At 49.5% G+C, this 115,343-nt stretch carries 89 protein-coding genes (2 of these 89 only partly in view); 49 read left to right on the top strand and 40 right to left on the bottom strand.

The window, feature by feature from the left end; translation table 11 throughout:
* Positions 1 to 285, bottom strand: the beginning of a protein-coding gene (locus OH144_RS12645; protein ID WP_266202606.1) for a MarC family NAAT transporter. 336 nt of this gene lie to the left of the window's left edge; the window shows 285 of its 621 coding nt (coding positions 1-285); its start codon is at positions 283 to 285; its stop codon lies beyond the left edge, outside the window.
* 238 nt (positions 286 to 523) lie between these two features.
* Here OH144_RS12645 and OH144_RS12640 point away from each other — a divergent pair, with 238 nt between their 5' ends.
* The 3 genes from OH144_RS12640 (at position 524) to OH144_RS12630 (ending at position 3,462) form a co-directional block, all read left to right on the top strand.
* On the top strand, positions 524 to 1,654 hold the full coding sequence (locus tag OH144_RS12640; protein WP_266202605.1) for a 5-(carboxyamino)imidazole ribonucleotide synthase: 1,131 nt from the start codon (positions 524 to 526) through the stop codon (positions 1,652 to 1,654).
* A gap of 2 nt (positions 1,655 to 1,656) precedes the next feature.
* Positions 1,657 to 2,184 (top strand): 5-(carboxyamino)imidazole ribonucleotide mutase, encoded by a 528-nt coding sequence (gene purE, locus OH144_RS12635; protein WP_266202603.1) that lies wholly within the window; start codon positions 1,657 to 1,659, stop codon positions 2,182 to 2,184.
* Between the two features lie 435 nt (positions 2,185 to 2,619).
* Positions 2,620 to 3,462, top strand: a complete 843-nt coding sequence (locus OH144_RS12630) for a hypothetical protein (RefSeq protein WP_266202602.1) — start codon at positions 2,620 to 2,622, stop codon at positions 3,460 to 3,462.
* A 2-nt stretch (positions 3,463 to 3,464) separates the two neighbouring features.
* On the opposite strand, the gene OH144_RS12625 is transcribed toward OH144_RS12630, so the two are convergent.
* The 14 genes from OH144_RS12625 to OH144_RS12560 all read right to left on the bottom strand — a co-directional run bounded on the left by OH144_RS12625 (position 3,465) and on the right by OH144_RS12560 (position 23,684).
* On the bottom strand, positions 3,465 to 4,496 hold the full coding sequence (locus OH144_RS12625) for a glycosyltransferase family 2 protein (RefSeq protein ID WP_266202601.1): 1,032 nt from the start codon (positions 4,494 to 4,496) through the stop codon (positions 3,465 to 3,467).
* A gap of 81 nt (positions 4,497 to 4,577) precedes the next feature.
* Positions 4,578 to 5,492: a glycosyltransferase family 2 protein gene (locus OH144_RS12620; protein ID WP_266202600.1), complete on the bottom strand. Its 915-nt coding sequence runs from the start codon at positions 5,490 to 5,492 to the stop codon at positions 4,578 to 4,580.
* Between the two features lie 12 nt (positions 5,493 to 5,504).
* Positions 5,505 to 6,518: a polysaccharide deacetylase family protein gene (locus OH144_RS12615; protein WP_266202599.1), complete on the bottom strand. Its 1,014-nt coding sequence runs from the start codon at positions 6,516 to 6,518 to the stop codon at positions 5,505 to 5,507.
* On the bottom strand, positions 6,515 to 8,134 hold the full coding sequence (locus tag OH144_RS12610; protein WP_266202598.1) for a glycosyltransferase: 1,620 nt from the start codon (positions 8,132 to 8,134) through the stop codon (positions 6,515 to 6,517). Before OH144_RS12610 ends, OH144_RS12615 begins: the two co-directional genes overlap by 4 nt.
* Before the next feature lie 9 nt (positions 8,135 to 8,143).
* Positions 8,144 to 9,418, bottom strand: a complete 1,275-nt coding sequence (locus OH144_RS12605) for a glycosyltransferase family 2 protein (RefSeq protein ID WP_266202597.1) — start codon at positions 9,416 to 9,418, stop codon at positions 8,144 to 8,146.
* 4 nt (positions 9,419 to 9,422) lie between these two features.
* A complete protein-coding gene (locus OH144_RS12600) occupies positions 9,423 to 10,712 on the bottom strand; it encodes an ABC transporter ATP-binding protein (protein ID WP_266202596.1) in 1,290 nt (429 codons plus the stop codon).
* 9 nt (positions 10,713 to 10,721) lie between these two features.
* The gene (locus tag OH144_RS12595) at positions 10,722 to 11,579 is read right to left on the bottom strand and encodes an ABC transporter permease (protein WP_266202595.1); all 858 of its coding nucleotides are present in this window, start codon (positions 11,577 to 11,579) and stop codon (positions 10,722 to 10,724) included.
* A 298-nt stretch (positions 11,580 to 11,877) separates the two neighbouring features.
* On the bottom strand, positions 11,878 to 15,186 hold the full coding sequence (locus tag OH144_RS12590) for a T9SS type A sorting domain-containing protein (RefSeq protein WP_266202594.1): 3,309 nt from the start codon (positions 15,184 to 15,186) through the stop codon (positions 11,878 to 11,880).
* Positions 15,187 to 15,863: 677 nt separating this feature from the next.
* Entirely contained in the window at positions 15,864 to 17,117 is a 1,254-nt protein-coding gene (locus OH144_RS12585; RefSeq protein ID WP_266202593.1) for a porin family protein, read from the bottom strand.
* A gap of 161 nt (positions 17,118 to 17,278) precedes the next feature.
* Positions 17,279 to 19,216 (bottom strand): molecular chaperone DnaK, encoded by a 1,938-nt coding sequence (dnaK, locus tag OH144_RS12580; protein WP_266202592.1) that lies wholly within the window; start codon positions 19,214 to 19,216, stop codon positions 17,279 to 17,281.
* Between the two features lie 365 nt (positions 19,217 to 19,581).
* Positions 19,582 to 20,175 (bottom strand): hypothetical protein, encoded by a 594-nt coding sequence (locus tag OH144_RS12575; protein ID WP_266202591.1) that lies wholly within the window; start codon positions 20,173 to 20,175, stop codon positions 19,582 to 19,584.
* A 56-nt stretch (positions 20,176 to 20,231) separates the two neighbouring features.
* A complete protein-coding gene (locus tag OH144_RS12570; RefSeq protein ID WP_266202590.1) occupies positions 20,232 to 20,747 on the bottom strand; it encodes a hypothetical protein in 516 nt (171 codons plus the stop codon).
* A 193-nt stretch (positions 20,748 to 20,940) separates the two neighbouring features.
* Positions 20,941 to 22,299: a dihydrolipoamide acetyltransferase family protein gene (locus OH144_RS12565; protein ID WP_266202589.1), complete on the bottom strand. Its 1,359-nt coding sequence runs from the start codon at positions 22,297 to 22,299 to the stop codon at positions 20,941 to 20,943.
* 125 nt (positions 22,300 to 22,424) lie between these two features.
* Positions 22,425 to 23,684 carry a competence/damage-inducible protein A gene (locus tag OH144_RS12560; RefSeq protein ID WP_266202588.1) on the bottom strand — a complete coding sequence of 420 codons (1,260 nt, stop codon included), beginning with the start codon at positions 23,682 to 23,684 and terminating at the stop codon, positions 22,425 to 22,427.
* 251 nt (positions 23,685 to 23,935) lie between these two features.
* Between OH144_RS12560 and OH144_RS12555 the strand changes: the two genes are divergently transcribed.
* A complete protein-coding gene (locus OH144_RS12555; protein ID WP_266202587.1) occupies positions 23,936 to 24,667 on the top strand; it encodes a DUF4197 domain-containing protein in 732 nt (243 codons plus the stop codon).
* 145 nt (positions 24,668 to 24,812) lie between these two features.
* A complete protein-coding gene (locus OH144_RS12550) occupies positions 24,813 to 26,093 on the top strand; it encodes an erythromycin esterase family protein (protein ID WP_266202586.1) in 1,281 nt (426 codons plus the stop codon).
* 81 nt (positions 26,094 to 26,174) lie between these two features.
* Here OH144_RS12550 and OH144_RS12545 read toward each other — a convergent pair whose 3' ends face one another.
* The 9 genes from OH144_RS12545 to OH144_RS12505 form a co-directional block, all read right to left on the bottom strand.
* On the bottom strand, positions 26,175 to 27,707 hold the full coding sequence (locus tag OH144_RS12545) for a RagB/SusD family nutrient uptake outer membrane protein (RefSeq protein ID WP_266202585.1): 1,533 nt from the start codon (positions 27,705 to 27,707) through the stop codon (positions 26,175 to 26,177).
* A 19-nt stretch (positions 27,708 to 27,726) separates the two neighbouring features.
* On the bottom strand, positions 27,727 to 30,774 hold the full coding sequence (locus OH144_RS12540) for a SusC/RagA family TonB-linked outer membrane protein (protein ID WP_266202584.1): 3,048 nt from the start codon (positions 30,772 to 30,774) through the stop codon (positions 27,727 to 27,729).
* Between the two features lie 1,228 nt (positions 30,775 to 32,002).
* Positions 32,003 to 32,965 (bottom strand): calcium/sodium antiporter, encoded by a 963-nt coding sequence (locus tag OH144_RS12535; protein ID WP_266202583.1) that lies wholly within the window; start codon positions 32,963 to 32,965, stop codon positions 32,003 to 32,005.
* A 104-nt stretch (positions 32,966 to 33,069) separates the two neighbouring features.
* A complete protein-coding gene (locus OH144_RS12530; RefSeq protein WP_266202582.1) occupies positions 33,070 to 33,777 on the bottom strand; it encodes a YebC/PmpR family DNA-binding transcriptional regulator in 708 nt (235 codons plus the stop codon).
* A 1,116-nt stretch (positions 33,778 to 34,893) separates the two neighbouring features.
* Positions 34,894 to 35,529: an ABC transporter ATP-binding protein gene (locus OH144_RS12525; protein ID WP_266202581.1), complete on the bottom strand. Its 636-nt coding sequence runs from the start codon at positions 35,527 to 35,529 to the stop codon at positions 34,894 to 34,896.
* Positions 35,519 to 36,310 (bottom strand): acyl-ACP--UDP-N-acetylglucosamine O-acyltransferase, encoded by a 792-nt coding sequence (lpxA, locus tag OH144_RS12520; protein WP_266202580.1) that lies wholly within the window; start codon positions 36,308 to 36,310, stop codon positions 35,519 to 35,521. Before lpxA ends, OH144_RS12525 begins: the two co-directional genes overlap by 11 nt.
* Positions 36,307 to 37,701 carry a bifunctional UDP-3-O-[3-hydroxymyristoyl] N-acetylglucosamine deacetylase/3-hydroxyacyl-ACP dehydratase gene (locus OH144_RS12515; protein WP_266202579.1) on the bottom strand — a complete coding sequence of 465 codons (1,395 nt, stop codon included), beginning with the start codon at positions 37,699 to 37,701 and terminating at the stop codon, positions 36,307 to 36,309. The genes lpxA and OH144_RS12515 overlap by 4 nt, the downstream gene beginning before the upstream one ends.
* A 375-nt stretch (positions 37,702 to 38,076) precedes the next feature.
* Positions 38,077 to 39,099 (bottom strand): UDP-3-O-(3-hydroxymyristoyl)glucosamine N-acyltransferase, encoded by a 1,023-nt coding sequence (lpxD, locus tag OH144_RS12510; RefSeq protein WP_266202578.1) that lies wholly within the window; start codon positions 39,097 to 39,099, stop codon positions 38,077 to 38,079.
* 1,159 nt (positions 39,100 to 40,258) lie between these two features.
* Positions 40,259 to 41,491, bottom strand: coding sequence for an HD domain-containing protein (locus OH144_RS12505; RefSeq protein WP_266202577.1), 1,233 nt, complete (start codon positions 41,489 to 41,491; stop codon positions 40,259 to 40,261).
* Positions 41,492 to 41,838: 347 nt separating this feature from the next.
* Between OH144_RS12505 and porX the strand changes: the two genes are divergently transcribed.
* The 27 genes from porX to OH144_RS12370 all read left to right on the top strand — a co-directional run bounded on the left by porX (position 41,839) and on the right by OH144_RS12370 (position 73,944).
* Entirely contained in the window at positions 41,839 to 43,398 is a 1,560-nt protein-coding gene (gene porX / locus OH144_RS12500; protein WP_266202576.1) for a T9SS response regulator signal transducer PorX, read from the top strand.
* On the top strand, positions 43,391 to 43,843 hold the full coding sequence (gene tsaE / locus OH144_RS12495; protein ID WP_266202575.1) for a tRNA (adenosine(37)-N6)-threonylcarbamoyltransferase complex ATPase subunit type 1 TsaE: 453 nt from the start codon (positions 43,391 to 43,393) through the stop codon (positions 43,841 to 43,843). The genes porX and tsaE overlap by 8 nt, the downstream gene beginning before the upstream one ends.
* Positions 43,844 to 44,167: 324 nt before the next feature.
* Positions 44,168 to 45,394 carry an alanine dehydrogenase gene (locus tag OH144_RS12490; protein ID WP_266202574.1) on the top strand — a complete coding sequence of 409 codons (1,227 nt, stop codon included), beginning with the start codon at positions 44,168 to 44,170 and terminating at the stop codon, positions 45,392 to 45,394.
* A 385-nt stretch (positions 45,395 to 45,779) separates the two neighbouring features.
* Positions 45,780 to 46,343, top strand: coding sequence for a dTDP-4-dehydrorhamnose 3,5-epimerase (rfbC, locus tag OH144_RS12485; RefSeq protein ID WP_266202573.1), 564 nt, complete (start codon positions 45,780 to 45,782; stop codon positions 46,341 to 46,343).
* 22 nt (positions 46,344 to 46,365) lie between these two features.
* Positions 46,366 to 47,421, top strand: a complete 1,056-nt coding sequence (gene rfbB / locus OH144_RS12480; protein WP_266202572.1) for a dTDP-glucose 4,6-dehydratase — start codon at positions 46,366 to 46,368, stop codon at positions 47,419 to 47,421.
* Positions 47,422 to 47,699: 278 nt separating this feature from the next.
* Entirely contained in the window at positions 47,700 to 48,065 is a 366-nt protein-coding gene (locus tag OH144_RS12475; RefSeq protein ID WP_266202571.1) for an EamA family transporter, read from the top strand.
* Positions 48,062 to 49,051 carry a glycosyltransferase family 2 protein gene (locus OH144_RS12470; RefSeq protein ID WP_266202570.1) on the top strand — a complete coding sequence of 330 codons (990 nt, stop codon included), beginning with the start codon at positions 48,062 to 48,064 and terminating at the stop codon, positions 49,049 to 49,051. The genes OH144_RS12475 and OH144_RS12470 overlap by 4 nt, the downstream gene beginning before the upstream one ends.
* A gap of 132 nt (positions 49,052 to 49,183) precedes the next feature.
* A complete protein-coding gene (locus OH144_RS12465) occupies positions 49,184 to 50,443 on the top strand; it encodes a hypothetical protein (RefSeq protein WP_266202569.1) in 1,260 nt (419 codons plus the stop codon).
* A gap of 357 nt (positions 50,444 to 50,800) precedes the next feature.
* On the top strand, positions 50,801 to 51,670 hold the full coding sequence (gene rfbA, locus OH144_RS12460; protein ID WP_266202568.1) for a glucose-1-phosphate thymidylyltransferase RfbA: 870 nt from the start codon (positions 50,801 to 50,803) through the stop codon (positions 51,668 to 51,670).
* Positions 51,671 to 51,833: 163 nt separating this feature from the next.
* The gene (locus OH144_RS12455) at positions 51,834 to 52,379 is read left to right on the top strand and encodes a GNAT family N-acetyltransferase (protein ID WP_266202567.1); all 546 of its coding nucleotides are present in this window, start codon (positions 51,834 to 51,836) and stop codon (positions 52,377 to 52,379) included.
* An 8-nt stretch (positions 52,380 to 52,387) separates the two neighbouring features.
* Positions 52,388 to 53,521 (top strand): dTDP-4-amino-4,6-dideoxygalactose transaminase, encoded by a 1,134-nt coding sequence (rffA, locus tag OH144_RS12450; RefSeq protein ID WP_266206339.1) that lies wholly within the window; start codon positions 52,388 to 52,390, stop codon positions 53,519 to 53,521.
* Positions 53,522 to 53,526: 5 nt separating this feature from the next.
* Positions 53,527 to 54,741 carry a TDP-N-acetylfucosamine:lipid II N-acetylfucosaminyltransferase gene (locus tag OH144_RS12445; protein WP_266202566.1) on the top strand — a complete coding sequence of 405 codons (1,215 nt, stop codon included), beginning with the start codon at positions 53,527 to 53,529 and terminating at the stop codon, positions 54,739 to 54,741.
* A gap of 282 nt (positions 54,742 to 55,023) precedes the next feature.
* Positions 55,024 to 56,484 (top strand): lipopolysaccharide biosynthesis protein, encoded by a 1,461-nt coding sequence (locus tag OH144_RS12440; RefSeq protein WP_266202565.1) that lies wholly within the window; start codon positions 55,024 to 55,026, stop codon positions 56,482 to 56,484.
* A complete protein-coding gene (locus OH144_RS12435; RefSeq protein ID WP_266202564.1) occupies positions 56,481 to 57,542 on the top strand; it encodes a nitroreductase family protein in 1,062 nt (353 codons plus the stop codon). Before OH144_RS12440 ends, OH144_RS12435 begins: the two co-directional genes overlap by 4 nt.
* A gap of 4 nt (positions 57,543 to 57,546) precedes the next feature.
* A complete protein-coding gene (locus OH144_RS12430; RefSeq protein WP_266202563.1) occupies positions 57,547 to 58,692 on the top strand; it encodes a polysaccharide pyruvyl transferase family protein in 1,146 nt (381 codons plus the stop codon).
* A 77-nt stretch (positions 58,693 to 58,769) separates the two neighbouring features.
* Positions 58,770 to 59,660 (top strand): glycosyltransferase, encoded by an 891-nt coding sequence (locus OH144_RS12425; RefSeq protein ID WP_266202562.1) that lies wholly within the window; start codon positions 58,770 to 58,772, stop codon positions 59,658 to 59,660.
* 153 nt (positions 59,661 to 59,813) lie between these two features.
* The gene (locus OH144_RS12420; protein WP_266202561.1) at positions 59,814 to 60,650 is read left to right on the top strand and encodes a glycosyltransferase family 2 protein; all 837 of its coding nucleotides are present in this window, start codon (positions 59,814 to 59,816) and stop codon (positions 60,648 to 60,650) included.
* 52 nt (positions 60,651 to 60,702) lie between these two features.
* Positions 60,703 to 61,767: a glycosyltransferase family 4 protein gene (locus OH144_RS12415; RefSeq protein WP_266202560.1), complete on the top strand. Its 1,065-nt coding sequence runs from the start codon at positions 60,703 to 60,705 to the stop codon at positions 61,765 to 61,767.
* Between the two features lie 2 nt (positions 61,768 to 61,769).
* On the top strand, positions 61,770 to 62,930 hold the full coding sequence (locus tag OH144_RS12410) for a glycosyltransferase (protein WP_266202559.1): 1,161 nt from the start codon (positions 61,770 to 61,772) through the stop codon (positions 62,928 to 62,930).
* On the top strand, positions 62,931 to 64,127 hold the full coding sequence (locus OH144_RS12405; protein WP_266202558.1) for a glycosyltransferase: 1,197 nt from the start codon (positions 62,931 to 62,933) through the stop codon (positions 64,125 to 64,127).
* 185 nt (positions 64,128 to 64,312) lie between these two features.
* Complete coding sequence (locus OH144_RS12400; protein WP_266202557.1) at positions 64,313 to 65,200, top strand: glycosyltransferase family 4 protein; 888 nt, start codon at positions 64,313 to 64,315, stop codon at positions 65,198 to 65,200.
* A gap of 50 nt (positions 65,201 to 65,250) precedes the next feature.
* Complete coding sequence (locus tag OH144_RS12395; RefSeq protein WP_266202556.1) at positions 65,251 to 66,465, top strand: hypothetical protein; 1,215 nt, start codon at positions 65,251 to 65,253, stop codon at positions 66,463 to 66,465.
* A 297-nt stretch (positions 66,466 to 66,762) separates the two neighbouring features.
* Positions 66,763 to 67,944, top strand: coding sequence for a glycosyltransferase family 4 protein (locus tag OH144_RS12390; RefSeq protein ID WP_266202555.1), 1,182 nt, complete (start codon positions 66,763 to 66,765; stop codon positions 67,942 to 67,944).
* Complete coding sequence (locus tag OH144_RS12385; protein WP_266202554.1) at positions 67,916 to 68,533, top strand: sugar transferase; 618 nt, start codon at positions 67,916 to 67,918, stop codon at positions 68,531 to 68,533. Before OH144_RS12390 ends, OH144_RS12385 begins: the two co-directional genes overlap by 29 nt.
* Positions 68,534 to 68,914: 381 nt before the next feature.
* Positions 68,915 to 69,511 carry an acetyltransferase gene (locus tag OH144_RS12380; protein ID WP_266202553.1) on the top strand — a complete coding sequence of 199 codons (597 nt, stop codon included), beginning with the start codon at positions 68,915 to 68,917 and terminating at the stop codon, positions 69,509 to 69,511.
* Between the two features lies 1 nt (position 69,512).
* Entirely contained in the window at positions 69,513 to 70,649 is a 1,137-nt protein-coding gene (locus OH144_RS12375) for a DegT/DnrJ/EryC1/StrS family aminotransferase (RefSeq protein ID WP_266202552.1), read from the top strand.
* Positions 70,650 to 72,012: 1,363 nt separating this feature from the next.
* A complete protein-coding gene (locus OH144_RS12370) occupies positions 72,013 to 73,944 on the top strand; it encodes a polysaccharide biosynthesis protein (RefSeq protein WP_266202551.1) in 1,932 nt (643 codons plus the stop codon).
* Between the two features lie 106 nt (positions 73,945 to 74,050).
* Here the strand turns inward: OH144_RS12370 and OH144_RS12365 are convergent, their stop codons facing one another.
* The 4 genes from OH144_RS12365 to OH144_RS12350 form a co-directional block, all read right to left on the bottom strand.
* Positions 74,051 to 74,950 (bottom strand): flavin reductase family protein, encoded by a 900-nt coding sequence (locus tag OH144_RS12365; RefSeq protein WP_266202550.1) that lies wholly within the window; start codon positions 74,948 to 74,950, stop codon positions 74,051 to 74,053.
* Positions 74,951 to 75,044: 94 nt separating this feature from the next.
* A complete protein-coding gene (gene fahA / locus OH144_RS12360; protein WP_266202549.1) occupies positions 75,045 to 76,316 on the bottom strand; it encodes a fumarylacetoacetase in 1,272 nt (423 codons plus the stop codon).
* A 724-nt stretch (positions 76,317 to 77,040) separates the two neighbouring features.
* Positions 77,041 to 77,310, bottom strand: coding sequence for a NifU family protein (locus tag OH144_RS12355; protein ID WP_266202548.1), 270 nt, complete (start codon positions 77,308 to 77,310; stop codon positions 77,041 to 77,043).
* Between the two features lie 7 nt (positions 77,311 to 77,317).
* Complete coding sequence (locus OH144_RS12350; RefSeq protein ID WP_266202547.1) at positions 77,318 to 78,421, bottom strand: Mrp/NBP35 family ATP-binding protein; 1,104 nt, start codon at positions 78,419 to 78,421, stop codon at positions 77,318 to 77,320.
* A 214-nt stretch (positions 78,422 to 78,635) separates the two neighbouring features.
* On the opposite strand from OH144_RS12350, the gene OH144_RS12345 reads away from it, so the two are divergent.
* A complete protein-coding gene (locus tag OH144_RS12345) occupies positions 78,636 to 79,163 on the top strand; it encodes an O-acetyl-ADP-ribose deacetylase (RefSeq protein WP_266202546.1) in 528 nt (175 codons plus the stop codon).
* A gap of 831 nt (positions 79,164 to 79,994) precedes the next feature.
* On the opposite strand, the gene OH144_RS12340 is transcribed toward OH144_RS12345, so the two are convergent.
* Entirely contained in the window at positions 79,995 to 83,942 is a 3,948-nt protein-coding gene (locus tag OH144_RS12340) for a phosphodiester glycosidase family protein (RefSeq protein ID WP_266202545.1), read from the bottom strand.
* 841 nt (positions 83,943 to 84,783) lie between these two features.
* Between OH144_RS12340 and dnaG the strand changes: the two genes are divergently transcribed.
* The 6 genes from dnaG to OH144_RS12310 all read left to right on the top strand — a co-directional run bounded on the left by dnaG (position 84,784) and on the right by OH144_RS12310 (position 92,852).
* Entirely contained in the window at positions 84,784 to 86,697 is a 1,914-nt protein-coding gene (gene dnaG, locus OH144_RS12335) for a DNA primase (protein WP_266202544.1), read from the top strand.
* A 1,045-nt stretch (positions 86,698 to 87,742) separates the two neighbouring features.
* The gene (locus OH144_RS12330; protein ID WP_266202543.1) at positions 87,743 to 88,990 is read left to right on the top strand and encodes a bifunctional 3,4-dihydroxy-2-butanone-4-phosphate synthase/GTP cyclohydrolase II; all 1,248 of its coding nucleotides are present in this window, start codon (positions 87,743 to 87,745) and stop codon (positions 88,988 to 88,990) included.
* Between the two features lie 211 nt (positions 88,991 to 89,201).
* Positions 89,202 to 89,879, top strand: a complete 678-nt coding sequence (locus tag OH144_RS12325; protein WP_266202542.1) for a hypothetical protein — start codon at positions 89,202 to 89,204, stop codon at positions 89,877 to 89,879.
* 124 nt (positions 89,880 to 90,003) lie between these two features.
* Positions 90,004 to 90,648, top strand: a complete 645-nt coding sequence (locus tag OH144_RS12320) for an HAD family hydrolase (protein ID WP_266202541.1) — start codon at positions 90,004 to 90,006, stop codon at positions 90,646 to 90,648.
* Positions 90,645 to 91,229, top strand: a complete 585-nt coding sequence (locus tag OH144_RS12315) for a DUF3267 domain-containing protein (protein ID WP_266202540.1) — start codon at positions 90,645 to 90,647, stop codon at positions 91,227 to 91,229. Before OH144_RS12320 ends, OH144_RS12315 begins: the two co-directional genes overlap by 4 nt.
* Positions 91,230 to 91,364: 135 nt before the next feature.
* Positions 91,365 to 92,852, top strand: coding sequence for a S10 family peptidase (locus tag OH144_RS12310; protein WP_266202539.1), 1,488 nt, complete (start codon positions 91,365 to 91,367; stop codon positions 92,850 to 92,852).
* Positions 92,853 to 92,986: 134 nt separating this feature from the next.
* Here OH144_RS12310 and OH144_RS12305 read toward each other — a convergent pair whose 3' ends face one another.
* A complete protein-coding gene (locus tag OH144_RS12305; protein WP_266202538.1) occupies positions 92,987 to 94,447 on the bottom strand; it encodes a PQQ-dependent sugar dehydrogenase in 1,461 nt (486 codons plus the stop codon).
* Positions 94,448 to 94,568: 121 nt separating this feature from the next.
* Entirely contained in the window at positions 94,569 to 95,084 is a 516-nt protein-coding gene (locus OH144_RS12300; protein ID WP_266202537.1) for a cupin domain-containing protein, read from the bottom strand.
* 72 nt (positions 95,085 to 95,156) lie between these two features.
* Here OH144_RS12300 and OH144_RS12295 point away from each other — a divergent pair, with 72 nt between their 5' ends.
* The 8 genes from OH144_RS12295 to OH144_RS12260 all read left to right on the top strand — a co-directional run bounded on the left by OH144_RS12295 (position 95,157) and on the right by OH144_RS12260 (position 103,872).
* A complete protein-coding gene (locus OH144_RS12295) occupies positions 95,157 to 96,242 on the top strand; it encodes a Gfo/Idh/MocA family protein (RefSeq protein ID WP_266202536.1) in 1,086 nt (361 codons plus the stop codon).
* Positions 96,243 to 96,309: 67 nt separating this feature from the next.
* Positions 96,310 to 97,365, top strand: a complete 1,056-nt coding sequence (locus OH144_RS12290) for a Gfo/Idh/MocA family protein (RefSeq protein WP_266202535.1) — start codon at positions 96,310 to 96,312, stop codon at positions 97,363 to 97,365.
* Between the two features lie 68 nt (positions 97,366 to 97,433).
* Complete coding sequence (locus OH144_RS12285; RefSeq protein WP_266202534.1) at positions 97,434 to 97,847, top strand: Dabb family protein; 414 nt, start codon at positions 97,434 to 97,436, stop codon at positions 97,845 to 97,847.
* Between the two features lie 925 nt (positions 97,848 to 98,772).
* The gene (locus OH144_RS12280; RefSeq protein ID WP_266202533.1) at positions 98,773 to 100,080 is read left to right on the top strand and encodes a hypothetical protein; all 1,308 of its coding nucleotides are present in this window, start codon (positions 98,773 to 98,775) and stop codon (positions 100,078 to 100,080) included.
* Between the two features lie 148 nt (positions 100,081 to 100,228).
* On the top strand, positions 100,229 to 100,705 hold the full coding sequence (locus OH144_RS12275) for a Dps family protein (RefSeq protein WP_266202532.1): 477 nt from the start codon (positions 100,229 to 100,231) through the stop codon (positions 100,703 to 100,705).
* A 278-nt stretch (positions 100,706 to 100,983) separates the two neighbouring features.
* Positions 100,984 to 101,424 carry an ABC transporter permease gene (locus OH144_RS12270; RefSeq protein WP_266202531.1) on the top strand — a complete coding sequence of 147 codons (441 nt, stop codon included), beginning with the start codon at positions 100,984 to 100,986 and terminating at the stop codon, positions 101,422 to 101,424.
* 137 nt (positions 101,425 to 101,561) lie between these two features.
* On the top strand, positions 101,562 to 103,313 hold the full coding sequence (locus tag OH144_RS12265; protein ID WP_266202530.1) for an FtsX-like permease family protein: 1,752 nt from the start codon (positions 101,562 to 101,564) through the stop codon (positions 103,311 to 103,313).
* Positions 103,314 to 103,620: 307 nt separating this feature from the next.
* On the top strand, positions 103,621 to 103,872 hold the full coding sequence (locus tag OH144_RS12260) for a hypothetical protein (protein WP_266202529.1): 252 nt from the start codon (positions 103,621 to 103,623) through the stop codon (positions 103,870 to 103,872).
* Between the two features lie 95 nt (positions 103,873 to 103,967).
* Here the strand turns inward: OH144_RS12260 and OH144_RS12255 are convergent, their stop codons facing one another.
* Positions 103,968 to 105,242, bottom strand: a complete 1,275-nt coding sequence (locus tag OH144_RS12255; RefSeq protein WP_266202528.1) for a hypothetical protein — start codon at positions 105,240 to 105,242, stop codon at positions 103,968 to 103,970.
* Positions 105,243 to 105,431: 189 nt separating this feature from the next.
* On the opposite strand from OH144_RS12255, the gene OH144_RS12250 reads away from it, so the two are divergent.
* On the top strand, positions 105,432 to 106,217 hold the full coding sequence (locus OH144_RS12250) for a PhzF family phenazine biosynthesis protein (RefSeq protein WP_266202527.1): 786 nt from the start codon (positions 105,432 to 105,434) through the stop codon (positions 106,215 to 106,217).
* A 65-nt stretch (positions 106,218 to 106,282) separates the two neighbouring features.
* Here the strand turns inward: OH144_RS12250 and OH144_RS12245 are convergent, their stop codons facing one another.
* The 5 genes from OH144_RS12245 to OH144_RS12225 all read right to left on the bottom strand — a co-directional run bounded on the left by OH144_RS12245 (position 106,283) and on the right by OH144_RS12225 (position 112,249).
* Positions 106,283 to 106,921 carry an NAD(P)H-dependent oxidoreductase gene (locus OH144_RS12245; protein WP_266202526.1) on the bottom strand — a complete coding sequence of 213 codons (639 nt, stop codon included), beginning with the start codon at positions 106,919 to 106,921 and terminating at the stop codon, positions 106,283 to 106,285.
* A 319-nt stretch (positions 106,922 to 107,240) separates the two neighbouring features.
* Entirely contained in the window at positions 107,241 to 108,998 is a 1,758-nt protein-coding gene (locus OH144_RS12240) for a M14 family metallopeptidase (protein WP_266202525.1), read from the bottom strand.
* 254 nt (positions 108,999 to 109,252) lie between these two features.
* A complete protein-coding gene (locus OH144_RS12235; RefSeq protein WP_266202524.1) occupies positions 109,253 to 109,954 on the bottom strand; it encodes a hypothetical protein in 702 nt (233 codons plus the stop codon).
* Positions 109,955 to 111,144: 1,190 nt separating this feature from the next.
* Entirely contained in the window at positions 111,145 to 111,594 is a 450-nt protein-coding gene (locus OH144_RS12230) for a DoxX family protein (protein ID WP_266202523.1), read from the bottom strand.
* A 40-nt stretch (positions 111,595 to 111,634) separates the two neighbouring features.
* Complete coding sequence (locus OH144_RS12225) at positions 111,635 to 112,249, bottom strand: mechanosensitive ion channel protein MscS (RefSeq protein ID WP_266202522.1); 615 nt, start codon at positions 112,247 to 112,249, stop codon at positions 111,635 to 111,637.
* Positions 112,250 to 112,369: 120 nt separating this feature from the next.
* Between OH144_RS12225 and surE the strand changes: the two genes are divergently transcribed.
* Positions 112,370 to 113,146 carry a 5'/3'-nucleotidase SurE gene (surE, locus tag OH144_RS12220; RefSeq protein ID WP_266202521.1) on the top strand — a complete coding sequence of 259 codons (777 nt, stop codon included), beginning with the start codon at positions 112,370 to 112,372 and terminating at the stop codon, positions 113,144 to 113,146.
* A 77-nt stretch (positions 113,147 to 113,223) separates the two neighbouring features.
* Here the strand turns inward: surE and OH144_RS12215 are convergent, their stop codons facing one another.
* From OH144_RS12215 to OH144_RS12205, 3 genes are all read right to left on the bottom strand, one after another.
* Positions 113,224 to 113,643, bottom strand: a complete 420-nt coding sequence (locus OH144_RS12215) for an energy transducer TonB (RefSeq protein WP_266202520.1) — start codon at positions 113,641 to 113,643, stop codon at positions 113,224 to 113,226.
* Between the two features lie 148 nt (positions 113,644 to 113,791).
* Positions 113,792 to 115,081, bottom strand: coding sequence for a hypothetical protein (locus OH144_RS12210; RefSeq protein ID WP_266202519.1), 1,290 nt, complete (start codon positions 115,079 to 115,081; stop codon positions 113,792 to 113,794).
* A 34-nt stretch (positions 115,082 to 115,115) separates the two neighbouring features.
* Positions 115,116 to 115,343: the end of a TonB family protein gene (locus OH144_RS12205; RefSeq protein WP_266202518.1), read on the bottom strand. Its footprint extends 600 nt past the window's final position; the window shows 228 of its 828 coding nt (coding positions 601-828); its start codon lies off the right edge, out of view — the gene reads right to left on this strand; it ends in the stop codon at positions 115,116 to 115,118.

The following is a 115,343-nucleotide window of genomic DNA, read 5'->3' as shown; positions in this document are numbered from 1 at the left end:
CTTCTTGCTGGCACCTGGCGAGAGTAGCTCAAAGCCGGCGCGCATGATCATCAAACCGCCGGCAATGCGCAGGTCATGGATGCGGATGCCGAAGAAGTTAAGCACGTACTGGCCGGCCAGGAAAAACACTGCCAGAATACCCACCATGTATAAACAGGCTTTAAGCGCCTGCTGGTTGCGGTAAGAGGGGGTATCATCCTGCGTCAGGGTTAGGAACACGGGCATGGCGCCAAAGGGATTCACGACGGAGAACAGGGCAGAGAAGGTGGCAAGTATGATTTCCATGAATAAGGTAAGAGCTCGTGTATAGTGTAGCGTTAAATATAGATTTTAAATGATGTATCTGCAACGTAAAGGTGCGGCAGCAGGCCGTAATTTAAGGCAGATATTTTGGCGGGAGGCAGGAATTTGGATTCCGGACGGGAAATTGCACAAGAAAAGAAGCAGAACTTAAGCGTTTTGTCTTTCGTCTCCGTTCATAATCCTTATTTTTGAGGATAGATCAACCTAACCGTTACACTACATGAAAGGAGAAGTAAAGCTGGGCATACTTGGCGGCGGACAGCTGGGCCGCATGCTGATGCAGGCCGGGCTCGATTTTAACCTCTATACCCTGGTGCTGGACCCCGACGAGAACGCGCCCTGCAAAGACATCTGCCACGAGTTCTATGTGGGCAGCTTCCGCGATTTTGATACCGTGTATGAGTTCGGCAAGCAGTGCGACATCCTCACCATTGAGATTGAGCACGTGAATGCTGATGCGCTGGAGAAGCTGGAGCAGGAAGGCGTGAAGGTATACCCGGATGCCAAAACCGTGCGCACGATTCAGGATAAGGGCCTGCAGAAGGAGTTTTACCGCCAGCACAACATCCCTACCTCTGATTTTATACTTCTGAAAGACAAGTCAGAGCTACAGCAAAGTATAGATTTTCTGCCGGCGTTCCAGAAGTTGCGGCGCGAGGGCTACGATGGCCGCGGCGTGACCCGCCTGACCGGTGAGGCAGACTTTGGGAAAGCGTTCGAGGAGCCGTCGGTGCTGGAGAAACTGGTGGATTTTGAGAAGGAGATCTCCGTGATTGTGGCCCGCAACGAGAGCGGCGAGGTTACGGCTTTCCCGGTGGTGGAGCTGAGCTTCCACCCGGAGCATAACCTGGTGGACTCGCTTTTTGCCCCGGCCAACGTGCCCTACAAGTTGCAGCGCCACGCCATTGAGATTGCCACCCGCGTAATTGAGGCCTTCGGCATGGTAGGTATACTTGCCGTGGAGATGTTCCTGACCAAAGACGGGCAGATACTGGTGAACGAGGTGGCGCCGCGACCGCACAACAGCGGGCACCATACCATAAAGGCCAACTATACCTCGCAATACGAGCAGCACCTGCGCGCGATCCTGAACCTGCCGCTGGGCTCCACCGAGATCCAGAGCGCGGCCGTGATGCTGAACCTGCTGGGCGAGCCGGGCTACGACGGTGAGGCAAAGTATGAGGGCCTGCAGGAGGCTTTGGCCGTGCCGGGTGTCTACATCCATTTATATGGCAAAAAGTATACCCGCCCTGCACGCAAGATGGGGCACATCACCGTATTGGGGCAAAGTATAGAAGAGGCGCAGCAACGCGCCGAGTCAGTTAAAAATGTCATCAAAGTAAAAGCATAAGTATGGCTGAAGAAACGAGAAATACACAACCGCTAGTGGGCATTATCATGGGCAGCCAGTCTGACCTGAAGGTAATGGATGCCGCCGCCGAGATCCTGGAAACGCTGGGCGTACCGTTTGAGCTGACCATTGTATCTGCGCACCGCACGCCGCACCGCATGTTCGAATACGCCGAGAGCGCCCGCAAGCGCGGCCTGAAGGTAATTATTGCCGGAGCGGGCGGAGCTGCGCACCTGCCGGGCATGGTGGCCTCTATCACCACACTGCCTGTTATCGGGGTGCCGGTTAAATCCTCTAACTCTATCGATGGCTGGGACTCGGTGCTAAGTATACTTCAGATGCCGGGTGGCATACCGGTGGCTACCGTAGCCCTGGATGGCGCTCTGAACGCTGGCATCCTTGCTGCCGAAATTATTGGTACCAACAACCCGGCCGTGGCAGATAAACTGGAGAAGTATAAAAACGGCCTGAAAGACAAGGTGATGCGCTCAGTGGAGGAACTGAAAAGAGGTGATCGTGATTTAGATTAGCCTTTGCCCTAAATACTTACGTCGAAAAAGAGTAGTACTGTATACTACTCTTTTTTTTATACCTCTTCTATTCCTATATAGATTTTTCCTTTGTTTGGTGCAGAAGAAGTCTTACATGATATTTTATGATAACTACCTAAAAACCTGATACTTTCATTTGAGTTGGCAATTAATTTGCTTTAAACATATTTTATAAAAAATTGGACTATTTTAGATCTGCTTAATAAAAAATCCGTTTAAATCTGACAACCCATTTTGAAGTTTTCGGAGAGTATGGAGGTTATTAACAGAGTTGAAAGCTACCGTGGGCAGCGATATATTACCTCAGCCGGACGGAATAAAACCCCGTTTATCCAAAGGGTAAAAAAGAGACTGGAAGGCTCCTTTAGCTATGGCACACCTGAGTTCTTTCTCTTCAAGAACAGCTATGCCCGGATGAGGCAAACAAAGTATTGTATTCAGGACTATGTGCTGAAAAGCAAGTATAAGGAGATAGCCTACAGAGAGGAGTTTCAGCAGGAACTCACCTTCGTGCTGCCTTTTGCTTACTGGCATCATCTGAACGGCACGCTGGGCAGAACCATCTCCTCCAAATTCACCAAGGAGCTATACTTCTTCAGCGAGCAGCACGAGGAGAGGTATGAGACAAGGGTAGACAGGTATATAGGTAATAACTACGAAATACCCAATATGTACCACTGCCCCACCGTTTCCTTCTCTAAATGGGCGCAGGTACCCTTAAAGCAGCATTATAAGAACGACCTATTTATCTTTAGTAAACCGCTCCTGGTTATAGCCAACAAGTATAACACGGAATGGGGGAAAGGGCCTATCAACTATTTCAGCATTGCCATGCTGGGTGAGATACTGGACAGGTACAGCGATACGTACCAAATCGTGTATAATCGCCCTGGCGCCAAGTATATTGTGATGGACAACAGCGATATCCTGGAATTGAAAGAGGCGGATTTCATCAGGAAAAATTACCCTGAGGTAGTGCTGGCAGAAGACCTGTACCAGGCAAATAGGACGCATGTGAATAACTACAACCACTTTCAGTTGATGCTTTACGCTAATTGTGATCGCTTCCTGTCAGTGCACGGCGGCACGGCAGCTCTGGCCAGTTATTTCGGTGGCAAAAACATCATTCTGTCTAAACGCGGGCATGAGCACCGCTACAACGAGTTTAAAACTATTTTTCCAGCTCTATCTGGCGCAGAGGTTTACCACGCGAAGAGTGATGCAGAGGTGCTGGAGTTGCTGAAGCGGCACTATTAAGCCTATATGTACCTTCTGTACCTGCTATCATCGGGCGTATGTGGCCTGAGCTTTAATTCATGAAGCGCAATTTTTGCGATCAGTCTTGCTGCTTTAAAACAGAGCCTGGCGTCAAGGTACATGCTTAATGCCTTTCTAATGTTTGCCTCTACATATTTTCTGTTCCCTGTTTTTTCCCAAAGCGCCTGGGCAATATTCAAACCATAATTCGAAAAGTTTTTCTGTGCTTTCATCAGTACCTGCTTCCGGTGTTCTGGTGGCAGGTGCTGTTGAATGAGTTGGAGCAGATAAGCGATGTCCTCGATGTATTCCCCCGTCATGATCTTTGTGCCGGAAATAGAGCTGGAATGCTTTCTGTACTCGGCCAGTATCTGCGAAGTAAAGGCAACTGGATAATGCTTGGCAATGCGCACCCACATTTCCCAATCCTCTCCATAGGTCACCCCGAAAAAGGAGCCCAGTTTTTCATATACCTCCCTTTTAACTGTGATGGTGGCATACTGGATGTGCTGTTTTTCACCGATGCGCAAGAGCCAGTTCTCCTGCAGACCACGCCAAGGTGCATCGTCTTTTACATGTGGATTAAGAATGTTATTCTGTTCATCAATTGTATGATGCCTGCAAAAAGCGGCTCCGGCTTCAGGGAAATCCCTGAAAAGCTGCTCCATGGCTGTATAGTATCCTGCCCGCACCCTATCATCGCCATGCAGCAGGTGCACCAGGTAGCCTCGGGCCCTGTTGATGCAAGTTTCGAAGTTACGCAGGCTGCCTACGTTCTGCGGCTGTCTGTAATACCCCACCCTGCCTTTTCCCACTTCGCGCACGATTTTCTCCACGTCGGCATCGGTGCTGGCATCGTCCACCACCTCGATCTGCATGTGACTGGCCGGAATGTTTTGAGCTAGTACGCTTTCAAGGGTTTCTACCAGGAACAGGGTACAATTATAGGCCGGAATCATGACAGACCATAGCGGGCGGTTAGGGGAGGGGGGAAGCGGCGCTATCGTTGGAGGAGAAGTAGGAATGCGTTCCATATCAAGGCAGGTTATAGTTATGAAAAAATCTCGTGCCCGAATGCGTTTGCCAGGCCTGCAGGGTTAGTTAACCTATAAATCTCATTTAAGTATTCGCACAAAACGGCTCGGGGTGTATTTCTTTAGGAGGCGTTTTAATCTACCACGCATCCTGTAAGTGATAAACTGAAGGGGAGAGGTGGTATAAGGCTGCATGGCCTGCTGTAAGAGCGCCTCCACCTCCTTGTACCCAAAGCGTTTATGCTGCAGGTATTGTTTCAGCCATTGCAGGTATTGCTTCCGGACCAGGTGATAGCTTGGAGTATGTTGTGAGGAGCCCACCAGCGAGTCTGGTCGTTGCCGGTAAAGGTTAAGATGCCCGGAAGAGATGTAGACTGGCTCAGTGAGGTAGAGTTTGCTCAGGAATACCTGGTCTTCATACATCCCTCTGAAGGTATCTTCAAATCCCCCAATCCTTAGCAGAATCTCTTTTTTAAGTATGATTCCGCACATGCACGGGGCGGCACCTTTGCCCAGGGGGTAGAGAGTGAGCATGAGTTGGGGAGGGTGATAAATCCTGTCCTGCTCAGTACCAATATATACGACCTGGTTCTCCTTTTCCGGTAGGTTCCAATCATACCAGTACACGGTTGCCTCACAAAGGATGGACACCTGCGCTTGCTGCATCAAGTTAAGTTGCGCTTCCAAATACGTTGGCTGCCACACATCATCGGCATCCAGAAAAGCTATCAGTTCTCCTTGAGCCTGTCGCAAGCCAAGGTTCCTGCTGGCACTCAGTCCTTTGTTTATATGCCCTTCATGTGCGCAGTACGTGATGCTGAGCGGGTAGGCAGCGGCATAGCGCCGGGCTATACGTGTGCTGTTATCAGAGGAACCATCGTCAATGAGTAGCAGCTGCCAAGCTGTATAAGTCTGGTGAAGCACGCTTTCGATCGCCTCTTCCAGGTAGCGCTGCTCGTTATAAAAACAGGTGATGATAGATACTTTAGGCTTCATACACACGTATTGTCAGGCGTTTATCCAGGTGCTCATGAGTTGATCAAGCTGCCGGCCGCTCCAGTCATCGACAAGGAACCTGCCCACCCCGTAGCCAGGAGTGCCGTGTTTTACAGGGCAGTTGCTGGTGGTGACAGCAGCCTTAAACCCGGCCTTGGCTGCCAGGCTGGCCGTATTCTGGGTGTAGCTTCCATAGGGGTAGGCAAGCAGGCTCACGGTTGTAGCAGCGCAACGCTCCAAAAAAGCCTTACTTTCCAGCATCTCCTGCTGCTGGGCCGCTGCTGGCAGACAGGCAAGGTCCGGATGCGAAACAGTATGGGCGCCAAGGGTAAACAACTCGTGCCGGGCCAGTTCCTCCAGTTGTGCTGTGTCCATGCTATAGGTGCTTTCCTTCTGGAGGGAAGCACCCGCCCAGGCCTTTAGCTGCTGCAGATAGTGCTGCTGCTGTTGGCTCGGAAGCGGCCTTAGGGCTTCCCATAGTTGGAGAAAGAGGGAGGCTCTTGCTGTGGGTGGTGCTTGTACATAAGCTTTCCAGTGGCGGTGCTGTTCCTGCATTGCCTCCGTCAAGTGCCCCTCTATTCCCAGATCAAAGCTTATGGCGGTGTGCGCTACATGGAGATTTAACTTGGCGGGTAAATCCTTGGAGGAGAGTATCAGGTGCTCCAACTCATCCCACCAGAATGCTTTTTTGCTGCCTATGTTTCCTGAACAGATAAAGAAGGTCGCTGGCAAGCGGTATTGGACAAGCAGAGGTCTGGCCACCAGGAAGTTGTCTGCATAGCCATCATCGAAGGTGATGGCGACGCTGTTTCTTTTTACCTTTTGCCTGACAAGATCATCTGCCAGCTCAGCCAGCGGGATGACACGCCACTTGGTGTGCAGCATCTGCAGATGCTGCTCAAAGTGGTGGGGGCTGACAGCCAGCCTCCACACGTCAGACTCCACTTGTGCCACACGGTGGTACATGAGCACCAGGCCTCTGGGCCGAAGATAACGTTTTAGGGTATGGGTAAGACTTCTGATCATGGTACCATGGGTTTGGTGGCCTTCACGGTTATGATTACCTGGTAGTGAGGGTCATCGTACATCAGTTTGGTCTTAGGTACCTCGGGCAATCCCATTCCGTACAGGAAAGCAGTGGCCGTGAACACATTCCCATAAGGAGTTACTTCTGAGATGCCTCCAGGGAAAGTTTCTTCCATCAGCCGCTTCATGGATTTGTCGGTAAAGGACCAGTACCAGGTTTCCTTCCACTCCCCGTGGTCGATGGGCGTGATACCGGGTACCGTGAGTAACAGCGCGCCTCCTGGTTTGAGGATCCGGAAACAGGTATGAAGGGCTTCTGTGAAATGGTAAATCAAATGCAGGGTTTGCGTCAGGATGATGCAATCAAAGGAGTTATCAGGGATATGGGGCGCATGACTGATATCGCCGACCAGCGTGGCACTGGGGTTGCTTTCATCCACATGCAGGATATCACTTTTAGTTACCCTTTCCCCCCCGTAGGCTAGGGTGTAGCTGTTATCCCCTATCTCCAGCACCCTTCCTTTAATGTCATGTGCCTGATCGCCCAGGAACCGTTCAATGTAGTAGCGGTCCACGGGCCCGCCCCGGTCATACCCAAACTCGGTACTAAAAGGGGTGTACCTGTGAAAGTGACCGAACCGCACGCCTCCAACGGCAGGCGTACGATCCATTGTGAAGATGGAACTTAGCTTTTTTCTGATCTTACCTGAAGGGAGTATTTGTATCATCTTGTTAAAAATGGCTATAGAACTGGTGCTGCTGCGCAAGGTATGGAGGGAAAGATCCGGGTCATTTTTTAAAAAGCTAAGGTAATCGTGGAGGGAGAATCCGTTCACCTTAGTAAGCTTGTGGGCCAACTGTTGGGTATAGAATGCTTTCCAGATGTTGATGCCATCCCTGTAGGCGGCCTGCTCTATCGTATTTTGAAGATGCTGCTGTTGCCAGGCAAGCACCTGGAGCGTTGTCTGAAGCATCAGCTTGCTATCCCCCGACATATTCGTGCCGTGTTGGCGATAAACAGCCATGAGATGGCCGTGGTGCAGGACCGGGTGCCGGCGGGTAACACGCAAGTAGAGGTCATAGTCTTCGCAGGCTTTCAGGGAAGTATCATACATAAAGTTGTCAAACACCCATCGCCTGAACATGACCGCTGCGTGCATGCCGATATAATTCCCCCTGAGCAGGTGTTGGTAATGATTGCCCTCCACCTGCCTTACCACGGGCTGCACCTGGTTAGTGGAGGGGAAAAAGAGGGTATAGCTGCCTGAGACAAATGCCAGCGCGCTGTTTTCTAGCAGCAAGCCTGCATTAACCGCCACAGCATCCGGGTAGAGACAGTCGTCGGCATCCAGGAAAACAAGAAACTCTCCTTTGCTATGCCTGATGCCTGTGTTACGCGCGGCAGACAAGCCTTTGTTTTCCTGGTAAATGTAGGTGAGAGGGCGCGCAGCCTGCGCCACAGTAGCCGTGTTGTCTGTAGAGCCGTCATCCACAACAATGATCTCAAGCGCAGGATAGGTCTGTTGCCGCACACTGTCAATAGCCTCGTGCAGGTAGTGCCCATGGTTATAACAGGGGATGATGACGGAGACCAGGGGAGACTCTTTCGTATACATCAGGGCTAGTTATTTAGGTGAGGGCTTAGAAAATCGGCTCCTGTTTCTGTGGTAATAGACCAAGCCAGAAAGCATACCTTGTACTTCTACCCACACTGTACTTAACCTGGAACGGTACCGGGGGAATCCCCTGATGATCATTCTTAAGTAGTGTTTAGGTAGCACCTTTGATAAGTGTTTTTTGTAATTGGCCTTATGGTGCTGGTGTTGTTGAAACAAGGCAGCTGCCGTAAAGCCGCGCATGTAGTAATAAATCTGTTTTTTCAGCTCCTTAAATTCTTTTCTGTGCTCATGAAAGACCGCTGCTCTTGGGTTATAGTGAATAGTATGGCCATGAGCCAAAATTCTGAACCACATCTCCGAGTCCTCGCTGCAGCCGGAGGCACCCGCGCCTAGTTCTTGGTGGAAGAGCCCTACTTCCTCGAAGATCGTTCTCCTAAACGCCATATTGGCTCCCGCTCCTATTTTCCAAACGGGCGGTCCAAAGGGTAGGGTAGTGCTGAAGTAAGCCGCGTCGTAAAGAACATCTGCATAGCCCCGGTTAAAGCTCCAATGTTTCTCAAAAATTAACTGAGCCTCTGTCTGTAGTTCTGACACTATGACTAAGCCCGTCATGGCAGCTACATTGCTTTCCTCAAAGGTTTGCCATACTCTGTATACCCAGTCGGGGTGCACCGTCACATCATCGTCAGTAAAGGCAATAATGGGGTGAGATGCTGTTTGTATGCCGGTGTTTCTGGCATTGGAAAGCCCTGGCCTTAGTTCTCTTACATAGCGCACATCACGAAAAAGTGCCACCACGTTTTTCGTAGCATCATCGGAGGGGGCATTATCCACTACTACAATCTCCTCTGGCAGGCACCTTAGCTGATGAAGGGTGGATAGGCACTTATGCAAATGGTTGGCCCGGTTGCGGGTGCAGATGACAACCGATACCGGCACCCTCGCCGGTATCTTGTCGGCTGCACTGGTTGTGAAGAATGATGCCATCAGGCTGAGCCATTCTTCTGTTTTCCCGTCGGCCAGGAGGTGTTGCCAGCAGCCCCCCAGCTTATGGGCCTTTCTTATGTATACTTTAACAGCTGGCTTTATGGCTTCTATCAGCCTGTCGTGATACTCCTCCTGCGTGAGTTGGTGACCGGGTTCTATAAACATATGGCCTAAGGCAATGGAATCCCACCAGAATACCAGGTAGCTGCCAGGCCTTGTGTAAAGCGTATGCAGCGGGGTGTCTAGCTGGTCGAGGTGAATATGGGTGATCTTATATAATGGCTGTTGCTGCATGCTGTTACCTGCTTGTCTGTAATTCCTTGTTTTTGCTCTCTAACCTGAAGGGGAACTTAGGCCGTACGGCACCCCACCATTTTTCAAAGTAATGTATGTCTCCACGGTAGTCTTCCACGTCGAAAGAAAGGCATTCGTCCAGGTTATACAGCGGAACGGAAGCCTCCTTGGCCACCGTTAGCGTAATGTAGTAAGAGCCGTCGTTGAGGAAGTTTCCCGGGATGGTACATTCCCCCTCCACGATACCTTGCTGGCAGTCTGCAGCAGGGGAGAGCAGGTCAAAGATGCAGTCGCCCGTGTAGGAGTAGAGTACGATTCCTACGTTCAGGCTCAGGTCACCTTGCATGTTCCAGAACTCAAACCGTACCGTGAGGGGCGTGCGCACATCGATAATACCATCCGAATACGCCACATGTGGAATAAGTTCTACCTGCTTAAAGCGAATCACCTGATTCCCTGGAGCCTCCTGAGGAGTTTTCCATGCTTTCCCCAGTTGTAGCTTCTGCAGGCTAGCGATGTATTTGTTCACCACGGAGGAGGAGGGGCCCATGTCTCTCATAATTCCTTTATTCAGCCAAATAGCCCTGTCGCAAAGGGTATTTACTGCCTGCATGCTATGGCTGACAAAGAGGATGGTTCTGCCATCAGTCTGTGAGACTTCCCGCATTTTTCCAAGGCACTTCTTTTGGAAGTCGGCATCCCCTACTGCCAGTACCTCATCGACAATCAAAATGTCGGGCTCCAGATGGGCCGCCACTGCAAATGCCAGCCGCACATACATGCCCGAAGAGTAGCGCTTGACGGGTGTGTCGATGAAAGCCTCTATGCCGGAGAAGGCTACGATCTCATCAAACTTGGCTGCTATCTCAGCTTTATTCATCCCCAGGATATACCCGCTGATATAGATATTCTCGCGCCCGGTGAGCTCTTTATTGAACCCGGTTCCTACTTCAAGCAGGCTGCTGACCTTGCCCCTGCCTTTCACAGAGCCGGTCGTGGGCTTTACTATCCGGGAAATGATTTTCAGTAATGTTGATTTACCGGATCCATTACTGCCAACAATGCCCAGTGATTCTCCCTGTTTAACATCAAAGTCAATGTGCTGCAAGGCCCATATCTGATCGGCTCTGGCATCAGGCAACACCGCGCTGTTCACCTGAAAGAAGGGGTCCTTTTTACCGAGCACATATAGGTTCCACCAATACTGCAGGTCCTGACGGAAGGAGCCGGTGCCAATGCTTCCGAGCCGGTATAGCTTGGAGATGTTCTCCACCTGGATGATCTTTTCTGACATACCTTCTCCCTATACTACGTCTATCAGTTTGTCTCCCTGCTTGTTAAACAGCAGCAGCGCCACGCTCAGGAAAGCAGCGGCAAACAGCACACTATACAGCAACTGCACAAAAGAAACCGTGCCTTCCCCCAGCAGCGAGAGGCGGAACGCTTCAAATAACTGCGCCAGTGGATTTAGCCGGACGATCCATCGCACCTTTTCCGGAACTGCGGAAAGAGGGTAGATAACAGGCGTTACATACATGAGCAGGCGCACCCCTAAACTGATGATATAGCCCATATCCCGGTATTTGGCTGTGAGAACCGAGAAAAACAGCCCCATACCCAGGGCAAGCACCGCTGTGGCGGTAACGACTACCGGGAACCAGAGCAGGGCCACCATACTTATGGGTGAGCTTAAGCCTTGGAACCACCAGTAATAGGCGACAAGCAACAGCAGGAGCATGAGTTGAATCAGAAAATTATAGAACTGGGTGCTTATCACGGAAAGTGGCACCACCAGGCGCGGGAAGTACACCTTGCTGAAAAGGTGGGCATTGTCTTTAAACGTGGTGGCTGTACCTGTAAAGCAGTCGCTGAAAAAGCTCCACAGGATGATACCCGAAAAGTAAAAGAGTACGGGCGGCAAAGTGCCGGTCGAGATGCCAACGAATTTACCGAACACCACTACATAGGTAGCTAAGGTGAGTAGCGGAGGGAAAAGGATCCAGAAAGGACCCAGGATAGTTTGCTGATATCTTAGTAGAAAGTTTCTTTTGACCAAGCCAGCCATCAGGTGACGGAAAGACCATAGCTCCCTTAGGTTGGTCCCCCAGTAACTGGTTTCGCTCGTAATCTCCCAATCCCAATGTGATTTCAATTCAGACATGAAGCTCCCCGTGATTTATAGTATGCCAACATATGGAGCAGTTCAGCTATCGTAGCTGCTTTTTGCCTAACTGCTGGCTTATTGAGAAATATCTCTTTGGGTACCTTTTACGATTAATTGCACTTTAAGTCTAAATTTTTGAAATAAACTTAAAAAGTAATTCTGATAGCTTTTGTTAAAGAAAAGCTGGAAGGGGAGGAGCAATGCAGCGACGCAGGGGATAATAAAATCAGAACGAGCAGGTAACTTGTTACCTGCTCGTTTGTAGTTGCCCCTGGCACTCTTTCGTAACGAATAATTACTGCTTGAGCAGCTTAAAGTGGTAGGTCTTATTCCCGATGTGGGCCGTCAGGATATAAAAAGATGTGTCTTTGAGCCCGCTCAGGTTAAGCGGCAGCCTGGTAGAGCCCTTCGGAAGTAGTACAGATTTGTGGAGGAGCTTCTTGCCTTTGGTGTCGGTCAGGGTCACGATCAGGTTCTCTTCTTTCTCCATTTCAAGCTCCAGCGTAACCATCTCTGAAAAGGGGTTTGGGTATACTGAGAGGGACAGTTTGGACTGCCCAAAATCTACTGCTCTCACGAAGGAGTAGGTGGTGGTGCCATCCAGGTCGATCTGGCGCAGGCGGTAGTACCTTGCCCCATACTTACCGGGCTCCTTATCATGGTAAGTATAAAGTTGCCGCTGAACTGAGTTGGGTGACTTGCTCTTTACAAACCCAAGCGCCCTGAAGTAGCTGCCATCCTCAGATACCTCCACGTCAAAGCCATGGTTGTTTTGCTCCGAGGCCGTTTCCCACTGCAGCAGCACCTCCATGCCCTGTTTCGCTACTGTAAACTTGGCCAGCGAAACAGGCAGAGGCGCTGGCATTGACTGGCTGCTGGCTACAGTAAAAGGGGAGAAGGAGTTAACCCCGCTCAGGCTGATACGGTGCGAGCCGGCGGAGGGGCCCTGTGTTACCTTGCCTAAGCTACTTTCCATCACCTGCCACTCGTCGTTCTCGTAGTGGCTTACATAGCTTTGGGCGCGGTTAAACGTCTCTGGCTCATCATCAGTAGCCCACTGCAGGATCATCGTTACATCAGAACCACCCTTCGTTTCCTCCTCTATCTGCCATATCTTCCTGATCGTGATCTCATGATCAGTCGTGTCCCCTGTACTTGCAGCGCTTTCCTCCACCCGGATACTGAAATTATCTACTACACCATCGTTACGGAGCGAGACGGGCGCGTAGCCACTGGAGGTGCCAACCGGGAACACCTTCATGAGCCCTGCTGCCATTCCTGCATAAGTTAGCAGGCCTGTGCCGTTTGTTATAATGTAGCTGCCAGCATTGTAATTCAGTATGCTGCCACTCTCTTCTATCAATAGGTTGTTGTCGCCCAATTGCAGCTTGCCCTGTTTTAAGTCGAGGTGATTGCTTATGGTAACGGAGCCAGCCAGTTTTCTGGAGCCCCCGCCCTGCAACAGCAAACTGCCGTAATTGCCTGCGGGTATGGTTTGGGGCGCCTCGCTATTAAAAATGATGCTGGAGTTTGGGTGGATACGGAGGTTGGCCGTTTCTAAAGTACCGTGTAGCTCCAGAGCGGCATCCTGTTCAATGGTAAGGAGGCCAACAGCGTCTAAATCATGCACAAGGCCGCGTTGCCCTGTTTTTATACTTGGGAAAGCTGGTGCGTTGGATGGGATACTGGTGTTGATGTGTGGCGTAGGTACACAGGTGCTCCAGTTCTGGCCGTCGAACCAATCGGTGGTGCCGCTGGCTCCTGTCCATTGGGTTGCGTCGGTGTCAATAACCTGCACGGTATGGTGCGCGGCCTGCGGCTGTCCCTGTGCGTCTGTATAAGTATAAACCAATGCGTGGTTGCCAACACCCGCTGCCTGAGGAGTAAAAAAACCTTCTTCTGTTACCCCAGGGCCAACGTAAATCCCGCCTGCTGCATGGCCGAACGAAAGTGGTTGCGGCCCTCCGTAGAGACAGGCTTTACTATTGTCCGTGACCTGATGGGCTCCTATGCAGAGATCGGTGCGTTGGGTGATGCTGTTGCCCCAGAAGTCTGTTTTTCCGGTGTTTAGACCGAAGTCAGCCTGCAGGTTAAGCCCTTTGCCAACCAGGGCAGAGGTAATGTCCAGTTCATAACCCTGCAATGTGTACAGGAACTGCGGGTTGGAGATGGTTATACTTTTGCCGGGGCCTTTCAGCTTCGGGTCCAGGGCGAACCCGAGTGCTATGCCGTTACGCGATTCTTGTGAGGTAGCCGTGCGCCAAGCGGAAAGTGATTTGTGCACTGTACCTCCCCAGTTAAAAGTAGCCGTAGCACCAGACGACCAGTAATTATTGCCTTCAAAGCGCACGTTAGCCGTAACATTAGAGTCCACTTGCACCAACCTTACGCCGCCAGTTGTCACGAACAGGTTGTTTCGGAAAGTTGCAGCCGTTGCACCACCAGCCTGCACCCATACTGCCTTGGGTGCCCCGCTTGTTGCCGGCGACAGGTAAATGGTGTTGTTGTAGATCTGGGCATTTTGGATGCCACCGTTTGAGCCGGAGGACCAGAGGTGGATAGCGCCATACCCGTTCTTTCTGCCATCGTTCTCACTGATATTGTAGCGGATGGTCAGGTCCTTCATCTCCTTGGCCTTATCAAACTGCGCTAACAGATAGCCCGCCCCCTCGTTATCATGGGAGTAATTATACTGCAGTATGCAGTTCGTACTGCCTCCGTCGATGTCAAATCCGCCGCCGTCCTTCGTGGTTCCCGTTTTGTTGTGGTGCGACTCGTTGTACTGGATGATAACATTGTTGCTGGTATAACACCAGATACCTACAGGGCCACCATTCTTCCAGGCGTTCAGCCACCCATTGTTATAGGCCTCGCAGAACTCGATCACTCCCCCGTCAACACCGCCTATTACAATGCCGTTACCGCTGTGGGAGTGTGTTTTGGTGGAGATGCCGGCGTTGTTATAAGCTTTGGTGTGTCCTACATACACATTCTGGTGCGCCAGGAGCCTATCCTGCGCCCAAACAGCTATGCCTGCATCGCCGTTATCATGGGAGGATGTATTGGTGATGGAGACATCGCGAAAGCCCTGGTCTGTGTCCCAGCTGCCAATGCTGACGCCGGCCTCGCGATAGCCGTAAACCTCCACGTTATGGATCGCAATATAAGGTAGCATGGTGTTGAGCAAATCCATGTAAATTTCCACACCGGCAGTTGTATTGACTGTTCTGCCGGCTCCCTCAAACACCAGGTTCTCTATTTTAAAGCCAGAGGTATTGTAAAGCCAGAAGCCTTTCTGGGTGCCGCTCCTGATCACGGCTCTTCCGGTGCCATAGGATCGTAGTACGATCGGGCTCTGCGGGGTTCCTTTAACTTCTTCCCCAAAGCCCAGGCTCCCCTCAAAAATCTCTTCTCCCTCAAACAGGATGGTATCTCCCGGAGCAAAATGGGTGTCGTTTACTTTATCTATACTTGCCCAGGCACTTGTTTTTGAAACACCGGAGTAACTATCGTTGCCGGCACGGCTGACATAGTAGGTTTCTGCCTGGGCACACAGGCTGCCAAGCACCATCACAAAGCTGATGGTTAAAGATAAGAGCCTCATAAACTGCAATACTTAAACATTGGAGGCTAAGTTACCCGCAGGCCTGCTGATGGAATGTACCTGTGCTGTAGGAAGCAAGTTCAGCGGGCTCTGACGCATACTTGCCCGCATGGTGCGCCAGCAAGCGAGGTGTAGAAGGGGCTATACGTAAGTATTCTGGAGGGTAGGCGTACACCATAGAGACACTAGAAGGTAAGAAATTAAAAATTGTATTAATTTTTGCAATACTTAATTTGCTAATCCCTGCAATAGTGATAATTATTTTGCTCCGAACAAAACCGCTCACGGAAAAGTGTATGAATAATGCCTTCGATGACGAGACTAGCTACTGCTGCTTAGTACATGTCGTGGCTTGCTCTGATGTGTCTATTCGATTAATAGTAAAGTGAATTGTGGGGTGTAAGAGGCGGGAGGCTTATCGTTTATACTTATGATTTTGCCTGAATAAATTATACTTTGGTTTGCACTGCAGCAGCGGCCTGCATGTTATTACTATGACAATGATTAGGTTGTAAATTTAACTTTTAGAGGATGTTAGTCCTCGGATGTCGCGTGATGTAAATGGAAGGTCTACTACTTATGGGGCGCACAAGCAAGTAGAGTAAGGGAATTGTATATAGAAGTGGCCGCTGCAGATACAGCGCTGCAACGACCACTTTCCCTGTATCGGAAACTACTTACAACCTATAACCCAGCAAGAAGTAGAGGTGTTTCGCCTTTGCGGAAACACTGTTGATGGCGGATGTATTCTCATTCACCTCATACCTGACGCTTACTAGTACTGCCTTTGCTCCGAGAGGGATAGACATGCCTGCACCTGCCGTCACGCCCAGTGTGCGCTTTCGAAAGCCGCCTTCACCAAAAGCTTCCTGCTCTCGTACTCTTGGTTCGTCCGGGTTAAAGTAATCTGTGCGGGTAGATTGCTGCGTTACCTGCACAGCAAAATTGTTTACGACTCCTGCGCTAAAGTATGCCCTTAGCTTACCATTAGGGTAAGTATACATGAACTGAACTGGCACTTTCAGGTAATCCACATCAAAAACTACGTCATACTCATAGTTAAAGCCAAGGCTGTTTCTGTAGTTGAAAGAGGCTGTCTGCCTGAAAGGCATGTAAAGCAGGTCTGCCTGAATGGAGAGCTTTTCGTTTAGCCTTGGGACGGTGACATTGGTGGTGATACCGCCCCCCAGCCCTATGGATTCGTTTTTATACTTCCCACGGCTTGCCGGGTGCTCATCGCCTTTCAGCGTAAAGGTGCTGGAAGTATAGGTGAGAGCAGGGGCAATGGTAAAGACAGGCTTCTTTCTGTCAGCTTTTTTTATGTCAGTTCCGCCGCCCACGCATTGGTTGTATGCTTCTGTTATGTCAGCCAGGGCGCTAGCCGTGAACATCAAGGCTTTAAATCTGCTCGCTTTTATCTTTTCACAGTCCGCAAAGGCTACAGCGATCGTGTTAGCATAATCCCGTTTCTTCGCTTTATATAGCTTACCCGAGTTCGTGTCTTTCAGCATAATCTCCTCGTAAATGAGTTCTATTAGTGGCTGACCCTCTTTTTTCAGGAAGTAACGGTCTCTCTGGAACGAGTCACGGTAATAGTACACGCTTGCCCGGCCCTTAACCAGCACATCCAGGAACACCCGCTCCTTTGTTGTATCCGCCTCTGCTGCCACAGGAATATCAAACGCCTCGAACAGTTTCTGCCCGTTTTCAAAGCCGTAGGCCGTTATGTCATGTGGCGTAAAGGTTTTTTCGGAGGAACGCTCCTGTTCTTTGAAAGTCGTTACCACAGAGCTGCGCATGGGCCCCCTGTAGTCTACCAAGCCGCGGACCGTATCACCGTGCTGCACAATGTAGCCGGGCTGAAAGCTTCTCTGGGCGAAGGAGAGGCTGCAAACAAAGAGTAAAAGGAGGGTAATGTAAAGTTGTTTCATGGAGGAATGGAAGTAGTTAGGGCTTGAAATATGCAAATAAGTGATTTTAGTAAAATTTACATATTTCTACTATATATAAAAGCAGAATGTAAGGCTTAAAACAAAAAACTCCCCTGCCGGAGACCAGCAGGGGAGTTTTGTATGGTTTGAGTTTTAGATGCTTATTTGTTGGTGCTGCCGTCTACTTCCTCGTAGTCTACATCGGTTACGCCGCCGTCGTTGGCTGCACCCTGCGGACCGCCAGGCTGGCCGTTGCCACCTCCTGCTTCAGCGCCTGGTGCTCCCTGGCCTTGTGTTGCAGCGTACATTTCCTGAGAGGCTGCACTCCACGCGTTGTTCAGGTTCTCAAGGGCTTTATCGATGCCAGCGATATCTTTGGCTCCGTGAGCAGTTCTCAGCTCGCCCAGCGCGTTCTCGATATTCGATTTGTTACCGGCAGATAGCTTGTCGCCATACTCTTTCAGCTGCTTCTCAGTCTGGAAGATCATGGAGTCGGCTGTGTTCAGCTTCTCGATCTCTTCCTTGGCTTTCTTATCAGCTTCGGCGTTGGCCTCCGCCTCCTTACGCATTTTCTCGATCTCCTGCTCGCTCAGGCCAGAAGAAGCCTCAATACGAATCTTCTGCTCTTTGCCTGTCGCTTTATCCTTCGCTGTTACGTGCAGGATACCATTGGCGTCGATGTCGAAAATAACCTCGATCTGCGGTACGCCACGCGGTGCCGGCGGAATGTCGGACAGGTGGAAGCGGCCGATCGTGCGGTTATCCTTAGCCATTGGGCGCTCGCCCTGCAGCACATGGATCTCCACGGATGGCTGGTTATCCGAAGCGGTAGAGAAGGTCTCAGACTTCTTGGTAGGAATCGTTGTGTTAGACTCGATCAGCTTGGTCATCACGCCACCCATTGTCTCAATACCGAGTGAGAGCGGCGTTACGTCCAGCAGGAGCACGTCTTTTACCTCACCTGTTAGTACGCCACCCTGAATAGCGGCACCAATGGCCACCACTTCATCCGGGTTCACGCCTTTAGAAGGCTTCTTGCCGAAGAATTTCTCCACTTCTTCCTGCACCTTCGGGATACGGGTAGAACCACCTACCAGAATCACCTCATCGATATCAGAAGTAGAAAGACCAGCGTCCTGAAGCGCTTTTTTGCAAGGCTCCATGGAGCGGCGGATCAAATCGTCAGACAGTTGCTCGAACTTGGCGCGGCTGAGTTTGCGCACCAGGTGTTTCGGCACCCCATCTACCGGCATGATGTAAGGCAGGTTAATTTCTGTCTCCTGAGAAGAGGAAAGCTCAATCTTAGCCTTTTCAGCGGCTTCTTTCAGGCGCTGTAATGCCATCGGGTCTTTGCGCAGGTCCAGGCCTTCGTCTTTCTTGAACTCATCGGCCAGCCAGTTGATGATCACCTGGTCAAAGTCATCACCACCCAGGTGCGTGTCGCCGTTTGTGGAAAGTACCTCGAACACGCCGTCACCCAATTCCAGGATCGAGATATCGAATGTACCGCCACCAAGGTCAAACACCGCGATCTTCTGGTCGATGCTTTTCTTGTCCAGGCCGTAAGCAAGCGCAGCGGCGGTTGGCTCGTTGATGATACGCTTCACCTCAAGGCCTGCAATCTGGCCGGCCTCTTTGGTAGCCTGGCGCTGTGCATCATTAAAGTATGCTGGAACAGTGATAACCGCTTCTGTGACCGTAGTTCCCAGGTACTCCTCGGCAGTAGCCTTCATTTTCTGAAGCACCATTGCGGAGATCTCTTGTGGCGTATATTGTCTGTCGCCGATCTCAACGCGTACGGTGTTGTTACCACCCTGTACCACTTTGTAAGAAACCTGCTTTGCCTCCTCGCTCACCTCGTTGTAGCTGTGGCCCATGAAGCGCTTGATGGAAGCAATCGTGTTCTGCGGGTTCGTGATCGCCTGGCGCTTGGCAGGATCTCCTACTTTACGCTCGCCGTTTCCGTTATCCAAGAATGCTACGATAGACGGAGTCGTGCGGCGTCCTTCGCTATTAGGTATAACAACCGGCTCGTTACCCTCCATTACGGCAACGCAAGAGTTTGTAGTACCTAAGTCAATGCCTATTATTTTTCCCATTCTATAGTTTTATTTATAGTTGCTGATTCAATTTTCTTTTAAGGTTACTTCTGTTTTAACAAGGTATGTGCCAACAGGAAGATCGCCTCTTTTTTATGTCAATCTGTCAGCACATGGCTACCCGCCCATACTTGTTGGCTGAACTGCCGGAGCAAACCTGCCGTCACTGCGACATAATTACTGAAGAATACTTTACTTACAGCAAGTGCTTCAGATTGTAAAAGCAAGTATAAACCGAAAGGGTGCTGCCAGCGAATGATTTTACAGGAAGCGCTTTTCCGGAGGGGCGCAAACAATACCCATTTCCAAGATTAGCTTCGGATGAGAATGGTGTGGTTTGAGGGGAGGGAAACAAAATGCAGCTATTACCGGAATCCGGCGCTCAGCTGCTGCACTTCCGCTTTATACGCAGGCAGGATATCGCTCAAGCCCTCTTTGGCCGCAGCATAGGTTATCTCCACCTGCTTTTCGCCTAGCCGGTAGCCTAGCAGCCCCTGCTGTTCCTCTGTCAGGTAGTATAGCTTGTCTGGCTCCGAAGCTGTGGAAACAAGATAGGTGCGGAAGTTGAAGCTGTTTTGGATGCGGTGCTGGGTGGGGGCGCGGTTCTCGAGGTAGCGCTGCGTTACCACCGTGTCCAGTGCAATGTTGCTCTGTATCTGCACAATGCTGCGGATTTCACCCTCATCAAACTTCCAGCGGTGCACCTGGTGTTGCCCCTGCTGTTGCTGGATGTAGGTGGCCTTGCTCAGGTCGAGGTTGGCCACCAGGGCGAACATTTGCAGGTCCTGTGCCACGGTTTGCACGGTGGGGCTCAGGTTGCTGTTGTCGCTGATGAAGTAGCTGTTGGCCTGCTGCAGGCGGCTGAGGTCTTTCTGCAGGTCCCGCTGCAGGCGCAGCTGAGATGAATCGGAAAGTATAAAGGAGAGGGGAAGCAGGAAACTTAGCAGTAGTGTTGACATCGGTTGGCTGATTTTTGTGCTTTATACTTCTTCCACTCAAATCCCGTGCTAGGAAATTACAGCGGCGAGCTATCCATCACCGTCCAATTAATCTTCCCGTCCTTCACTTCATACTTCAGGAGCATGTAACCGCCAATGTGGCCGTCCTCATAGTAGGCCAAGGCGTAGCGGTCGTTCAGGATGCGGGTGTCGCGGATGGCCATGGTGCCGCCCAGCACGCCTTTGGTAGGCAGGAGCGCCTCTTGCTTGCGGCTCAGGTCGTTCATCAGGTCGGTCTCCGGGTTTTTGAGGCCCTTGCGCTTCAGGCGCTGGATATCGGCTTGGCTCAGGCTGCCCAGTTCGTCCACAAAGGCGGCACCGCCCGGAGGCACCAGGTTCATCGTGTCGGGTGGCAGCACCATTTCCTCCAGCGAGTCCACGGCCGCGGTCTGCTCCTCCAGTTCCTGGTCAATCTCGGCCACCTGGCTGTCGGCAATGCTCAGGCGACTCTCAGCCTCGTTTTTCTGCCAGTAAAAGTATAGCGCCAGAAACAGGAACACGGCGGCCAGTATCCAGGGAAGTATGTTTTTCATCGTTTTATTGGTTCGTGTGATGTCAGCATAATGCGTAATAATATACCAATTTGCTAATTTATACTTTGGCAATCGCAAAAAGTGCTGGTTTTCTTAAAATTTCTGACAAAAGAAAGCCTGCTCCGGTTACGAAGCAGGCTTTATACTTACAAGGAGGCCTTTTGTCCTAAGTCAAAAGATCTTTTGTCATAGATTAAATGGTCTGGTTCACGTCGAACTGCTCCAGGTAATCGGCCACACGGCGCACGAACATGCCGCCCAGCGAGCCATCCACCACGCGGTGGTCGTAAGAGTGCGACAGGAACATGAAGTGGCGGATTCCGATCAGATCACCTTCCGGCGTCTCGATCACGGCTGGCTTTTTCTTGATCGCGCCCACCGCCATGATGGCCACCTGCGGCTGCATGATGATCGGCGTGCCCATCACGTTGCCGAAAGAGCCCACGTTAGACACGGTGTAGGTGCCACCTGCCAGGTCGTCCGGCGTCAGTTTGTTCATGCGGCCACGGTTGGCCAGGTCGTTCACCTTCTTGGTCAGCCCGTTCAGGTTCAGTTGGTCGGCGTTCTTGATGTTGGGCACGATCAGGTTACCGCTAGGCAGAGCCACAGCCATGCCGATGTTGATGTCCTTATGGCGGATGATGGTGCTGCCGTCCACCGACACGTTGATCATCGGGAAGTCTTTGATGGCCTTGGCAATGGCGTCGATGAAGATCGGCGTGAAGGTCAGGTTCTCGCCCTCGCGCTTCTTATACTCATTCTTCCACTTGTTTCTCCAGTTCACGAGGTTGGTCACGTCGGCCTCCACGAAAGAGGTAACGTGCGGAGAGATGCGCTTGCTGTCTACCATGCGGTCGGCAATCATCTTGCGCATGCGGTCCATCTCGATCAGCTCTGTGTTGCCACCGTAAGAAGCAGCCGGTTTCACCTGAGGGGCAGCAGCCTGCGGCTGAGCGGCAGGGGCTGTCTGTAGCTGTACTTGTGGAGCAGCCGGAGCCTGTGCCTGCGGAGCGGCAGCCTGGGCAGGAGCGTTTTTACGGCTCTCTACATACTCCAGAATATCTTTCTTGGACACGCGGCCTTCCTTGCCGGTACCCGGAATGTACTCCAGTTCCTGCATCGAAATGCCTTCTTCGCGGGCAATGTTGAGCACCAGCGGCGAGTAGAAACGGCCAGCGGCAGGCTGGTCTAGCCTGGCTACAGCGCCGGCAGGGGAAGCGGCAGCTTGCTGTGGCGCGGCCTCAGGTGCAGCGGCGGCAGGGGCGGGAGCCTCGGTAGTAGCAGGGGCAGCAGGAGTACCGGTGTCCTCACCATCCGTAGCGATGACAGCGATCGGAGCGCCAACGGCTACCACATCACCCTCCTGTACCAAAATCTCCTTCAGCACGCCGCTTTGCAGGGCAGGTACCTCTGTGTCCACTTTATCTGTAGCTACCTCCAGTACCGATTCGTCCTGCTCAATGGTGTCACCCACGCTTTTGAGCCATTTGAGAACGGTACCTTCCATGATACTCTCGCCCATCTTGGGCATAACCATTTCTACAAGTGCCATATGTGTCGTTATTCGTTGATCGTTTTTAATTCAGGAAAAGATGCAGGGCTCTAAAAAGGAAGTGAGTACTAACCCCTTTTCAGGCCTGTTGTATGAAAAGTTCAGACAAAGTTAATTATTTTAGCCTATTCCTCAACCGTTGGCTCCAAACTTTGGCGCAGCAGGTTCAGCACAGCCATGGTAGTGTATTCTATATTGAGCAGCCTGTTCTTGTTGTAATTGAGTAGCTTAGCTTCCGTTTTATACTTGTCGGCATAGGCGATCCAGATCGTGCCCACCGGTTTGTCTGGCGTGCCGCCATCCGGCCCGGCAATGCCGCTGGTGGCAAGGCCGATATCTGTGCTAAACTGCAGGCGTACGTTCTCGGCCATGGCCCGCACGGTAGCCTCGCTTACGGCGCCATGCTGTTGCAGGGTTTCAGGTTTTATGCGTAGCTCCCGTATTTTCACCTCGTTGTGGTAGGCGATCACGCCGCCCATGAAGTAGGCCGAACTGCCGGCTATACTCGTAAGTTTGTGGGCCACAAAGCCGCCCGTGCAGCTCTCGGCCGTGGCCACCGTCAGGCCGCGCTCTTTTAGCAACTGCCCGGTGGCCTCCTCCAACGGCACCTCGCCGTAGGCGAAAATATACTTGCCGATGAGGGGCGGCAGCTTGTCCACTTCCTGCTGCAGTTCCTGCTTTAAAATAGCCTCGTCCATCCCTTGGCCTGTCAGGCGCAGCCGCACCCCGCCCAGGTGCGGCAGGTAGGCCAGCTTCAGGTGCCCGGGCAGGCTGGTTTCCCAGTCCTCCAGGCGCTCGGCAAGTATGGATTCGGCCAGGCCCACGGTCTGTATGACCTTATGAATGATGTGCGGTGTTTTAAAGTATGATTTGAGCTGCGGCAGCACGATGTCTGTCATCATGCGCTTCATCTCAAACGGTACCCCCGGCATCGACACAAACACCTTCCCGTCCTGCTCAAACCACATGCCCGGGGCCGTTCCCAGCGCGTTGCGGACCGGCATGCAGCTTTCCGGCAGAAACGCCTGCTGGCGGTTCAGCTCCGTCAGCTCGATGCCCCGCACCTTAAAAAGCGCGGCGATGTCGGCCAGCGAGGGCTCGTGCAGCCTGAGCGACGTATGGAAGTAGTCGGCCAGCACGTGCTTGGTCAAATCGTCCTTGGTGGGGCCCAGGCCGCCGGTGATAAGGATGATATCGGCGCGGGTTTTAGCCTCGTCCAGTGCCTGCACAATATGCCCGGCATTGTCGGAGATAGAGGTAATTTGCTTTACCTTTACCCCGATCTTGGTGAGTTCAGTGCCCATCCAGGCGGAGTTGGTATCTACGATCTGGCCGTACAGGATCTCGTCTCCGATGGTGATAATCTCAGCAGTAACTGCTTTCATCTATAGTTGTGGTCTGATTTGTGTTTAGCTTTCTTAAACCTGATAAAGGTAAAGATGTTGTGGCAGCTTGCGTAAAAAACTGTCGTTATACTTTTTTCCATACAACGGATTGTTTGGCAAAGGAGATGGGCATGGCCTGCCTGAAGTATAAAGAGAGAGCCCCTGAGAAGTATGTTGCCGGCTTGTAATTTTTTTCACTTGGAAATTCTTTTGTCCTGATATTTAATTAACGGAATCAATACTTACCCTTTATGAAGAAACTGATTTATACTTCTGCACTTGCCCTGGCGCTTGGCGCCTCTGCCTGCACCGTAACCGACCTGCAGCGCACCATGGATGGCGTGCTGGCTGGCACCGCGAACGCACCGCTTACCCAAACCGAAGTGGCCGCCGGCCTGAAGCAGGCGCTGGAAGTGGGCATTACGAACGGTGCGAAACAGGCTTCCCAGACGGACGGTTTTTACGGAAACTCCCTCATCCGGATCCCATTCCCGAAGGATGTGCAGCGTGTGGAGAACACCCTGCGTCAGGTGGGTTTGGGCAACGAGGTAGATAAATTCATCCTTACCCTGAACCGTGGTGCCGAGGACGCGGCCAAAAGCGCCGTGCCGATCTTCGTGAGCGCCATCAAGCAGTTAACCATACAGGATGCCTGGGCTATACTTCGTGGCGACAAGGACGCTGCCACCAATTACCTGAAGCGCACCACCTCGCAGCAGCTGTATGATGCCTTTAACCCGGTGATGGTCAAGTCGCTGGAGAAAACGAACGCCACCCGCTACTACGCCGACCTGGTGAACCAGTACAACAAGATCCCGTTGGTGCAAAAGGTTAACCCCGACCTGGACGATTACGCCACTCAGAAAGCCATAGACGGCCTGTTTACGCTCGTGGCAGCGGAGGAACTGAAGATACGCGAAAACCCGCTTGCCCGCACCACCGAGCTGCTGCGCAGGGTGTTCTCCCAGCAGAACCAGTCGTAATCAGGTATCATATTTAGCCTTTCGGTTGCACCTGCTTTACCTGAGAAGTAGAGCGGGTGTTTTATTTTGTGGAACATAAACCGCTCGAGGAAAGTACAATACAGCAAATTTGTTGGAGCGCTACGTCATACTTTACACCACGGCTATGGGACAGAAACCTTTTCAATACACGGCACTTACAAAAGAGAAAGACCTGGATGTTTTACTGCAGGAGATAGGCGATGCCCGTGTCGTGATGCTGGGGGAGGCTTCGCACGGCACTTCCGAGTACTATACCTGGCGCACGGCTATCTCCCGGCGGCTGATACAGGAGAAGGGCTTTCAGTTTATTGCCGTGGAAGGCGACTGGCCCGAGTGCTATGCCGTGAACCGCATGGTGAAAGGCTATCCCAATGCTGGCAGCAAGATTGCCGAGGTGCTGGAAGTATACCGCCGCTGGCCTACCTGGATGTGGGCAAACTGGGAGGTGGCGGCGCTGGTGGAGTGGCTGCGGGAGTTTAACAACCAGCGCAAGCAGGGCGAGAAAGCCGGGTTTTACGGGCTGGACGTCTACAGCCTTTGGGAGAGCCTGGAGCAGATCGTGCGCTACCTGGAGAGCAACGACGGGCAGGCCGCCGAGGCTGCGCGCCTGGCCATCAACTGTTTCGAGCCCTTTAACCGCGACCCCCAAACCTATGCCCGTGCCACCGCCTTTGTGCCCACCGACTGCGAGCGCGAGGTGATTGAGATGTTGCAGAAGGTACAGCAGCAGCGTAGCTTCGGCAACGACCCCGAGCAGGATTTTAACACCAGGCAGAACGCGCTGGTGGCGGCGAATGCCGAGAAGTATTACCGGGCCATGATCAATGGCAGCACGGACTCCTGGAACGTGCGCGATAGCCACATGATGGAGACCCTGGACCGCCTGCTGGAGTTCCACGGTCCCGACTCCAAGGCCATTGTCTGGGAGCACAACACGCACATCGGCGATGCCCGCTACACCGATATGGCAGACAATGGCATGTATAACATCGGTCAACTGGCCCGGGAAAAGTATGGGCGCGATAATGTGCGTCTGGTGGGGTTTGGCACCTACCAGGGCACCGTGATAGCCGGCAAAGCCTGGGGAGCACCGATGCAGAAAATGGACGTGCCACCCGCCGTCAGCGGCAGTTGGGAGGAGTTCCTCCACAACGTCAGCACCGAGGATAAGATCATACTTTCCAGGGACCTGAAGCATGTGCCGGAGGTGCAGGATTATATCGGCCACCGCGCCATCGGGGTAGTGTATGATCCCAAGTATGAGATGTTCGGCAATTACGTTCCCTCCATTATCCCCGAGCGCTATGATGCCTTCCTATACTTTGAGGAGACCGAGGCGGTGCACCCGATCCGCATGAAGAGCCGCGGCGCCAAAGAGCCGGACCTGTATCCGTGGAACTACTAACAAATGCTGCTTAAGCAGCTACAAAGACAGCGGGGAGCTGCCATGGTAGCTCCCCGCTGTCTTTATACATTTGAACAGGGCCTAATAGCCAGGATTCTGCGCCAGGTTAGCCGTTCTCACATCCGTGTCTGGTACCGGTAGCAGGTTGTGCTTGCCCTCCATATAACCGAGCGGCCCCAGCTCCTGTGCCGCCAGCCCCCAACGCACCAGGTCGATGTACCGGAAGCCCTCAAAGGCCAGCTCCAACTGCCGTTCCCTTACAATGGCATTGAACAGGTCCGTGCCAGAAACCATCACCGCCTCGAGCCCGGCTCTTTGGCGCACTTTGTTCAGTTCTTCGCGTGCCCTGGCCTCATCGCCCAGGCGGTAGTAGGCTTCGGCAGCCATCAGCAGCACATCCGCGTACCGGATCAGACGCCAGTTGGTGCCATAGTTCAATTCCGCAATGGAGCCGCCCTCAGAGCTGGTCTGATTGACGTAGGAGCCATACTTGCGCTGGAAGTAGCCCATGTAATCATAAGCATTGGGTTCACTCCAGTTGCCGCCCATTGCCTCCAACTCCTCCTCTGACATAATGGTGTTGATTTTTCGCTCGGTATCGCCTGCCTCGACAAAGGCCTGGTATAACCCAGGGCGAGGTGTGTTAAATCCCCAGCCGCCAATCAAAGAGTCCTGCGGTGCCTTGGTATAGAAGTCGGAGCGTGGTCCCATCAGCTGTATGTGGATGTTGCTTTCCAGGTTGCGGCCGTTGCCCCACGGAAAATTCCCCCAATCATAATTTGCATCGTTGGAGTAAGCCACTTCAAACAAAGACTCTGGCCCAAACTCCCCTTCCTGCGAAAATACGGTGCTGAAGTTCGGCTCCAGACTGTACTGGCCGGAGTTGATGACCTCATCAAACAGCTGGGCAGCCTGTTGCCACTCCTCCTGGTACAGGTGCGCCCGGCCGAGCAAGGCCTGTGCCGCCCCCTTGGAGAAGCGGAACCTTTCTCCGCTACCGTAGGTGCTCTTCAGGGGTAGCTCGGCAATGGCCTCGGTCAGGTCCTGCTCTATCTGCGCGTATACCTCCTCCCGGCTGGCCCGCTGCTGTGCGTTGTACTCACTTGGCGGGATGTCACTCACTATCAGCGGCACATCTCCCCAAAGCGAAACAAGGTCTAGGTAGTAAAGCGCCCTCAGTGCCTTGGCCTCCGCGATCAGGCGCTGGCGCAGGTCTGTTTCAGGGTCAACTCTGTTGATGACCTGGTTGGCCCGGTAGATGCCGTAGTAGCTCATGCTCCAGGCACCCAGCACCGCGTCATTTTGGGAGTCGAACGTGTAATCGTCGAGGGTTTGGTAGCCTGGCTGATCCCCTGGGCCGCTGCCCCCGGCGTTACTCTCATCCGATAGCAGGGTTTTGACAAGGTACATACTGGCCCAGCCCCAGTTGTAGTGCGCCTGCAGCATATCGTAGGCAGCGGCCGTGGCCCGCAGGGCGTCCTCATCAGTTTGGTAGAACTCCTCCTGCGGCAGCCTGCCCGGTATGTCTGACTCCAGAAAATCTTCCTCGCAGCCTGTTGCTACCAATAGTGTGAACAGGCTCATCATTGCTATTTTCAAAATATACTCTTTCATGGTCTTTCTTGGTTAAAGGTTAGAAGCTGAACGTAAGGCCCACCAATGCTTTTCGGGGAACAGGGTACACGCCTCTGTCAATGCCAAGGCTGTTCACATCGTTACTGCCTGCCTCTGGGTCCAGGCCAGGGTAATCGGTAAAGGTGAAGAAGTCGTCCAGCGACACATAGAACCTGGCATCCCGTACGCTGATGCGCTCGGTGAGGGTGTTGGGCAGCGTATAGCCCAACTGCAGCTGCCGGATACGGGCATAGGAGCCATCGAAGAGCATCAGGTCGCTGTTATACACGAAGGTACTGGTGGTGTTGGGGGCAAACCAGCTATTGGTGCTTCCCGGCCCGGTCCAGCGGTCTTCGTAGAAAAAGGCGGGCCTATTGGCGGTCGGGCGGTCTACACGGTTGAAGGCCAGCAGCACGTCGTTGCCAGACTGGCCCTGGATAAAAGCTAGGAAATCAAAGCCCCTGTAGCTGAGGTTAATGCGGCCACCGTACACGAGCTCTGGGTGTGGGCTGCCGATAAAGGTCTGGTCGTCCGGCGAGATCTGGCCATCGCCGTTAACATCCACCACGATGGGGTCGCCGGGCGCAGGGTCATACCCTGTGATGTTGTTTTCGCTCAGGTACTGCCCTATCTCGTCCTCTGTCTGGAAGATGCCCGCTGTCTTGTAGCCGCGGAAGTACCAGATCGGAAAGCCCTCTTCGAAGTAGGTAGCCGTCCAGCCCGTGCCGACGCCTGTGCCGGCGATGCGGGTAACGTTCGGGTTCAGGAAAGTTACTTCGTTGTCCAGCGTGGTCAGGTTAGCGGCGAATTCATATTTAAAGGCATTCTCGTCGTTGTTGAAACCAAGCTCGAACTCCCAGCCCCTGTTCCGTACATCACCGCCGTTCACGAAGGGCAACACGTTCCCGATAAACCGGGGGGGCGTACCAGGGGTGATCAGATCCTTCGTGGTCTTCACGAAGTAGTCGGTGGTGAGGGTGAGCCTGTTCTGGAAGAAGCCCAGGTCCAGGCCAACGTCAACCTGCTGGCTTGTCTCCCAGGTAAGGTCCGGGTTGGCCAGCTGGGCCGGCTCAGCCACCGTGATGTAGCCGCCATTGCCATCGGGGTAGCGGATACCCTGCGAGGTAATTACCGCAGCCCATTGCCCCAGGGTCAGGTTAGACAAACTTCCGTTCTGGCCCCAGCTGCCGCGCAGCTTTAGGTAATTTAGTACATCGCCGGCAGGGAAGAAATCCTCGTTACTAAGCACCCAGCCTACGGAAACAGAAGGGAAAGTGCCCCACTCATTACCAGGAGGCAGGAGCGAGGAGCCATCCCGTCGGACAGTCAGGTTCAGGAGGTACTTATTCTGGTAGTCGTAGGAAAGTCTTCCGTAGAAGGACTCCAGGGTGTTGGAGGTCTCTGTTCCGGCGATTCTGTCGTTGTCATCAGGGGTAAAGTCGGGGAAGGCAAAGATGTCCTGTTCCGCAAATAGACCCGAGGAGGTGCCGTTCAGCCGGTTATACCTCCGCTCCAGCGCTGAAACACCGGCTAGCAAGGTAAAGTGGTGCGAACCGATGGTACGGTCGTAGGTGGCATAGTTCTCCCACTGCCAGGTAAACCAGTTTTCGTTCGTGTCGAAGGTGCTGGCGGCGGTGTTGAGCCTTTCGGAGGAAAACCAAAAGCTCGGGCTCCAGCCATGGTTGCGCTGGAAGGCAGCGTCGATGCCAAAGCGGGACGTAAACGTGAAGCCTTCAAAGGGCTTGATGTCGGCAAAAAGGTTTCCGACCACCTTGTTCTGCACCGTCTCGCCCCGGGTGATGGCCAGCTGCGCCAAGGGGTTGCCCACCTCACCTCGGATGTACTGCGAAAGCCCGTAGTAGTTCCCGTTGGCATCCCGCACTAAGGGAAATCCCGCATCAATGGCCTCCTGTACAAAGGGTGGCAGGGCACCGGTATACAGGGTAGGGGTAAGCGGATCAATCAAAATAGCATTGCTGATCACACCGCCGAACTCATCGTCTTCCTGTATGCCTGTGCGCTCGAAGTGGGAGTAGGAGAGCCTGTTGCCAATGTTAAGCCATGACTTGATCTCGTGGTCGGAGTTGAGCCTGGCCGTATAGCGGTCGAAGCGGGACCTGTCCCCACCCACAATACCGTCCTGGCGGAACATAGTGCCGTTTACCAGGAAAGATGATTTCTCGCTACCCCCGTTAAAGCTGAGCGAGTGCCGCTGCATGGGGGCTGTCTCAAAAAGCTCATCGAGCCAGTCCGTGCCCTGCACACCTGCTACCTCGGCAGGGTCTGGTATCGTGCCCGCCGTGTTCGACTCGCTGAGGTAGGCCGCATACTGCTGGGCGTTCATCAAATCCATCCTATCCCCGACTGACTGCACCCCATACTGGCCGCTGTAAGAAATGGTGGAGGGGGCTCCTTTATTCCCTGTTATGGTTCTGATAATCACGACACCATTGGCACCCTCCGCGCCATAAATGGCAGCAGATGCGGCGTCTTTCAGTATTTCTATCGAGGCAATCTCGCTAGGGTCCAGGTACTCAATGCCGCCGGTTCGCATGCCATCCACGATGTAGAGGGGTTCCGCGTTACCATTGGAGCCGGCGCCGCGAACCCTTACCCGCATGCCGCTGCCGGGGGCGCCGGAGGCCGGCAACACCGTAACGCCGGCCGTTCTACCCTGCAAGGCCTGCTCTACCCTGGTAGAGGACACAGTGGCTATCTCCTCCTGCCGGACAGAGGAGATGGCGCCGGTAACCAGGCTCTTCTGCTGCGTTCCGTAGCCTACCACGACCACCTCTTCGAGTGCCTCGGCGTCCGGGGCGAGCGAAACGTTTATCGTAGACCTGTTGCCTACCGGAATCTCCTGCGTCTGGTAACCGATAAAGGAGAACACGAGGGTACCCTCTCCGCCAGGTACAGCCAATGTATAGTTCCCGTTAGCATCAGAAGAGGTGCCCCGTGTGGTGCCCTGCAGCATCACCGTTACACCGGGCAGCCCGCTCCCTTTTTCATCCGTCACCCGCCCGGTTACAGTTACATCAGCTGTTTGCTGAATCAGTGGCCTTGGCATAGACCAGGCTTCTGTATAAGTTGTTGTGCTTATACAGACAGCCATTGTTATGCAGCCAATTGCTGAATAAAATTTTGCCTTCATAGATTAGTTGTAAATAGTTATACTTAAACAAGGATCTCAAGCCCTACATGATAGAATGGCAAACTATTTTTGGTACTTTGTGAACATGTAAGGTCTGGAAATCTGGTTCATGAATAGTATTCATGTACAGGGTTATAGCCCCTTTCTGGCATGCCTTGAGGAGCCCGGGCAGAAACATGTGTCGTACCGGGCGGTATGGGGCATAGTTATCCTTGTGGATTTGGTAAGAAAGGGTAACGTGGGGTAAGGTTAGAAAACCGCTTCGTGTGCATCATCCATCTCCTCTTATCCTGGGTGTATTCTAACTTTTCAGTGTATGGTTTTACGATTTGTTTTTGTAAAAGATCAATATATAGTTGGATAATCGTGGGCCTAAAAGCTGTTGCCAGTTAAAAAAGCCGCAGATGGGAGCAAACAGAGTGGGCTGGCGTTGCTAATGAACTTTCACGCCGGCCGCTGTTGCTGCTCCTGGATTAGCACGTTTTCAGGCATATTTATTTTCTGCCTTTTTGGCTCAGGCAGTAGCAAGAAGCTTTTGTTAAAGCAATGCCTGCCTTTAGACAAGGTAAGCAGAGGTGGGATTTGAAATAAGAGAGTACGTTGTCATGCTGGTGTACGTGCTGCCCCACCTCAAGGCTGGACCCGGCGAGGCAAGCTATAAGCATTGCTACTTTAAGAAGTGGGAACTGCCGATACACCCTTCCCTGGATGGGCCAGGGTAAACACTGTAATGTAGGGGAACTATAGACGGTTTTAGGGTATAGTTAAGCCTTGCCTTGGCGCAAGTTATGAGGGTAGCGCAGTGGCTAATGCCTTCTCATGGCAAAAAGGCCCTCAAGTTATACTTGCTTGTTGCCTTTATACTTCAGCATCATCCAAAGTATAAATTTTATACTTGCTGTGCCTTCTGTTACAGCCCAGAGGACTTCCTTATAAGTAGGCGGGCAGGATTAGCCTGAAGTATAAAGGAGGGCTGTCACTCTGAAAGAAGCCTTCTGGTATAGACTGTTCTTCCCCCGGAGGGGAAGCGGATGCGATTTACCCACCCGGATCCTCAAAACAACTTCTGAGTTTTCAGCATCCGGGAGGGCAAAGTAGCGTGTGCTAAGGCTGATACCCCCTCCACCCGTTCTCCACCCCCGAATTACCCCCGCATGATTAAGTAGCCGATATAGGCAAAGTATGTCAGCAGGAAGATAACGCCGTTCGCACGGTCGATGGCGTTGCGCTTGCCGATGGGCATGGCAAGTATGAGCATGGCGCTGGCCAGGATCATCATGACGATGTCTGAGTTGTTCATCACGTTAAAAGGCAGCGGGCTGACGATGGCGCTCACGCCCAGGATCCAGAGCAGGTTAAAAATGTTGGAGCCCACCACATTGCCCACGGCGATATCGATATTACGGCGATAGGCTGCCATGGCCGACGTAACCAGTTCCGGCAGCGAGGTACCAATGGCCACCACTGTCAGGCCAATAAACGATTCGCTCAGACCTAACGCCTGCGCGATGTGCACGGCGCCGTCTACCACCCACTTGCCCCCCAGAAACAGCCCCACCATTCCAAGCAGTATGAGAAGGATGGATTTGCCCATTGTCATCACGGGGGTATCCTCCTCGGGCAGCACCTCATCTTTGTTAGTTCTGGCTACGTTGTAGATGTAGACCATAAACATCCCGAAGAAGCCAAGTAATATGGCCCCATCCAGGCGGCTGATGTAGAGGTCGTAGCGGTTGTTGAGCAGGGTGGCGTTAGCCAGAAAGCCCACCAGCAGCGTGGCAATCAGGGAGAAGGGAATCTCGGTAAGGATGGTATTGCGTTTGATGGGCAGCGGGCAGATGAGCGCGGTGACCCCAAGTATGAGCAGCAGGTTAGCTACATTGCTGCCAAACACGTTCCCGATGGCCAGTTCCGGTTGCCCCTGCAGGCTTGCCATTACGTTCACGATCAGTTCCGGCAGCGAGGTGCCGAACGATACGATTGTCAGGCCCACCACCATATCAGGTAAGCCATAGCGTTTGGCGATAGAGGAGGCCCCTTCCACCAGCACATCGGCACCTTTGATCAACAATACAAAGCCAATTGCAAAGAGAAAGTATAGCAGCATATGGGTTGGTTTTGTGTTAACTATGTGTGGTTACGTGGATTCAAAAAAAAACGGCCGCCCAGGAATACCCAAGGCAGCCATCTGATATATGCATTTATTCGGTTCTACGCCATGTTGTGGTATACGGCCTGCACGTCGTCGTCTTCCTCAAAGCGCTCTATCAAGCTGAGCACCTCTTCCTCCTGCTCCTCAGTTAGCTCGGTACGGGTAGTCGGGATGCGTTGGACCTCGGCGCTTATCACGTTGAGTCCCTTCTCCTCCAGGCCTCGCTGCATGTTGCCAAACTCGGTGAAAGGCGTTTCGATGATGATCTCGCCTTCGTGCTCGTAAATGTCCTCCGCGCCGAAGTCGATCAGCTCCAGTTCCAGCTCCTCCAGTTCAGCCCCTTCAGAGGAGATCTTGAAAATGCCCTTGCGGTCGAACATGAAGTCCAGGGATCCTGTTTTGCCCAGCGAGCCGCCGCCCTTCGAGAAGTGCATACGAACGTTGGCCACGGTCCGGTTCAGGTTATCGGTGGCGCACTCCACCACTACGGCGATGCCGTGCGGCGCGTAGCCCTCGTATACTATCTCCTCGTAATCCTTCTCCTCTTTAGAGGAAGCACGCTTAATTGCCGCCTCAATGCGGTCTTTGGGCATGTTCACCCCTTTGGCGTTTTGGATAGCCGTTCTGAGGCGGGAGTTGGTATCAGGGTTAGGGCCGCTTTCCTTCACGGCCATCACTATTTCTTTGCCGAGGCGCGTAAAGGCCTTCGACATTTTATCCCAGCGTTTAAACTTACGGGCTTTTCTGAATTCAAATGCGCGTCCCATTGTGTGCGTTTTGTGTGGTTACAAATTTAACCAGCTTCCGTGTAAAATGGTAGTTTTTTAGCTATTGGTTATTAGTTTTTCGCTGGAGTTTGATATTCCTACTATGGCGGCGAGTACTCAGCACTGCATCACGTTTGCCTGCGCAGGAAAGTAGATTTTGAAACCTCCGAAAGTATGGCAGCGTGCCTGGCAAGTATAAAATTCAAGTTTCGGTTAAGCCAAACCTACTGATAGAAGAGCTTTCACCATTCCCCGGCCCCTCCCTAAAAACAGGGGCGGGAGTTTTCTGATACCGGTTCCAACCACCCCTGCCCCTCCTTATCCAAGGAGGGGAGTTCTGCGACTGCTCCTGCTGAAGTATAAGTTTCATAGTTGCTGCCGAAAGCGGACAGGTCGCGACTTGTCCCTACAAGTATCAACCCACCCCTAGCCCCTCCGAGGAGGGGAATTATACTTGCCACACTCTCTATCATCTCGAGTACTCTTGAGGCGGGAGCCGAAGAGAGCCAGCGTAGCTGTGAGAGATCTATCGGGAATTCTAATGAGATCTCTCCCGTGGGTCGAGATGACAGCAAGGGAAGTGGCTATCGAATGATTCCCAGTCCTTGGGTTGAGCGCCTTGTGAGATCCGGTGCCCTGAAAGGGCATGCCGAGCGAGAGCGAGGCAAGGAGGGAACACAGCGCGATGCGGGAAGACGAGCCCTCTCGGGCTGGAGAGCACCACTGCAGGAAATGCAACGGTAGGTTTGTAGGAACTAGAGGATCAGCGGGAGCTAGAAAGGATAGCTTGGTTCCAGTTGCAGCTAGCAGCAGCAAAGGCACAAGCGGACGCTTGCGCCAGTAAAGTATAAGGTATAGCCCAGGTATAAGTATGGCTTATCAGGCCTGTCGGGTTACAAACCCGACATCATAGCAGGACACGGGTTGCAAACCCGCGCCAGCGATAGAAGGATAGCAGCGATGTATAAAGTATAGCAGCAAGTATAAACGTATGGCTCTGGTAACCGGCTGGTAGCAAACCCAACACCATTGCAGGGTACAAAGCTGAAGACTTGCGGCAGATAAGGCTAAAAGTATAGCTTAAGTATAAATCAGACTGCGAATAACGAACAACGATCAACGAGCCCTCGGCACCACGTGATAGTCTGATATGCGCAGCTGCTGATCGCAGAAGCTATACTCGTGCTGTATGTTGGAGCCGACAATGATCAGGCGACCTTCCTTGTTCTGGGCCACGTGCTCCTGGTACCAGGCCACGCCCTCCTGGTCAAGGTTGGTGGTAGGCTCATCTAAAAGCAAGAGAGAGCTGTTGGAGTAGATGGCCAGCCCCAGTTTCAGGCGCTGCTTCATGCCCGACGAGAAGTCCTTCACAAACTTATTCCTGGAGCGCTGCAGACCCATGCGGTCAATAAGCGCTGCGTTCGTGAGCTTGTGGCGAAGCGGTTTGAAGCGGGTATGGAAGTCCAGCATCTCCAGGAGGGTAAACTCCTCCACCAGCTCCAGGTAGGGGGCCGTGAGGGTGAGCTGGCGGTATACTTCGTCCTGCGGGATGCTTCTGCCGCCGGATGTATAGGCCAGATGCCCCTCGCTTGCCAGGTTATGCCCGGCCATAATCGTAAGAAGAGTGGATTTACCGGACCCGTTATGCCCTAGGATGGCATAAGAGGTTCCTGAATCAAACGTATAAGTCAGTTTCCGGAAAATCCACTCGTAGTTGTAGCGTTTACCTAAGCCTGTTAGGTTAACTTGCATCTTTTGCGAAATAGCCTTTAATGATACCGCGGCCGGAGTTGCGCACAAAATTGATGATCTCGTCGCGCTCCTTGCTTGGGGAGAGTTCCACCTCGATCTTATCCAGGGCCTGACTGTTGTTCAGGCCGTTCATGAACAGGATACGGTACACGTGCTGTATCTCATTTATCTGCTCGCTCACGTAGCCCCTGCGGCGCATGCCGATGGAGTTGATGCCAGCGTAGGAGAGGGGTTCACGGGCAGCCTTCACGAACGGAGGTACGTCCTTGAGCACCAGTGAACCACCGGATACAAAGGAGTGGGCCCCGATCTTGGCGAACTGGTGCACCAGCGTAGCGGCGCTAATGATGGCGTAGTCATTCACCTCCACATGGCCGGCAATCTGCACCGAATTACCGATAATGCAGTTATCCCCAATCAAACAATCGTGGGCCACGTGGGCGTAGGCCATCACCAGGCAGTTCTTGCCGATAACGGTTTTCATCTTGTCGATAGTGCCGCGGCTCACAGTCACGTACTCGCGGATAACAGTGTTGTCCCCGATGTGGGTGGTAGTTACCTCGCCGGCAAACTTAAGGTCCTGCGGGATGGAGGATACCACGGCCCCCGGGAAAATCTTACAGTTCTTGCCGATGCGGGCTCCTTCCATGATCACGGCGTTGGATCCGATCCAGGTTCCCTCGCCGATCTCCACGTTCTTGTGGATTGTTACAAACGGCTCAATAACAACGTTATGCGCAATCTTGGCTTCTGGGTGTACGTATGCTAATGGCTGGTTCATGCGTCTTTCTTTACTATACTTGCCGACATTTCAGCTTCCATCACCAGTCGCCCGCCTACAAAGGCCTGGCCGCTCATTTTGGCAATGCCACGCTTGATAGGAGCCAGCAGTTCACATCTAAATATTATCGTATCGCCCGGAATAACCTTGCGCTTAAACCGGCACTTGTCTATCGCCAGGAAGTAAGTCCAGTAATCCTCCGGGTTCTCCACGGAGTTGAGAACAAGAATCCCGCCAGTTTGTGCCATGGCCTCAATCTGGATCACGCCCGGCAGCACCGGATTGCCAGGGAAGTGGCCCTGGAAGAATGGCTCGTTCATGGTTATGTTCTTAACGCCCATAACCATCGTTTCGTCTAGGTGAATTATTTTATCGATCAGCAGGAAAGGGTAGCGGTGAGGCAGGGTGGCTGCTATCTGGTTGATGTCCATCACCGGCTTTTTCTTGGGATCGTACGTAGGCACGTTCTTGATCGTGGCCTCGTGGATCATCTTCTTCACCTTTTTGGCAAAGGCGATGTTGGCGGCATGGCCAGGGCGTGCCGCCAGGATCTGCCCCTTTATCGGCCGGCCAATCAGAGCCAGGTCGCCGAGCAGGTCCAGCAGCTTGTGGCGGGCCGGTTCGTTTTTGAAGCGAAGTTCTGTGTTATTCAGAATGCCTTCCTCTTTCACTTCTACTTTCTTCTTCTGCAGCAGCTCAGAGAGGTGCGTCAGCTCCTCGTCCTGCACCACCCGGTCCACGATCACGATGGCGTTGTTCAGGTCGCCGCCTTTAATCAGGTTCTGCTTGTAGAGCATCTCCAGCTCGTGCAGGAACACGAAGGTACGGCAAGGGGCAATTTCTTTCTCAAACTGGTCCAGGTCTGTGATGGAGGCGTGCTGGCTGCCCAATACAGGCGAGTTATAGTCTACCATAACGGTGACGCGGTAGTCATCCAGCGGCAGGGCGGCGATCTCCACGCCACGCGCATCATCCTTATAGCTAAGGCCTTGCGTTATCTCGAAGAAGTTGCGTAGTGCATTCTGCTCCTGCAGCCCCGCCTCGTGCAGCGCTTTTACAAACTCAATGGAAGAGCCATCCATGATTGGGGGCTCCGGGCCGTCCAGCTCTATGAGTACGTTGTCTATCTGCAGGCCAACGAGCGCCGCCAGGGTGTGTTCCACGGTGTTGACGCGGGCGCCGTTCTGCTCAATAGTGGTTCCACGGGAGAGGTCCACCACATTGTCCACATCAACGTTCACAGTGGGCTTGCCAGGCAAATCGATGCGCTGGAATTTATGTCCATGGTTGATGGGGGCAGGTCGGAACGTCATGTTCGAAACCACGCCGGTGTGCAACCCAATGCCCGATACAGTTACCGGAGCCTTAATGGTGTGCTGTTTATCGTTCATTCACGTATTTGTAGTCGTGTTATTGCCTCTGATGCGTAAGCAGATGCGCCGCTGCCGCACAATGCGCCACCCGTTTACCAGGCAGTGCTTCGGCTCTGCAAACTTAAGATATAAAATAGGGTATTGCCAATTTTTATAGATAAAGTAGCGTCTTGGTATCCGTACGTGTGGGCAGGGGCTACATACAAGGTATAATAGAGGATCAGTAGCTTATTGTTGCGTTCTAGCCAAACGGCCGTTAAGGCCAGTCCTTGTGTTGATTTTATACTTTCTTAAGAGGCTGTTCGGGTAAGTCTGGAATCCTTTCCCTGCCTTCCCTTAGAGGGCAGGGAAAGGAAATTCCTGAGAAATTAAAATACCTTTAAGTGTGCCGGTTTATACTTTCTCCTTTAGTATTTCCAGTTCGCGTTGCAGCTCCGGCAGTTTGCGGAACACGGTCATGGCGCGCAGGTTCTGCTTGTAATCGAAGGCAGGGGAGCCCTGTATGATCAGCCCTTCTTCCTTTACCGACTTAGAAACACCGGATTGGGCGCCGATCGTGGTTTTATTGGCGATGGTAATATGGCCCACCACGCCCACCTGGCCTGCTATCACGCAGTTGTTGCCTATCTTGGTAGAGCCGGATATGCCGGTTTGGGAGGCGATCACGGTATCAGTACCTACCTCTACGTTATGCGCGATCTGCACCAGGTTGTCGATTTTAGAGCCTTTACGGATGATGGTAGCGCCCATGGTGGCGCAATCAATGGCAGTGTTAGCTCCGATGGAGATATCATCCTCCAACACAACGTTGCCTATCTGAGGCACTGCTTTGTAAGTGCCGTCCGGCTGCGGTGCCCAGCCGAAGCCGTCGCTGCCGATCACAGCGCCGGAGTGGATGGTGCAGTTGCTGCCCACCACGGTGTTGGCATATAGCTTCACACCGGCAAAAATGGTGGTATTATCGCCGATCTGCACATTATCCCCGATATAGGCCTGCGGGAAAATGCGCACGTTGCTGCCGATTTTACAGTTGTTTCCAATGTAGGAGAAGGCGCCGCGGTAATGGTTTTCGCCGATCTGGCTGCCCTGCCCCATAAAACAAGGCTCTTCCACGCCAACTTTTGAGGCTAGCAGTGCCGTCTGGTAGTAGTGCAGCAAGGTGGAGAAACTGGAATAGGGGTCTGCCACCCGGATAAGGGTGGCGCCGGTTGCCTTCTTAAGCTCCAACGACTCGGAAACGATGACAACGCTGGCACTGGTACTATATAAATAGGACTCGTACTTCGGATTGGAAAGAAAAGCGAGGGCGCCCGCCTGAGCTTCCTCGATTTTGGCTAAGGTGCTGACCTTGACAGAGCTATCTCCCTCTACCTTGCCCTGCAGCAGGTCAGCTATCTGTTGAACAGTAAATTCCATGTTGTAAAATTAGAGCAAAAACTCAAAAACGCCAGTGCTTTGGGGGTGCAAACTTAACAAAAAATCCCGCCTTCGTATGCTGCTTCCTGCTTATACTTTGTGAGGGAGGTACTATCCTTTCTTTTAATGCCTAAGAGTAGAACACAAGTATGAGAGGTTTGTTTTGTGTTTCCTTATGATTCAAGAGTTTAGGAATCATGTTCCGGGAGAGGTAATAAGTGAATTTCTGGGAGTATGGGAGCTGTGATTTAGTTTTTTCTGGCTGCTTGCTGTTTATCCACGGCTTTACTGCCCCTCTCTGGCCTGTGCCTGTGCCACTGCAATCCCCTTGCCTGTTTCTTGGCGTAAGTCTCCAGATAAGTGTCTACCCAATGATGTTGAATCTGTGACTCGACTGACTTATTAAGCCACACTTGCTTTGGCTATACTTTATACTTGAGCTATACTTTTACACTTCAGCTATACTTCCATCCTTCACTCGCACCTTTCGCTGGCGCGGGTTTGCAACCCGTGCCCTGCTATGATGTCGAGTTTGTAACCCGACTGGCTTGAAAAGCCTTGTTTTAAACTTCTCTGGCGCAGGCGTCCGCTTGTGCCTACCTCTAGCCTCTGCTTGTCTTAACTTGAACCAAGCTATCCTTTTTAGCTGCCGTTCATCCACGGCTTTACAACCAACTTGTTTCATTTCTGGCTTTCTGCTCTCAAGCCCGAGAGGGCTCGTCTTCGGGCATCGCGCTGTGTTCCCTCCTGCGCCAAGGCGCTGCCCTTTCAGGGCACCGGATCTCACAAGGCGCTCAACCCAAGGACTGGGAATCATTCGATAGCCACGGCTATACAATAGGAACCAAACTCCCTCCCCTGTTCTTAGGGGAGGGTTGGGTGGGGTGACAATTCCTCTCGGGAGGAGCGGTTTCATACTTGTAGGGACAGGTCGTGACTTGTCCGCGCAACGGCAGCAACTATGAAACCTATACTTTAGCAGCAGTAATGACAGGCTCCCCTCCTTAGACAAGTCTTGGATCCCGGACTTGTTCCGGGGGAGGGGTAGGGGTGGTTGGACCCGGTATAGCAGCCAGATACTCGCGGGACCTCCGGACACCGCGAGGTGCTTAGAATACACAGTTTCTGAAAGGCTGGGGCGGTTGGAACTAATGTGTCACTACAAATGCGCCACTTCCTTAGGATAACAGACAAAATGCTTCTCTACCTTATAGCTCAGGGCGCGAATGTTAGGCAGGTCAGAGGCCTCGGCTACGTCTACCACATAGCCCGATTTGGTGAGCATATCGATCGTCTGGCCCTCCACGTCATAGGCGTTGTTGCCAATCTTGCCTGAGATCATGAGGTATTTTACCTCCTCTTCCTCCAGGTTATATTTCTCCTGCACCAGCTCCTTTATACCCAGCATCATGTCCGGATCTATGGGTTTGGCAGAGATGAACACTTTAAAAAGCTTGCGGCTCAGTATACTTTGGGCCAGGTATGAAAGTATAAAGTCCGGGTGCATAGCCCACTCCTTTATACCGCTCCAGATGTCGTGGTCGTCGAGGGAAACGAAGCGGCTCAATATACTTTTGTCGCGCTTAAAGTCATCCATCGTCAGGTCAGAAGAGAGAAAGAAGCGGAGGCAGGGACTTGCCGGCACATCCACGCCACGCTGCATCAGCTCCCTGGCCCGCTGCACCACGCGCAGCACCATATTCTCGGCACTGATCACGGTCTTGTGCAGGTACACCTGCCAGTACATCAGGCGGCGGCTCACCAGGAAGTTCTCGATGCTATAGATGGCCTTTTCCTCCACCACCAGCTTGTCGTTAGCCACATCCAGCATCTTAATAATACGGTCGGCTCCGATCTTACCTTCGTAAACGCCCGTATAGAAGCTGTCGCGGTTCAGGTAATCAAGACGATCCACGTCCAGCTGGCTCGATACAAGCTGGTGGAAAAAGCGTCTGTGGTAATTATCTGTGAAAATATCGATCGCTAAGGCCAATCTTCCGCCAAAGTGCTCGTTTAGCAGGTGCATGATGTGCAGCGAGAGGTGCTCGTGATGCACATTTTTGAAGATAGCCGTCTCCAGGGCATGCGAAAAAGGGCCGTGCCCCACGTCGTGCAGCAGGATGGCGATAAGCGAGGCCTCGTATTCGGTATCGTTTATTTCGTTATTTTTACTGCGCAGGGTCTGAAGCGCCGTGTCCATCAGGTGCATGGCGCCCAACGCGTGATGAAATCGGGTATGGAGCGCACCCGGATATACCATCTCCGTAAGCCCCAGCTGCTTTACGCGGCGAAGGCGCTGGAAATACGGATGCTCGATGATATCAAAAATAAGTTCTGTCGGGGCCGTGATAAAGCCGTAAACAGGGTCGTTGAAGATCTTTTTCTTGTTCACAAAACCAGTGATTTGGATGTAGGTTAACTAACCAGGTATATATACCGCAAGTTTTCAACTTGTGGTGGTAAAGAGGCTAGTTTTTAACTTGCACGATTTATTAATGTTTACGCCAGTTCAAAACTGGCCCCAAATTTGGCCACAAGATACAATCTTGCGGCAGAACCAGGTGTTCTTCCTGATAGTGCCTTCATCCCCATGGAAGGGGGTGGGGGATGATAAATTCTGCGCAGTAAACTGCATCAGCTCCAAGAGTTAACAACTGCGCTGTTCAGCCGTTTAACAAATTGAATCACGGCGTTTAGACCGATAACCAATAGCAAACATCCAGCAACGAAATAAATACTATGCAAAGATACAATATTTTATGGGCCGATGATGAGATCGACCTGCTCAAGCCGCACATCCTGTTCCTGGAAGACCGCGGCTACGACATCACGCCGGTTAACAGTGGCGCCGACGCCATTGAGGAATTCCGCGACCGCAATTTCGACATCGTGTTTCTCGATGAGAACATGCCCGGCATCAGTGGCCTGGAGACGCTTAATGAGCTCAAGACCATACGCCCCGCCGTGCCCGTGATCATGATCACCAAAAGCGAGGAAGAGCATATCATGGAGGAAGCTATCGGCTCCAAGATCACCGATTACCTGATCAAGCCCCTGAACCCGAACCAGATCCTGTTGTCGGTTAAAAAGGTGCTGGAGAACAAGCGCCTGGTGAGCGAGAAGACCAATATGAGTTACCAGCGCGATTTCCGGCAGCTGGGCATGGCTTTCGGCGAGCGCCTGAGCCAGCAGGAGTGGGCCGATATCTACAAAAAACTGGTGTACTGGGAGCTGGAGATCGACGAGACGGAGAATAAAAGTATGGCCGACGTGATCAACATGCAGAAGGATGAGGCTAACTCCAACTTCGCCAAGTTTATCATGGATAACTACGAGGACTGGATGAACGGCGATGAGGAGGCCCCGCTGATGTCGCACCAGCTGTTTAAGCAGCGCGTGTTTCCGATGATGAAGGAGAGTGACCGCCCGGTATACTTTGTCCTGATCGATAACCTGCGCTACGACCAGTGGAAGGTGCTCGAGCCGCTCATCTCGGAATACTTCTCCGTGGACTCAGAGGAGATGTTCTACTCTATCCTTCCGACCACCACGGCCTATGCCCGTAACGCTATTTTCTCAGGCCTGCTACCTACCGAGATTGCCAAGAAATACCCGAATATGTGGGTAGGCGACGATGAGGAGGAGGGCAAGAATCTGCACGAGGCCGAGCTCCTGGACCTGCAGTTCCAGCAGAACCGCATCACCGACAAGCATAGCTACCACAAGATCACCAACGTGCAGGCGGGCCGCGACCTGCTTGGCAAGTTCAGCAATCTGGACAACAACAAGCTTAACGTGATCGTGTATAACTTCGTGGATATGCTCTCGCATGCCCGCACCGACAGCAACATGGTGCGCGAGCTGGCTCCGGACGAGTCGGCCTACCGCTCCATCACCAAATCCTGGTTCCTGCACTCGCCGCTGTTCGACACTTTAAAAGCTATCGCCGAGAAAAAAGGCCGCCTCATCATCACTACCGACCACGGCACCATCCGGGTAAAAAGGCCATTCAAGATCATTGGCGACAGGAATACCAATACCAACCTGCGCTACAAGCACGGTAAAAACCTGGGCTACACTGATAAAGATGTGTTTACGGTGCGCAAACCGGAGCGATTTTTCTTGCCAAAGGCCAATGTTTCCACTACGTTTGTATTTGCGATAGAGGATTATTTCTTCGCCTATCCGAACAACTATAACTACTACGTGAACTACTACAAAGACACCTTCCAGCACGGGGGCGTGTCGCTGGAGGAGATGATCATACCGTTTATCACACTGACACCGAAGAATGTTTAATACAGGAGTTGAGCGGGCACACATCAGGATGTCGTCGTTGGAAGACTTGCCAGCGGCGGCTTCTGTGCTTTTAGAGGCGGCGGCATCGGAGCCTATCATCCTTTTTGAGGGGCCGATGGGCGCCGGCAAAACCACGCTTATAAAAGAGGTTTGCCGGCAGCTGGGGGTTCAAGAGAACGTGAGCAGCCCGACCTTTGCCCTTGTAAACGAGTACGAAGGGGAAAATGGGAAACTAATTTACCATTTTGATTTTTATAGGATTAACGAAGAGCGCGAGGCCCTGGACATAGGTGCGCCCGAATACTTCGAGTCTGGCAAACTATGCCTGATCGAGTGGCCCTCCCTGATACCGAACCTGCTGCCGGAGCACTACCTGCTGGTAGAGCTAGAGCCTGATGCGGAAGGGAAGGAGAGGAGTTTGAGAGTTTGGGAGTTTAGGAGTTAGAGAATTGGGGAGTTAGAAAGCCTGTAAGTTAGAAGGTTAGAAAGTTGTTATTCCCCTCCTGGGAGGGGGTGGGGCGGGTTTATACTTGTAGGGACAGGTCGCGACCTGTCCGTGCGAGGACAGCGGCTATAAAACTTATACTTTAGCAGCAGCAATGACAGACTCCCCTCTTTAGACTACCGAGAACGCGAGTTCGAAGGTAGCGACCGCAGCTCTGAGGGGTAGGGGGGCGACAAAGTGAACCTGGTACAGCTGAGATTAACTATTTCAGGAAAAAGTCCCCCTTCAAAGGGGGACTTAATAACGTTTACAAACAAATAAAGTATGACGGAGAAGTTCGCCGTAGAGTTTGGGAAGATAGCGACAAGCCAGGCTTTGTACCCGAAGGAGTCGATGCTGGCGGTGGAAGACAGGCGTCGCAGCCTGTTTATCGGCATTCCGAAGGAGTCGTCGTTCCAGGAGAACCGCATCGGCCTGACGCCGGATTCCGTGAAGCAACTCACTGATCAGGGGCATCGCATCCAGATAGAGGCAGGTGCAGGAAGCCCCTCCAAATATTCCGACAACGAGTATTCTGAGGCGGGTGCCCGTATTGTTTACTCTACCGACGAAGTATACGAAGCGGACATCATCCTGAAAATCGCTCCCCCTACCTACGACGAGATAGAATACCTGCGTCCGGGCCAGACACTGGTTTCAGCTCTGCACTTTGGTAACCTGACCTCTGATTACATCAACGCCCTGCTCCGCAAGAAGATCAATGCCATTTCCTTTGAGTTGATCCGGGATAAATCAGACGCCAAGCCCGTGGTGCGTGCCATGAGCGAGATTGCAGGCAGCACCGTGATGATGGTGGCCGCCGAATACCTGAGTAGCAGCAACGAGGGCAAGGGAATTATATTGGGGGGCATTACGGGGGTGGCTCCAACCAAGGTAGTTATACTTGGTGCCGGCTCTGTGGCCGAGTTTGCAGCCCGCGCCGCACTGGGCCTGGGTGCCGAGGTGCGGGTGTTCGACAACCACATCTACAAACTCCGCCGCCTGAAGCACAACGTGGGAGCGCAGATCTTCACCTCTACCCTCGACAAAGCCATCATGTACAACGAGATCAAGCAGGCCGACGTGGTGATCGGCGCCTTCGTGGCCGATGAGGGGCAGATCACCTGCGTGGTCGAAGAGAGCGTGGTGGCCCAGATGAATCCCGGTTCCATCATCATCGACGTCTGCATCGACCAGGGCGGCTGCTTCGAGACCTCCGAGATCACGTCCCACTCCCGCCCCGTCTTCCGCAAGTATGATATCATTCACTACTGCGTCCCCAACATCCCTTCCCGTGTACCACGCACGGCCTCGCAGGCACTTTCTAATATCTTCACGCCTATCTTCACCGAGTTCTCCAAGTATGGCGGCATCAACGAGGTGCTGTTCATGAACGAGCACTACCGCAGCGGGGTCTACATTTACAAAGGTAGCCTCACAAATGCGCATATTGCCAAGCGGTTTGGGATGAGGTATAAGGAGCTGGGGTTGATGATTGCGGTGAGGAATTGAGTTTGTTTTCTCTTAAAGAAGAACGACAGCTTTTAAGGCTCCCTTCCTTGGAGAAGTCTTAGATACCGAACTTGTTTCGGGGGGTAAGAGTGGTTGGAGCCGGTTCCTGCTTTTTCAAGACAGCAACTTGCATTGTAAAGACAATGAAGATGATCATGCATAAATGCTCAGAAGTAGCAAGAACCTGGTTGATGTTGTCATTCTATTAAAGATATGATATTTTCTTAGGGAATGCTGCTAATGTAAAAGGTTAAAGGTAACTTTGCCTCTGCATAAAATTGCACTAAGTATTCCAAATGCAAAAGAGGCAGGGATACCTGGTGTGAGTGCTGGCACTGTCTGAGTCGGCAATTAATGTAATAAAAGAAGTATACAAAGTATTCTAATGGAAATTATCAATACACCTCTCCCCGGGTGCTACCTTATTAAGCCTGCTATATTTGGAGACAATAGAGGTTATTTCTATGAAAGCTTTAATGAAGCAAAGTTCAATAGACTGATTGCTTCCGATGTGCATTTCGTGCAGGATAACCAATCTTTTTCTACTTATGGCGTCCTAAGAGGGCTTCATTTTCAGAGAGGTGCCCATGCACAGGCAAAATTAGTACGGGTATTACAAGGAGAGGTACTGGATGTGGTAGTGGATTTGCGGCCTGACTCGCTTTCCTTCGGAAAACACTATTCAGTGGTGCTGTCAGCAGAAAACAAGCTGCAACTTTTCATGCCGAAAGGCTTTGCTCATGGCTTTGTAGCGCTTAGTAAGGAAGCAGAGTTCTTCTATAAGTGTGATAGCTATTATAATAAAGAGTCAGAAGGAAGTGTTTTATACAGTGACCAGGATCTAGGAATAGATTGGAAAATACCATCTGCTGAAATCATTGTTTCGGACAAAGATAAAGAAAGTGAGTCGTTTGCAGCTTTTAAGAAGTGTATAGCTGAAAAGATATAAACTGGTTTCCAAATTTAAACAGTTGAAAAAGAAAATATTGATTACGGGCGGTGCCGGCTTTATCGGCTCGCATGTGGTGCGCCTGTTCGTTACCAAGTACCCGGGCTACCAGATCTACAACCTCGACAAGCTGACCTACGCGGGTAACCTGCAGAACCTGTCGGACATCGAGGATAGGGAGAATTATACTTTCCTGAAGGGCGACATCGTGGATGCGGCTTACCTGGAGGAAATCTTCTCTGCCTATAAATTTGATGCCGTGATCCACCTGGCCGCCGAGTCGCACGTGGACCGCTCTATCTCCGACCCGCTGGCCTTCGTGCAGACGAACGTGATCGGCACGGTGAACCTGCTGAACGCGGCCAAAAAGCATTGGGCGGATGACCTCAGCAAGCACCTGTTCTACCACATCTCTACCGACGAAGTATACGGCTCGCTGGGAGAAGAGGGACTGTTCACCGAAGAGACAGCTTATGATCCGCGTTCGCCCTACTCGGCCTCCAAAGCCAGCTCCGACCATTTCGTGCGGGCCTGGCACCATACCTATGGTCTGCCGATCAAAATATCCAACTGCTCGAACAACTACGGGCCGAACCACTTCCCCGAGAAGCTTATTCCGCTGGCGATCTACAACATCAAAAACGAGCGCCCGGTGCCGGTGTATGGCAAGGGCGAGAACGTGCGCGACTGGCTCTACGTGCTGGACCACGCCCGCGCCATTGACCTGATCTTCCACGAGGGCAAGCTGGGCGATACCTACAACATCGGCGGCGTGAACGAGTGGAAGAACCTGGACCTGATCGAGCTGCTCTGCGACCAGATGGATGAGAAGTTAGGCCGCGACAAGGGCCACTCCCGTAGGCTGATCACGTTTGTGAAAGACCGCGCCGGCCACGACCTGCGCTACGCCATCGACTCCTCTAAGCTGATGGACGAGCTGGGCTGGAAACCGTCGGTGACCTTTGAGCAGGGCCTGAGCAAGACGGTGGACTGGTACCTGGAGAACCCCGAGTGGCTGGAGAACGTGACCTCGGGCAACTACCAGAGCTACTACGAGCAGCAGTACACGCACCGGTAAGTGTAAGACTTTAAGTAATATTATGTACTTGTTTATTAACTTCTGTAGAAGAGGATCTTTTAAAATCAATTATGAGACAAAGGGGAACTGCTATCTTATATATGGCAAAGCAGAGTTAGATAGTAGCATCATAAGAAGGTACACTTTCCCTAAACAGTATGTATCACCCGATTTCAAATTATAGGCTTTTCGTTTTCTATATTTTAGCCAGGTTTAAAGATTCTATGTGATGCAAATAGCTTATATAATTCTAGTTGTTTGAATAAATATTAGTAATAATGAATCCTTATCTATACATAGTAGGTACGATAATTTTTACAGTTTATGGTCAAATCATACTCAAGTGGCGGTTAGGTCAAAAAGGTGTTCTACCTGAAACCTTAGCTAATAAGTTGATCTTTCTTGTAAATGCTTTATTGGATCCCTTCATTTTTTCAGGTTTTGCTTCTGCATTCATAGCCTCACTTTTTTGGATGGCAGCAATGACGAAGTTTGAAATCACAAAGGCTTATCCATTTATGAGTTTAGCGCCTGCTATAGTTCTTGTAGTTGGGGTCATTTTCTTAAATGAAAACCTCACCATAGGAAAAGTTGTGGGGCTAATATTTATATTTATTGGTACTATTATAACAGCGAAGCTATGACTAATTACTACAACTTTCATATTTCGGTGATTAGTCCAGTGTATAAAGCTGAAGCAGTTTTGGAAGAACTTGTTTCTAGAATATCTTCTTCTGTAGAGAGCATTACAGACAATTATGAGATTATCTTGGTTGATGACCGTAGTCCGGACAGATCTTGGGAGAAAATGGTTGCTATCGCTAATGCGAATCCAAGAGTCAGAGCAATTAGGTTAAGTAGAAACTTTGGGCAGCATTATGCTATAACAACGGGTATTGATATTGCCAGAGGGGAATGGATAGTGGTTATGGACTGTGACTTACAGGACAAACCGGAAGAGATTACTAGTCTTTATAAAAAAGCTTGTGAAGGGTTTGATGTAGTTCTTGCAAGAAGGTTCGAAAGAAAAGACCGATTAGTAAAAAGAATGTTTTCTAAAATATTTTATAGAACATTAGGATACTTAACCGGAACACATCAAGATGAAAGTGTTGCAAACTTTGGCATCTACAATAGTAAAGTTATTTCTTCTGTAAAAAGTTTAAGAGAGAGCATTCGGTACTTTCCTACAATGGTACAATGGGTAGGTTTTGAAACAACAAGTATAAATGTTGAACATGCGGAACGAAGTCAAGGAAAGTCAAACTATAACTTTGATAAGCTGTTAAGACTCGCATTAGATATAATGCTTGCATTTTCAGACAAGCCAATTCGTATGGTAATCAAATTTGGTCTTTTTATCGCTCTGTTATCATTTGTATTTGTAGGTTTCACTCTGTACAAGTGGTTAAATAATGATATAGAGGTTCTAGGTTATGCAAGTTTGATTATATCTATATGGTTTCTGACTGGCTGCACTTTGGTCACAATTGGTGTGGTAGGGCTGTATGTTGGAAAAACATTTGAGGGTGTAAAAAATAGGCCATTATATATTATTGATAAAGATGTATCCTGCTCACTTGAGCAAATACAAAAATATGACAAAGAAATTTCGAATTGTGAGGTTTAGTTAGAACTAGATTCGCTACCATCGTTGGTAAAAGTTATAATTGTTAATCTAGTTCAGATGTAGGATTCTACAAATTAACACTCTGAAAAGGAGTTGAATCAATCAAAACATATATTACTATCACTTTAGAGTATGCATTCTGCACAAAGCACTTCCACAATTCAAAAATATAAAGCTGTTGACGAGAAACCATCTCGATTAAGGGGAATAAAAAGTAATCTTCAAAGGTCAAAAGCTGATCTTATCTTCTTATTTATATACTGTATTGTATGCTTTCTTATTTTTTATGCGATAATATACCTGCGTATTGGCACAGATTTACAGTTACATATTAAGTTACTTAAAGAATATGTGTTGCATAACTCTTTCCCCAATCCTCCTTTATACTATTTATCAATATATATTCTAGATTTAGCTTTCTCATCGGGTTTCAAAATCTCTACTATAATAGTACTTACCTTAGCTTCGGCATACAAATACTTTATAGTCGCGAACTATATTGCAGAAGATAAAATTCAGAATAACAAGTGCCGCATCATTAGGTCTTTAATAATTTTTCTACTTATGTTTTTAGGGCCGATTATAATTTATCCATGGGATGGTTCTAGATGGTACCTGGGAAAGTTTACCTCAACGATATGGCATAATTCTACGACAATATTCATGTTTCCAATAGCAATATTATTGTTTATAAAAAGCATAGAACTTTTTCGGAGAATTCACTTTAAAAACATTCTTTTTGTATTATTTTTGAGCGTCTTGTTAATCTTATCAAAACCAAGCTTCCTTTTTGCATTAATACCCTCTTTACCAATGGTTTATTTAATTGAGGTAAAGAGGATTGATAAGAAATTTGTTCAAATCTCTGCATTGATGGCTCTAGTGTTTGCTCTTCTTCTAGTTCAAAAGGAACTAATATATAATAGTGAATTAGATAATTTGGCATACAATGGGGATGAGTCTGGAATCACGTTAGCTCCCTTTAAAGTTTGGTTAATCTGGGCAAACAACCCATTGATAAGTATATTAAGTAGTTTTGCATTGTTGATTACTATCGTGACTTTGAACTTTAGAGTAATGGTCAATAAGCTTGATTTCAAGTTTGCATCAGTGCTCCTTATGACCTCTCTAGTAATTTACTTTTTATTGGCTGAAAGTGGACCGAGGATGCTACACGCTAATTTCTATTGGCAAGTTCCTGTGGCTTTTTTAATATGTTATATGGTTGTTATAAAGATATATTTAAAAAGTCTTTGGAGTACATATGGAGGCATCATTTCATGGAAGGAAATAAAGCTAAAAGACTATTTTATATTAACCATGTATTCAATGCACTTAGGTAGTGGTTTGTTATACATAGCGAAACTCATCATCTTTAAGCACTACAGGTAATAAAAGATTTAAGCATCGACTTTTATATACATTGCTTTTACCAATAACAGTTAACAAAAGGAGCTAACCACAAGGGGAAGGTAGCAGTTCTTTCTGAGGCTTTGTCCTTGAACGGAGTAGAAAGTTAGCTTCACAATGTCGAAAGCTTAAAGTAAATTTATTTTAGTTACTGGTTATTAGATGATTGCTTAGTAAGTGGCTTGCCCTACCTTGGTGTTGTCTAGAGTCATACAAGAAGTGTTATGTTAAATAGGTGTTCCTAAAGTATTTTAAAATGGTCACACATTCTATTGACTACCATAAATAAAATAAGTTGATAAATATTATAGTGTTCTTATAAAGTATTATTCAGTCCAAATGAAAGGAATTATACTAGCAGGGGGATCGGGTACTCGCTTGCACCCATTAACTTTGGCTATAAGTAAACAATTAATGCCAGTTTATGATAAGCCAATGATCTATTACCCGCTCTCAACCCTTATGCTATCAGGTATTAGAGAGATTCTTATTATTTCCACACCATACGATCTTCCCCTTTTTGAGCGCCTTCTTGGAGATGGAAGTAGTATAGGATGTCGTTTTAGTTACGCTGTGCAGCAGGAGCCGAATGGGTTAGCGCAAGCTTTCGTAATCGGGGAAGAATTTATAAATAAAGACAAGGTGGCCCTTGTGCTTGGAGATAACATCTTTTATGGGAGTGGAATGAGTAAATTACTCCAGGCTAATAATGACCCCGAGGGTGGGGTAATATATGCTTATCACGTGCACGATCCTGAACGTTATGGTGTGGTTGAATTTGACCAAAGAATGAAAGCGCTTTCTATTGAGGAGAAGCCGATAAGTCCGAAGTCTAGTTTCGCAGTGCCAGGACTATACTTCTATGATAATGAAGTTGTAGAAATAGCTAAAAATCTAGAACCAAGCCCTAGAGGCGAGTATGAGATAACTGATGTGAATCGAGAATATTTAAGAAGAGGTAAGCTAAAGGTTGGACTTCTTAATCGTGGAACTGCTTGGCTAGATACAGGAACTATTGAATCACTGATGCAAGCTGCTACTTTTGTCCAAGTGATAGAAGATCGTCAGGGACTTAAAATAGGTTGTATAGAAGAGGTAGCTTGGCGTATGGGGTATATTGATGATAGCCAGTTAAAAGAGATTGCTGAACCACTTAGGAAGAGTGGTTATGGAGAGTATTTGCTTAACTTGATTGGCCAATTAAAGTGAAATGGAACTTAGACATCTAGACTGGGACTCGAATTTCTACGAGAAAAAAATATATAGGTGTGATATATCAAAGGATTGCAGTTTTAATGATTTATCGAGATTAAAGCAAATAGATGCAGATCTAATATATATATTTATACCTGATACCTTGTATAACGATAGGTTGTCAACAGATTTAAATAATTACGGGGCAGTCCTTTATGATAAGAAAGTGACCTTCCAGAAAGAAGTACCGAAAGTATCTCAAGTCATTGAATTCAATATTAACTTTGAAGAGGTTGAAGTTCTAACTTCTGAGCTAGAGGACTTGGCTATCCAGAGTGGTGAGTTTTCTAGGTTTAAGGTTGATCCTAAGCTAAATTTCAAATTTAAAGAAATGTACCGCACTTGGATGGATAGGTCAGTGAAAAAACAAATAGCAGACAGGGTAATAGCTGCTAAAGATGACACTGGGAAGGAGGCAGGATTTATATCTTTATCAAAAATTGGTTCTGTTGGGAAAATAGGTTTAATAGCAGTTGATAAAAGTTGTAGAGGGAAAAAGATTGGAACACAACTGCTTTATCAAGCTGATGTTTTTTTCCAGAATTCCGGGGTAAGTAGTTGTGAAGTTGTAACACAGTTAGATAATTTCCCCGCTTGTTCTCTATATGAAAAGAATGGATACTTTAAGAAAAGAGTAGAATATATTTATCATTATTGGAAATAATTAAAAAAATGCAAATACCATTTAATAAACCACATTTAACAGGTAAAGAGGCGCATTACATGTATGATGCAGTCTATACAGGAAAATTATCTGGTAATGGTAAATATACACAACAGTGCCAGAACTTCTTTAAAGAGAAGTATGGCTTTGGAAAGTGCCTCCTTACAACTTCTTGTACTGATGCTCTGGAAATGGCTGCAATACTTATTGATATTCAGCCAGGTGATGAAGTAATAATTCCTTCCTATACGTTTGTATCAACTGCGAATGCTTTTGTATTAAGAGGCGCAAAAATAATTTTCGCAGATAGCCGTAAAGATCATCCTGGAATTGATGAAGATATTATAGAGAATTTAATTACAAAAAAAACTAAAGCCATTGTGCCAGTACATTATGCAGGTGTAGCATGTGACATGGACAAAATAATAGATATAGCTAATCGATATAATATTTGGGTGATTGAGGATGCAGCTCAAGCCATAGATAGCTACTACACGGGTAAAGATGGTATAAAAAGAGCATTGGGTTCGATTGGCCATTTAGCAGCCTTCTCTTTTCACGAAACTAAAAATATAATCTCGGGAGAAGGGGGAATGTTGGCGATTAATGATCCTAAGTTTGAGAAAAGAGCTGAGATAATTTGGGAGAAGGGTACAAACAGATCTGCATTTTTTCGTGGAGAGATAGACAAATATGGCTGGGTTGATGTAGGGTCATCTTTTTTACCTTCCGAAGTAATTGCAGCATTTCTATGGGCACAGTTAGAGAATATTGATAGTATTCAAGTTAAAAGGAAAGAAAACTGGTATGCTTATTGGAATGCAATAGTAGAGTGGGCAAATATAAATGATGTCCAACTTCCTTTTATACCCTCTAATGCCACTAATAATGCGCACATGTTTTATTTTGTATGCAAAAATGTAGAGCAACGTTCTACTGTGTTGGCAAAGTTGAAGGAAGCTGGGGTTTTGGCTGTTTTTCACTACTTAAGCCTGCATAAGAGCCAGTTCTATTCTGGAAAGCATGACGGCAGAGCATTACCTAATTCAGATTATTATTCTGAATGCCTAATAAGGCTTCCATTGTTCTATGATCTTTCTCTTGAAGACATAAACAGAGTAATAGAAGTTTTAAAAAGATAAGGGTAATGATTTTTCACTTTGTTGTTGATGAAAAGGTTACAGATCAAGTAATTGAAAACTTTGATATTACTGATGAAAATGTATTCGTTATATTTTGTAGCAAAGGAACGGAAGAATTTAGACATATAAGACGAAGTGGGGACAATGTTTTATATTTTGATTACCAAGTAGATGATATAAATGCTTTAGTAAGTTTATACAAGCCTGAGGCAGTTATACTTCATGGATTACAGCATGTATTTGCTGTAACAATACTAAAGTTAAAGAAAGAACTAACTATTGGTTGGTATGTATGGGGCTTTGACATTTATGGCTTACCGAAAATAAAGCCATATATATATGCTCCCCTAACAAGCAATTTACTTTCAAGGCTCGATAAAGGTCGAGCAGTAAAAGTACTACTCAAGCAGAACAAGTTTATTAGGAGTTTTTACTCAAGATTCATAGATAAGTCTCCCGATTATGTCTCAACTAAAATACAGGCTCTAAAAAGAATTTCATATTGTATCTCCTATATAAAAGAGGATTATGATTTGTTTTCCCAACACTATCCTAATAAACTGACATTTGTCCACTGTGCTTTGAGTAGCCTTGATCAATACTTGGCAAATAAAGTATCTCAAGTACTCTCAAAGAATGCAGGAAACATTTTGATAGGTAATTCGAATTCATTTGAATCAAATCATTTAGATGTATTTGATATACTTAATCATAATGACTGCAAGGCTTTGATAAGTAACTCTAAGATTTACGTCCCACTTAGCTACGGCGGCAATGAAACTTATACAGAAGAGGTCGTGACTAAGGGTAAATCACTGTTTGATAATCAGTTCCAGCCCTTGCTCAGCTTCATTGATAGAGAGGAGTATGTAAAAATTTTAAAAACATGCGCTGTTGGTATATTCTACCATTTTAGGCAACAGGGAATGGGCAACTTAATAGCCATGCTGTATTTAGGCTCAAGAATTTATATGTCGCATAAAAATCCGGCATACCATTTTTTTGTAAAAAATAAAGTTTTAGTTTTTGAGCTGGAAACAGATTTCAAAGTGTATGGTTGCAGCCAACTTTCTATAGAAGATAGAGAACATAATAGGTTAAGGCTGGAAGATATTTTTAGCAAAAATAAAGTTGCTACAGATGTTGAAAACTTATATAAAGTGCTAAAAAGAAGTAAAAATGAAGTTAGTATAAGCGAAAGGAGAGAGAATCTTATTTAATGAAAAGCCCGCTCTTTGGCGGGCTTTTCATTAAATAAGATTCATAAAGTCGATTATGATGAATAAACTTTGAGTAAGCAAAAAATAATAAAGCATACAAGAAGTATGTTCTTATTGCAACACGCCTTAATTAAAAACTTGGTACTTTTGGAGATATATATGCAGTTTTATTGTTCCTCCGTGTTATTTCTGTTGAGAAGTTTAAAGTTCGTAGATAATTCAAAAGAGTGGATAGTTCAGTAATTCAGTACCTTTTTGAGTAATTTTTGCAGGAGATATTACATGAATACTAAAACCCTTAAGGGTAGAGTTGCAAATGGGGTTTTCTGGAATACTGTGCAACTAGTGGTAAACAGAGGATTTGACTTCTTAATAAAGTTAGTACTTGCAAAATTGTTATACCCTGAACAATTTGGTTTAGTAGGTATGGCTGCTGTTTTTGCTAGTTTTGTACAGGTATTCAATGAGTTAGGCATTGGGGCTGCGCTTGTTCAGAAAAAGGACGCAGATCTAAGAGAGGCACATTACCATACAGCATTCTGGACAGGAGTAATTTGGTCTTCCTTTTTGTACCTTTTAATAGCTTTTGTGGTTGCTCCTCTGGCTGCCGCCTTCTACAATGAGCCGACATTACAAAGAATCATTCCTATCCTAAGTATAGGAGTCTTGTCAAGTCCGGTAAATCTGGTTCATAATGCGCAATTAGTAAAAGCGATGAACTTTAAAAAACTTGCTTTCATTAGTAACGCTTCCAAACTGTTTTCTGGTATCTTATCTTTAACCTTAGCACTTTTGGGAGCAGGAGTATGGGCTCTTGTTTTCAATTCTGTGGCATCATTTATTATAGCAATGCCATTGTATTTTAAAGCTACAGGCTGGACGCCTAAGTTTATGTGGGAGGAAAAGGCTTTTCGCGACATCTTTGGTTTTGGGATATATACAACTGGTACAAATGTTTTTAATAACTTAACTTCCAACATAGATTACCTATTAATTGGAAAGCTAATGAGTGCCTCAGCTTTAGGTACATATACCTTAGCATTTGTTCTTACAGATACTTTTAGAAGTCAACTAATGAGCATAATGAACAAAGTTATGTACCCGGTTTATGGACAAAAACAAGATGACTCTCATGCTCTAAAGAAATATTACCTTAATGTTGTAAAGTATAATAGCCTAGTTGTTTATCCAATCATGGTTTTCATTTTTGTACTAGGTGAACCATTTGTTTTAAAGATTTTTGGGAACAGGTGGGTAGACACTATTATACCCCTGAAGATTCTAGCCCTATCAGTTATGGTTCATATGATGGTGAACAGTAATACCTCTCTGATTCGAGGTCTTGGTAAACCAGGACTTGAGATGCGAATACAGTTATTTAAGACATTATTAATATATGTACCAACGATAGTAGTTGGTATTCATTATTACGGAATAACAGGTGCTGCTTGTGCAATTCTTTTAAATAAAATCCTAAGTGTATTTATAGCACAATATTTCTTAAAGAAGTTAATTGATTTAAGTTTAATAGAACTCATAAAGGAATTGCGAGTGCCAGTGCTTGCTTCATTAATTGCTTTTGCAGCTTCTCGCTTACTTCATGAATACAGTGTTAATTTTATCGTATGTGCTGTTGTATTATTATTTACATATATAATAGTGGTTTGGTTAATGATGAAAGAGGAAATAATAAGTCAACTTAGGAGTTTAGGTATCTATAAGCCAAAGGATAAAATAATATGATCAATAAATTAAAACGAAAAGGTAAATCTCTTAAAAGTGTATTCGTAAATGAAATGCTACCAAAGTTTTGCTATAGGTCAAGGTGGCTTTCAAGTGTGTATTATATTGTGAGTACAAAATTTTCGAGAGAGCACCAAGCTGTGTTAGCGGGTAGATTGAAACATCAAAAAGAAGCCAAGAAACTTAAATCAAACTATTATTTATTAGTAAGGAACACACACCGGCTTGAAAAGGGGCTTCTAATGAAGCCTAGGAGAGCTGTGTTTGCAAAAGACTTCATATCAGAAACAGTTGATTCCTTTGGAGGCGTATGGCAATCAAATAAAAATGATTCAAATAATCCTCAGCTCAAGTGGTTCCGAGATGTATTGATTGAGTATTTCGAAATATCTGGAGAAGATAAAGTCGTAAAGCAGAACCACGAAAAGTTCAAAGCTATATTAAATGGGGCGACTCTGGAACAAGATTTATCTAGAGAACTGAAATCTATACCCTACTTTAGAAGTGCCGAACAAATTAGCGATATAACCTTTGAATCTTTTTTCAAACTCACAAAACAACGTCGATCCGTAAGATGGTTTTTGCAAAAGCCTGTTTCCAGGGAATTGATAGATAAAGCCATTCTAGCTGCAAATCAATCCCCAAGTGCATGTAATAGACAGCCTTTTGAATTTAGAATTTTTGATGATCCTACCCTTGTACAGCAGGTTGTAAAGATTCCAATGGGTACAAAAGGGTATGGTCATACCATTCCCGTAATTGTAGTAGTTGTTGGTAACCTGGATGCTTATTTTGATGAGCGTGACAGGCATGTAATTTATATTGATGCTTCCTTAGCAAGCATGTCTTTTATGCTTGCTCTAGAGACCTTAGGTCTAAGCAGCTGCCCGATAAACTGGCCCGATATAGAAGAGAAGGAGACAGAAATGGAGACGTTTCTGGACCTAGAACCGCATCAAAGACCCATTATGTGTATAGGTTTAGGATATCCAGACTCAGAAGGAATGGTAGCTTATTCAGAAAAAAGACCATTAGTTCAAATAAGAAGATACAACTAAGAAGATGTTTATAGAATTGAGAGGAGTCGAGTTTGTAAATAAAGGAGCTGAGTTAATGCTTTATGCTATACTACAAGAATTAAAAAAAGAATTTCCCAATGCAAAGCTTGTTATGGAAAAGAGTGGCCGGGCTCCCATTGCCAAACAAAGAGAGCTAGGTATCCTAACCAAATTTAGATTCTCTAGGCATAAAAAGCTTGTAGACATTCTGGAAAAAGTTATTCCTAGCGCGTTATTAAATGCAGGAGGCTATGTTAAAGAAAATCAAATCCAGATAGTTCTTGATGGGTCTGGTTTTGCATTTGGAGATAAATGGGGAGCTAACAAAGCTGGATCAAGATTGGCGGATCATATAGTTAGGTGGAAGACTGAGGGCAAAAAAGTTATACTTCTTCCACAGGCTTTCGGCCCTTTTGAAGATGAAAAGTTAAGGGCAAAGATGAAATTGATAATAGATCATGCTTCTTTAGTTTTTGCAAGAGACAAAATATCTTATGATCATCTCTTAGGATTATCGGCAACAAAGACAAATATTAAGCAAAGGCCCGATTTTACTAATCTAATTAAAGGTGACGTGCCTGCTTACTTTGAAACATCTAAAAATGAAGTAGCAATAATTCCGAATTCTCAGATGATAGCAAAAGTAAAAGATGCTGGTGAAAAAGAAAGATACCCTTCTTTATTAGAGAATGTAGTAGAATTAGTTAGGGAAGAGGGTTTTGCTCCATTCTTCTTGATACACGAAGGAGAATCAGATAAAGCAATTGCTGATGTAGTCAATAAAAAAATAGGTCAACCAATACCTGTAATAGTAGAAGATAACCCTTTGAAAGTAAAAGGAATAATTGGAAATAGCAAAGCTGTAATAACTTCGAGATTCCATGGACTTGTCAGTGCACTTTCACAAGCTACCCCTTGTTTAACTACTGGTTGGAGTCATAAGTATGAAATGCTTTTGGAGGATTATGATTACTCTGAAGGAATGCTATATACAGATATGGCTACTGATGAACTAAGAAGCAAAATTAAATATATATTAGAACCATTCTCGTCTAACGCAATTAAAATAAAATTAGAGGAAAAATCTTTAGAGCAGAAGAATCAGACTAAAGTCATGTGGTCTGAAGTAGTGAAAATGATAGCGCAATAGGCAAAAATGTTGAACCATTACCACTTATGTTATTGTGATTCGATACTCACTAACTGTAAAAAAAGAAGACTAAAGAAGTGAAACCGCTTACTATATCTATTATAATTCCTACTTACCATGACTGGAATCGGCTTTCTCTTTGTCTTCAGGCATTAGAGAGGCAATCATACCCAAAAGAGTTCATTGAAATTATTGTGGTCAATAATGCCTCAGATGATCAAATCCCTGAATGGCTTGATATACCTGATAATTGCAGAATAATTGTTGAGAAGGAAAGAGGATCTTATGCGGCCAGAAATACTGGGATAAAATTATCTGAAGGCGAAATCCTTGCATTTACAGATTCTGATTGTATACCTGATATAAATTGGATTGAAAATGCGATTAGGTATTTTAAGGAAGGGCCAGGAATTCACAGGATTGGAGGCAGGGTAGAGTTATTTTATCAAACAGATAAACCTAATCTGGCTGAAGCCTACGAAACAATATATGCATTTCGGCAGGATCTATATGTTAAAGATGGGGGAGCGGTTACCGCAAATATGATATCTCGTCGTAACGTTTTCGAGGAAGTTGGGCTTTTTAATAGTAACATGTATTCAGGAGGTGATAATGAATGGGGACAAAGAGCAACAGCAAAAGGCTTCAACATTGTTTACGCACCAGAGGTTATAGTCAAACATCCCGCAAGAAACAAAGTAAGAGATTTAGTTCGAAAGGCGAGACGCATCTCTTCGGGCTTAAGCCAAAAGCGAAAGTCTAAAGTTTCCACACACTTTAAAAAGTTAGTTCGGCTGATATTTTTACCTCCTTTTGGAGAATTGAAAAATATTTTTTCCAACCGTTATGCCATAACCAGTTGGAAAAAAATAGCTGTGTTTTCCCTTCGTTACTACATTCTCCTGGTGATTAATGTCGAAAACATAAAATTTCATTATGGGGCAAAACCATTCACTGATACTATTTAGGATAAATTTTTAAGAATAGATTAAAAACAGTTCATTAAAGAATCTCTAGTAATCTAATTCAGCATAGTAATTAAGCAGAAGATATAAGTAAGTAACAGATCTTCCTAAAAAATAATGACAAGTTCGAATACTAAAGGATCAAGTCCTTTCAATATGACAGATTTATATCCTACACAGGTTGAAGACAAGCCTTTAGTTACCATAGTTACACCTGCTTTCAATAGAGGTGACATCATCACAGCTACCATTGAAAGTATCCAAAGACAGAGTTACAAGAATTGGGAGCTACTTATTGTGGATGACGGCTCAACAGATAACACAGAGGAAGTAATAAACCACATTAGAAAAAAAGATGAGCGTATAATTTTCTTTAAAAGACCCTCACATCATAAAAAAGGTGCTAATAGCTGTAGAAACTTTGGAATTCAAAACGCTAAAGGTGAATTTATAAAGTGGGTTGATTCAGATGATTTATTAGACCCTGATGCCCTTCAAAAGCAAATCGACACTTTTAAAGATAATCCTGGTTTGAATGTATGTTTTTCTCATGGTAGGTTCTTCAACAATGAAACATTTGAGCTAGAGGAAAGATGGTCTCGCAAGTTATCCTCTGATGACCCTTTGTGGGATCATATAAGGAATGAACTTATGTGGCCTATTGGAGGGCCACTTTGGAGAAAAAAGTTTGTGGAAAATCTTCCTTTTGACATTGATTTGAAGAACTCTCAAGAGTGGCTTATGCATGGAATACAAACCCTAAGGCTAAAAAATGATGAATATATAATTCTCAAAGATATACTCTACTTGATTAGGAGAGGCAACATTCGCATGAGTTCAAGTAAGTCAAGTGAATATTATTTTAATCAAGCGAAGGCAAGAGTAAAGCTATTATCACATATTGACATAAATTTTCAAAATAGGAAATATATAAAGGAGCTAATAAAACAATACCTCATTTACAGCCTTCATGGGTGGAAAAATCGATTCTGAATAGGGGTTTAGATGAACTAAAAGTAAAAACCATAAATGTTATTCCTTTTGCATGAGAATTGCCAGAGTTTGTACCGTATTAGATTTTGGAGGAGTTGAGAAGAGACTTGTAAATGTGGCAGAGAGCTGTCCGGAAGGTGTTGAAACAATCTTTATTGCACTAGGAAAAGGTGGATGGGCATCGCAGAAAATAGAGCTATTAGGAAAGCAAGTTATTTGTCTTGAGGAAGATTTTAAGATACCTAATGTTTCATTAATTGTTACTCTTGTAAAGCTCTTCAAAAAGCTGAAACCAGATGTTGTACATACATCTGGAGCGGAGGCAAACTTTCATGCTCAACTAGCGGCATATATAGCCAGGATACCAAAGCGCATAAGCGAGGAAATCGGATTCCCTAATCACAATAGAGGGTATCGTTTTATATTTAAGTATATATATAGTCTATCTGATAAGGTTATATGTATATCTGCGTCTGTTGCAAATAAAGTGATAGGACTAAGGGAGGCAACTAGAGAAAAAATTAGTGTGGTGTATAACCCAATTAAGTACAAAGAATTTAAAAGGGATAATGAAGAACAACGTGACCGTATTCGCTTTGTTACTGTTTGTCGTTTAGATAAGATTAAAAATCTTGACAGATTTATTCGAGTATTCTCTACACTTGTAGAATCTGGATCAAATTGTGAGTTGATAATAGTAGGCGACGGGCCTGAAAAAGGAGCTTTAACAGATTTGACCAAAGAACTCTATTTAGAAGATAATATAAAGTTTGTGGGCTTTTCTAATGAACCGTCCTCATTCTTGTTGAATTCTGATTTTTTTGTTCTGCCTTCCTACTCAGAAGGATTGGGTAATGCAATTATGGAAGCTATGCTCACAGGCTTACCCTGCATTGTTTCAGAAGTTGGAGGAGGAGTAGAACTGGTAGAGGAGGGGGTAAACGGATGGTTATTAAACCCTCATAGTGAAAGTAATATTTTAGAGAAACTAAATTTAGCTTTGTCTATCGATGCAGTGGCTGCAAAGAAAATGGGTGAGCGGAGTCAGGAACTGCTAAAAACTAATTTTTCTCCAAAAGTCCATTGGGAAAAGTTAATGTCATTGTATACTGCTTAGGAATGAATAAAAAAATAAAAGTTCTCCACTGCATTGAGTCGATCCATTCAGGTGGAGTGGAGAAAACTAGAGAAATTTTTGCACGCTTATATGATAAGAATAAATATGAGCTTAAGATTGTATGTACTCGTGCAACCGGGCCTATCGTCGATTCTCTAAAAGAAGAAGGCGTTGAATTAATAGAGATTGGCATACTTGATAAAGTTTGGAGGTTTAGCCGCTATAAAGCTGTTTTAAAAGTCATAAGTGGTTACAAGCCCCATATAATACATGGGGCAGTTTTTGAAGGAGTATTACTGGCATCTATCGCGGGTTATATAGGTCGAGTACCTGCTATAGTATTGGAAGAAACTTCTGATCCACAAAATAGAACTAAAAAAGCAACTTATCTTTTAAAGCTTCTATCAGGACTATCAGACAAGGTTATAGGAGTATCTCCTGCTGTTTATTCTTATTTAAAAGATGTTGCAAATATAAAGGAATCTAAGCTGCGTCTGATAAATAATGGAATCTATCCTCCTGTGCAAATTTCTAAAGATTCTGTACAGAGTTTGAAGGATACATTAGGAATCCAAGATGATGATATAATTATTGGAAGCGTAGGTCGCTTACGCAACTTCCATAAACTCTTCACTGATTTGATTGATGCGTTATCAATTTTACATAAGTCAAATCCAAGAATAAAAGTACTAATTGTTGGAGATGGGCCAGATAGGGAAGAGATAGAACAGCACATTCTTAACAAAGGATTATCTGACCATGTGATTATAGCAGGCTTTCAGCCTGATCCCCATCCTTTTTTTGAAATTATGGACATATTTGCCATAGTCTCCCATATGGAGGCCTTTGGACTTGTTGCAGTTGAGGCCATGTTCCATAAGTTACCTGTTATAGCGACCAATGTAGGGGGGTTAAAAGATGTTGTGTTACATAATGAAACTGGCTTATTGGTAGAAGCCCATCATCCAGAGCAAATTGCTAATGCCATTAACACACTTTTGTCAAACAGACAGTTAATGGTGGAAATGGGAGAAAGAGGATTTGCAAGAGCAAACAACCAATTTAGTGCCGGCAGGTATGTAGAGGAATTGGAAAATCTCTATAGTGATTTAATTGCAAAGAAAGGAATAGAGCTACCTGCTGTGTCGAAAGCTTTCAAGTAAATGAAGAAGAATTTGCTATTTATATGTTGGGATGGGCCACAAGTGAACTACTTAGAGGGCTTATTTCTTCCTATATTTGTCGGCTTAAAAAGAAGTTATAATATCTATATCATACAATTTTCTTGGGCAAGCACCGAGAAAGTAGCTCATCTAAGTAGAGTTTGTGAGTCAGCGGGTATTACTTATGCTCATTTCCATGTTCAGCGCAGGCCACATCCGCTTCTGGGCTCTCTGATTACACTATATAAAGGCACCAAGTTTCTCCAAGATTTTGTGAGGCAACACCAGATAAATATTGTTATGCCCCGCAGTACTTTCCCGGCTGCTATGGTTTTAAACGTGCTCCATAAGCATAGTCACTTGAAGATGATCTTTGATGCAGACGGCTTGCCTTTAGAGGAAAGGGTCGACTTTAGTGGGCTAAATCCGAGAGGCTTTCAGTATAAACTGCTCAAGTCCTTTGAGACTAAAGCTATTGAAAGGGCAGACGTGGTTATTACCCGTACAAATGCGACCGTTGAATTCTTGGCAAATAATATGCCTGCCATCAAAAGTAAGTTCTTTACAGTTTCCAACGGCAGAGATATTAACTTTTTTAAAGATAATCATACCAGATCAGTTGTAAGGAGTTCATTAGGCATTCCGGAAGAGGCTCTGATGCTAGTATATGCCGGATCTTTAGGTCCACAATACTGCGTTTCTGAAATGATGCATATCTATCAAGAGGTAGCTTCGCAGATGAATAATGTCTACCTGTTGATCCTAACAGGTAACACAGCTTATTTAGACAATTCTGCCTTCACTAAATTTATAGATGAAAGGGTTCTTGTTAAAAGTGTTCCTTTTCAGGAGGTACCGAGTTATTTAGCAGCTGCAGACGTTGCATTGGCAATAAGGCAGCCTTCCTTCTCGATGAAAGGTGTGGCACCCATCAAAATAGGAGAGTACCTTTTAACAGGTTTACCAGTAGTGGCTTCTGCTGGAATTGGTGATACTGAAGCAATATTGAAGAATAAATCATGTTGCTTTGTACTAAAAAATCATAAGCAAGAATCCCTGCAAAGTGCAGCTAGTTGGATAGGGGAAGTATATAATAAATCTACTCTAAAGGAGGAGGCAAGGGCTTTAGGTATAAAAGAGTTTAGTCTGGAAAATAGCATAAAAACCTATACTATGGCATTAAGAAATTTAAATTGAGAGTTTTATTCTTTACTAAGTATACCCGCCTAGGTGCAAGCAGCAGGCTAAGGACTTTCCTATATTTACCTTATTATCACCACAATGGCGTGGCCTGTAAGGTAAGTCCTCTGTTTAATGATGATTATTTACATTGTATTTACAATAAGAAGCCAGTCTCAAAGCTTAAGGTTCTAAAAAGCTACTTGAACAGACTTTTACAGTTATTCACTATATGGAAGTATGATATTGTTGTAATAGAAAAGGAGTTGTTCCCGTACTTACCGGCGACAGTTGAAAGGATCCTATCTTTTTTAGGGGTAAAGTATATTGTAGACTACGATGATGCGATTTTTCATAATTATGATATGCACCCCAACAAATATGTTAGGGCTGCTTTGGGTAATAAAATTGCCCAAGTCATGAAATACGCAACTTTGGTGGTAACTGGTAATGAATATTTAAAGGCTTACGCTGTTAGAGCAGGAGCCAAGGAAGTAAGTTTTATTCCCACTGTTATTGATACGTCAAAGTATCGTATAAAGTCCAAAGCTAACGCTAATGAAAATATAACGATAGGATGGATCGGATCCCCATCTACATTACAATATTTGAATCTTATTAAATCTGTATTAGAGGAACTGAGTGCTTTGTACTCTTTTGAACTAGCTATTGTTGGCGGAAAATCCGGCATAGGGCTGCAAGGGATTGAGAAAGTTTTGGAATGGTCTGAGGATAAAGAAATAGAGATGATCCAAGATTTTGATATTGGTGTTATGCCTTTGAAAGATGAACTGTGGGAGCTTGGAAAGTGCGGTTATAAATTGATTCAGTACATGGGATGTGGTGTTCCTGTAATAGGAAGTCCTGTCGGTGCCAATAACGACATTATACAGGAGGGTAAGAATGGTTTCAAACCTACAAATCTGGAGGAATGGAAACAGGCATTTCAGGAGCTTTTAGAAAATAAAGAATTGAGACGTTTAATGGGTGCCAATGGAAGAAGAATAGTGGAGGAGAAGTACTCGCTTCAGATTACTCAAACGCAGTGGCTGCATAAAATACAGGCAGCTTCAACTAGTCAACAGAAATAATCAGGTAGTCTAGCCTCGAGACTCTCAGTTTTATCTGTAAATAAAAAGCTATGGGAATACAAGATCTGGTATTTATTCTACTAATACTTTTTGCAGCTCCGGCATTAATTAACTACTACGCTAAGATAGAGGGAGTCGAAAGCAAAAAGTACCTGGTATACCTGTGGTACTATCACTTATTCTTTGGACTAGCATATTTGTTCTACGTGACCAATTTTGGTGGCGATGCCATGGGATACTGGCGTAGGAATGAGGTGCCGCTTAGTGTATACTTGCGTGGAGGAGCTGGCACTGCATTTATGCATGTTTTTACCTATCCATTTGTGTACGCTTTAAATTTAAGTTTTTTTACAGGCTCCGTACTGTTTTCGTTTATTGGATTTCTTGGCGTTTTATATTTCTACCTAGCAGCTTCACGTTTAGTAAAGCATAACACCAAGGTAGCTGGATACACTCTTTTACCATGGATATTTTTTTTACCTAATATACATTTTTGGTCTGCAGGAGTAGGAAAAGACACACTGTCCTTTTTTTGCGTTGGTCTCTTTCTCTATTCTTCATTAAAACCCATGATACGGGCTCCAGGAATTTTGCTGAGTTTGTTTTTGGTTTATAACGTACGTCCTCATATGGCCATATTTCTTTTGCTTGCTTTTGGCTTGGGCATCTTTTTAGATAAGAGATTAAATACCATTTATAAGTTTCTTTTAACATTGTGCTTTGCTGCTGGTGCCGTCATGTTATTTGATGATGTGATGGAATATGTTAAATTGGATGAGGTTTCCACAGAGAGTTTAGAAGAGTTTTCAAGTACCAAACAATCTCAGTTAAGTAGAGGGCATACAGGTTCTAGTGTGGATATTTCTTCTTATCCTCTTCCTTTAAAAGTATTTACTTTTCTTTTCAGGCCTCTTTTTATAGATGCACATAATATTGCCAGCCTTCTAGCTTCAGTTGAGAACTTAATATTACTTTTTCTAACATACGTGTTGTTCAAGTCCAAACCTGTTAATTCATTCAAAGAGGCTCCTTTTCAAGTAAAAGGTTTAATTTTATTCGTTTTGATTGGAGCAGTGGCCTTCTCAAATATACTGGGGAATATGGGTATTATGATACGAATGAAGAATATGTTCACGCCCGCTTTGCTTATTTTTATAATTTGGGTGTTGAGTTATCAAAAAGGATTAAAAACTACAGAGGGAGAGACGGTAAAGGAGACTATACCAAGAAGAAAGCTAAGGCTTGTTGGGCCAAAAATGGATTGAACATACGTTAAACTGTTCCGACGGCAGTCAATTAAACATCACAGTGCAGGAGATTCAAGCGTATGTGCGGGAGGGGAATTTAGAAGCTACAGAAATCAAGAACTAGTAATATCTAACCATCCCTAGCCCTCAGAGCTACGCTCGCTACCTTCGAACTCGCGTTCTCGGGAGTCTAAGGAGGGGAGTTATATACCTTCCGAATTTATCGCTAAATTTGTACAATACAATATTTCCTACACCCTCCCTTGTTTTGAGGTAGGGGCCCTCAATAAAGAGGAGGGCAGGGGAGGGGTAATCATGCCAAAGCTATTCCGAATCACGACAGTACCGCTTTCACTGCAAAAGCTCATCACAGGGCAACTGCCATACATGCGTTCGAAGGGTTTTGAGCCGCTGATGATTTCGGCGGATGGGCCGGAGAAAGAATCGGTGGTAGTGGAGCAGGAATGCGGGCATGTGCTGGTACCGATGACACGGAAAGTAACTCCCTTGCAAGACCTGCGCTCGTTGTGGGCTTTCTATAAGCTCTGTAAAAACCATAAACCCCATATCATTCATTCGCACACACCCAAGGCAGGCATTGTGGGCATGCTGGGGGGCAAGCTGGCAGGGGTGCCGGTGCGCCTGCATACGGTGGCAGGGCTCCCGCTGATGGAAGCTACCGGACTGAAGCGCCGTGTACTGGATGCTGTGGAGAAACTGACCTATGCCTGCGCCACCAAAGTATACCCAAACTCTACTGTACTGAAAGACTTTATACTTCAGAGCGGCTATTGCGGCCCGGAGAAGGTAAAGGTGATCGGCAATGGTAGCAGCAATGGTATCAATACCGCTTTCTTCAGTGCGGAGACGCTGGATGTGGCAAAGCTCGGGCAACTCAGGCAGGAACTGAACATACAGACCGGAGATTTTGTGTTCCTGTTTATCGGCAGGCTGGTAAAGGACAAAGGCGTTCGGGAGCTGGTGGCAGCCTTTAAAACCTTGCAGGCGAAGTATAAACAGGCAAAGCTTCTGTTAGTAGGTCCGCTGGAGCAGGATCTGGATCCCCTGCCGCATGAAACACTTCAGGAAATTGAGCAGAATGAGCGAATATTATCTGTAGGCTTCCAGAACGATGTGCGGCCGTACCTGGCGCTAAGTAATGCGCTGGCTTTTCCGTCGTACCGCGAAGGCTTTCCGAATGTGCCCATGCAGGCAGGCTGTTTTGAGCTGCCCAGCATTGTAACCGACATCAACGGCTGCAACGAAATTATTGTGGAAGGGGAAAACGGGCTGATCATCCCTCCGAAAAATGAACAGATGCTGCTGGAGGCTATGGAGCAGCTGTTAACAGATAAAGCGTTATACCTGCACCTGAAATCGAATGCCCGCCGCATGATTGTGGAGCGTTACGATCAGCAGCATTTCTGGGAGTTGCTATATCAGGAGTATGAGGAACATTTGAAAAAACATGAACTGGCTATACCGAAATTTTCTTAAGCGCATCCTCGATTTTATACTTAGCCTAACGGCTTTTATCGTGCTGCTGCCGGTTTTTCTGGTGGTAACGGGCTTGCTGTACTTTGCCAACCAGGGAAAACCTTTCTTCCTGCAGCCGCGGCCTGGCAAAAACGGGAAGATATTCCGGGTGATCAAATATAAAACTATGAACGATCAGAAGGATGCGCAGGGGAACCTGCTGCCCGATGAGGTGCGCCTGACGCCGGTGGGTGCATTTGTGCGCAAAACGTCTCTGGATGAGATTCCGCAGCTGCTGAATGTGATCAAAGGGGATATGAGCCTGATCGGTCCTCGGCCTTTGCTGGTAGAGTACCTCCCCCTTTACAACGAAGTGCAGCAGCGAAGACATGAAGTTAGACCCGGAATAACTGGTTGGGCGCAGGTAAATGGCCGCAATGCTATCAGTTGGGATGCAAAGTTTACTTATGATGTGTGGTATGTAGACAATATGTCACCCTGGCTGGACCTGAGGATCATCTTTATGACTATCTTTAAAATATTTAAATCGGAAGGCATTAGTGCGGAGGGTGTAGCCACGATGCCGAAGTTCCAGGGGAATGATAGGTGATGAAAGGGATCACAATTTAAATTCTGTCTGGTTTCGTAGGGACAGGTAGCGACCTGTCTGCACAACAGCCTGGCTATAAAACAATGTGTGTAAGTATAGTAAAGCTTCCACTCTTTGCTATTCCGGATTTGTAATCCGGGACCTGGTTAACTGCGGATTTCAATCCGCCTGCTTGTCAGCATCTACGGCCCTTGCATTTGCGGATTTCAAATCCGCGGCTAGTTGCTTTCGGATTACAAATCCGAAAGAGCGGGTCTAGTGCGAGGTTGTAGCTCATACTTTGGTTCTATGAAACATTTGATACGAGCTACAAGCTCGCACCAGCGGAGACATACAACTCACTCTTTAACTCTCTAACTCCTAAACTTTCTAACTTCCAAAATGTACCTATACGGAGCCAGCGGACATGCTAAAGTCATTATTGATATCCTGCAAAGTACAGGTGAGTCGGTAGCGGGTTTGTTTGATGATAACCCGGACCTGAAAGAGTTATGCGGGATAAAGGTGCTGGGTAAATTCAAGCCAGGCCGCGAACTGGAGGAGCCGCTGATTATCAGCATTGGCAACAACCGTATCCGGGCCAGCATTGCACAGCAGTTGACAGTAAAGTATGGACAGGCTATCTCCAATACTGCTATCCTGTCGCCGGGTGCTTCGGTGGGTGAAGGTACGGTGGTGATGCAGGGAACCATACTTCAGGCGGAGGTAGAGGTGGGCAAACACGTTATTATCAACACAGGAGCCAAAGTAGACCACGATTGTGTGGTGGGAGATTTTGCACATGTGTCGCCGGGTGCCGTACTTTGCGGGAACGTGTCGGTGGGCGAAGGCACCTGGATAGGAGCCGGGGCCGTGGTGATACCGGGCGTAAAAATAGGCAAGTGGTGCCAGGTAGGGGCAGGGGCAGTCGTCATTCGTGACATTCCGGACAATGCTGTAGTCGTAGGCAACCCAGGCAAGATTATAAAATACTGTTGATATGAACGAAAAAATCTGGCTCTCTTCCCCGCACATGGGCGAGAATGAGTTTAAGTACGTAAAAGAGGCTTTTGATACCAACTGGATCGCGCCGCTCGGCCCGCACGTGGATGGCTTTGAGCGCAACCTGGCTTCTTACTTAGGTGAAGGTGTGCATGTGGCGGCATTAAGTTCTGGCACCGCTGCCCTGCACCTGGCCCTGATCATACTTGGTGTGCAGGCGGGTGATGAGGTGATCTGCCAATCGATGACCTTCTCAGCTTCGGCGAACCCTATTGCCTACCAGGGCGCTACGCCTGTATTTGTAGACAGCGAGGAAGAGACCTGGAACATGTCACCGGAGCATTTGGAGGCTGCCATTCAGGACAGAATCAGCAAAGGCAAGAAGCCAAAGGCAATTATTGTAGTGCACCTCTATGGTATGCCCGCACAAATGGATCGTATCATGTCCGTTGCCGACAAGTATGAGATACCGGTGGTGGAGGATGCAGCGGAGGCATTAGGCTCCTCTTACAAAGGGCAAAAGTTGGGCACCTTCGGGGCTATGAGCATCCTTTCCTTCAACGGCAACAAGATCATCACCACTTCCGGTGGCGGTGCACTCGTGTCTAAGAATGAGGAGTGGATTAAAAAATCACGCTTTCTGGCTACACAAGCCCGCGACGCGGCTCCGCACTACCAGCACTCACATATCGGCTACAACTACCGCATGAGCAATATATGTGCCGGTATAGGCCGTGGCCAGATGGAGGTGCTGCCGCAGCGTGTGGAGAAGCGCCGCAGTAACTATAGCTTCTATAAAGAAACGTTTGCAGCGCTAGCTGCAGTAAGTTTTGCAGAAGAACCAAACGTTGACTTCTACTCTAACAGGTGGCTAAGCACGGTGCTGGTAGAAGGGGAAGTGACGAGGGAAGACATCCGCCTGCACCTGGAGAAGGACAACATCGAGACACGCCCGCTTTGGAAGCCGATGCACCTGCAGCCTATTTTTGCGGATGCACCTTTTTATGGCGATGGTACGAGCGAGCGCCTTTTCGAGCAGGGCCTTTGCCTGCCCTCCGGCTCTAACCTAACTGATACGGATCTGGACCGGGTGGTGTCGCAACTAAAGCAGCTATACGAGGAAGCCAACGTATAGCTCCATACTTCTTCGTATAAGTATAAAACTCCAGTTGCGATTTTTTGCTTTTATAGAGGTGTTTACCTGCCCCTGCTCCTCAAGGAATATGTTTAGGGCACAAGTTCAATAAAAACTATCCTCTCCCGCGAGCTTTCAACTCATGGTTCTCCGTTCCGGCAAGCTTTTAGCTTGCGATGTCTGGAAGGAAGTAGGGGTTATACTTGTGCTAGCTGAAAGCTTGCTTTATTGATAGCCACAAGATGAAATCTTGCGGCAGGAACAAAATGTGTCCTGTTCGTAGCCCCGGAAGGATTAGTTAATCGCAACGAAGGTTATTTAAAGTATAAACCCCCGGTCTCTGTATGGCGCCGGAGGTTTACACTTTATACTTATGCTCAGGAATTCACCCCTGAACTTATCTTTACAAAGACCTTGTGCCTAACATGCCTAATCTCGTCCTTCTTTTACAGATGAAATGGTACATGAGGTGACGCAGCAAGCTCTTCGTTCCCTTCGGAAGATCGGGCTATTATCATTTTTGTCATCCTGGAAGGATCTTGTGGGCCAGTCGCAGCAGCTTCACCTCCCGGGGAAGGGACCCTCTTTTTTCTCAGCTTTCCTTACAGCATGACAGTAGACTTTCCGCTCGATAGCTTCATTTCCCTTGCCCCCTTCAAAGGTAGCAACTCCAGTCATAACGAACTTCTACGAAACATCAACTGAGAAATTAAGCTTTGCTAGATGGCAACGCAGAGATGTTTCCTTATGTATTGGTGTGTAACATAATCAGAAAAAAGATCGGCGCGCTCAGTTTATGTTAATCCCCGAGCCTGTTAAATAATAGTATTATTGGCTATAGTGACGTAAAACCAGGCCATTTTTATTGAAATTTAACTTTCCGGGGAACAGCCAAATAGCAGCCTCAGTCATTGCCATACATGTACGTCTTGAGCTCAGTCTCCACTCCGCTATTCTTTATAAATACTTATCCACAATAATGACTTGACTTTACTGGCTTTATATCGGGATTTTATGTTATATTTGCACAGTTTTTAGTAAAGGATGTATTTTACTTTGCTAATATTCTATTTCTGGCGTTAAAAGGTGTTCCGGCCAGAAAAGTCCGGATAAGCAGCATAAGTCAGGTACAACCAAAGCCTGCTCTTTGCGTTCATATCTACGGATTGCAGTATTGAATACCGCTCTACGCACATAATTATTTAACATTACCTATATAGTACAGGTGTTGTTAGTATATTTATGTGTCTTATTTTGTTTGGTATTGGTTGAATAGTTTTACAAAAGAATACAGATTTGCCTTTTTTGTAGGCGTTGTAATAGGCGGCTAAGGTGTAGGTAGATGCTGTAAGGGTCATACTATATGAAAATTTTACTTAATAAGTCACTGCCGAAATGGATAGTGCTGTTAATTGACCAACTGATCATGAGTTGGTCTTTTGCCCTTTCGTTCTTTATCATAAAGCAGTTCCACTTCGAGGAGATCATGCGGGGGCACTTCCTGGTATACATTGGCCTTTTCGGGCTTGTATCGCTGATCACCTTCTATACCATGCGTATCCATACCGGCCTTATCCGGTATTCCAGTATCTACGACATTTACCGCATTTTCACGGCAGTGCTCATTGCCAGCCTTTCCTATGGTGCCCTGATAGGTCTTTGGGTGGCGCCTGTGCATGGCATCGACTCAGTTAACATTTACCTGGTGCTGCTTATCAGCTTCTTTGTTTCCTCCACCTTGCTTACGCTGGTGCGGATGGGGGCAAAGGCCCTTTTCCTTTTCTTTAAGCGCGGTGCCCCGGGGGAGCGCGAGCGGGTGCTGATCTACGGTGCCAACGGCTACTCTATCCTGCTGAAGCAGGCCCTGGAAACCAGCGGCACGGGGCGTTTCCACATTGCGGGTTTCCTGGATGAGAACTCAAATAAAGTTGACAAGAACATTCATCAGATCCGTGTGTACCACATCGATGATATTGAGCGGCTGCAGCAAAAGCTCAGGGTGGATAAGGTGATGGTGTTTGCCGATGACCTGAAATCCGATAACCAGAAGCTGTTTGTAGAGCGATGTGTGGAACTGGGGGTTAAAGTACTCACCGTGCCCCCAACCGAGCAGTGGATGTCAGGTCAACTGAGCATGAACCAGATCAAGGATCTGAGAATAGAAGACTTGCTGCAGCGTCCGCCTATCGTTATAGAGAATGATCGTATTAGCAGCGACCTGCGCGGCAAGCGGGTGCTGGTAACGGGTGGCGCTGGCTCCATTGGCTCTGAGATCGTACGGCAGGTGATGAGCTACGGCCCCGAACTGCTGATCGTGTGCGACCAGGCGGAGTCGCCTCTGCATGAGCTGCAGCTGGAGATGGAGGAGCAGTACCCGGACAGCAAGATGGCTATCTTTATCGGAGACATCACCAACTCAACCAGGATGTACTCCATGTTTAAGGAGTACACACCAGATGTAGTATACCATGCTGCTGCGTACAAGCACGTGCCGATGATGGAGAATAACCCTTGTGAGGCGGTGCTGACAAACATCTTGGGAACCAGAACCTTGGCGGACCTTTCGCTTACCTTTGATGTGGAGAAGTTTGTGATGATATCCACGGACAAGGCGGTGAACCCCACTAACGTAATGGGCACCTCCAAGCGTATCGCAGAGATCTACATACAGTCGCTAAACAACCTGAACCACGGCAAGGTGAATGGCAACAAGCACCCGTACAAGCAGGTGATGCAAACCAAGTTCATCACCACGCGCTTTGGCAATGTGCTGGGCTCTAACGGTTCGGTTATCCCACGTTTCCGCCAGCAGATTGAGCGGGGCGGCCCGGTTACGGTAACGCACCCGGACATCACCCGCTACTTTATGACCATACCGGAGGCGGTTCAGCTGGTGCTGGAGGCTGGCACGATGGGCAACGGCGGTGAGATCTTTATCTTTGACATGGGGGAGCCGGTGAAGATCGTGGACCTGGCCAGAAAGATGATCAAGCTGGCTGGCCTGATTCCGGATGTGGACATCCCGGTTACCTTCACCGGCCTGAGACCTGGAGAGAAGTTATTCGAGGAGTTGCTGAATGAGGAGGAGCTGACCATTCCAACCCATCACTCCAAGATCAAGATATCCAAAGTAAGGAACTACCGCTACGATGATGTAGTGACCGACATTGACGAGCTGATGCAGCTGAACAAGACCAAGGATGAGCTGATGGTGGTGCGGAAGATGAAGCAAATCGTGCCGGAGTATATCAGCAAGAACTCACGTTTTGAGGAACTGGACCTGCAGGTAAACTAACAACGCTTAAGTATAAAACAGAGAAGCTCGCTGGTAAAGCGAGCTTCTCTGTTTTATACTTGCTCATACTTTAATGGCACCAGCGTAGAGTAACTGGACTCCGGCTTTATACTTTGCCACTCAACAGCAGCACTTTCCATGCCTTCTCAACTTGATTATCTTCCAGCAGTTTTTTGCCTAAATACTCCAGTTGCTTACTCAGGCGGGTGGAGTCGTTTTTATACTTGGAGAAAGTATAACTCACCAACGGATCTTGTTTGAAAGCCTCTACCTCTGCCTCTGAGGGGACAACTTCAGAATTACCCAGACGAGCCAGGTTATTACCGGTAAGTATGCTGCTGTTGCGGATGAAACCAGGAAGCTGATCTATGCCGATGCCCTTGTTGCGAATAGGCTTGGGCAGTTCGAAAATACAATCACCGTTGGCACGCAGGTAGTAATCGCCGCCCATACGGGCCACGGCATCCAGCTTATACGGGTCTATCTTGCCTGCCTCATCCAGTATTTTTTCATTCACATGTATCAGCAGCACCTCGCAGATTACCAGGTTGCCGGCCCCACCCTCGGGCCCTAGGCTGATCACGTCATTCACCTTGCACTCAAAAGCTACCGGGGCCTCTTTTACGCGCGGCGGCTGCACAAGCACTGAGGCCTCCGGGGTTAAGCCCGATTTAATAAACTCGTTAATACCACGATCATACTCGGTACTGGCCAGCGACATCTGCTCCACAATACCATAGTTGGCGATGTTAATCACTACCTCACGCGTTTCCAGCACGTTCTCCAGCGTATGCTTGCTGGTATTGTCGCGCACACGGCGGGCAGGGGAGAAGACAAGTATGGGTGGCTTGGCGCTAAACACGTTGAAGAAGCTGAACGGGCTCAGATTCACATTCCCCTCCCGGTCAGTAGTGCTGGCAAAAGCGATCGGGCGGGGGGCTATGGCACCCAGCAGCAACGCATGTACCTCAGCTGTTTTAACGTCCTGTGGGTCTACAGTCTTCATAGGGAAGTTTGGGAGTTAGAGAGTTTGGAAGTTAGAGAGTTTGGGAGTTAGAAAGTAAACCTTAAACTAATAACGAACAACTAATAACCAATCACTACACCGCCGGCAGTACCTTTGCTTTCACCTCTCCAAAACCAATGCGGATGCCGTTACGTTCTCCGAAGCCGCGCATGATCACCCTGTCGCCGTCGTTGATGAACTTGCGCTCGGAGCCGTCGGAAAGTTTAATGGGGTTGGTACCACGCCAGGTCAGCTCCAGCATCGAGCCATAAGAGTCCTTCTCGGAGCCGCTGATGGTGCCGGAGGCGTACATATCTCCTACCTGAATATTGCAGCCGTTGCTGCTCTGGTGCGCCAGCTGCTGGTTCATGTTCCAGTACATGTACTTATAGTTGGAGCGGCAGATGCTGTTCTCCTCACCACCCTCCGGCTGCAGCAGCACCTCCAGCTTAATGTCGTAGTTGTGGTTGCCGGTGAACTCCAGGTAGGGCAGGGGTTTTGGGTCTTGCACGGGGCCTCTTACTTTAAATGGCTCCAGCGCGTCCAGCGTTACCACCCACGGCGAAACAGACGAAGCAAAGCTCTTCGCCAGGAACGGTCCCAACGGCACATACTCCCAGGTTTGCATGTCGCGGGCTGACCAGTCGTTGAACAGCACTAGTCCGAAGATATAATCATCCGCCTCGTTTGGTGTTATACTTTCTCCCAACTGCGTTTCGCGGCCGGTGATAAACGCCACTTCCAGTTCGAAGTCGAGCAATCGGGTAGGGCCGAAGGTAGGAGCCTCCGCATCCGGTGCCTTTGTCTGGCCCTGTGGGCGGTGAATATCAGTGCCCGACACCACAATGGAAGAAGCACGCCCGTGATAGCCGATCGGGATGTGTTTCCAGTTGGGCAGCAGCGCGTTCTTTGGGTCGCGGAACATGGTGCCTACGTTGGTGGCATGCTCGATGCTGGAGTAGAAATCAGTGTAGTTGCCCACCTTTACCGGCAGCAGCATCTCGGCTTCGCTCTGTTGTACCAACAGGGCCCGGATTAAATGGCTGTTGCCGCTGATCTCGTCGTTATCGTTGCGGAGCAACTCTGACACCCGGTTGCGCACCGCACGCCATATAGGTTTGCCTAAGGCAATGAAATCGTTGAGGTACGGGCGGTGGAATACGTTAGGGTCTATGTCGATAAGCTCGAAAAAATCGCGGCGACCCAGCTCGCAGAGGTCCAGGATGTACTCCCCAATGGCCACCCCCACGCGCGGGTCGCGATCGGGTGTGCGGAAAATACCAAAGGGCAGGTTCTGAATGGGAAAATCGCTGTTGGCATCAATCTCGATCCAGGAATGCAGAGATGGGTCGTTGGCTCTTATCATGGTATGGATTAGTTCTGGTTAGCTTGTAGTACAAATATAGCTTTTTCGGCTGCTGATTCAGAATGGTTAAGCTGATAATCCTGATTTTATACTTGCCTGGCCGGAATTGAGCGGGACTCTTAAGTTCTCCATTAAACTTCACGATGGCGCGAGCGTTCCCGCCTTATCTTGTCCTCTCGCTGGCGCGGGTTTGTAACCCGTTTCCTACTTATGGTGTCGGGTTTGTAACCCGACTGGGCCAGAGGCCCAATCTATAGCCAGTTACTAGCATGGACTCCCGCATCATATACTGCTATTTTGCAGAATGACACGGCTCTGGCTTTGAGAAGAACTGATTTATACTTGAAAACCGATAATACATGAATACCAAAGTATGGCAGAAGTATGAGGTATGAGCCACAAGCTATCCGGCCATTGTTGGTGTTATCACCAACAATTTAGACTTCGGCTATTTTGTTTGCTGGTGAAAGCACGCAGCAAGGGCATCAGGATCAGCTTAAGGAACCAACAACGTTAAGCGCTTCCAGCTTTAGAACGATGTTCTTTGCAAGTAAGACATCAACAAAACTTAAATCGAAGCTCCGGATGCGAAGCAAAGTATGATTCCTAAAAAATGTTTTGTTTATACATCAGTAGCATCTCTTCACTAAGAACCAAAACAAAAAGGTGTGGCTACAGCAGCAGCCACACCTTTCGGTATACTCTAAATACGTAAGCTTATACTTTACAGCTCGGTAGGAGTCATGTTGATGGCTTCTACGGCTTTAATCTCAGGGACTGCACGCAGCACCGACTGCTCTACTCCTGCTTTCAGTGTCATGGTAGACATGGGGCAGGAGCCGCAGGCACCCAGCAGTTCGAGTTTTAGCACCATCTCGTCTGTTACCTCCAGCACTTTTACGTTCCCGCCATCAGCCTCCAAATAAGGTCTTATCTGGTCAAGGGCCGACTCGATGCGGAGCATGAAATCCTGATCTACGTTTATGGCTGCCATTTATTCTTTAGGTTTTAATTTCTACTGGTTTTGTTTTGGCCATGGTGGCGTTTCGCAGCGACACCTGCTGGGCTACAGCCTGGGCCAACTCTTTGAAAACACCGCTGGCCGGAGAATCGTTCTGCAATACCACCGGAGTTCCTTCGTCGCCACTCTCGCGGATGCTCTGCACGATTGGCACCTGGCCCAGCAGGGCTACGTTGAACTTCTCGGCAAGCGACTGTCCGCCGCCCTGGCCAAAGATGTAATATTTATTCTCCGGAAGCTCAGCAGGTGTAAAGTACGCCATATTTTCCACAATGCCCAGCACAGGCACGTTAATCTGCGGCTGTCGGAACATCTGCACACCGCGCACGGCATCTGCCAGGGCTACTTTTTGCGGCGTGGTCACGATCACCGCACCGGTTACCGGCAGGGCCTGCACCATCGTCAGGTGTATGTCGGAGGTTCCCGGAGGAAGGTCCAGCAACAGGTAGTCCAGCTCGCCCCATTCCACGTCAGAGATAAACTGGCGTAGCGCAGAACTGGCCATCGGGCCTCTCCAAACCACCGCGCCATCGGCTGGTGTCAGGAAGCCGATCGACATCATTTTGACGCCGTACTTTTCTACCGGCTGGATGTAGTTCTTGCCATGGTCTCCCTGTACCATGTACGGGCGCTCCTGCTCCACACCAAACATCGTCGGGATGGAAGGGCCGGAAATGTCCGCATCGATCAGGCCGACGCGGGCGCCGCTCTCGGCCAGCGCAATAGCCAGGTTAGAGGTAACGGTAGACTTGCCTACACCGCCTTTACCAGAGGCAACGGCGATGATATTCTTCACGCCACGCAGCACCTCGGAGGTGTCGCCACGACCGGAAGTAACGCGCGAGGTCATGTTCACCGTTACGTCTGCTTCTTTATCCACCATCGCGTGGATGGCGTTCACGCAGGCGTTGCGGATCAGGTCTTTTAGCGGGCAGGCTGGCGTGGTCAGGATCACCGTGAAACTGACGTTTTTACCATCCACCTGCACATCCTCTATCATGTTGAGCGTCACCAGGTCCTTGCCCAGGTCCGGCTCCTCCACATAGCTGAGGGCTTTTAGTATATCTTCTTTTGTGATAGCCATAGTATTGTTTGCGAATGCCCTGCAAAGGTACGAACAAATCTTCCTCCTGAAAAGGCAAACTTTACTCATGCAACAAGTATAAGCTGGTAATAGTTTTAGGGAGGGAGACTTGTAGATGTGGAAATTAGAAGATTTGGAAATAGAGTGTTTGCAGCAGGTAAAAGTACAGACGCCGTTTGCTGCGTATGAGCACCGGAAGTAAAGTATGTATACTATGAGAGAAACAGCGATAGAAGTACGGCAAGGCGATATTACAAAGGTAGAGGTAGGTGCCGTGGTGAATGCGGCCAATAACAGCCTTCTGGGCGGCGGAGGTGTGGATGGTGCCATCCACCGCGCCGGCGGCCCGGCTATTCTGGAGGAGTGCAAGCAGATCCGGGCGCGACAGGGCGGCTGCCCCACCGGAGAGGCCGTGATCACGACAGCCGGAAACCTACCTGCCAGGTATGTCATCCATACTGTAGGCCCCGTTTGGAACGGCGGACGCAAAGGCGAGCCGGAGTTGCTGGCCAACTGCTACCGCAACAGCCTCAGGTTGGCCGGGGAGAATAGTGTGGAAAGTATAGCTTTTCCCAACATCAGCACGGGGGTGTATGGTTATCCAAAGGATAAAGCCGCGAAAGTGGCGGTGGAGACGGTAAAATCATACTTGCAGGAGCACAACACAAGCATAAAGCGGGTGGTATTTGTGTGTTTTGATGAGGAGAATTACAGGTTGTATGAGGGGTTGCTTTCCAGTTGATGATTGGCGGTAGGTTGTAGGGCCATACTTTATACTCGATTGGCTATTCTTATACTTTCTTAGTCGTTGTTCCCTATAACTTGACACAGGCCATCCTTACTAGCACTTGTTCATCCTCAGTCTTACAAGCCTACAGTTGCATAATTTACTTTCTGCTCTCAAGCATCCGCTGGCGCGGGTTTGCAACCCGTGCCTTATTATACTCTCGGATTTGTAATCCGGGTGGCTTGAAAAGCCATACTTGCTACAGCTTTGCTCCCTTAGCCTCTGCTTCCTTCAGCTTGAAACAAGCTATCCTATCTAGCGACCGCTGATCCTTCAGCCCCACAAGCCTATAGTTTCATTTCTGGCTTTGGTGCTCTCAAGCCCGAGAGGGCTCGTCCTTTGGCATCGCGCTGTCTATTGAAGCTGCTCCTCGCTGCCGCTCCGGGCTGCTGAGCAAGCTCAGCACCGCATCAATAGAAGGCGCTCAACCCAAGGACTGGGTATCATTTCGATAGCTGCTGCTGACAGGGCTTGAACCGAGCTCCCCTCCTTGGATAAGGAGGGGCAGGGGTGGTTGGGCCCGGTGCTACAGAATTCCCCTCCTCGGAGGGGTTAGGGGTGGGTTTAGACTTTGTAGGGACAGGTCGCGACCTTTCCGCGCGAGAACAGCGGCTATGAAACTTATACTTTGGCTAAAGCCGTTACAGGCTCCCCTCCTCGGTTTAGGAGGGGTAGGGGTGGTTGGACCCTATAAAGGAAAGCTCCCTCTCCTGTTCTTAGGAGAGGGTTGGGGTGAGGTGATGAGGGACAGAGGTGGTTGGACCGGTACTACAGCACTAAAACTCCTCACTTTTTCTTACGCTTTCGCCCCTCTGCCTTGGGTGCAGTAGCATTTATACTTTGTACTTCCTCAGTAGCTTCATCAACAGTTGCAGCCTCACTTTCTGGCTCCAGCACATACCTGTAAAACCCGCCTCCTTTGTCCCAGCTGCAGAAAATGAGGGTGTCGCCGGAGGCAGATACACCTAGTCCACGGGCTTCGGCCCCGTCTAGCTCAGGCAGTTCCAGTGTCCACATTTTCTTGCTTTGCTCATCACGGAAGTGGAAGGTGGCCGGCACTACGCCGCTGGGGCGCACGGCGGCCCAGAGGGTATTGTTGGGGCCCACCTCGATGGCGTTGCATCCGGCAGCTATACTGGTGATGTTCTCCTGCTGCTTATACGTTATGCCATCCTGGCTGGTGTATACTTGTATGTAGGGGCTTCCGGAGTTCGGGAAGTAGAGCGTTTTTCCATCGGGTGTCATCGCAAACTCGCGGGCCAGGATGCGCTCGGGCAAGGCAAGGGTACGTATCAGTTCTAACGTATGCGGCGCCTTCTCGCTCTGCTTCAATACATAGTTCGGGTCCTCGCCGAACAACGACATGGCATAGATCTCGCCTTTGTCGTTTACACGGGGCGAGGTGATGGCCCTACCACCGGCAGGCACTTCCCAGGCGGCTATCCCTTCGCCGGTCGCGGCATCAAGCTTCAGTAAATGCCTGTTGCGCGCTACCAGGATGTTGCCGTCAGCATCTACGCTTATCCCGCCGATCGTTCTCAGAGTATACTCCTCCCCGTTGATACGCACTTTTTCCAGGGGGGAGAAAGAGGCAGGGGTGCCGTCCGGGTTCTGGATGTGCAGCGTGCCGTTGTAGCTAGCCAGCCAAAGCTTGCCCTGCTTGTCCCACTTGGCTCCGTAGCCGGCGCCTTCGGCTATTTTGCCCTCAAACTTATACTTCGGAGCCGGCACCTCCACGAAGTCCTCCAGCGGCTCGTTGCTCTTCATGAGCCTAAACGCCTGTGCCGGACCGTGGACAATGTGCTTGCCATCGGAGACGATGATACGGTGGAAGAAATTGACGGCCTCGCCCTCGGCAGCTTTTTGCAGCAGCGCATACCAGTCTTGCTCGCGGAGTTTCACACTTGCCACACGGCCAGTGCTCTTGTGCCACAACAGGTTTTGGAAAGAGGAGTCGGTAGCCAGTTGGTAAGTATAGGACACGAAATCGCCATCCGGGTCAACGGCTTTTTCCCACTTCACGCTGTAGAGCGCCTCCGTATCGCGAACGGCGTACACGTTGCGGTTGTTGTGGGAGCTCACGGCCACGGCCGCAGGGGCCTGGTTGGCAGCCGGGTAAAGCTGCGCCCTTAGTTCGCCGTCCGGGTTTTTGTCTGTTTTAATGCGGATGTGGAAGGCCCCCACCGATAGCAGTTTGTCGAAGCCGGCAGGCATAGCTATACTTCCGCTGAAGCTGCCTTTGCGCTTGTTCCTGGATCTCACCTTCATCGGCAGCATCTCTTCGCCCGGCTCTGTATGCCGACCACGGTAAAGGGCAATGGTGGCTACTTTTTCCTGCAGCCCGCTGAATTCCCCCGTAATATTTACCTTACCATCACGCACCTGCACTTGTGCTGAGCCTGTGCCGGCTGCCTGTTGAGCACTAGGTTGGTGGAAAGCGGAGAACGTGCCGGAGGCTTGGGTAGATATTCGTACATCGCGGCGGATGAGATAGCCGTTCACACTCTCGATGAACTGTGGCAGCACCTTCTCGTCAAACACTACCATGTCTTGCGAGGCTTCTTTGCCAATATCGTAGGTAGTGTAGATGAGCGTGTCCTGGTCGTAGAAGATATCAACCAGCGTGACGGTGTTTACAGGGGCTTTCTCCAGCGTAAGCCAGGAGCGCGGGCCGGAACCAGCTGCACCGGCATTCAGCAACTCCAACTGGCCGCGCTTGCCTGGGTAGTAAGCATGCTGATGCCCGCTGATGTAGGTGTGCACCCTATATTTTTCTAGCAGCTGTTGCAGCTTCTCCGGGTTGTTAAGCAGGTTACCTTTGGAGTCGCGCTCTTGCGCCACACCGTAGAGCGGCATGTGCCCTAGCACAAATCTATACTTCGCTCGCTGTGCTTCCGGTCTGGCAAACTGGGTCTCCATCCAGCGCATGTTTTCCTCGGTGATTTCCGGTGAGGAAGCCTCCCAGGAAACAAAAAAAGCCTCTCCGTGCACGAACGAGTAGTAGTAGGGGAAATGGCTCTTGTCGATGAACGTCAGGTTGGGCAGGTGCCCGGGCTTGGTCCAGTAGGTACCGGCCGCGTTGCGCTCTACGGCAAAGGAGCGGGAGCCGTCGTGATTGCCGAGCGTAAAGGCAAACGGGATGTTGGCCTTGCGCAGCGGGGTGGCGATGTGCTTGTCAAACCCACGCCACATTTTCTGCAGCGTCTCTGCCTCCGATACACCCTGGCCTGCCACCATGTCGCCGCCGCAAACCACCAGGTCCGGCTGCCAGATACGCGGGATGCGCTGCATGATGCTGTCCACCTGCCATTCGTAGGTGGCCGCGCCGAGGCCGGAGTTTAGGTCGCTGATCACAGCCAGGCGCAGGTCGCCGCGGCGTGCGGGCAGCTCAGGATACTTTTCAATGGCCACCAGGCGCACGGCATCAGCTACTACTTTTTTGCCCTCGCCCCGTCCCAAGAGCTCCAGGTGATCGCCGGGGCCGAGTATAAAATTGCCCAGCACGTTCCAGCGGCCACTGGTGGCGTAGGTTTTCTGGTTTATATACAGCGTATCGGTTTTGCCGCTGTGATGCAGCACGTAAGGTACATTTCGGGCATTGCTACTGGTGTCCACCGTCCACCAGGCCGCGAGCTGGTATTTGCCCTTGGCTATACTTTTGAAGTCATACGTTGCCTTGTTGTAGGCGCTTCCGGCAGAGGCGTGGCGCGAAAGGGTAGTGCCATAGAAGCTGGCGTGGTTGGTGTGGCGCCAGAGGCCGTACTCGGTGTAATGCTCGCTGTCGGTGTCGATGTAGGTGATGTCGCGTTTGGGCTTTGCCTGCTGCTCGGTCAGCACCAGGGCATTGGCGTTTTTGCGGAGGCTGTTGCGGTTGCCGTTCGGCACATCTGTCGGAATATTAACTACTTCGTCGGCTGCCACCATGGCGGAGGAACCCCCACCGTCCAGGTTCACCGCATCCACACAGCCAAGGTCGTGCATGAGCTTGGCCAGTTCCAGGATGGTCACCCCGGCACTGGCACCCTGGCGTCCGTCTACCACTGCCATCACTAAAGTATGGGCATCAAGGTACCCGATGGCCGTACGCGGGTTTCGGGCCAAATGCCCTGCGCCAAAACCTTCTACCGTTCCCACATCCACTAACTTGCCCTCTTTCACGAGCATCGGGCCGCCGCCCACAGCCTGGTTTGGAAGCCACAGCTTTCCTGACTTGGCAGTTGGGTCAGGCTGCCCCGGCCGGTTAGGCTGGCTATACTGGTAAATCAAATTCTCCAGCGGGCTGTGCGTCCAGGTGATCTCGGGCCGGCCGTTAACCATGCCGAAGGCGCCACGGGTGATCACGCCGCTCTTCGACTTGAAAACGCCTGGCTCCTTTAGTTCTCCGTCAGAAATATAGAGGCTTACCGACCTTGTCGCGGCAAAGTACCCGCCGTTGATGGCCAGTATCGCGTTGTGGTCCTGGTAATGCTCGAGCGTGGTTTGCCGATTAGTTGGATCTCCAACTGCCCGCAGCTTCAGGTTTTTGTCGCGCAGGTCTACCCGGGCATACATGGCGCGGAGTGGTGCCCCGTCGCTCAGCGTGCCGTTGGTTTCATATACCTTTATAGATGCCGGTAGAAGGATGTTGAGGTCCTCCCGCGGCTCCCAGGTTAGTTTCTGCGCCCAAGTGGCCGGTGCGAGAAGTATAAGTATGAACGAGGCAAGTAGCTGAAGCGGAGTAGCGTATTTCTTCATAGGGTGATCGGGGATGTAAAGTATAAGTTCAAAAATAAGCTTTTATCTATACTTTAGACGCTAAACATTGATTTTATACTTTGTTTGAGAAGCGATGCAGCCACGCCTGCCTCTCACCTGGGATCACCGCTCCCCAGCTCTCCCCAAAAAGTAGGGGAGGGAGTTTCCCGTTACAGGGTCCAACCACCCCTGCCCCTCCTTGGTTAAGGAGGGGAGCCTGTAATTACTCCTGCTAAAGTATAAATTGCATAGTTGCTGCCATTGCGCGGACAGGTCGCGACCTGTCCCTACAAGAGTATAACCCACCCCTAGCCCCTCCCAGGAGGGGAATCATACTTGCCCCTCTCCCTGTCACCTCGAACGAAGCGAGAGCTCTATCTGGAATCCTAAAGAGATCTCTCCCACAGGTCGAGATGACAAATAGCGGTGGCTATCGAAAACCGAACCCAGTCTTTCCGTTGAGCGCCTTGTAGATTTCCGGTTTCGCTTTAGCGAAATTGCGACAGCAAAGGAAATGTACACAGCGCGATGCGGGAAGACGAGCCCTCCCGGGCTAGAGGGAGCCAAAGCAGGAGGTGCAACTGTAGGCTTGTAAGTCTGGAGGATGAACAGAAGCTAGTAGGGATAGCTTGGCTCCAGTTGCGTGAAGCGGTGGCTATGGGAGTATAGCCAAAGTACAAAGGCACGAGCTACAAGCTCGCGCCAGCGAAAGGATAAAAAAGTGAGTATGAAAGTTTGGCTTGAATATGAGCATGGCCATCGGGCCAGCCGGATTGCAAGAATCAAGTACTCAAAATCCAACAGAACCCTTATCTTTGTCATCCGCTCATACTTTTTGCCCATGTCCCTCATCCCAAAAGAAATAGTTGACCAGGTTATTGCCCAGGCCGATATTGCGGAGGTGGTAGGCGATTTTGTGTCGCTCAAGAAAAAGGGCCAGAACATGTGGGCTTGCTGCCCGTTCCACCACGAGAAATCCCCATCCTTCTCGGTATCACCCGCCAAGGGCATCTACAAGTGCTTTGGCTGCGGCAAGGCGGGTAACTCGGTGCAGTTTATCATGGATGTGGAGGGCACCGGCTTTCCGGAGGCCATTAAGTACCTGGCCAAGAAGTATGGTATTGAGATACCCGAAGAGCAGCACGACCCGGAGTATGCCCGGGAGCAGAGCGAGCGGGATAGTCTGTTCATCGTATCTGATTTCGCGGCCAAGCACTTCCAGCAGCGCCTGAGCGCCCACGAGCAGGGAAGCATCGGACAATCCTATTTAAAGCAGCGGGGGCTCAGTGCGCAGACGATCAAGAAGTTCGAGCTGGGCTATAGCCTGGAGGAGTGGACTGACCTGACGGACACCGCGCTGAAAGCAGGCTATCAGCAGAAGTACCTGGAAGCATCGGGCCTGACAATTGTGAAGGAAGACGGCAAAAAGTATGACCGTTTCCGGGGCCGCGTCATGTTCCCGATCCATAACGTGTCGGGACGCGTCGTAGGCTTTGGAGCCCGCACCCTCAAATCCAACGACAAGAAAAGCCCGAAGTACCTCAACTCCCCGGAGTCCGACATCTACCACAAGAGTAATGTGCTGTATGGTCTGTTTCAGGCAAAGCAGGCCATGCGCATGCAGGACATGTGCTACATGGTGGAGGGTTACCTGGACGTGCTCTCGCTGCACCAGGGCGGGATCGAGAACGTGGTGGCCTCGTCCGGGACCTCGCTCACCGAGGGGCAGATCAAGCTAATTTCCCGTTACACCCAGAACATCACCGTACTGTACGATGGCGACGCGGCGGGCATCAAAGCCTCCCTGCGCGGGATAGACCTGATCCTGGAACTGGGCTTGAACGTGAACGTGGTTACTTTCCCGGCAGGCGAGGACCCGGACTCTTATATCCAGAAAGTAGGCGACACGGCCTTCAAAGCTTACCTGAATGAACACGCGCAGGATTTCATCTCCTTTAAAACCAGCCTCTATGCCAAGGAGGCGGCCGGTAACCCTGTCAAGAAAGCCGAGGCGATAAAAGAAGTTGTAGCTTCCATTTCCAAAATTCCGGATGCTATCAAGCGCACAGTGTTCTTCCGCAGCTGCAGCCTTATTTTCGATATTGATGAGCAGGTACTCATATCGGAGTACAACAAGATGCACCTGCAGGGGCGGCAGCAACAGCAGCGGTCTGGCGGCCCGGAGCCTGATTTTGCACCGCCGATGCCGGAAGAGGAGCCGGAAAAGCCTGCTTCTGATGCCGATGTCCTCAAAAGGTATGAGCGGGAGATCGTGCGCATGCTGCTGAACTACCCCAACCGCATGCTGGACGATGGCCTGACGACCAGTCAGTACATGCTGGAGCAACTGGAGGACATTGATTTCCGCACGCCGCTGTATGCCCGTTTCGTGGAACTGGTAACGGAGAAACTGAGTCAGGGTACGGTGCCTGTCGCGGATGATTTTATCAACTACCCGGACCAGGAGATCCGCACAGAGGCCATCCACCTGCTCTCAGACCCCTACGAACTGAGCCCGAACTGGGCCACGCACCAGATTTATGTTCCCCATGAAACCGACCTGCTGCCCTACGGAACCGAACGCGCCGTGCTCCGCCTCAAGTTCGTTTACCTGAAGTTGATGATTGACGAGGAGGCGCTGAAACTGAAAATCGTAACCGATCCGCAGGAGCAGGTGAACCGCCTGGTTGCTGTCATGAACCTAAAAAAGCTACACAAGCAGATAGGGGATATGCTCGGGATCGTGGTGTTTTAGAAGCGCTGACCCAACCACCCCTGCCCTTCCTTAACTATGGAGGGGGGGCTGTAATTGCTGTGGATGAAGTATGAGCTCCGTATCTGCTGGTATCGCGCGGGGACAGGTCGCGACCTGTCCCTACAAGTATAACCCCACCCCTGGTCCCTCCCAGGAGGGGAATTTCACCTCACCCCAACCCTCTCCTTAAAACAGGAGAGGGAGTTTTCGGCAGGTGATAGTCATCCCCCTGCCCCCTTCAAAGGGGGACTTTAGTTCATGTTACATTGCAAGAAGCTATCGAACCTGTTCCCAGTCCTTGGGTTGAGCGCCTTGTAGATTTACGGTTTCGCTTTAGCGAAATTGCGGAGACCGTAGGTCAAGCAAAGGAAATGTACACAGCGCGATGCCCGAGGACGAGGCCTCCCGGCCTAGAGGGAGCCAAAGTCAGAAATGAAGCGAGTAGGTTGTAAAGCCGTGGTTGAACGGCAGCTAGCAAGTATAGCTTGTATCAAGATAAGGAAGCCGTGGCTAAAAGAGGCACAAGCGGACGCTTGCGCCAGGGAAAGTATAGCAGCAAGTATAAAAAGACACGAGTTGCAAACTCGCGGCAGCGATGTACGGCTATGGAAGTATAAACAAGCAAGTATAAAGAATAGCCAAAATATAAGTATGGCTCTTCAAGCCAGTCGGGTTGCAAACCCGACGCCATGGCAGGATACAAGTCTGAAGACTTGCACCATGGAAAAAGGCAGGTATAAAATATAGCTAAAGTATTAATTGAAGGGGAAAGTATAACTCAAGTATAAGATCTCTTCATCCCGTAAATCCCGGTTCAGACAAGTATAAAAGTATAACCAAGTATGAGTGCTGACAGAATTGCACCGGCAAGTATAGCACGGGAAGCAGACAAACCTGAAATCCCGCCCTCCTTCAACTAATTCCCCTCCAAAACTGTTATGCATTAAAATAGCAGAATTGCGGCACAAACTTTATATTTTTGTATCGCTTTACAAAAGATCAACAGTCCTGCCGCCATGGGCGGTGCGGGCATAAAGTATAACATATGGAAACCAATACAACTGGTGATATCAGACCGCTGGACAGCATTGAGGCTGCCATTGAGGATATACGCCAAGGCAAGGTAGTGATTGTGGTGGACGATGACGACCGCGAGAACGAGGGCGACTTTGTCTGCGCCGCCGAGAAGATTACGCCGGAGATCGTAAACTTTATGGCAACCCACGGCCGCGGCCTTATCTGCGCGCCACTTACTGAGGAGCGCTGCGACGAGCTGGGGCTGGAATTGATGGTAGGCCGTAACACCGCGCTGCACGCCACGCCTTTCACGGTATCGGTAGACCTGATCGGCCATGGCTGCACCACCGGCATCTCGGCCTCCGACCGTGCCAAAACCATTTATGCACTGGTAGACCCCACCACAGATCCGCACTCCTTGGGTAAGCCAGGGCATATTTTCCCGCTGAAGGCGAAGAAAGAAGGCGTGCTGCGCCGCGCCGGCCATACCGAGGCTTCCGTGGACCTGGCCCGTCTGGCTGGCCTGGCGCCGGCTGGTGTGCTGGTGGAGATCATGAACGAGGATGGCACCATGGCCCGCTTGCCGGATTTGGTAAAAGTGGCCGAGCGTTTCGACCTGAAGCTGATTTCGATAAAGGATCTGATCTCCTACCGCCTGCAGAAGGAAAGCCTGATAGACCGTGAGATTGCCGTGCAGATGCCAACCGACTTTGGCGTGTTCGACCTGTATGCCTTCACCCAGCGAAGCAACGGTGCCAAGCACCTGGCCCTGGTAAAAGGAACCTGGGAGGAAGGCGAGCCGGTGCTGGTGCGGGTGCACTCTTCCTGCGTTACCGGCGATATTTTCGGCTCCTGCCGCTGCGACTGTGGCCCGCAACTACATGAGGCCATGCGCATGGTGGAGCGCGAGGGCAAGGGCGTGGTCGTGTACATGAACCAGGAGGGCCGCGGCATCGGGCTGCTGAACAAGCTGAAGGCCTACAAACTGCAGGAGCAGGGGCTGGACACGGTGGAGGCGAACCTGGAGCTTGGCTTTGGCATGGATGAGCGCGACTACGGTGTGGGAGCGCAGATCCTGCGTGACCTGGGTGTTAGCAAGATGCGCCTTATATCTAACAACCCGCGCAAGCGCACCGGCTTGATGGGCTACGGGCTGGAGGTGGTGGAGCGCGTGCCGATTGAGGTAGTGCCGAACGAGCATAACCAGAAGTACCTGACCACCAAGCGAGACAAGCTGGGCCACGAGATCCTGAAGAACCTGACGATCGATAAATAAGCGGTCTCACCCCCATATTTAAACCTGCACGGCAAGCCAAGAGCGAGTTGTGCAGGTTTCTTTAGTTTTCACCCACATTCGCTACGGCAAACAGGCAACCTTTCTCCCTAAAAATCATACAAAAAGTATAAGATACTGGAAATGAGCGCGTACGCGTGCTGGTGGGTGTGATTATTTGTGAGGGATTGTATCTGAAATGTTGATGGAAACTATGAAAAACAATATTTATTTAACCTCATGGCTGCTCTGTGTCATGCTGATAATTTGCCTGTTGCCAATAGGGGCATCCGGGCAGTATAGACCTACTGTTGATGTGCAGGAGTGGCCTTCGGGCAAAGTTGTACTTACTTCGGGTGATACCATTTACGGGCCCGTCACGTTTTACCGCGCACAGGAGGTGGTCAGTGTCATAAATGAGGATGGAACAAAGAGTTCTTTCTCTCCTGTAAATGTGCAATATTTTGTTGCCCAGGAGGAGCCCAGCGGCAGGTCTTATACGTTCAGGTCGCTGCCTTGGGACCTTGGCCGCGATCATACCGGTTTTAAGAAACCCACCTTTTTCGAGCAGCTCAACCAGGGCACCTTCACCCTGATCATGCGGGAGGAGTATGTGCATAGAGATGCCTCGCCGCTTTACGCGCACAACGCCTTGTATGACTCGGAGTACTATGTGCCGGGCAGCGAGTGGATAGACCAGATCAAGGGCCTGTACTACATCATGCTGCCCGACGGCGAGATTGTAACGCTCCGGAACGTGCGTAAGGACCTGCAACAGTTGTTCGGTAGTAAGTCCAGGGAGGTGAAGAAATTTGTGAAGGAGAAGAGGCTCACTTACGAAAAGCAGCACCAGCTCATCGCCATCGTTAATTTCTACAACTCCCTAAAATAAGAAACAAGTATAGCAGGGTTCTGCTAGGAAGGGATGCAGGAAGTATAGAGCCCCGGAAGGGCGGCCATACTTGACATGCAGGCTAAAACCCGTACCTTTATGGTGTTACCCATCACCCTGCTACATGCCTCACACCCAATACGACAGCCTTATTTTCGATCTCGACGGCACCCTCTGGGACTCTACCCAGACCATTGCCGATGCCTGGAATGCGGCCTCCGCCCAGTTTGACTTTGTAGATCTCACCCTTACCCGGCAGGACATTCGCAACATTGCCGGCATGCCCTACGATGCCATATACCTCAAGCTGTTCCCGAGCCTGAACCAGGAACAGCGACAGCAACTGCAGAAAACGGCAGCCAGGCTGGAGCTGGAGTACCTGCAGGAAAAGGGGGGCGAGCTATACCCGCAACTGCAGGAGACGCTGGAGATGCTGCAGCCAAAATATAAATTGTTTATTGTAAGCAACTGCCAGAGCGGTTACATCGAGACGTTTCTGCAGTTCTTTGGCCTGCAGCCATACTTTACCGACATCGCCTGCTACGGCGACCAGCGCCTGCCCAAGAGCGAGAACATCAGGTCCGTGGTGCAGCGCCATCACCTGCAGCGCCCCGTATACATTGGCGATACCCAGGGCGACTACAGTGCCAGCGAGCAGGCCGGTGTGCCGTTTATACTTGCCCGGTACGGATTTGGCGAAGTGGAGGCGCAGGTGCCAGGTATGGAGTCGCTGGCTGAGCTGCAGGGACTGGTGCAAGCAGAAAAGTGAAGGACGCGCCATACATCAAGACAGAACTGAGCCTTACCGCCGCCGAGGCCAACGTGCAGGCGCTGGTGTTTATGCTGCCCATCCTGGTGCTGTACATGGTGCCTTATGCGCTGCTATGGCCGGAGCAGTTTAGCTATCAGGTGATAGAGAACTTTGTGCTGGAGCAGGGCGGGCGAGTGTTATTCTATCCTTTCCTGATGCTGCTGGTGTTTGTACTGGGGGCGGTGGTGCACGAGTTGCTGCACGGCCTCACCTGGGCGTTTTTCTGCAAGCAGGGCATTAGATCAATAAAGTATGGGGTGCACTGGCGCTACCTTACGCCCTACTGCCACTGCCAGGAAATGCTGCCGCTGCGCCCCTACATCCTGGGTGGCATGATGCCCGGTTTGGTAATGGGGCTGCTCCCGGCACTGGCAGGTATGGTGACGGGAAATCTGCTGCTCTTCCTTTTCGGACTGTTTTTCTCCATAGCCGCCTCCGGCGATCTGCTGGTGCTCTGGATGCTGCGCCACGCCAAGTCCACCGACCTGGTGCAGGACCACCCCGAGAAGATCGGCTGCTACGTGCTGAGCAGAAGGTAGTTACTCGTTATTAGCTCCTTAACTTTCTAACTCCCAAACGCCCTACCTCTTTATTTCATTTTTGCTATATTGTAGGTTCAACCTGCTGGGTATAGGCTTGGCAGGCTTTTTAGGATCCATAGTATAAATTAAAAGATGAGAAAGCTTCTGGCACTGGCCATACTTCTGGCCATCGTAGTGCTTCCGGCAGCGGCCCAGCGCCGCGCCATCAACCCTGATTCTACGGTTACTACCAAACACCAGGTAACCATAAAAGGGCAGCGGGTACCTTATACCGCCACCACCGGCACCCAGCCTGTTTGGGGCGAGGACGGCAAAACCATCGCCGGCCTCTTTTATACCTATTACGAACGCTCCGATGTAAAAAACCGCGATGCCCGCCCCCTGGTAATTTCTTTTAACGGTGGCCCGGGCTCTGCCTCTGTTTGGATGCACATTGCCTACACCGGCCCACGCCTGCTCAACATCGACGAAGAGGGCTACCCGGTGCAGCCTTACGGCTTCCGCGAGAACCCTGAATCCATACTTGACATTGCCGACATTGTGTTTGTGAACCCGGTGAACACTGGCTACTCGCGCATGGCCGAGGGGGTGGACAAGGACAAGATGAAGGAGAAGTTCTTCGGCGTGCAGGCCGACGTGAAATACCTGGCCGAGTGGATTAACACCTTTGTGACGCGCAAAAGCCGCTGGGCCTCGCCGAAGTACCTGATCGGGGAAAGCTACGGTACCACCCGCGTGTCGGGACTGGCGCTGGAGCTGCAGAATACACAGTGGATGTACCTCAACGGGGTGATCCTGGTGTCGCCGACCGAGCTGGGCATTGCCAGAAGCGGCCCGGTGGATGCGGCGCTGCGCCTGCCCTACTTTGCCGCCACGGCCTGGTACCACAACAAGCTGCCGCAGGACCTGCAGCAGAAAGACCTGACCGATATGCTGCCGGAGGTGGAGGAATTCACCGTGAACGAGCTTATTCCAGCCATCGCGAAAGGTGGCTTCCTGGAGGAGGCGAAGAAGAAGGAAATCGCGGGGAAGATGGCGCGTTACGCCGGCATCTCGGAGCAAAGCATACTGCAGCACAACCTCGACGTGCCAACCAACTTCTTCTGGAAGGAGCTGCTCCGCCAGGAGGGCTACACCGTGGGTCGCCTCGACTCGCGCTACAAAGGCATTGACCGCCAGGTCGCCGGCGTGCGCCCTGATTTTAACGCCGAGCTAACTTCCTGGCTGCACTCCTTTACGCCGGCCATAAACATGTACCTGCGCGACGAGCTGAAGTATAAAACTGATGTGAAGTATAACATGTTCGGGCCGGTGCGCCCTTGGGATAACAGCAACGATAACACGGGCGAGAACCTGCGCCAGGCCATGGCCCAGAACCCGTACCTGCACGTCATGTTTCAGGCCGGGTACTACGATGGCGCCACCGACTACTTCAACGCCAAGTATAGCATGTGGCAACTTGACCCTAGCGGCCGCCTGAGAGATCGCCTGAGCTACAAAGGCTACCGCAGCGGCCACATGATGTACCTGCGACAAGAAGACCTAGTAAGCGCGAACGAAGACATCCGCGCGTTTATCCGCAGTTCCTTGCCCAAAAAAGGCCAGCCGGCTATGTACTAGAGGAATTCAGAGTGAGGTGTAACCTATAGCAGCAGGAGCAAGTATAAGCCAACATCTCACCTTAAAACACTAAAAGCCGCAAACACTCCAGGGTGTCTGCGGCTTTTGCTTTCTGCCGTTGCAAGTATTAAAGGTTACTCTACCGGCACCAGCCTATAGATAACTCCGGGCTGTTCCACGGCTACATACAGGTAGCCATCCGGACTCATCTTCACATCGCGCACGCGGCCAATGTTCTTGAGTAGCTTCTCCTCGCTCAGGATCTTATTCCCATCCATTTTCAAGCGACTCAAAAACTGGAAGCGCAGCGAACCTACCATCAGGTCTCCTTCCCAGTTTTTGTAGCGGCTGCCAGTAACGAAGGCCATGCCTGACGGGCCGATGGAAGGTACCCAGTAGTACAGCGGCTGCTCCATCCCTTCTTTCCTGGTTAGCTCGGTTAGCACGGTGCCATTGTAGTTGATGCCGTAGGAGATAACAGGCCAGCCATAGTTTTTGCTTTTCTCGGCAATATTCACTTCGTCACCGCCTCTTGGGCCATGCTCGTGTGTCCACATGGCGCCGGTTTGCGGGTGCAGCGCCATACCCTGTATGTTGCGGTGGCCATAGGAGAAAGTGCTGGCTACAGCGCCTTGTTGGTTCACGAAGGGGTTATCCGAAGGAATACTGCCGTCGTCCTTGATACGGTGTACCTTGCCGGCGTGGCGGGCCAGGTCCTGCGGGTTTTCGTCGTGGTTGCCGCGGTCGCCTACCGACAAGTATAAATAGCCGTCGCGGTCGAACTCCAGCCGGGAGCCGTAGTGGTGGCGGGTTTTGGAGTAAGGCAGCGCCTCAAAGATCACCTGCTGCTCCGTCAGTTTGTTTCCGGCCAGCTTAGCGCGCATTACGGCGGTGGTAGAGAGGGTATTGCCGCCTTCCTCTTTAAGAGCAGAGTAGGAGAGGTAGATGGTATTGTTCTTCGCAAAATCCGGGTGCAGCTCCACATCCAGCAAACCGCCCTGGCCCTGCGAGAGCACCTTTGGCGCGCCTTCTACTTTCTGCAGTTTCTTATCCTTGGAGTGGCGGTAGAGAGTGCCTGATCTGTCCGTGATCAGCATGTCGCCACCCGGCAGAAAAGCCATGCCCCAAGGCACATCCAAACCGGTAACTACCGTGTCGAGGCGGAAATGCTGCTCCTCCGACTCCTGTACAGCCGCCACTGTTTTCTCTTCGCCAAAATCATAGGCCTTTACTTCTTTGATACCCTGCTGTATATAGGCTACCAAGCCGTTGATCTGCTCGTCGGTGAATGTCTCGTCAAAAGCAGGCATGCCCTCGTCCGGATAACCATGTTTGATGGCCTTGAACAGGTCTTCGTCGGAGCTGCCGTGTTTCCACTTGCGGTCGGCAAAAGCCTCCAGTTCCTCGCCGTGGCAGCCGGAGCAATAGCTAACGTACGAAGCCTTAGCGCCCTGCAGGCCGGCCTCCGGTGCAGCAGTAACCACGGCGTTGGCAGCAGCATCGGTGGAGGCAGTGGGTGAGGAGGTGCTGTTGCAACCGCCAAGGCCAAGTATGGCGGCAGCCAGCAAAGTATACAGGTAGGTTGTTTTATTCATGCAACTTTATTTTTGTCAACTAAGAGTAAGTATAGTTCTCAACAAATATAATTATCCTGCCGGACTCTGAGAACATAGTGCTAGCCTTTGCAGGTGATTTTAAGGAGATGGTCTTTTATACTTATACTTTCTTCCAGTGCCGCAGCAACGGGCCATCTTCCCCGAGCACCGGATCGGCAGTGGGCAAAGTCACTTGCACGATATTGCCTCTCTTTTCCTCCGGATCGTCTTTTTCAGTGCAGATGTCATAGTTTTCCTGCCTGGCAGGATAGGCGCCTACCACCCTAAAACCGGGGGCGGAGGATTTTAGGCAATGGCCTGTCCCAGCCGGCAGCACCAGCATGTCGCCAGCCTTTACCTCCAGCACTTTGCCGCCCGGTCCGCCAAGTATAAGTATGGCTGAACCCGCCGCCACGCCCAGCACCTCATGCGACGTGCTGTGGTAGTGGTGGTAACCGAACACGCCGTTTACCCAACTGCCGCGCCAGTTATTTTTGCTGAAGGCCTCTTTAAATTGACTTTCCAGGTCATCGTGCCGTGTAAATACCTGCTGATACACCAGCAGGGGCAGCTGCGGGTTGTTCGGGATATTGCCGTGAGGCTGGAGTAGATAAGGGGTTGGTGATTGTTTCGTCATAATTCCTATATTTATACGTAACAATTACGTTGCTTGCCCTGAAGGTTAAAACAAACGATAAAAATTTATACTATGTCCCACGGAACAGCGCCTTTGCGCATACTGGTAGTAGGCTGTGGCAACATGGGCGCCTCACACGCCCAGGCTTACCACGCCCTGGAAGGCTTCGAGATCTGCGGCCTGGTCTCCACCGGCAGCAGCAAAGAAGCTTTGAACAAGCAACTCGGGGGCGGTTATCCCCTGTTCAGTGACTTTGAGGAAGCCTTACACGACACAAGCCCGGATGCGGTCTGCATCTCTACCTACCCGGATACCCACGAAGCTTTTGCTATAAAGGCCCTGGAGCAGGGATGCCATGTATTTATAGAAAAGCCTTTGGCCGACACGGTGGCAGGTGCCGAGCGGGTAGCTGAAGTCGCCCAAAGGGTGAATAAAAAGCTGGTGGTGGGGTATATCCTGCGGCACCATCCTTCCTGGGAGCGCTTTATCTCGCTGAGTCAGGAACTGGGAAAACCCCTGGTGATGCGCATGAACCTGAACCAGCAGAGCCACGGCCGCATGTGGGATGTGCACCGCAACCTGATGAAGAGCCTGAGCCCGATCGTGGACTGCGGCGTGCACTACATCGACGTGATGTGCCAGATGACCAGGTCCAGACCGGTGCAGGTGAGCGCTATCGGGGCACGGCTTACGGATGACATCCCGGAGGGCAACTATAACTATGGCCAATTGCAGATACACTTCGAAGACGGTTCGGTAGGTTGGTATGAGGCTGGCTGGGGACCGATGATGAGCGAAACCGCCTTTTTCATCAAAGATGTGATCGGGCCGAAGGGATCAGTAGCGATCGTGGCCCGGGAAGCGGGGAGGACCGGGAAGTCGGACTCGGTGGCGGCGCATACCCAGACCGAGGCGCTCCGTTTTCACCATGCCGGGCTGGATAAGAATAACCAGTTCCTGAATGAGGACACCTGGATAAACCTGGAAGACGAGCCGGACCACCAGGAGCTTTGCAACCGCGAGCAGCGCTACTTCCTCAAAGCCATACAGGAAGACCTGGACCTGACAGAGCATATCGAAGATGCGGTGAACAGCCTGCGCATCGCCTTTGCCTGCGATGAGTCGGTGCGGACGGGGCAGGTGGTGCGCCTTAGCTAAATTTATACTTGAAACCCGCCCTTCTATCAGGAGGGAGGGCTCTGATCTATACTTTACACATTCGCCTATGCATTCATCTACAGACCGACGTAAGTTTATTAAAGCCGCCACGGTGGCTGGTATCGGGCTTGGCCTGTCTGGCAGCGCCTTTGCTGCCTTTGCCCAAGACCGACCTGCCAAGGAAATTAAAGTGGGCATTATCGGCCTGGACACCGAGCACAGCGTAAAGTTCACCGAGATTTTCCACGATCCCAACGCCACAGCAGATGTAGCCGGTTTCCGGGTGGTGGCTGCCTATCCGTATGGCAGCCGGGACATTGAGTTCAGCGTGAACGCCATACCTGCGGCTACGGAGAAAATGCGAAGTATGGGCGTAGAGATCGTCGATTCCATCAAGGCCCTGCTGCGCAAAGTAGATGTGGTGTTGCTGGAAACAAACGACGGGCGGCTGCACCTGGAGCAGGCCCTGCCGGTTCTGAAGGCGGGTAAACCGGTGTTCATAGACAAGCCTATCGCCGCCTCGCTGGCCGATGCGGTGGCCATTTTTAAGGCTGCTGAAAAGTATAAAGTGCCGGTGTTCTCTGCATCCTCCTTAAGGTACATGGAGAGTGCGCAGCAGATCCGAAATGGGAAGATTGGGAAAGTACTGGGGGCTGATGCTTTCAGTCCGGCGGTTATCGAAAAGACGCACCCCGACCTGTTCTGGTACGGAGTGCACGGGGTGGAGGCACTTTTCACGGTGTTGGGGCCTGGATGCAAAAGCGTGCAGCGTACGTACACGAACGGGACTGATGTAGTTGTGGGGCTGTGGGAGGATGACAGGATCGGTACCTTCAGGGGCATCCGCGCCGGAGCGCACGACTTCGGTGGCACCGCTTTCGGTGAAAAGGGAGTTGCCACTTTCGGGCCCTGGCAGGGCTACCGTCCGCTGGTAGTGCAGATTGCCGCGTTCTTCCGCACAGGCAAGGCGCCCGTTAGCCCGGAGGAAACGCTGGAGATATTTGCTTTTATGGAAGCAGCAGACGAGAGCAAGCTCCAGAGTGGGGCTAAGGTGAGTTTAGAGAGCGTGATGCAGAAAGCCCGTGCCGCCGCCGACAAACAATTGAATGCTGTTAAAGGATAGCATTTTAGCCTTGCAAGTAGCACTACTATACACCAGTACTGAATTTTAGATATCCACACTTGAATAATATGAAAAAGCTATCCAGAAGATCCTTCCTTGGAAACAGTACCTTTCTTTCTTTTGCCGGCGCCTTGGGCCTGATGCCGCTGTTTGCCAGCGCCCAGAAAAAACCTAAAAGCAACTTTGTGCACCACGTCTACTTCTGGCTTCACAATCCGGACGCTGCAGAAGACAAAGCCAAGCTGATTGAAGGGCTGAACACGCTGAAGGCAATCAAGCAGATACGACTTGCTAAGATTGGAGAACCCGCCAGCACCAACCGCGAGGTGATCGAGCGGGGCTATGCCGTATCGTGGCTGCTTTTCTTTGATAACCTGGAGGAGCAGGAAGTATACCAGAAGCACCCCGTTCACCTGAAGTTCGTGGAGAACTACTCGCATCTGTGGTCGAAGGTGATCGTGTATGATTCGGTGGATGTGTAGACCCCACCCCAGCCCCTCCTCCTTTATCAAGGGTCCCTACCTCAAAAATAGGAGCGGGAGTTTTCCACTACCTGGTCCAACCACCCCTACCCCTCCTTAGCCAAGGAGGGGAGCCTGTCATTGCTGCTGCTGAAGTATAAATTTCATAGTTGCTGCCGTTGTGCGGACAGGTCGCGACCTGTCCGCACAGGTGTAAACCCACCCCTGCCCCTCCCGAGAGGGGAATTACACCTCACCCCAACCCTCTCCTAAAAACAGGAGAGGGAGTTTATACTTGCTCCTTTCCCTGTCATCTCGAGCAGAGCGAGAGATTTATCCAGAATTCTAAAGAGATCTCTCCCATAGGTCGAGATGACAAATAGCCATGGCTATCGAGTGATACCCAGCCTTTGGGTTGAGCGCCTTGTAGATTTACGGTTTCGCTTTAGCGAAATTGCGGAGACCGCAGGTCAAGCAAAGGAAATGTACACAGCGCGATGCCCGAAGGCGAGGCCTCCCGGCCTGGAGGGAGCCAAAGTAGGAGATGGAACAGTAGGCTTGTAAAGCCAAGGACGAACAGCAGCTAGCAAGGATAGCTTGTGTCAGGTTACGGGAGGCAGTGGCTAATAGAGGCACAAACGGACGCTTGCGCCAGAGAAAGTATAAAATATAGCTCAAGTATAAGTATGGCTCTGCGAGCCAGTCGGGTTGCAAAACCGCGGCAGCGAAGGGAAATGTTGCGGTCGCAAGTATAAAGGATAGTTTCAAAGTAAAAAATTGGCTTTCCAAGCCAGTTGAGTCACAGACTTAACGCCACAGTGGGACACAAGTCCAAAGACCTGCGCCAGATGGTGCCAGAGTATGAGCATTAGTAAATTATAACCTCACACTTCCCTTCAAAACCATATCTTGCTACCTTATCCATACCCATACCAAATCACCAACTATGAAGAAAGTACTTATATTCTTGCTGGCCGTGAGTATCTGGGCCTGCACCTCCACCCAAACCGAAACCACACAGGTAGCCAGTATGGACCAACTGGCCGAACGCTATGTGAAAACCCTGCTCCGGTTGGGCCAGTACGACAGTGATGTAGTAGATGCCTACTACGGCCCGGAAGAGTGGAAGCCTGCCGAGGCAGCCGCAGACTCGCTTCCGGCAGCAGAGTTTCTGAGCGAGTTCAGGGCGATACAGGAGCAGCTACAGGCGCAGGATACTGCCAGTCTGTCTGCAGACGAGCAGCGCCGCCTGGCTATGTTTAAAAAGCAGGTGCTGGCCGCTATTACCAAAGTAGAAATGATGCAGGGCAAAAAGTATAGCTTTGATGAGGAGGCTAAACTGCTCTACGATGCCGAGCCGCCGCACTACGAACTGGCCCACTTCGATTCCATCCTTACCGAGATTGACCGCGAGCTGCCGGGCAAGGGAAGTATAACCGAGCGCTGGGAAGCCTACCGTGCCAGGTTCGAGATACCAAAAGCCAAACTGGATACTGTGTTCAAGGCCGCTATTGCCGAAGCCCGCAGCCGCACCAAAGCGCATTCCAACCTGCCGGAGCGTGAGCATTTTAAGCTGGAATTCGTGACAGACAAAGCCTGGTCGGGCTACAACTATTACCAAGGCAAAGGCTACAGCCTCATCCAGATCAACACCGACTTTCCCATCTTTATAGAACGCGCCATTGACCTGGCCTCGCACGAAGGTTACCCGGGCCACCACGTGTTTAACGTGCTGCTGGAGCAGAACCTGGTGGATAAAAAGGGCTGGAAAGAGTACTCGATTTACCCGTTGTTCAGCCCGCAGAGCCTGATTGCGGAGGGCAGCGCCAACTACGGCATTGAGGTGGCTTTTCCGGCGGAGGAGCGCCTGAAGTTCGAAAAGGAAGTGCTGTTTCCGTTAGCCGGCCTGAATGCCGCTGAAGCTGATCGATACTACAGTATTCTTGCCAAAATAGGTCAGCTGGATTTTGCCGGAAACGAGGCTGCCAGACGCTACCTGAATGGCGAGATTAGCCGCGAGGAAGCCGCCGATATCCTGGTAAAGTATAACCTCTACCAGAAAGACCGCGCCCTGCAGCGCACTCGTTTTATGGATAAGTACCGCAGCTACGTGATCAACTATAACCTGGGCCAGCAGCTGGTGCGCGAGTTTATAGAGGCAAACGGCGGCACCAACGATAACCCTGAAAAACGCTGGGAGCTTTTCAGGGAGCTGCTCTCCAACCCTTACTCGGCCTCCATGCTGCAAAAGTAAACTTTCTTCCGGAACCATAGTTGTATATAGAGGCAGCCGCCCACCTGGATAAGACGGTCGTAGGTGATTTTAGTCATTGGCCGGACGGTGGAGGCGGGCTACCTTTATACTTGTAGAGGATGTTTTATCTATAACCGGACTAAAAACTATGGCAACTAAGAACATGATCGGCATTGATGCTGAACAGGCAGCGCAACTGGCCGACAAATTGAACAGGCTGCTGGCAAATTATCAGCTGTTTTATATCAACGCGCGGGGCTTCCACTGGAACATCTCGGGAAACAAGTTCTTCGAGCTGCACGCCAAGTTCGAGGAACTCTACAACGACGCTATTGTGAAGGTAGACGAGATCGCGGAGCGTATCCTGACGCTGGGTCACACGCCTTTCCACTCCTTCTCATCATACCTGGAGAACGCCACCATACAGGAGGTATCCAATGTGTCGGACGGTGATGTGGCAGTGCGCGAGGTGCTGAGTGCTTTTAAGGTGCTGATCGAGGCAGAGCGTGAGTTGCTGACCCTTTCTGCCGACGCCGACGACGAAGGCACCAACGCCCTGATGAGCGACTACATCCGGGAGCAGGAAAAGCTGGTGTGGATGTACTCGGCCTACCTGAGAGATTAAGGTTTTATACTTTGGCAATGATAAGGAAGCCACTCCATTTAGAGTGGCTTCCTTATTTTATAAAAACAGGTAAGGTATTTTTTATACTTAGTTATATTAATCTAGTATATCAGATAGTTCAGTTCCGTCTATACGACTAACGGTAGGTGACTAAAGGTAATAGACTCCTGTTACCCTCTAGTTATCAACAATGCCCTTCCGTGTAACCCGACAAAAGTTCCCAGACGATAAGGTAACGGGGATAATCTGTTTTTCACTGAAAGTCATAACTTTAAGTCATGATAAAGAACTATCTAAAAATCGCTATACGGATACTCTGGAAAAACAAACTTTTTTCATTGGTCAATATACTGAGCTTGTCATTGAGTATGGCGGTTGGTGTTATTCTTTTTACAGGCCTAAAAGCCGAGTACGATACAGACCATTTTCATCCAAAATTAAATCAAATAGTACGGATACTCACGCAAGAAACAAATGAGGGGGAACAAACCAAATGGGCAACAGCTCCATTGCCGTTGGCAACTCAAATGGAAAGCGTCTCCTTTGTTGAAAAAACGGTAAAAGTACGTCTGGCAGGAAAACACAACTTGCAAACTGACGGAGGTGATGTACCTATTGACATAAAATTTTCAGAGCCTTCTTTTTTTGATGTTTTTGGCTTTAAATTGATGTCAGGCAATGCACAAAGCCTTACCAATAATCCCACTTCCCTTTTTTAACTGAAAGAACAGCAGAAAAGATATTTGGCAACGCCAATGCTTTAGGGCAAACTGTTCGATTTGAAAACTTAGGTTTTTATACCGTTGAGGGAATTATCCAGGACCCGCCTTTAGAAACACACCTGCCCATTGAGGCAATGCTCTCTATTAATGCTGCTGTAATGCTTGAAAAAAAAGGAGCAATCAGTAGTAGTTCACAAAATTGGGGAGACTTCAAGGGTTCAGCCATTTACGCACGTTTAAAATCAGAAGATAATTTAAAGCAGCTCAATGCCACGCTCCAAAACTATAATCGGAAATTGGATAAGAGCAATCTTCAATTTTTGGCACAACCCCTAGAAGATATTACCCCTCGAAACATAGACATTAAAAATGACTACTATGCGGGCGTCGATTGGACGGGCATAAATACGCAACTGTTATTAATTCTATCCTTAACCCTTTTATCTGCTTTCAACTACATCAGTTTGACATTGGCGCGCGCCTTCTCACGAGCGCGGGAAGTAGGTATTCGTAAAACGTTAGGCGCAACAAGAAGACAGATTATTGGGCAATTTTTAATGGAGTCGATCCTTATTTCCCTGTTTGCTTTGCTGTTTACAGTGCCATGTGTTGAAATTCTAATGCCCTATATACCCGAAATGGATGTGGCGTTTTCTTATGATGCAACCTTGATTTTAGGCTTGTTAACCTACGCAGTTATCACTGGCTTAGTCGCAGGGGCATTTCCGTCATGGCTATTGTCAGCGTTTCAGCCCATACAGGTTTTGCGTAAAATGAAAAATATAAAGCTGTTTCAGAGTGTTGCTATATACAAAGCTTTGGTTGTCGTTCAATTTTCAGTGACCATCATGCTGATGATATTATTTGTCATATTAGTTGATTTTGAAAGAAGAAACAATGCAACCATTAGTTCAATCATGACACCTAATATCCTGACACTTGATTTGAAAGGTGAAAAATATGACATTCTCCAAAACGAAATAAGCCAGTTAAGTCAAGTAGAAACGACTTTGGCGACTAACTGGTATTATGATCCTTTTAAAATGGGCAATAGTTCAGTACAATTACATGATAAAACTCTGAAAATAAATTATGTAAGTATTGACCCAAAAACAATTGAAACAGAAGGTATCAGCTTAAAATCCGGGCAAAACTTCCCTGAAGATATGCCCCAAAATTCTGAACAATATGTGCTGGTGAATGAAGCTGCCGCAAAATTATTGGCTTCTGAATCAGAGACTTTAGTGGGGCAAACTCTATTATTGGACTCTGCCTATGTACAAGTCATTGGCATCATGCCCGATCATGTTTTTGATGAACCATCCCCTTTAATATATCGGTATTTGCCAAATGAAATAGCCACTCTGATCGTCAAAGTAAAGCCAAATACAGAATTGGTAGTGACCAAAGCCCTTCAAACCTTATGGGAAAACCATTTTCCGGAAAAAACGGCAAATATTCAATACTTAAAAGACCGCTATACAGGAGAAAACAGTAGAGAGAGAATAGGGTTTTTTGGATTCTTTGCCCTTATAGTCATGATAATTGCTGCTTTGGGCATTTTAGGCATAGCTAGTTATTCCGTAGAAGTACGCACGAAAGAATTGGGTGTAAAAAAAGTATTGGGAGCAAGCAACATAGAATTGGTGTGGGCAGTTACCCGTAATTTTGGCATTCTTATCCTAATTGCCGGACTTATTGGCGTTCCAGCAGGCTTGTTTTGCGGTGATTTATTACGAGAAGAGATGGGAAGTAAAGTTGATTTGAGTCTTATAAATGTAAGCATAGGCTTTGGTTTGGTTGCCATAATCGGGCTACTAACTGTGCTATCCCAAACCATTCGAGCAGCGCATATTGAACCTGTAATAGTTTTAAAAGCAGAGTAAAAAAGGGTAAGGTATTCATTCCCTTTGTGCTCTTTTCTGCCGTAAACGTGACCAAGCCAAACAACCCTAGGTAGGTTATGACGATGGCGCGACAATCAATTCTATTCGGCGACACCATGATGACAATGTAACGACCGACTACAAGTTGCTGACAAAATGTTTATGCAATGGTGCGGTGAGGTGTCAAAGTACTCAATAAATGTACAGGTGAAACAAAAGAAGTCAAGTCTGCACAAAAGGTAACTTCCTAAACGGTGCTATCCACCAGGAATATGGCATTGACTATTCAGTAAAAGGTGAAGCAAGGGTGAAAGAAATTCTATTGAACTCAAAGAATAGAACTTTTGAATTGTCAGACGAAAAAGCTTTGAACAGCATTGGTTTCAACGTTTATACCGATGAAGAACTGAAAGGAATGGAGAGTAGAATGGAAGCAGGAAGTTCTACTTATAGAAATGATAAGGAAATGACCATGCTCGCACACATTCACTTCAACAGGGGTATCAAAAGCAGCGAAAGTAGTTGTTGGGGTGGTAAGTTGGAGAATGAGAAAGAATGAAATTGCCGAACCAAGTGCACCCTCTATACTTGGGCTACGCCTCATCCATCGGCTGCACCAGTATGTTACAAGCTCAAAAAAATCTCCATGCCCCTTTACTTATGCCAGTTTCCCATATGCTCGGCGTGTGTTTTCAAGTATGATCCCGGCTTGTAGAAGGTATCATAAAACTCCAGGTCAAGGTGGTGGGCCTGCAGGTAGGTGATGACGAATATGGAGGGCACGGTACCGGGAAACTTGCCGAAGGTATCATAGATATACTGCGCCTGCAGCGCCACGCATTCCCTGAACTCTTCAGAATGTACTTCTGCCGCACCCCGTACCTTGGCCGACGCTTTCCAGGGGCCTGGTGTGGCGGCGTTAAAAGGGCCGCCATTGCCAAACTTTCGCTCGCAAAGGGCATCCACGGCAGCGCGCATAGTAGGGTAATGGGGTGGGCAAAAGCCTTCCATCACGCCATCCAGGCCTGTGGGGTTAGGGTAAGGCCACCTGTCGTTGGAGTCATACCTGAACCCTAGTCCCGGCACGGCAGGATTACCGCTAGCCCCGAGCATACTAAACGGATCGATACCGTTGAACATCCAGCCACCCAGTCCCATGGCCTGCAGCATCAGGGCACCGGCATAGCAGCTGGTGCTCAGTTCTGCCGTCAGCTCCGCCATCGACCATTGCTCCAGGAACGTGATTGGCCAAACGCTGCTGGGATCTGCCAGGTGACTATATTTTTCGATACCGGGGATAGAGCGCTTGTGGATGTCGTCGGTGAGCACCATGCCGTTCTGCAACATATAGCAGATGGCCAGCAGCACGTGCTGCGAGAGATCACCCACCGGAATCACCAGCAGCGTTCCCGGCTTGTTCACCACCCAGGTATTGTGCGCCTCCACAAAAGGCACCTCACAGGGGACACCTACCCGGCTATCCTGCAGTTTTCTTACCTGGCTTTTCAGGGCATTCACGACTTCATCCAGGTTCAGATTTCCCTCGTTGTCGCGCTCAGCGCTGGCGGGCGCATCGCGGTTGTCGAGCACGTATACGCCTTCGTCGTCGGTAAAGAAGGTCTTGCTGGTATGGAAGCCTGCCGCTGAGGGAAAAGTGCGCCCCCCGGCAGCCCCGGCGTAGTTGGACAGGTGCGGCGCATAGCGCTCGGCCCGGAAGATCATGTGGTGCCAGCTGGTGTTGCCGGCGCAGGCCGTTACCACCAGCAGTTTCTCCAGCTCCGAGAGGGGCACAGGCGCGTGCTTGGATTTGTAGGCAAATACCCCGTCCGGAATCTCGGCCCCCATAAAGAAACGGCGCGAGCGGCGGCCCAGCAGCGCCTCCACCAGCCCGAAATCCATCATTTGCTCAAAACCCTTGGGTACGTCCATGGCTGCGTTTTATACTTTGTTTTACTATAGCTGTGGGGCAATGTTGAGCTGTTGGCTAAGTATAAAACGCACTGCTGCTAAGTTTTTCAGAAGTATGTTTTGTGCTGCTGCCCAGGCACGGGAAGTATGGCAGAAGTGGCTTTTTTGCTACCTTGGTCGTAAAGATTTTTTACCTGAGACGCAATCAACATGAAAAGAATAAACCTATACCAGGTAGATGCCTTCACCGAGAAGGTATTCGGGGGGAACCCGGCCGCCGTGTGTGTGCTGGATGCCTGGCTGCCCAACCAGACGATGCAGCAGATAGCCGCTGAAAACAACCTGGCTGAAACCGCTTTTGTCGTACCGAAAGGGGAGGACTATGAGATCACCTGGTTTACGCCCACGGTAGAGGTAGCTTTGTGCGGGCATGCCACCCTGGCTGCCGCTTACGTGCTGTTTACCTACACTGGCTATACTTCGGAGGTGATCCGGTTTCACTCGCGCAGCAGCGGTTTGCTAACGGTTACAAAGCAAGGTGATGCGCTCACAATGGACTTTCCGGCAGATGTGCTGGAGCCCGCCGAAACGCCGGAGGCCTTGGTCACCGCGCTGGGAAAAGCCCCGCAGGAAACCTACAAAGGCAAAACCGATTACCTGCTTATTTATACTTCGCAGGCGGATGTGGAAGCTTTCAATCCGGATATTGCCCTGATCAACACCGTGCCGGCTAGGGGCATTATTGTTTCGGCACCCGGTAATGAGGTAGACTTCGTATCACGGTTCTTCTGTCCGCAGGTGGGCATCGATGAAGACCCCGTAACCGGCTCTGCCCACACCACACTGACGCCCTACTGGAGCGAACGACTCGGCAAAAAGATGACTGCCAGGCAGCTTTCGAAGCGCCAGGGAGACTTGCAGTGCGAGTTTCTGGGCGATAGGGTAATGATCACCGGGAAAGCCGTGACCTATTTGAAAGGAGAGATAGAAGTGTAAACTACCTTATAAAACAGAACAGGCCACCTCAGAGGTGGCCTGTTCTGTTTTATAAAATACTTGTGTTATACTTCGTCCAGTGCTACAAACAGCTGCTCCTTGTTGCGACGCACTTTCTTGGCTGTGGCCAGGAAGTCAGCCTCGGTATGGCGGTAGCCAAGTGGCAGGAGGGTAACGCTGCGCAGGCCTTTCTCCTTCAGGTTGAGCAGCTCGTCCAGGGCGGCTGGGTCAAAGCCTTCCATTGGAGTAGCGTCCACGCCTTGTTCGGCAGCGGCGGCCAGGGCAGTGCCCAGGGCAATGTAAGTCTGGCGGGCAGCCCACTCATACTTCTGCTCCTGCGTACGGCTTACCACGCTGCCCATCAGGCTGGCTTTGAAGTCAACCAGGGTATCTACCGCCACGCCACGCACGGCGGCAATGTTCTGCATATACTCATCTACCTGTGCCTCAGTGATGTCGTTCCAGGCGGCAAAAATAAGCAGGTGCGATGCTTCCACGATCTGCGGCTGGTTGTAGGCCACTTTTTGGATCTGCTGGCGCAGCTCCGGGCTTTCCACTACCAGTATTGTATAAGGCTGCAAGCCCATGGAAGAAGCCGACAGTCGGGTTGCTTCCAGTATGTACTCAACTTTTTCTTGTGGCACGCGCTCTCCCGTCATGCGTTTGGTTGCGTAGCGCCAGTTCAAATGCTGTAAAAGACTCATTAAAGTGATGTTTGTGTTGATAAATAATGTACGTACATGCGAATGTACTATCAAAACAACTTCTCTGCTACATAAGTTTCAGTTTTTTTCTGGTTGATGTTGCTGCAGATTTATACTTATAGACCCAATGGCAATTTACTACTACCGTAAAGGTGTAAACCCACCCCTGCCCCTCCCGAGAGGGGAATTCCTGCAAGTGTATTATAACTCCCCTCTTCGGAGGGGCAGGGGTGGGTTAATCGCATCTTAGGTTTATACTTTTGAAATGCAAGAAGCCACCCCTCAGGGGTGGCCTCTATACTTTATACTTGCTCATACTTTACAGCGGCAGCTTCACGTCCTGCATCAGCCGGCCTACCGGATAGAGCTGATGGGTGTACTCGTAATGCGGCGTGTTGCGGTACACAAAGTCGAGCTGGGCACGGGCGTTTTTGGCAAACTCCGGGTCCTGCTTTTTGCGCGCTTCCAGTTGCTTGCGCAGCTCGGGATTTTGCTTCAGATACTGGGCAGCCAGGTCCTCAAACACGTAGCTCGAGAAATACTCCTTCTGCATCAGGATCGAATCAAAGAAGTTCCAGTTGAAGTAGGAGTCCACGGCCTGCGGCTCGAGCACTTCCACCAAAAAGCGGTTGGCCTCCTGGTTGAGGTACACCACGTAATCGCCTTTGAAGTACTGGCGCGGCATACGCTTGGTCTCCACTTTTACATCCGAATGCAGGTAATGGCCTTCGTAGGGGCGCTGACCAGTTTTATAGTCGGTGATGTAGTAAGTGTCGAGCGTCAGGATGGTGTCGCGCTTTAACTGCTGCATTTGCACGTTATTTAGTTTCAGTCGCTCGATCACCTCTCGCCAGGCCTGCGGAATAACATAGGCTACCGGCTTTTCCACCGTCACAGTCGGCACAAACTCATCATAATAATTGATCTTCTTGCTGTAGGGCGACTTACGATCATAGTATAAACGCTCCAGTCCGCTTACCTCGCTGGGTTTATACTTTGCCTCGTAGCCCAGGAATGGGATTTGCGCTACTTTGGTAGTATCAAGCCTCCAGTTAAGCGGGAACTGCTTTTGCGTGAGCGTCTGCTGCTTGGCCTGCTGGCGCAGTTTGCCAATCTCGTCGGCATCGCGGTGCACCGTCTCAATCATGTTCTCCATGAGTTTGTAAGTGGCCTGCACGCGCTGGTTAAAGGGCTTGAGCATGTGCGTTTCGGGCACAAATCCGATCGTGTTGTAGAGCGCAGTGTAACCCGTGGCATAACGCGGCGACTCCATAAAGCCGATAATGCCCTTGTCCGGCGTCTCGTCTACGGTATTCATGTACGGCACCATCGGGAACTTGTCCTGCTTCATGCCCTCATACAGCGTGGGCACCATTTTACCGCTCAGGTATTTGGCCAGCGTTGGATTGAGCTTGTTGTGCTGGGTGGCGATGAGTGTCATCACGTGCTGGTAATCGGCTCCGTTGGAGGTATGGTTGTCCATGAACACGTCCGGGTCCCATTCCCGGAAGATCTGCTGAAAGGTCTGGGCGTTGCGCGAGTCGGTTTTGATGTAATCGCGGTTCAGGTCCAGGTTGCGGGCATTGCCCCGGAAGCCATACTCCTCCGGCCCGTTCTGGTTGGTGCGGGTGTGGCTGTTGCGGTTCAGGGCACCGCCGATGTTATACACCGGAATGATGGCCAGTACTACGTTATCCAGCTGCTTGCGCAGCTTTTTGTTTTGCAGGTAATCGCGGGCCAGCATCATGGTGGCGTCGATGCCCTCCGGCTCACCCGGGTGTATGCCATTCTGTATCAGCAGCACCCGCTTGTTCTTTTGTTTGATCGAGGCGGGGTCAAAATCCTTGTCGGTGGAGACGATGACCAGGTGTAGCGGCTGGCCCACGTCCGTTGCCCCGTAAGGCAGCATCTTTACTTCGTCGTAGGCTTCGTCGAGCTTTTGATACCATGCGATGGCTTCGTCGTAGGTGGCGGTCTGGTTGCCGCTGCCCTGCTCGTAAGGCGTTTTCAGGTTGGGTTTGTCTTTATCGGGTGCTCCGGTGCTTAGCAGCGCCGCAAGTAATAAGGTGGTTAGCATAGTATGGTTTTGCGTAAGAACAATGGGCAATGATAAGGATTTCTGAGGGGAAAAGGTAGCAAGGAGGAGGGGAAAGGTTCGGGGGGAGGTGAGTTGGCAGGCAAGCGGAGCCACAGACTGCGGAAAAAGCGGCTCGGGCAGCAATCTGCTCTACCGCTGCGGGGCTGGCTTGTAAAAGGCACAAGGGCGGAAAAACACAGTGGCCACCCGGTAGGGTGGCCACTGTGCAAAATCTAGAAAGACACCGGTTCCTTTTAGTGCTTCTCCACTATTTCTCCGCAGGCTACCGGAAGAGTGGCTATGTATTCAGCTCCCTCCGTGCCGGCGGGGACCACCATATTATCCTTCACATAGGCGCCGTGCAACACGATCACACGCTTGTCCAGTTTAAGGTTTGCCATGGTCTGAGTGCCTTCGTAGGCGGCATCAAAGGCCGAAACCAATGCCCTTGTGTCAACCTTCTCTACATAGCTCAGGTTTCCGCCGGCGTTGGCGTTCGGGAAGTTTTCTACACTCAGGGGCACCAACTGGTCGTCCAGCGGCACAATAACCGGCCCATAGGCGGGCAGCCCGTCAGCTAACGTGAGCAAGCCATCCTCGCCGGCCGCACTTGGGTCGGGGCAGGTAGCGTTCTTGTCCTCCATAACAAAGCCGTGGATGTGCTGCGGGTGCACCATGTTTGGCACCATGTTGCTGGCCTCCACAATCACCTGGAACTTGCCGTCTTCTTTCATCATTATCTTGGCCGTGCCTGTCACCCCGGAGTTATTGAGCGGGCTGAGATATGCGGTGTACTTCATCTCTTTGTCCTTATCATCGTCTCCGTCTTTGATAATGTCGTCCAGGTCGCCCATGTGCTCGCAGCCGGACAGGAAAAGGATACAAAGTGAAGCACTCAGCAAGCCTTTCGCATAGGACATGGATTTTCTGACAGTGGTGTTTATCGTTTGTTTCATAAAAAAAAGTATTTGGGTAAAAAAAATAAAAGTGAATCCTGTGAGAGTTATAAGGGTTGCATCGGCTCTCTTCTGTTCCGCATTCCTGCAGGCGCCTCGCCCACAAGCGGCTCTAGCCAACCTGATCTTCTGGCAGAGTCAACTGTTTCTTTTATAAACTGCTGTTGCCTGATGCTCTGGCCTTGTCTCAGGCGTGCTTCAAACGGGTGGGGTGCCTTCTTTTAGGTGATCTTGTGTCCTTTGCCGGTCTTGCCTGAGGGCCTTTAGGTAACAGGGAGCAGGGCGCATATTTTGCCGCTCAGGTCCTGCCCAAAGCCGAGCAGGTAAGAGTTCAGGGTAACAGCAGGGGGGATAGATATCGCAGAAGTGTTATGGAGCGGCCGGGGAGCCAGGCTAAGATATAAACACCAGCCCGTTAGGTATCTCATAGCTCTTACTCCAGGCGCCGAAAATGTATCGAGCTTTCAGGTGCGGCAGCTTTCCATCGTCAAGGATAAGGCGTCATGTATATGTTGGCAGCCCGCCGTGGCAATGAAGTTACAGCAGCAAAAGCCAGCAAGCCGGCAAGAGGTTTGTGGTAGGGGCTTTCCGGTGTAGTTCCGTTGCTCTTAGTAAAAATTATTCGCATAGCGATGAAATTAGAATAATTATATGTTCTGGTTTTTGCCTGTGCAGTCACAGTACCAAAGATATAGTAAGGTTTAGTATAACTTATCTTTTGTTATATAGTAAATTTGTGTTTTAAATATGATTTTTAGTTGACTTTATGTTGCTTTAAATTGTGTTATAAAATGGTGGATAAGCGGTTGTTGGACACTGTTCTTTTGATGTAATTTATATGTGACGTTAGAAAAGTATAATTATATTACGGTGGGTTTGCCGGGAAGTTGCTTGTTTGTTTCTGCTGCAAATTGATGGCGGGGTTGAAGCAGGAAAAGCAGCGCCTTTAGCATTAGGCTGCCGAGGCTGTTTGCGGAAGGGGAGATACTGAAACGGACCGGGAGTGAAAGACCGCAATTGGCAGGGACAGGAAAGCGTGCAGCCTGTAGGCTGTATATCCCCGGCAGGGTTGTATAAACGCCTGGGGCGGCCTGGTTCCCCTGCTGCAGGTCCACAACTTGGAAAGACAGGTGGCGTCCGGTTATAAAAACAGGACGCACCCTTTACTCCTGGAGGGAAGTACCGCAGTCTTACGCGTAGTATCGGCGGGCTCGGCTTTTATCTTTCTGGAAGAGGTGGTGGTCGAAGCTGTACTTGCCCGGGCCAATGAGCAGGAGCGAGAGGAAAAGTATGGCTGCCTCCATGGCATGGGAGTAACCTCCAAAGCCATCACCTCCGGCTACGTGTTTTAGGGTGGCCACCACCATCGTGATCAGGAGCAGCAGGGTGGCAGGGCGGAAAAGCAGGCCCAGTACCAGCAGCGCGCCTCCGGCTACCTCCGCAAATCCAGCCATAAAGCCCCAGAAAACCGGTGCAAAACCTATTTCCAGCAGCTCCATGTTTTGCCCTATCGCTTCCCAGCGTTCCGGGCCTCCGGCCAGTTTCGGCCATCCATGAAGTATAAACATAACACCGATGCCCACCCGGAGCAGCAGCAATCCGAAGTTTTTTGACCTGTAGCCTGCGCGAAGTATAGCCATGGTGGCAAGTATAGGAATTTACCGTGAATATAGCAACCTGCTAATATACTAAGATTTTTTTGATCAGCAGATTGGCCGGCACGGTGGAAGCATCTAGCCTGGTGAGTTGATCGCTTGGGAGGGAGTTGTGCTCCAGTATAAAACTCATGCCGGACCCTGGAGACAGGGCAACGAGGTTGCCTTCCTCAAAGGTAACAGATTGGATGTTATAGGCCTGCTGCAGCTCGCCATACTTGGAGCCAATGCCTATACCTTTGGCCGTTTTGAAATCGGGGTTGAGCACGCTGATGCGCCATACGTGGCAGTTCTCCTCGCATGCCTGCTCCACTAAAATCCCTTTAGGCTGATCTTCCGGGCGTAGTACGTAGGCCGTGCTTTGCGTGCCTTCTAAATTTAACGTGGTGTCCTTTATACTTAGGCCAGGAGCTATCTGCTCCCGCATCTGCTTTATGGGCATGCCGATCTGTATGTTTCCTACGCGCTGCTTCCCCACTACAAAAAGGGCAGGGTCGGGCTGGGCAACAGCTTCTTCGGTGGGGCCAGGGAGCATGGGCGATTCGGTGGCTGTTGCCGTCTCTTCGTCTTCAGCCTGCTGCGAGAGGCAGGCTGCCATGCCCGCTCCCAGCAACACCGCGTAAAATATCTTCTTTAACATGGTAGTTTTCGTCTCTTTATTTAATAGTTGTAAACCTTGATGTACAGCAGCGGGTTGTAGTATATTAGCGTCAAATACAAAATCGTTTAATTCGTCACACATCAACTGAAAATAATTAAAATGGCTAAACCATTAATCTTAGTTTCCAACGACGACGGCATCACCGCACCGGGTATCAGAACGCTGGTACGCGTAGCCATGCGGGTAGGGGAGGTAGTAGTAGTCGCCCCTGATTCGCCGCAGTCGGGTATGGGCCACGCCATCACCATTGGTAACACGCTTCGTTTAGATAGATCAATTGCCCTGGAGGATCTGGGCGTAGAAGCCTACGAGTGCTCCGGCACCCCGGCCGATTGCGTGAAGCTGGCCAAGTTCCACGTGCTCAAGGACCGCCAGCCCGACCTGGTAGTGAGCGGCATCAACCACGGCTCCAACTCCAGTATCAGCGTGCTGTACTCCGGCACCATGTCGGCGGCCATTGAGGCAGCCATCGAAGGTTTGCCTGCTATTGGCTTCTCGCTCTGCGACTACGGCCACGGGGCAGACTTTACCCATACCGAGGAGTTTGTGGAGAAGATCATCCGCGAGGCGATCGAGCACGGCATACCGGAGAACACGGCCCTGAACGTGAACTTCCCGAAAAAGGGCGGCGAGCCGATAAAAGGCATCAAAGTCTGCCGCCAGGCCCGCGCCAAGTGGCAGGAGGAGTTTGATGAGCGCCTGGACCCGCACAACCGCAAGTACTACTGGATGACGGGCAGCTTCGTGAACCACGACAAGGGGGAGGATACCGACGAGTGGGCGCTGGTGAACAACTATGTCTCCATCGTGCCCTGCCAGTTTGATATGACGGCCCACCATGCCATGAGCATCATCAACGAGGATTGGAATTTTTAATTTTATACTTCCAGGTTAAAGCAATCGCCCCTGCTGATTCGGTTCAGTAGGGGCGGTTATACTTTAGGATTTTACACCTACTCTTTCCTCTTTCTGGCTGAGGCAGGTGCCATGTCAATGGGGATGGTAAAGCGCACCGGCACTAGTTTTTGGTTCTGCATGCCTGGCTCCCACTTACCGCTCATCTTATAAATTGCTTTTATACAGGAAGCGTCTACTTCCGGGGAAAGACTCTGCACTACCTGCACATCGTCTACAGAACCATCTACCTCCACAATAAAGCTTAAGATAACTGTACCAGCCGGCGGGTTTTTAGGCACTTTGATATGAGAGCCAAGAAAGCTGAACATAGCCTCGTCGCCGCCTTGGAATTGAGGGAGCCGTTCAACGTAGGTCCAAGTTTCTTCTGTTGAGACTGCTGTTGAATCTTGGGCAAAAGCTGCATTGGAAAGTATAACTACTGCGGTAAATAGAGTAGCCGTAAATAACTTGTTCATCTGTGTGCGAAATGTAAGAACCCAAAGATATTGCTTCTTTCGTTTATAAGCGCCGGGAGCCTGTCATTTTAGCTGAATAGTATAAACCCCAAACGCCAAGGGAGAGAACCGTAGCCGAAACACAGCTTCAGTATAAGTTACGCAACTCTCATTTTACCTTTAGTTCAAACTTCCGGGCCTCTTCTTTCTTATTAACTATCACAATCTCATACTTTCCTTTCGGCAGCGCAAGATATGAAGGACTAGTCTTTGCTCTAACTTCAAGTATGTCTACGGGAACTGCCTCAGCTATCTTCTCTCCATTTTTAAAAGCTATCACCAGAACAGGAAAGGTAATATCAACCTCTTTCAAGTTAATGTCCACGGGTCTATTGCCATTCTCAAAAAGCCAGCTGGGCCTCTCATGTATGTAGGAGGTGAACGGGTGAAGCACCGCTATATCGGCCCAGGTTTTGCCACGCTCGAACCGGAAAGGCTGGTTCTCCTGATCTAGCAGAACGGAGGGTTGAGCGATGTTGAAAGCTTTAAGAAGTGGGTGGCTCAGTTCTGGTTTGCTCTTTTCACTATAATGCACCTGGTCTATCGTTAATGGATCCATTCCTGTAAACTCTGCCAGTCTTCCGGCCATCGCTTTCTCCCACATGTCGTGTTCCCCCTCCACCACATGGCCAAACCCACAATGGATCAAGAACTTTTCGTTTGGCCGGCTCTTTATAGCTTCCTGAATATTTCTAGCCTGATCTATTTCCCGGGGTTTGCCGTTGCTGCGCTCAGTCGTCTCATAGGGAAACAGGTTATACCCGATCTCCATCGCCACCCTGATGAGGTTCCCAAACTGAGGGTCCTTGGTGTAGTGGCCGGTCTCCATAACGGGGTACTTTCTGCTATGAAGCAGGTTGTCTTTTAGTTCCCCGTTGGTTAAGGCTTCTAAGCCAAGGTTTTTATACCCCTTGTCGTAGAGCTCCTGGAGAAGCGATCTGGTAAATACCCGGTGAAGGGAACTATGGTGGGCCTCGTTTATAAGGATGACCTGGTGTGACTTTGCCTGCTCCACAATATACTTCAAGGCTGGAACTACGCTGTATTCTGAGCGAAGAGAATCTATCTCACGCTCCGTATAAGGTGCAAACTTTCCAGGGATTGCCATATCCCACTGCTCCAACGCTTTCCTGTAATCGCCCTTCGTGGCAAAATCTGCTGCTGCCAATTGATACTTCCAGGCAACTGTGTCTTTCTCCGTTCTCTCCGTTATGTCAGCGCTAAATTTGTAGTTATTCTTAAAAGCAATGGTCTCTATTGGTGCTGTACTTTTACACCCTGCTACCAAGGACAACACGGAGAGAATGAAATAGAACACACCACCGGACTTCGTTTGACGCTTCGTACATGTTGTCAGAATTTTTACCAGCGGGTTAATAGGAGGTATGTATCGCCTCATGCGTTAATTCCTTATTAAATCAATAAGCGCTTTTCTACTTACCTCCTGCCTCACTACCTACAAACTGCACCGGCAGCGCCAGTTCTGCGGCTACAGCCTGCCCGTTTTTAGTAGCAGGCTGCCATTGGCCGGAGGTAGCTTTTACGGCTGCTGCTGCGGCCTCTGCCAGCTTGGCAAGTATGGTTTTGTTCTGCAGGTTAAAGGTGGAGGCATCCATGTAGTCGAGCGTGGCGTCGGGGCCCACGGTTTTCTTTAACTTGGT

The sequence above is a fragment of the Pontibacter kalidii genome, assembly GCF_026278245.1.
Lineage (GTDB): Bacteria > Bacteroidota > Bacteroidia > Cytophagales > Hymenobacteraceae > Pontibacter > Pontibacter kalidii.
This window is presented reverse-complemented; position numbering and strand designations above follow the sequence as displayed.

Bases quoted from the DNA above. Each gene is read 5' to 3' on its own strand.
- OH144_RS12605 (WP_266202597.1), bottom strand. From the start codon at position 9,418: ATGCAGCAACAGCCATTATATAAGATCACCCATATTCACCTCGACCAG.
- OH144_RS12545 (WP_266202585.1), bottom strand. From the start codon at position 27,707: ATGAAAGAGTATATTTTGAAAATAGCAATGATGAGCCTGTTCACACTA.
- OH144_RS12475 (WP_266202571.1), top strand. From the start codon at position 47,700: ATGAATCCTTATCTATACATAGTAGGTACGATAATTTTTACAGTTTAT.
- OH144_RS12470 (WP_266202570.1), top strand. From the start codon at position 48,062: ATGACTAATTACTACAACTTTCATATTTCGGTGATTAGTCCAGTGTAT.
- OH144_RS12590 (WP_266202594.1), bottom strand. From the start codon at position 15,186: ATGAGGCTCTTATCTTTAACCATCAGCTTTGTGATGGTGCTTGGCAGC.
- rffA (WP_266206339.1), top strand. From the start codon at position 52,388: ATGCAAATACCATTTAATAAACCACATTTAACAGGTAAAGAGGCGCAT.
- OH144_RS12340 (WP_266202545.1), bottom strand. From the start codon at position 83,942: ATGAAGAAATACGCTACTCCGCTTCAGCTACTTGCCTCGTTCATACTT.
- OH144_RS12355 (WP_266202548.1), bottom strand. From the start codon at position 77,310: ATGGCAGCCATAAACGTAGATCAGGATTTCATGCTCCGCATCGAGTCG.
- OH144_RS12240 (WP_266202525.1), bottom strand. From the start codon at position 108,998: ATGCTAACCACCTTATTACTTGCGGCGCTGCTAAGCACCGGAGCACCC.
- rfbA (WP_266202568.1), top strand. From the start codon at position 50,801: ATGAAAGGAATTATACTAGCAGGGGGATCGGGTACTCGCTTGCACCCA.
- OH144_RS12410 (WP_266202559.1), top strand. From the start codon at position 61,770: ATGAATAAAAAAATAAAAGTTCTCCACTGCATTGAGTCGATCCATTCA.
- OH144_RS12560 (WP_266202588.1), bottom strand. From the start codon at position 23,684: ATGAAAGCAGTTACTGCTGAGATTATCACCATCGGAGACGAGATCCTG.
- OH144_RS12640 (WP_266202605.1), top strand. From the start codon at position 524: ATGAAAGGAGAAGTAAAGCTGGGCATACTTGGCGGCGGACAGCTGGGC.
- OH144_RS12525 (WP_266202581.1), bottom strand. From the start codon at position 35,529: ATGCAAGTTAACCTAACAGGCTTAGGTAAACGCTACAACTACGAGTGG.
- OH144_RS12270 (WP_266202531.1), top strand. From the start codon at position 100,984: ATGATAAAGAACTATCTAAAAATCGCTATACGGATACTCTGGAAAAAC.
- OH144_RS12310 (WP_266202539.1), top strand. From the start codon at position 91,365: ATGAGAAAGCTTCTGGCACTGGCCATACTTCTGGCCATCGTAGTGCTT.
- OH144_RS12575 (WP_266202591.1), bottom strand. From the start codon at position 20,175: ATGTCAACACTACTGCTAAGTTTCCTGCTTCCCCTCTCCTTTATACTT.
- OH144_RS12570 (WP_266202590.1), bottom strand. From the start codon at position 20,747: ATGAAAAACATACTTCCCTGGATACTGGCCGCCGTGTTCCTGTTTCTG.
- OH144_RS12630 (WP_266202602.1), top strand. From the start codon at position 2,620: ATGAGGCAAACAAAGTATTGTATTCAGGACTATGTGCTGAAAAGCAAG.
- OH144_RS12595 (WP_266202595.1), bottom strand. From the start codon at position 11,579: ATGTCTGAATTGAAATCACATTGGGATTGGGAGATTACGAGCGAAACC.
- OH144_RS12395 (WP_266202556.1), top strand. From the start codon at position 65,251: ATGGGAATACAAGATCTGGTATTTATTCTACTAATACTTTTTGCAGCT.
- OH144_RS12380 (WP_266202553.1), top strand. From the start codon at position 68,915: ATGTACCTATACGGAGCCAGCGGACATGCTAAAGTCATTATTGATATC.
- lpxA (WP_266202580.1), bottom strand. From the start codon at position 36,310: ATGAACCAGCCATTAGCATACGTACACCCAGAAGCCAAGATTGCGCAT.
- OH144_RS12230 (WP_266202523.1), bottom strand. From the start codon at position 111,594: ATGGCTATACTTCGCGCAGGCTACAGGTCAAAAAACTTCGGATTGCTG.
- OH144_RS12445 (WP_266202566.1), top strand. From the start codon at position 53,527: ATGATTTTTCACTTTGTTGTTGATGAAAAGGTTACAGATCAAGTAATT.
- OH144_RS12210 (WP_266202519.1), bottom strand. From the start codon at position 115,081: ATGAGGCGATACATACCTCCTATTAACCCGCTGGTAAAAATTCTGACA.
- OH144_RS12530 (WP_266202582.1), bottom strand. From the start codon at position 33,777: ATGGGACGCGCATTTGAATTCAGAAAAGCCCGTAAGTTTAAACGCTGG.
- OH144_RS12235 (WP_266202524.1), bottom strand. From the start codon at position 109,954: ATGAAACAAACGATAAACACCACTGTCAGAAAATCCATGTCCTATGCG.
- OH144_RS12420 (WP_266202561.1), top strand. From the start codon at position 59,814: ATGACAGATTTATATCCTACACAGGTTGAAGACAAGCCTTTAGTTACC.
- OH144_RS12600 (WP_266202596.1), bottom strand. From the start codon at position 10,712: ATGTCAGAAAAGATCATCCAGGTGGAGAACATCTCCAAGCTATACCGG.
- OH144_RS12620 (WP_266202600.1), bottom strand. From the start codon at position 5,492: ATGAAGCCTAAAGTATCTATCATCACCTGTTTTTATAACGAGCAGCGC.
- OH144_RS12465 (WP_266202569.1), top strand. From the start codon at position 49,184: ATGCATTCTGCACAAAGCACTTCCACAATTCAAAAATATAAAGCTGTT.
- OH144_RS12565 (WP_266202589.1), bottom strand. From the start codon at position 22,299: ATGGCACTTGTAGAAATGGTTATGCCCAAGATGGGCGAGAGTATCATG.
- dnaG (WP_266202544.1), top strand. From the start codon at position 84,784: ATGTCCCTCATCCCAAAAGAAATAGTTGACCAGGTTATTGCCCAGGCC.
- OH144_RS12385 (WP_266202554.1), top strand. From the start codon at position 67,916: ATGAACTGGCTATACCGAAATTTTCTTAAGCGCATCCTCGATTTTATA.
- fahA (WP_266202549.1), bottom strand. From the start codon at position 76,316: ATGATAAGAGCCAACGACCCATCTCTGCATTCCTGGATCGAGATTGAT.
- dnaK (WP_266202592.1), bottom strand. From the start codon at position 19,216: ATGGGAAAAATAATAGGCATTGACTTAGGTACTACAAACTCTTGCGTT.
- OH144_RS12375 (WP_266202552.1), top strand. From the start codon at position 69,513: ATGAACGAAAAAATCTGGCTCTCTTCCCCGCACATGGGCGAGAATGAG.
- OH144_RS12430 (WP_266202563.1), top strand. From the start codon at position 57,547: ATGTTTATAGAATTGAGAGGAGTCGAGTTTGTAAATAAAGGAGCTGAG.
- OH144_RS12225 (WP_266202522.1), bottom strand. From the start codon at position 112,249: ATGTTAAAGAAGATATTTTACGCGGTGTTGCTGGGAGCGGGCATGGCA.
- OH144_RS12365 (WP_266202550.1), bottom strand. From the start codon at position 74,950: ATGAAGACTGTAGACCCACAGGACGTTAAAACAGCTGAGGTACATGCG.
- OH144_RS12285 (WP_266202534.1), top strand. From the start codon at position 97,434: ATGAAAAAGCTATCCAGAAGATCCTTCCTTGGAAACAGTACCTTTCTT.
- OH144_RS12490 (WP_266202574.1), top strand. From the start codon at position 44,168: ATGACGGAGAAGTTCGCCGTAGAGTTTGGGAAGATAGCGACAAGCCAG.
- porX (WP_266202576.1), top strand. From the start codon at position 41,839: ATGCAAAGATACAATATTTTATGGGCCGATGATGAGATCGACCTGCTC.
- OH144_RS12550 (WP_266202586.1), top strand. From the start codon at position 24,813: ATGGGACAGAAACCTTTTCAATACACGGCACTTACAAAAGAGAAAGAC.
- OH144_RS12440 (WP_266202565.1), top strand. From the start codon at position 55,024: ATGAATACTAAAACCCTTAAGGGTAGAGTTGCAAATGGGGTTTTCTGG.
- OH144_RS12275 (WP_266202532.1), top strand. From the start codon at position 100,229: ATGGCAACTAAGAACATGATCGGCATTGATGCTGAACAGGCAGCGCAA.
- OH144_RS12280 (WP_266202533.1), top strand. From the start codon at position 98,773: ATGAAGAAAGTACTTATATTCTTGCTGGCCGTGAGTATCTGGGCCTGC.
- OH144_RS12515 (WP_266202579.1), bottom strand. From the start codon at position 37,701: ATGAACGATAAACAGCACACCATTAAGGCTCCGGTAACTGTATCGGGC.
- tsaE (WP_266202575.1), top strand. From the start codon at position 43,391: ATGTTTAATACAGGAGTTGAGCGGGCACACATCAGGATGTCGTCGTTG.
- lpxD (WP_266202578.1), bottom strand. From the start codon at position 39,099: ATGGAATTTACTGTTCAACAGATAGCTGACCTGCTGCAGGGCAAGGTA.
- OH144_RS12535 (WP_266202583.1), bottom strand. From the start codon at position 32,965: ATGCTGCTATACTTTCTCTTTGCAATTGGCTTTGTATTGTTGATCAAA.
- OH144_RS12305 (WP_266202538.1), bottom strand. From the start codon at position 94,447: ATGAATAAAACAACCTACCTGTATACTTTGCTGGCTGCCGCCATACTT.
- OH144_RS12615 (WP_266202599.1), bottom strand. From the start codon at position 6,518: ATGATCAGAAGTCTTACCCATACCCTAAAACGTTATCTTCGGCCCAGA.
- OH144_RS12415 (WP_266202560.1), top strand. From the start codon at position 60,703: ATGAGAATTGCCAGAGTTTGTACCGTATTAGATTTTGGAGGAGTTGAG.
- OH144_RS12245 (WP_266202526.1), bottom strand. From the start codon at position 106,921: ATGAGTCTTTTACAGCATTTGAACTGGCGCTACGCAACCAAACGCATG.
- OH144_RS12325 (WP_266202542.1), top strand. From the start codon at position 89,202: ATGAAAAACAATATTTATTTAACCTCATGGCTGCTCTGTGTCATGCTG.
- OH144_RS12215 (WP_266202520.1), bottom strand. From the start codon at position 113,643: ATGAACAAGTTATTTACGGCTACTCTATTTACCGCAGTAGTTATACTT.
- OH144_RS12250 (WP_266202527.1), top strand. From the start codon at position 105,432: ATGAAAAGAATAAACCTATACCAGGTAGATGCCTTCACCGAGAAGGTA.
- OH144_RS12625 (WP_266202601.1), bottom strand. From the start codon at position 4,496: ATGGAACGCATTCCTACTTCTCCTCCAACGATAGCGCCGCTTCCCCCC.
- OH144_RS12350 (WP_266202547.1), bottom strand. From the start codon at position 78,421: ATGGCTATCACAAAAGAAGATATACTAAAAGCCCTCAGCTATGTGGAG.
- OH144_RS12330 (WP_266202543.1), top strand. From the start codon at position 87,743: ATGGAAACCAATACAACTGGTGATATCAGACCGCTGGACAGCATTGAG.
- OH144_RS12290 (WP_266202535.1), top strand. From the start codon at position 96,310: ATGCATTCATCTACAGACCGACGTAAGTTTATTAAAGCCGCCACGGTG.
- OH144_RS12610 (WP_266202598.1), bottom strand. From the start codon at position 8,134: ATGTATACGAAAGAGTCTCCCCTGGTCTCCGTCATCATCCCCTGTTAT.
- OH144_RS12255 (WP_266202528.1), bottom strand. From the start codon at position 105,242: ATGGACGTACCCAAGGGTTTTGAGCAAATGATGGATTTCGGGCTGGTG.
- OH144_RS12555 (WP_266202587.1), top strand. From the start codon at position 23,936: ATGAAGAAACTGATTTATACTTCTGCACTTGCCCTGGCGCTTGGCGCC.
- OH144_RS12390 (WP_266202555.1), top strand. From the start codon at position 66,763: ATGCCAAAGCTATTCCGAATCACGACAGTACCGCTTTCACTGCAAAAG.
- OH144_RS12405 (WP_266202558.1), top strand. From the start codon at position 62,931: ATGAAGAAGAATTTGCTATTTATATGTTGGGATGGGCCACAAGTGAAC.
- OH144_RS12540 (WP_266202584.1), bottom strand. From the start codon at position 30,774: ATGCCAAGGCCACTGATTCAGCAAACAGCTGATGTAACTGTAACCGGG.
- OH144_RS12265 (WP_266202530.1), top strand. From the start codon at position 101,562: ATGCTCTCTATTAATGCTGCTGTAATGCTTGAAAAAAAAGGAGCAATC.
- OH144_RS12300 (WP_266202537.1), bottom strand. From the start codon at position 95,084: ATGACGAAACAATCACCAACCCCTTATCTACTCCAGCCTCACGGCAAT.
- OH144_RS12370 (WP_266202551.1), top strand. From the start codon at position 72,013: ATGAAAATTTTACTTAATAAGTCACTGCCGAAATGGATAGTGCTGTTA.
- OH144_RS12295 (WP_266202536.1), top strand. From the start codon at position 95,157: ATGTCCCACGGAACAGCGCCTTTGCGCATACTGGTAGTAGGCTGTGGC.
- OH144_RS12320 (WP_266202541.1), top strand. From the start codon at position 90,004: ATGCCTCACACCCAATACGACAGCCTTATTTTCGATCTCGACGGCACC.
- OH144_RS12435 (WP_266202564.1), top strand. From the start codon at position 56,481: ATGATCAATAAATTAAAACGAAAAGGTAAATCTCTTAAAAGTGTATTC.
- purE (WP_266202603.1), top strand. From the start codon at position 1,657: ATGGCTGAAGAAACGAGAAATACACAACCGCTAGTGGGCATTATCATG.
- rfbC (WP_266202573.1), top strand. From the start codon at position 45,780: ATGGAAATTATCAATACACCTCTCCCCGGGTGCTACCTTATTAAGCCT.
- OH144_RS12345 (WP_266202546.1), top strand. From the start codon at position 78,636: ATGAGAGAAACAGCGATAGAAGTACGGCAAGGCGATATTACAAAGGTA.
- OH144_RS12585 (WP_266202593.1), bottom strand. From the start codon at position 17,117: ATGAAACAACTTTACATTACCCTCCTTTTACTCTTTGTTTGCAGCCTC.
- surE (WP_266202521.1), top strand. From the start codon at position 112,370: ATGGCTAAACCATTAATCTTAGTTTCCAACGACGACGGCATCACCGCA.